We start from the raw sequence: 92340 nt of genomic DNA, 5'->3' as shown, positions 1-92340 counted from the left end.
ACGAAGCCAGTCACATGACGGGTCACGCCCACCGCTGCCAGCCATCAGCCCATCACCGAAGGACTGACCCGGCCAGCCTCACAGTCACCTGATCACGCTGGGTCAGCCGGCGATCGCGGCCACCGGCGCGGTGCGGGCGGCGCGGCGGGCCGGCAGGACCGACGCCAGGAGCCCGGCGACCGTGGCCACCACGACTATCGCGGCCACCTGCAGCCACGGCATGCTGAGCACCAGCTCGCCGTAGGACCCGAGCACCGAGGCGACGCCGATCAGCCCGTAGGCGCTGCCGAGCAGCACCCCGAGCACCGCCGCCACGCCGGCCACCAGCGTCGCCTCCCAGGCGAGCAGCCCGCGCAGCTGGCCCCGGGTCAGCCCGAGCGCCCGCAGCAGCCCGTTCTCCTGGCGCCGCTCGACCACCGACAGGGCGAGGGTGTTTCCCACCCCGATGAGGGCGATCACCACGGCCACGCCCAGCAGCCCGGTGACGACCAGCAGCAGCACGTCGAGCACCGAGTCGATCGCGGCGCGCTCGCTGGCCAGCCCGGTGACATAGGAGAACGGCATCGCCGCGCCCGCCACGTCGGTGATCTCGTCGATCACGTCGGCCTGGTCGGCGTCGTCGACCAGCCGCAGCCAGACGGTGTCGACGGCGGCGTCGGGGGCGAGCCGGGTCAGCTCGGCGGCGGGGAGCGTGGGTCGCTCCACGTCGCCGTAGAGGGCGGTGAGGGTCGCCGTCCGGTCGCCGGCGGTGAAGGTGACCGGGTCGCCGACCGGGATCTCCCAGCTCGACTTCGCCCACCACGGCAGCACGACCTCGCCCGCGGCGGGGATCGGCACGTCACCGGTCGAGCGCATCACCGGCGCGGCGGTGGCGGCGTCCATCCCCGCCACGCCGGTCTCCTCGCCGTCCGGACCGACCACCGTCGCGCCGGTCAGGGAGGAGGCGGCCACCACGCCGTCGACCGCGGCCAGCCGGCCCGGCAGTGACGCCGGCATCGTCTCGCCGCCGGAGACGATCACGTCGGTGGGGTACTGCGCGGCCAGGCCGGCCTGCGCCGTGGCCCGGGTCGAGGCCGCGCCGACCACCATGGCGGTGGTCAGGGTGACGCCGATGAGCAGCGCGGTCGCCGTGGCCGCCGTCCGCCGGGGGTTGCGGGTGGCGTTGCCGGCGGCGAGCCGGCCCGGCACGCCGCCCAGCCGGGCGGCGAGCCGGCCGACGGCGCCCACGACCGGGGGCACGGCCCGCTGGGCGAGCAGGACGACGCCGAGGAAGCTCAGCGCCCCGCCCGGCAGCGTGATGAGGACGTCGGACAGCACGATCCCGAGCCCCATCAGGAGCACTCCCGGGACGACGAGCAGCAGGCCCAGCACCAGGCGCAGGACGCCGCCCCGCGACCGCAGCGGCGCGGGATCGGCCGGCCGGAGTGCGGCGAGGGGCGCGACCTTCGTGGCGCCCCGGGCGGGGGCGAGCGCGGCGAGCAGGGTGGTGCCCGTGCCCACGACCAGGCCGGCGACGATCGCGACCAGGGGCACGGACAGGCCCGACAGCGGGACGGGGGAGTCGGCGGCCTCGGCGATCGCCGAGACGCCGGCGGCCAGACCGATGCCGGCCAGGACGCCGATGACCGACGCCGCGAGGCCGGTGAGCACCGCCTCCCCGAGCACGCTGCGGCGCACCTGGCGCGCGGTCGCGCCGACGCAGCGCAGCAGCGCCAGCTCGCGGGTCCGCTGCGCCAGCAGGACGGCGAAGGTGTTGGCGATGACCAGGCCCGCGACCAGCACCGCGACCGTGGCGAAGACCAGCAGCACGGCGGTGAGGGCCATCGTGTCGCCGGTCAGCTGGGCGGCGGCCGCCTCGGCCTGCTCGGTGCCGGTGCGCACCGCGACCGGCCGGTCGGCGAGGGCCGTGGCGACCTGCTGCACCACGTCCCCGGCCGGCACGCCGTCGGCCCCGGCCACCCGCAGCTCGGTCGGGTCCATCGCGCCCCAGTCCTTGAGCTGGTCGGTCGTGCCCCAGATCCGGCCGTAGGTGCCGGCCGTCGGATCCCCGCCCAGGTCGACCACGCCGGTGACCGTGGCGCTGGCGTCGCGCTCGGCGCCGTCCATCGCGAAGTACGTGAGGTCGATCATGTCGCCGACGGCGGCGCCGGTGCGCTCGCTCACGGCGATCTCGCCGGGCGCGTCGGGGAGGGTGCCGGCCGACATCGACTGCCAGCGCAGGGCGGGGGCGTCGGCGACCGACTCGGCGAGGAGGTACTGGGCGCCCGTGCGGCCGGGCAGCAGGGCCTGGACACCGGTCTCCCACGTGCCGTCGACCGCGGCGACGCCGTCCAGCGCGGCGACGCGGTCCAGCTCGTCGCCGAGGCCTGAGCCGTCGTCGGAGGTGACCACGGCCTCCGTGCCGACGTAGGGGGCGCCCACGGCTTCCAGCAGCGTGGCGCGGGAGGTCTCGTTGAGGACCAGGGTGGCGACGACGAAGCCGACGGCGATGACGATCGCCAGGGTGGAGGCCACCAGCCGGGCGGCGTGCGCCCGGACGGTGGCAAGGGTGACGCTGCGCATGTCAGGCACCCAGCCCGCGCAGCGCGTCGAGGACCGTCTCCGCGGTCGGGTCGGCCAGCTCGCCGGCCAGCCGACCGTCGGCCAGCAGCACCACGCGGTCGGCGTAGGCGGCGGCGGACGGGTCGTGGGTGACCATGACGACGGTCTGGCCGGTCTCCCGGACGCTGGAGCGCAGCAGCCCGAGCACCTCGGCGCCGGAGCGGGAGTCCAGGTTGCCGGTGGGCTCGTCGGCGAAGACGACGTCCGGGCGGGGCAGGAGGGCGCGGGCGATGGCGACCCGCTGCTGCTGGCCGCCGGAGAGCTCGTGCGGGCGGTGGCCCAGCCGCTCGCGCAGCCCGAGCCGCGCGACGACGTCGTCGAACCAGACCGGGTCGGGGCGCTGGCCGGCCAGCTGCATCGGCAGCACGATGTTGTCCCGGGCGGGCAGCACCGGGAGCAGGTTGAACGCCTGGAAGACGAAGCCGATCCGCGAGCGGCGCAGGCCGGTCAGCTCGTCGTCGTGCAGGCTGGTCAGCTCCGTGTCGCCCAGCCAGACCTGCCCGGCGCTGGCGGTGTCCAGCCCGGCCAGGCAGTGCATGAGCGTGGACTTCCCCGACCCCGAGGGCCCCATGATCGCGGTGAACTCGCCGCGGGCGAAGGCGACGTCCACGCCGGCGAGGGCGTGCACGGCGGTCTCCCCGCCGCCGTAGGTCTTGCGCAGGCCGGTGGCGCGCACCGCGGCGCCGGCGAGGGCGGCCGGCGGCTCACCTGGGACGGTCATGACGGGAACGGGCACTGCGCACCTCCGGGAACGGGCTTCTTCGACGGTGCCCACGCTGCCGCCCGGAGGCCTCCTCCCGCGTCGGAGCAGGGGCTGGTCCCGGCAACCGCCGCGGTCGTCCCTCGGGTGGACTGGCCGTCATGCTGCGGGTGGACTCGGCCTCGGCGCGGACCCCCCGGGGGCATAGGAAGCTTTACCGGCGGATGGGGCCCTCGATCCGCACGTATAGCTTCCTATGCCCAGGGGCGCGGGCCCGTCAGGCGTTGCGGAGCAGGTCCGCCGGGGCGACCAGGCCGGTGCGGTAGGCGAGGACGACGGCCTGCACCCGGTCGCGGGAGCCGGTCTTGGCCAGCACCCGGCCGACGTGGGTCTTCACCGTCGCCTCGCTCACGAAGAAGTGGGCGGCGATCTCGCTGTTGGTGGCGCCGTACGCCATCTGCTCCAGCACCTCGCGCTCCCGGGCGGTGAGCGCGGCCACGCCCGGGTCCTCGCCGGACGGCGCCGCCGCCGCCCCGCCGCGCAGCATCGGCGCGACGTGCTGCAGCAGCCGGCGGGTGGAGCTGGCCGCGATCACCGAGTCACCGGCGTGCACGGTGCGCACCGCGTCGAGCATGTCCTCCGGAGCGGCGTCCTTGAGCAGGAAGCCGCTGGCCCCCGCGCCGATGGCCGCGACGACGTACTCGTCGAGGTCGAAGGTGGTGAGGACGACGACCCGCGGGGGCTCGGGCAGCGCCGTCACCTGCCGGGTCGCCTCGATGCCGTCGATGCCCGGCATACGGATGTCCATGAGCACGACGTCGGCGGGGACGCGGCCCAGGAGCTCGACCGCCGCCGCGCCGTCCCCGGCCTCGCCGACGACGGTCAGGTCGGGCTGGGAGTCGATGACCATGCGGAAGCCGGCCCGGACCATCTGCTGGTCGTCCACGAGGACGACCCGGATCGCGCTCATCGCCGTGCACGGTAGGGCAGTGCCGCGTGCACGCCGAACCCCCCGCCGTGCCGGGGCCCGGCCTCCAGCCGCCCGCCGTGCAGCTCGGCGCGCTCCCGCATCCCGCGCAGCCCCTGTCCCTGGCCGTCGGAGCCGGCCACCGCGGCGGCCGCGCCCCGGCCGTCGTCGAGCACCGACAGCTCCAGCGCGTCGGGCCGCCACTGCAGGCGCACCCAGGCGCGGCCGGCCGGGCCGGCATGCTTGAGCACGTTGGTGAGCGACTCCTGCACGATCCGGTAGGCGGCCAGCTGCGGGCCGGCCGGCAGCGGCTGCGGGGTGCCCTCGACGATCAGGTCGACGTCGAGCCCGCTGGCCCGCACGTCCTCCACCAGGGTGGGGATGGCGGCGACGTCCGGCTGCGGGGCGTACTCCTCGCCACCGCCGTCCCGGAGGACGCCGAGCAGTGCGCGCATGTCGGTGAGCGCCTGCCGGCCCGTGGCCGAGATCGCCTCCAGCGCGTCGGTGGCGGCCTGCGGATCGGTCCGGCCGGCGTAGCGGCCGCCGTCGGCCTGGGCGATGACGACCGACAGCGAGTGCGCGACGACGTCGTGCATCTCCCGTGCGATGCGGGCGCGCTCGGCGGTGGCCGCCAGCCGCATCTCCTGGTCGCGTTCCAGCTCCAGCAGCCGGGCCCGCTCCTCCAGGCCGGCCACCCGGAGCGCCCGCGCGCGGCGCAGGTCGCCCAGGGCCCACGCGGCGACGACGGCGACACCGATGGAGGCCGCGGGGAAGGCCGCGTCGACGGGGCTGGGCGAGTAGTAGCGGAGGCTGGCGAGCACGGCGCCGACGAGCCCGATCGCGAGCCCGGCCCGGCCTGCCCAGCGCGGGGCGTAAGCGGCCAGCGAGTAGACCATCACCAGCGCGGCGTAGTTCGCCGCGAGGAACTGCGAGGAGAGTCTCAGCTCCAGCAGCCCGGCCGCGATCACGACCGCCGCCGCGGCTAGCGGCGCCCGGCGGCGCCACGCGAGCGGCGCCACCAGGAGCACGCCGACGACGAAGGCGGCCTCCTCCTCCTGCCAGTACGACCCGGCCGGCAGCACGACCGTCACCAGGCCGATCGCGACCGCCAGCGCCAGGTCGACGAGGAACGGTCGTTCCCGCAGCCACGCCGACAGCTGCTCGACGGGGGCGGACCGGTCCATGCTGCCGAGCCTAGGGAGCGCCGCCGGGGATCTCGTCGCCCCTCGGGATGATCCGCGCGTCCCCCCGGGGGTGGATCAGTCCTGCGGCGTCGGGTCCTCGTCCGGCTCCGGCACGTCCCCGCCCACACCGTTGGTGGGTTCGGCGGCGACCATCGCGTCGACCTCCACCTCCTGGCCGTTGGCGAAGGAGAACACGACCGGGATGGACTGCGAGGACCGCAGGTCGCGGTCGAGCCCGACCAGCACGACCGACGGCAGGTCCGGCGCGCCCACGTACAGGTTGTCGTTGCCCGGGACCTCGAGCGCGGAGACCGGCTGGTCGTCGCCACCCTCGTCGCGCAGCACGGCCTCGGTGAAGTCCTCACCGGTGATCGCGTCGAGCGCGACCGGGTCGGAGCCGGAGTTGGTCACCGCGAACCACAGCGGCACCTCCTCGCCGGCGCTGTAGACGCCGTCCTCCGGGTAGGGCAGCTCGACGTCGGCGAGGCTGACGTCCTCGGTGACGGCCTCGTCGGGGCCCGCGTTCCCGCCATCGACCTCCGTGCCGATCTCCTCGATCGGGTTGGCCGACTCCTCCTCGTCGGCGACGCCGCCGCAGGCGGCCAGGGGGAGGGCCGCGGCGAACAGCAGGGCGGCGAACGGACGGGTGTGCGGACGGCGGTGCATGCTGGTCCTTCCGAGGTGGCGTACGACCGTCTGCCCCTACCCCGCGGGGAGCCGGGGGCGGCACGGCCGGATGGACCGCAACGAATTTGTCGCATTGGGCGGAGGCGCGCGTGGCCGAGCACCCGAGCCCCCCGGACGACGACGGCGGCGACCCCGCCTGCTGGCTGCGCCGGGTCTGCCCGGCCTGCGGCGGCCTGGCGGAGGAGGACCCGCCGACCCGCTGCCCCCGGTGCGGGGAGCGGATCGAGGAGGCGTGAGCGGTCAGGCGGCGGCCCGGCCGGCCGGGCGCGCGCGCCGGGCGGCGGCCGCGAAGTCGCAGAGCGCCTGCCGCAGCGCCACGCCCGCCCGGTCGGCCGGCACGTGCACCTCGTCGCGGGGGTCCAGCGGCAGCCCGGGAACGGCCAGCAGCTCCTGGGAGCGGACGTCCTCGGCGAGGACGCGCCGCTGCAGCGCCAGCTGCTCGGCCATCCGGCCGGGGGTGGGCAGCGGCATCCCCGGGCCGTCGGAGACCAGCAGGCAGGTGTAGATGCGGGTGGAGTCCAGGTCCTCGGGCTGCAGCAGGTAGAGCAGCGTCGTCGCGGCGCCGGAGTCCAGGAACTCCTGCCGGAGCCGCAGCCGGAACGGTGCCCGGTAGACGTAGGTCGTCCGGCGGCGCTGCCGCAGCGGGCGGCCCCCGGTGGCCACCTCGGGGTCCACCGGGTTGTCGACCCACTGCTCCCGCACGGTCCGGAAGCCACCCGGTTCGGGGTGCACCTCGACCGGCACGACGTCGGCCCGGTCCGGCGTGCCGATCGTGGCGGCGTGCACGAACGGGCCGTGCGTCGCGTCGAGGAAGGTGTCGGCGAGCGGACCGGCCGGGCCTGGGGACCGGACGGGCGGCAGCCAGCCGGGGACGAACCGCCGGTCCGCGGTCTCGGGCACCTCCATCGGCCCGTCGACCGGCTCCGCCGGCGCCAGCCAGATCAGCCCCAGCCGCTCGCGGACGCCGGCGGCCGCGGGCGCGGCGGCCACGCCGTCGCCGGAGCGGCGCAGGGTCCACGTGCGGCCGAGCAGCCGGACCTGCAGCCACCCGCCCGGCCGGAGCTCGGGAGACAGCGCGACCGGGTGCCAGGCGTGCGCCAGCGACGGATCGAGGTTGTCGAACACCCGGCCGCGGGGCGGGCCCGGTGGCGGCGCCGGCTCCGGGTGCGGCTCCCCGGCCGGCCGTGGGACGCCGGAGGGAGTCGGCTCGGGGGCGAGCCAGACCCAGCCGTGCCGCTCCTCGACCGCCCAGGGGCCGGCCGGGTCCGCGCGCGGCGGTGGGCAGCCGTCGGCCCCCAGCGAGGGGATCTCGGTGCAGCGGCCCTCGCCGTCGAACCGCCATCCGTGCGCCGGGCACACCAGCCGCCCGTCCGCGACGTGCCCGGCGGCCAGCGGGACCAGCCGGTGCGGGCAGCGGGCCGGGAAGGCGGTCACCTCCGCGCCGGGCCGCAACCGGACCAGGACGTACGCCCGCCCGCCGGCGCCGACGGGCACCGGTGCCGTTCCGACCGCGGCGGCGCGGGCCACCGGGAACCACCCCGTCGACGTGCTGGATCCGGCCATGACCCATCGCAGCGCACCCAGGTCAAGCGCGCGTTACACCCATCGGGCGGTTCGGTCACGTCTCGGTCGGTTCCTCCCCTCGTGCCCGCCGGGAACCCCCTACGGTGGCCCCGACCACATCCCGACGCCGTGTCGGGTGCCGCGGGACCCGCTGCCCGGAGGGAGGCGCCGCCGATGCGCGAGGCACTGCGCTGGCTGCGCCCCGGTCACCTCGGCACGGAGGCGGAGCAGGCGACGTTCCGGACCCTCCACTCCGCCTCCCTCACCGCACCCGAGCTGCGCGAGGGCCTGACCAGCGGCTCCGCCGGACGCGCGATCCGCCACCTGCGGGACCTGCTCGGGGTTCCGGCCGTCGCGCTGACCGACACCGTGACGGCCCTGGCCTGGGACGGCCGGTTCGGCCACCACGAGCGGGACGCGGCGACCCTCGCGGCTGTCGTCCTGGAGTCCGGCGGCACCGTCGTCCGCGGCCGCGCGGACTTCCCCTGCTCGTACGGCGGCTGCGGGCTGCGGCAGGTCGTCGTCAGCCCGCTCGTGGTCGAGGACCGGGTGGTCGGCACCCTGCAGGCGTTCACCCCGTCGGCGTCGGCCGGGCTGGTCCGGGCCGTGACCGAGGTCGCCCGCTGGGTGTCGGGGAACCTGGAGCTGGCGGAGCTCGACGCCTCGCGGACGCGGCTGATGGAGGCCGAGGTCCGGGCGCTGCGGGCGCAGATCAGCCCGCACTTCATCTACAACTCGCTGACCGCGATCGCCTCGTTCGTGCGCACCGACCCCGTGCGGGCACGGGAGCTCCTGCTGGAGTTCGCCGACTTCACGAGGTACTCCTTCAGCCACCACGGCGAGTACACGACCCTCGCCGAGGAGCTGCGGTCGATCGAGCGGTACCTCGTGCTGGAGAAGGCGCGGTTCGGTGACCGGCTCCAGGTCACCCTGCGGGTGGCGCAGGAGGTGCTGCCGGTCGCCGTCCCGTTCCTCTGCCTGCAGCCGCTCGTGGAGAACGCGGTGCGGCACGGTCTGGAACGCAAGCCGGGCACCGGGACGGTGACCATCATCGCCGCCGACCAGGGCGGGGAGTGCCTGATCTCGGTCGAGGACGACGGGATCGGCGAGGATCCGGACAAGGTGCGGCGGGCGCTCGCCGGTGACGTCTCGGTCGACTCGGTGGGGCTGGGCAACGTCGATGCCCGGCTGCGCACCACCTTCGGCGACGACTACGGTCTGGTCGTCGAGACCGGCCCCGGCGCGGGGACGAAGGTCACCGTGCGGGTGCCCAAGTTCGCGCCCGGGGTGCGCCCGTGATCGGCGGCGTCCGGCACGGCTCCGGCGCGGTCCGTCGCGACGCCGACCACCGCCGGCGAGGAGGGCCCGTGACCGCAGACCGGCTGACCGTCCTGGTCGTGGACGACGAGCTCCCGGCCCTCGAGGAGCTGCGCTGGCTGCTGGAGCGGGACGGGCGGATCGGGAGCGTGCTGAGCTGCGACTCGGCCACCGAGGCGCTGCGGCTGCTCCAGGAGCGGGCGGTCGACGCCGTCTTCCTCGACATCCGGATGCCCGGGCTCAGCGGCGTCGACCTGGCCCGCGTGCTGTCCCGGTTCAAGGTGCCGCCGCCGGTCGTCTTCGTCACCGCGTACGACGACCACGCGGTGGACGCGTTCGAGCTCGGCGCCGTCGACTACGTCCTCAAGCCGGTCCGCGACGACCGGCTGTCCGAGGCGGTCCGCCGGGTGGTCGGTGCGCGTACCGGTGGACCGGTGCCCGTGGACGACGACATCGCCGTGGAGCTCGGTGGCGTGACCAGGTTCGTCCCGCGCTCCAGCGTCGGGTACGTCGAGGCGCAGGGGGACTACGCCCGGCTGCACACCGCGTCGGGCAGCCACCTGGTCCGGGTGCCGCTGACCACCCTGGAGGAGTCCTGGAAGGACGCGGGCTTCGTGCGCATCCACCGGTCCCTGCTGGTCGCGCTCCAGCACGTCGACGAGGTCCGGATGGACGCCGGGCGGTGCACGGTGGTCGTCGGCGGCACCGAGCTGGTCGTCAGCCGGCGGCACACCCGCGAGCTGCGCGACCTCCTGGTGCGGCGCGCCCGCCCGGGCACGCACGGTCGGGGCTGACCGGTGCCGGACACCCCGCCCCGCCGGGTGCGCGTCACCAGCCCGCGCACCGGCGCCGCACGCGTGCAGCAGGTCCCGGCGGCCCGTGAGATCGACGCCCAGACCGCCCTGGGCGAGGTGTACATGTCCTCGCTGCTGCGCTCCCAGCTCCGGCTGGCGCTGCTCGCCCTCGCCGCCCTCGTCGTGGTCGTCGGCGGCATCCCGCTGCTGTTCTGGCTCGCGCCCGGGTTGTCCGCGGTGGAGGTGCTCGCCGTGCCGCTGCCCTGGCTGCTCCTGGCGTTCGCCGTCTACCCGTTCCTGTTCGCGGTCGGCTGGCTCTACGTCCGGGCCGCCGAGCGCAACGAACGGGCCTTCACCGACGTGCTGGACCGGCCGTGACCCCCCGCGACCGGCCGTGAGCGTCGCGGGCTACAGCGTCGTCGCGGTCACGGCCGTCGTCGTGGCCACGCTGGCGGTGGGCGCCTACGGCTGGCGGTTCTCCCGCACCACCAGCGACTTCTTCGTGGCCTCCCGCACCGTGCGCCCCGGGCTGAACGCCTCGGCCATCGGCGGGGAGTACCTCTCCGCGGCGTCGTTCCTGGGCGTGGCCGGCCTGGTGCTGGCGTTCGGCACGGAGATGCTCTGGTACCCGGTCGGCTGGACGGCGGGCTACCTCGTGCTGCTGGTGCTCGTCGCCGCGCCGCTGCGCCGGTCCGGCGCGTACACGCTCCCCGACTTCGCCGAGAGCCGGCTCGAGTCGCGGGCGGTGCGCCGGCTGTCCGCGCTGCTGGTGGTGGCCATCGGCTGGCTGTACCTCATGCCGCAGTTCCAGGGGGCGGGCCTCGCGCTGGCCGCCACCACCGGCACCGGACCGTGGCTGGGCGGCGTGCTCGTCGCGACGGTGGTGCTGGTCAACGTGCTGTTCGGCGGCATGCGCAGCATCACGTTCGTCCAGGCGTTCCAGTACTGGCTGAAGCTGACCGCGCTGCTGTTCCCGCTGCTGTTCATGGTGGGCATCTGGCTCGGCGACGGCGGGGTGTCCGTGGCCTCGACCGGGACGACGCCCGGTGACTCCTGGGAGTCACCGCTGGCCGGGGCCGGCGGGCACCAGCTCTACACGACGTACTCGATCATCGTCGCCACGTTCCTCGGCACGATGGGCCTCCCGCACGTCGTGGTGCGCTTCTACACCAACCCGGACGGGGCCGCGGCACGGCGCACGACCCTGCTCGTGCTGGCGCTGCTCGGCCTGTTCTACCTCCTGCCCCCGGTGTACGGCGGGCTGGGCCGGCTCTACGCCCCGGACCTGATCGCCAGCGGCAACACCGAGTCCGTGGTGCTGGAGCTGCCGTCCCGGATGATCGCCGGCACGCTGGGCGACCTGCTGTCGGCGCTGACCACCGCCGGGGCGTTCGCGGCGTTCCTGTCGACGTCGTCCGGGCTGACCGTGGCGGTGGCCGGCGTCATCAGCCAGGACGGGCTGGGCCGCCGGCTCGGGGGGGTGCGCGCCTTCCAGACCGGGGCCGTGGTCGCCGTCCTCGTGCCGCTGGGCCTCGCCCTGCTGGCCGAGGGGGTGGGCGTGGCCCGGGCGGTCGGGCTGGCCTTCGCCTTCGCCGCCTCCACCTTCTGCCCGCTGCTGGTGCTGGGCATCTGGTGGCGCCGGCTCACCGACGCGGGCGCGATGGCCGGGATGCTCGTCGGCGGCGGGTGCGCCGGAGGCGCGGTGCTGGCCACCCTGCTCGGCGCGGCCCCGGCCGGGTGGCCGGGGGCGCTGCTCGCGCAGCCGGCGGCGTGGACCGTGCCGCTGGCCTTCCTCACCATGGTGTCGGTGTCGCTGGCCACGCCCTGGCGGGTGCCGCGGCAGGCGGCCCGCACCATGGTCCGGCTGCACACTCCCGAGGCGGTGCAGCTCGACCGGGGGATCCTGCCCCGCTGAGGCCGGCGTCCCGCCCGACCGCTCGTCCCGCCGGACCTGCCGCACGACGACTGCTGCTCACCGCTCGGCGCAGCGGCGCCGCGACCGGTGCGCACGCCGGACCACGAGCCCTACCGTGACAGGGCTCACATTCCCGCCTGCCCGCATGTCGACGCCCCGCTCGATCGAACCAGGAGCTCGCACCGTGACCGATCCACAGGAACGGCGTCTGCTGACGCCCGAGGAGTACCGCGCTGCGCAGGACTCGCCGGAGTTCGTGGAGCTGAAGAAGCGCTTCCGCAGCTTCGCCTTCCCGATGACCGTGGCGTTCATCGTCTGGTACCTGCTCTACGTCCTGCTTTCGACCTACGCGACCGACTTCATGTCGACCCAGGTCTTCGGCAACGTGAACGTCGGGCTGCTGTTCGGCCTCGGCCAGTTCGTCACCACCTTCGTGATCACGCACCTCTACGTCGCGCACGCCAACAAGCGCACCGACCCGATCGCCGACGAGATGCGCGAGCGGCTCGAGGCGCACGACTTCGCGCCCGGCACGACCACCACCGGCGACGTCCACCCCACCGACCAGGGAGCCACCCGTGCGTGACCTGCTCGCCGCCGACGCCACCATCGGCAACCCGGCGATCAACATCTCGATCTTCGGCGCGTTCGTCGTCATCACGCTGGCCATCACCTTCCGGGCCAGCCGCAACAACAAGAGCGCGGCCGACTACTACGCCGCCGGGCGCACCATCACCGGTCAGCAGAACGGCCTGGCCATCGCCGGTGACTACCTGTCGGCGGCCTCGTTCCTCGGCATCGCCGGCGCCATCGCCATCTACGGCTACGACGGCTTCCTCTACTCCATCGGCTTCCTGGTGGCGTGGCTGGTCGCGCTGCTGCTGGTCGCCGAGCTGATGCGCAACACCGCCCGGTTCACCATGGCCGACGTCCTGGCCTTCCGGATGCGGCAGGGCCCGGTGCGCACCGCGGCCGCCATCTCGACGCTGGCCGTCTCGCTGTTCTACCTGCTGGCGCAGATGGCCGGCGCCGGCGGCCTGGTCGCCCTGCTCCTGGGCGTCAGCGGCCCGGTGGCCGAGGCGCTCGTGGTCACGATCGTCGGCGCGCTGATGATCTTCTACGTCCTCGTCGGGGGCATGCGCGGCACGACCTGGGTGCAGATCATCAAGGCGTCGCTGCTCATCGCCGGCGCGCTGGTCATGACCATCTGGGTGCTCGGTGACTACGGCTTCAACCTGTCGGCGCTGCTCGGCGGTGCGGCCCAGAACGGCGGCGACGCCGTCCTGGCGCCTGGTGCCCAGTACGGCGTCAGCGACACCACCCGGCTGGACTTCATCAGCCTGGCGCTGGCCCTGGTGCTCGGCACCGCCGGCCTGCCGCACGTCCTGATGCGCTTCTACACCGTCCCGACGGCGAAGGCCGCCCGGACGTCGGTGGTCTGGGCCATCTGGCTGATCGGCATCTTCTACCTGTTCAGCCTGATCATCGGCTACGGCGCCGGTGCCATGGTCGGTGCCGAGACGATCGCCGCGGCACCGGGCGGGGTGAACGCGGCCGCGCCGCTGCTGGCCTTCGAGCTCGGCGGCACCGTGCTGCTCGGCATCATCGCCGGCGTCGCGTTCGCCACCATCCTCGCGGTGGTGGCCGGGCTGACGATCACCGCGTCGGCGTCCTTCGCGCACGACGTGTACGCCTCGGTGATCAAGAAGGGCGACGTCCCGCCGAACGGCGAGGTCAAGGTCGCCCGGATCACCGCGGTGGTCATCGGTGCGGTGGCCATCGGTCTGGGCATCCTGGCGCTGCGCGCGGGGCTGAACATCGCCTTCCTCGTCGCGCTGGCGTTCGCGGTGGCCGCCTCGGCGAACCTGCCGACGATCCTCTACACGCTGTTCTGGAAGAAGTTCACCACCCAGGGCGCGCTGTGGTCGATCTACGGCGGGCTGATCATCTGCATCGGGCTGATCATCTTCTCGCCGGTCGTCTCCGGCGCCGAGACGTCGATGCTGCCGAACGCCGATTTCGCCTGGTTCCCGCTGCGCAACCCGGGCCTGGTGTCGATCCCGGCGTCGTTCCTCCTCGGCTACCTGGGCACCGTGCTCACCAAGGAGAAGCCGAACGAGGCGAAGTGGGCCGAGCTCGAGGTCCGCGCCTTCACCGGTATCGGCGCGGAGAAGGCCGTCGACCACTGAGGCAGGACCTGGCTCCTCACCGGGGGCCAGGCGGTTCCAGGCAGTCGCGTGGCGCGCGTCCCCTTCGGGGGGCGCGCGCCTCGCGCGTTCGGGGGGCTCATCGGCATCCCGCACCCCATCGGGTGAGGCCCGGCGTGCCGGTCCTCAACTCCGGGCCCGGGCGGGACGACGGCGCAGGTACGTCTTCCCGAGGAGTTTTCCGTGCATCGAGCTGTTCCGGGGCGCCGGCCGGTCGTCGTGACCACCGCCGCCCTGCTGGCCCTCGCCCTCGCCGCGTGCGACGACGGGGCTGCCGAGTCCACCCTCGACGCCCGGGCCGCCTGGACCGAGGTGACCATGCCCGGGTCCTCCCAGGTCGCCGGCCCGCGCGAGACCTTCACCGCTGCCCTGGGCCGGTCGGGGAACCTGCCGGCGCTGGTCGCCGGCTCGGGTGGGGAACCCGGGGAGCCCGCCTCCGCGCGGGCCTGGACCGACTCCGACGACGGCGACTGGCGCTGGCAGGAACTGCTGGCCGACGGCCCCGAGAGCGAGGTCGGCTTCGCGGTGTCCGACGGGTCGACCACGTGGATCGGCGGCACCACCTGGCAGGCCGGTGAGCCGGTCAGCCCCTACGTCGTCAGCTCCGGCGACCGGCAGACCTGGGAGGTCGTCGAGCTCCCGGGCGACGCCGCCGACCGGGCTCTGCGGCCCGGGGCCGCGGCGCTGGTCGGCGGAGCGCCGGTCGTCGTCGGCATGGACTCCGCGGACGAGCCGGTCGCGCTCCTCCTCGGTGCGGACGCGGAGCTGGTGTCGCTGCCCGCCGCCCCCGGGGGCCGGGAGTTCCACGGGTTCCGGGGCGCCGCCACCCTGGGCGACACCGTGGTCGGGGTCGGGTCCGTCGCGGAGCCCGGCAGGTCCGCGGAGGCGGTCGTCTACCGCTCCACCGACGGTGGTGCCTCCTGGACCGTCACTCTCGGCCCGGCCGAGGGGCCGGCCGACCTGAGCGGTGTGGTGGCCACCTCGGGCGGCTTCGTCGTCACCGGCTACCTGTGGGGCGGCGACGGGGTGGCCACGCCGGCGGCGTGGTCGTCGGCCGACGGCGCGGCGTGGACCGCCGAGGCGCTGCCCACGCTCGACCAGGACCGCGACGGTCTCTCCGTCGCACCCGGTGACCACTCGTGGCTGGACGTCCCGGCCGTCTCGGGGGACCGGGTCGTCGCGCCCGTCGTGGTGACCTCGGTGCTCCACTTCGGGGTCCTCCAGCGCGACCCCGCGGGCACCTGGACGTTCCTCGGGGACTCCCCGGACTGGGAGTTCCCCGGCGCGGGCGCCGACGCCGCGCTCAACGAGGACGGCTCGCTCCTGCTCGCGCAGTCCGGCCGCAACCTCGGCCGGGTGGGGGAGCTCTCCGCGGACGGGCGCTGGCGGAACCTTCTCGCCGAGGTGGGCACGCTCGACTACGGCATGCAGTTCACCTCGTTCCTCGACCCGGCCGGCGCGCCGGCGCTCATCGGACGCCGTCCGGTGGTGGAGCGGCGCGGGGTGAGCGGCTGGGCGCAGACCGGCCAGCTGGCCAACTACGCGCTCGAGGGCGACGCCCTGGTCGAGCGGCCCTGGGACCCGGCCGAGACGGCCGGCCTGTCCGACATCGCGGCGGCCAGCGCGCCCGACGGCAGCTCCGTGCTGCTGGGCGCACAGGTGTCGCAGGGCGGCGAGGGGATGACCGTCGACCTCGTGGGCTGGTTCCGCCCCGGGGCCGGTGGCCCGCCGGTGGCCGTGGAGGGCCTTGCCTCGCCGGTGGTCGAGTCGCTCGAGGCGGTCACCTACGCCGACGGCACGTGGATCGCGGTCGGCAGCGTCCGGAGCTCGTTCGCCTCGACCGATCCGCACGCCGCGGCCGTCTGGACCTCGACCGACGGGACGACCTGGAGCCGGGCGGACGGCCTCGTCGCCGGGACGGCGCCGGGTGCCGAGAGCTGGGCGTTCGGGGCCTGTGCCCTCCCCGGCGGTGAGCTGCTCGCGGTCGGCGAGTACAGCGAAGGCGCCCAGACCCGGCCGGTGGCGTGGCGGTCGACCGGCGGGCAGTGGCAGCGCCTGGACGGATCGGCGTTCGCCGCGGAGTTCGGCTCGCTGAGCTCCTGCGCCACCGACGAGGGCGCCACGATCGTCCAGGGCACCAGTGAGGACCGCGCGACCGTGTGGCGGACCACGGACGGCGGGACGTTCGAGCCGACCACGATCGGAGGGCGCGGCGAGACCTTCGGGACCATCCGCGTGGTCGACGGCGGGTACGCGGCCGCCGGGACCGTCTCCGCACGCGGCCAGCAGGGCGCCGTGGTGTGGCTCTCGGCGGACGCCGAGAGCTGGCGGGCGGTTCCGGTGCCCTCGGCCCGCGTGCTCAGCGGGGCGGACGTGATGGCCGACGGCAACGGTGGCCTGGTGGTCGCGACGACCTCCGGGGCGTCGCCGGAGGTCTGGGTGCTGGCCAACCCGGGTGAGCTGTTCGCGGACGCCTGATCAGGCCCCGCCGAGGCGCGCGTCCCCGACCGGGGGCGCGCGCCTCGTGCGTTCGGGGGCCGGGCGCGGAGGCCGGACCTCGCGGTGTGGTCGCCGACCTCGTGCTGCAGCACGGGGTCCGCGACCACACGGTGCGGACGGTTAGCACGTCGGCTGCGGGCGCGCGCCGACGGGAGCGGGCCCGGCGCCGCAGGTCAGGCGGCGGCCGCGGCGGGGGCCGGCTCGGGGTCGAGGACGGCGTCCACGGTGGTCGCCGTGCCGGCGACGGCGAGCGCCACGGGGGTGGCGGCCGGCTCGCGGCGCCGGGCGTGGGCGAGCCAGCGGGCGGCGAGGCCGGTGAGGACCACGAGCCCGGCGAGCGTGTGCCCGGCGGAGTCGCTCACCGCGACGGCGATCGCCGCGAGGTAGACGAGCGAGAGCAGGACGGCGGGGAGGGGCAGGTGGGGCAGGCGCAGGCGCAGGGAGGGGTGCACGGCAGGACCTCCGGATCGGGGCGGCCCGCCGGGCCGGCGGCCGCACCCGGGGAGGGTGGGCCGCCGGGCCGGCGACGGCGCTGGAGAGCGGTGACGTCTCAGGTGAGCAGGTCCTTGGCCTTCTGCAGCATCGACTGACCCGGCATCTGCGGCGTCCCGAACAGCCGCGGGTCACCCGGGGGCAGCTGCGGGGCGTCGGCGGCGGCCTCGATCGGGCGGGCGGTCATCTCGCCGCGACCGTCCAGCGCCGGGCCGTGCGCCCAGCGCCCGGCAGCGGCCTCGGGACCGTCGGAGGCGACGATGAAGGCGTAGCCGAACTCGGCGGGCTCCTCCTCCAGCGGGAAGGCCTCGGGCACCGGGATGCCCTCGAGCCCGTCGGCCTTGAGCTCCTCGATCGCCGCGAGCCACTGCATCTGGTGCATGTGGTCACGGGCGATGAGGAACTTCAGGGTCTCCTTGACGCCCGGGTCGTCGGTCATGTTGTAGAGCCGGGACACCTGCAGCCGGCCCTGCATCTCGGCCGTGGCGTTGTAGTGGAAGTCGGCCATCAGGTTGCCGCTGGCGGTCACGTAGGCGCCGGTCCACGGGTTGCCCATGCTGTCCATGTAGCTGGCGCCGCCGCCGTTGGTGAGCGGGTGCTGCGGATTGTGCTGCCCGTACCCGGCGGCGGCCTCCTTGCTGCGGTCGGAGGCGTCGGGCTTGAGCGGGATGTGGTCCAGCAGCCGGTCGATCATCGTCACCAGGATCTCGACGTGCGCGAGCTCCTCGGTGCCGATCGACAGGAGCATGTCCTTGTACTTGCCGGGCAGCCGGCAGTTCCAGCCCTGGAGCAGGTACTGGGTGGCGACGGTCATCTCGCCCCACTGACCGCCGAGGACCTCCTGCAGCTTGCGGGCGAAGTCCGGGTCGGGACCGTCGGGCTTGGCCTCGTACTGCAGCGCCTGGGTGTGCGTGAACACAGCGTTCTCCTCGCGTCGTCGCCGTCATCGCGATCGCGGTGACACAGGAGATCTGCCCCGCTCGGGTGGCCCACCCGTGCCGTCCGGTGGCCCCCCGGTGCCATGTTCACGGTGGTCCTCTCGACGACACCGCGACCACGTGCCGCCCCCACGTCCGTGGAGCCGATCCGTCGCGCCTGCGCGGAGCCCTCCGGGCCCCACTCGGCGCGACCGAGCTCGGCCACGTGCCGTCCCGACCCCCGCTGAGCACTGTCGTCGCGCCTGCGCCGAGCCCTCCGGGCCGCACTCGGCACGACCGCTCTCCCCTACTACCGGTCGGGGAGGCAGACGGTGAGGACGAACTGGTCCCCCTCGTGCGCCCACACCAGCCGGCCGCCGAGCTCGCGCGTCTGCTGCTGCACCGACCAGAGCCCGAGCCCGGTCAGGTCCACCGGCGGCCGGCTGGTGGACAGGTGCTGGACGACCCGGTCGGCGGGCACCCCCGCCTGACCCAGTGCCAGCTGCACCCAGCCGTCGCGGCGGGTCACCTCCAGCCGCACGGGTGCGCCGCGGCCGTGGCGGTGCGCGTTCTCCAGCAGGTTGATCAGGATGCGCTGGACCCGCGCGTCCCCGACGGCGACGTCGGCGGCGTCCTCGGGCATGTCGACCGTGAGCTGGGCCCGGGGCAGGCCGGCCGAGCCGACGGCCGCCCGGACGACGTCCCCGAGCCGGCGGGTGCCGCGGGTGCGGCGCTCGGTGCCGCCGCTGGCGTCGGCGGTCCGCAGCATCGAGGACAGGTGCGCGGTCTGGGCCCGGGCGAGCTCGAGCAGCTCCCGCGTCTGCCCGGGGGCGCGGTCCAGCGAACCGAGCACCGCCTCGAGCGACGCGAGCGGCGTGCGCATGTCGTGGCACAGCGCCCGGACGACCGCCTCCTGCGGGCTGGCGGCCTCCGCGCCGGCCCGGGCCCGCCGCAGGGTCGGCAGGTGCGCGCGGAGCACACGGGCGAGATCGCCCAGCAGCCCGTGGCCTGCGGACGGGATGCGGGTGTCGGCGGCCAGGGTCACGGGCAACTCCTCGGTGTCCGGGCCGACGACGCCGCGGGCGCACCGACCGTGGGGAGCGATGTGGAGCAGAGCGACGATCCGGTCGCCGTGGAGCGGAGGCCGCCCGTCGACGTGGTGGTCGTCGACGACCACCCGCTGTTCACGCGTGGGCTGAGCCTGCTGCTGCCCGGGCTCAGCGAGGGGCGGGTGCGGGTGGTGGGCACGACCGAGGACGCGTCGGCGGCCGCCGCGCTGGTGCGCCGGCAGCACGCCGACGTGGCCATCGTCGACCTGCACATGCCACCCCCCGGGGGCACGAGGGCGATCGCGGCGATCCGCCGGGCCGATCCGCTGGTGCGGGTGGTGGCGCTCTCCGGCCTGGCCGAGGCGGACGCGGCGATCGAGGCGCTGCGGGCGGGCGCCTCCGGCTTCCTGCCCAAGACCGCCGACCCGGAGGCGCTGGTGCGTCCGTTGCTCGCGGTGCTCGACGGCTGGTCGGTGCTGCCGGAGGCGGTGCTGCGCCAGCTCCTGGACGACGCGGCGCCGACGGGGGAGCGGAGCATCGCCGACCAGCTGACCGCCGACGAGCGCCGGCTGTGGCGGCTGGTCGCCGACGGCGCGAGCACCGTGGACATCGCGACGACGCTGCACGTCTCGGAGCGGACGACGAAGCGGCTGGTGGCGCACCTGCTGAAGCGGCTGGACGTGGCGACGCGGGTGGAGGCGGCCGCGCTCGCCGGCCGCGTGGGGCTCGGCGCGGAGTCCGGCGGCCTCGGCGGGCAGGCCGGTGGGCTCGCGCGGTGAGGCCGGCGGGTGCGCATCGAGCGCCCAGCTACCCGGGGGCGTGATCGACAAGCACCGGTAAGGAAAGGTTCACTTTCCCCGCCCCGCGCGCTTCCCTCCGGGTCAGCTCTCCCGCGGAGCGACCAGGGCCCCGGCCCACGGCCCCGAGGCCGTGACGGCGAAACCCGCGGCGTCGGTGGCCGCCATGTCCACGGCGGCGTAGCCGCCGCTGCCGGCGCCGACGCAGGCGGTGACGGTGGCCAGCCCGGCCCGGCGCTGGAACAGCGTCTGCCGCACCTGCCAGCCGACCACCGCCCGCCGCTCGAGCACCGCCTGCTCGCGCATCAGCCAGCCCCGCCGCACGCTGAACGACCGCGGGCCGGTGGTGTGGCCCAGTGCGGTGTAGTACCCCCGGGCCAGGGGGATGCCGAGCAGGGTCAGGGCGATGCCGACCGCGAGCACGTCCCAGCGGCCGGTCGTCGCCATCAGCACGCCGCCCCCGGCGCTGACCAGCAGCCCGGCCGAGAGCGCGCGCAGCGCCCGCCGCCGGAAGGCCGCCGGGGGGTGGGGGCGCAGCGGCCCGGGGTCCCCCGCCAGGCGGTGGGTCAGCGCCCACGCCTCCTCGCGCGGGCCGAGCGGGAGCAGCTGCCCGCGCCGCTCGGCGTCCCCGAGCCCGGTCACCAGGGCCCCGGCGCGCGCCGCCCCGACCAGGCGCATGCCCAGCCCCTCGGTCACCGTGACGCCGCGGATCCGGTCGAGCTCCAGCTCGGTGTGCCGGCGGGTCAGGAGCCCGCGGACGGCGATCAGCGAGCCGCCGCGGCGCACCAGCCGGAAGCGCCAGTTCACGACGGCCGCGCCCACGATCGCCCCGGCGACGACGAGCAGGACCAGGCCGAGGGCCACGGCTCCGAGCACCCAGCCGGCCGGGAGGTCGAGGTCCCACACCTCGCCGAGCAGGTCGTCGGGCAGCTCCTCGGCCAGCCGGAACAGCGCTCCGATCGCGGCCAGCGGCAGCGCCAGGTAGCTGCCGACCAGCGGAGCGAAGAACAGCCACCGGTTCTCCCAGCGGGAGAGCTCCTCCTCGTCGTCCTCGGGGTCGGCGGCGTGGCGGCCGACCCGGATGGCCGGGGACTGGTGGGTGAGGACGGCGACCCGCAGCCGGTCGCCCTCGGCGCTGGTGACGCCGTCGACGACGAGTTCCTCCTCCTGCCCGGCGGCGCCGGCGGCGGCGTCGATCCGCACGCGGACCAGCCCGAAGAGCCGGTGCAGCGCGGGGGCCTCCACCTCGACGCCGCGGATGCGGTCGTTGGGCACCGTCCGGACCGACCGGGAGAGCAGCCCGCGGGTGACCACCACCGCGGCCGGGCCGTCGCTGTAGCCGAAGCGCCACCAGGAGACGGCGGCGACGGCGAGGGAGAACAGGGTGACGCCCAGGGCGAGGGCGATGATCGTGACCGGGCCGTCGAGCCCGGTGGCCGCGATGACCGGGATGAGCGCCGGGACGAACTGCCGGGCCTGCCGGAACGTGACGGTGTGGACCAGCACGATCCGCGGCGAGGTGCGGCGGGGCGTCGGGGGAGCGGTCACGTGGCCCGGTCGCGGACCTGCTCGGCGCGGGAGGCGAGGTCGTCGGCGACCCGCTGGGCGACGTCGTGCTCGAGGTGCCAGATGCGGACAGTGCCCTGGCTGGAGGCCGTGAGCACCGCGACGGTGGCCAGCCCGAACAGCTGCTGCAGCACGCCCCGGGTGACGTCGACGGTCTGGATGCGCGAGATGGGCACCAGCGTCCAGGTCTGGGTGAGCCAGCCGGTGCGGGTGTACGCGGCCTCGCCGGTGATCTCCCAGCGGTACACCCGGTGCTTGAACCACGGCCGGACGCCGATCGCCACGACGGCGTAGAGCAGGCCGGCGAGTGGCAGCGCCCAGCGCAGGACGGGAACCGGACCGCCGGCGTCGGCGGGGACGAAGAGCAGGAAGGCGCCGATGCCCAGCCACAGCAGCACGGCGCTGATCACGCTCTCGGTCACCCAGAGGCCGATCGCCGCCCGGGGGAGCGACCAGGCGGGCTCGCGCACGGGGAACGGGGCGGCGGTCATCAGGGCTCATCCTGCCAGCCGGTGCAGGGCCGGGCAGGCGCCGCTCGGCACGGCCGGTCAGCCGGGAGTAACCGTCGGTGCTAACGAATCAGCAACGGAACCGAGCGGTCCGGTTGCGCGCGGTGACCACGTGCTGCCAGGTTGTCCGCATCCATCCTTTCTCCTCCGTGAGGTGCGCCGTGGCTCGATTCGCAGGTTCGTCGGTTGGTACTTCCGCCCGCCCGCGGGGCCGGAGCGTGCTCGGTCGCTCCCTGCTCGTCGGGGCCATCGCCTCGGCCGTCGTCGCCGGCTCCGCGGCCGGCGCGACGGCGGCTCCGAAGAGCGCCCAGGGCGGCACGGCCGTCACCGCCGGCTCGTCCGCGACCGCTGTCGCCGACGCCGGCCCGGCCCGTGGGCGCGCCTGGTCCTGATCGGCTCCGGCCGGGGCGGCTGCCGCCCCGGCTCCACGGCGCCGGTGACGCGGCATCACGTGTGCCACGATGGCCCACGTGATGCCGCAGCAGGTCCCGACCGTGCCCGCCACCGAGCTGCCCGCGGACGCCGTGGTGCTCGACGTCCGGGAGGACGACGAGTGGGTGCACGGCCACATCGAGGGCGCCACCCACATCCCGATGGGCGACGTCCCGGCCCGGCTCGACGAGCTGCCCGAGGGTGACCCGTTGTACGTGACCTGCCGGGGTGGCGGCCGGTCGGCGCGGGTCGCCGCCTGGCTGAACGCCAACGGCTACGACGCGGTGAACGTCGGCGGCGGCATGGGTGAGTGGGGGGCCGCCGGTAAGCCGATGGTGAGCGAGACCGGCGAGGAGCCCTTCGTCCGCTGACGCTCACCGCCAGGAGGCCGCGGTCTCCTCGTCGTAGTAGCGGGTGAAGCCGCACAGCCAGGCGATCGGCTCCCGTGGCGGGCCCTCCCACCGGTCGGCGCCGCTGACCAGCAGGCGCGACCCGACGCCGTAGACCGGGCCCGGCGTGCTGCTGCCCGAGGCGGGGTCGTAGGGCGCCGGCAGGTCGACGGTCACCGTGTCGCCCGATCCGCCGGAGAACCACTCCTCCACGGCGAAGGTGACCCCGACCAGGTCCTCCGGCGGCCCGGGCAGGCCCGACCGCGTCGTGACGGCGGGCCCGATGTCCACGACCGCGCCGGCGAACGCGAAGTCCAGCCGGCCCACGGCTGCGGGGCCGTACTCGAGCGCGCAGGAGTTCGTCGCGGTGTCCGCGAGCGGTCCGGTGCGCCCGGCGGTCGGGTCCTCGGCGATCTGGGACAGCTCGCTGCCCGCCGAGCCCCCGCCGTCCGCCGGCGGCATGCCGGCGCCCGTGTCGGCGTCGGCCGACTCCGGGCCGCCCTCGCGCGGCTCCTCGGCGATCATGGTCGCCGCGTCGGAGGCGGCGTCCCCGCCGGGCAGCTCGACGACGGCGACCGTTCCGCCGACCACCGCCGCCACGCCCGCGGCCGCCACGAGCGAGATCCCGGCGGTCCGTCGCCGGCGGGCCCGGCGGCCGGCCTTCAGCACCTGTCCCACCGGGGCCGGGCCGACCGGCACGCGGTCGGCCACCTCCCCCAGCAACGTCGAGGTCTCCCGATCGGTCACGAGGCCCTCCCTTCCCGCAGCTCGGCGACGTCCAGATCGGTCTGCAACTGGGCCAGTGCGCGGGAGAGCCGGCTCTTGACCGTGCCGGGCGCGATCCGCAGCGCGTCGGCGATCTGCTGTTCGCCCAGGTGCGCGTAGTAGCGCAGCACGACGACCTCCCGGTGCGCCTGGCTGAGCCGGGCCAGCGCCCGGCGGACGGCGTCGGCGTCGTCCACCTGCCCGGTGAGGTCGTCGCTGGGCACCTCGGGCAGCTCGTCGGTGGGCCGCTCGCGCCGCCAGCGCCGGCGGTGGCTGTCGTGGTGGCAGTTGACCAGCACCCGGTAGACGTAGCCGTCCCGGTTGGTCGCGCCCCGCACCTTGCTCCAGGCGACGTAGCAGCGCACCAGCGCGGTCTGCACCAGGTCCTCGGCCTCGGCCGGGGCGCAGCCGAGCAGCACGGCGGAGCGGACGAGCACCGGCCAGCGCTCGTCCACGAACCGCGCGAACTCCTCGTCCCGGTCCACGCCCCACCTCCCCTCGACCCGTCCTCCTGCTGGTACGACGGGTCGACGGGAGCAGAAAGTTCCGCCGGTTCCTAGCTCTTCAGCTCGTACTCGGCGAACCGGCTGCGCAGGTCCTTCTTGGAGAACTTGCCGACGCTGGTCTTGGGCACCTCGTCGATGAACTCGACCGCCTCGGGCATCCACCACTTGGCCACCAGCGGCTTGAGGTGCTCGAGGATGTCCTGCTCCGTGGCGGTCTCGCCCTCCTTGAGGACGACGCAGGCCAGCGGGCGCTCGTCCCACTTCGGGTGCGGGATGCCGACGACCGCGGCCTCCTTCACCGCCGGGTGGCTCATGATCGCGTTCTCCAGGTCGACCGAGCTGATCCACTCGCCGCCGGACTTGATGAGGTCCTTGGTGCGGTCGGCGATCCGGATCGAGCCGAACGCGTCCATCGCGGCGACGTCGCCGGTCTTCATCCACCCGTCGGCGGTGGTGAGCTCCACGCCGGCGTCGGGGTTGTAGTAGTCCTGCGCGCACCACGGCCCGCGCACCTGCAGCTCGCCGGTGGCGGTGTCGTCCCAGGGCTGCGGCTCCAGGGTGTCGGAGTCGACGATGCGGGCTTCCACCCCCAGGAACGGGATGCCCGCGCGGGCCCGCTGGGTCGCCTTGGTCTCGTCGTCGGCGTCCTGGTACCGATTGGGCAGCACGCCGGAGGAGGCGACCGGGTGGGTCTCGGTCATGCCCCACGCCTGCAGGATCGGGATGCCGACCTGCTCGCGGTAGGCCTCGGACAGGGCCTTGGGGACGGCGGAGCCGCCGCAGCCGATGTCGCGCAGCTTGTGCGGCTTGCCGGCGAGGTGGGGGAGGACGCCCTGCCAGATGGTGGGCACGCCCGCGGTGAAGGTGACGCCCTCGTCGATGATCAGCTTCGCCAGCGCCTCGGGCTGCATGAGCGCGCCCGGCATGACCAGCGAGGAGCCGGCGGCGGGGGCGGCCTGCGCGATGCCCCACGCGTTGGCGTGGAACATCGGCACGACCGGCATCGCGACGTCGGAGATGCCCAGGCCGAAGGCGTTGGGCGCCATCACGCCCATGGTGTGCAGGAACGTCGAGCGGTGCGAGTAGACGACGCCCTTGGGGTTGCCGGTCGTGCCGCTCGTGTAGCACATGGAGGCGGCGCGCCACTCGTCCGTGACGCCGAAGTCGACCGGCTGCGCCTCGGCCAGCAGCGTCTCGTAGTCCAGGACGCGGGGGTCGTCGGGGATCTCGTTGTCGGTGCCGTCGTCCATGACCACGACCTGCTTGACCGTCGTCATGGTGTCGACGAGCGGCCAGAAGAGCGGCAGGACGCTGCGGTCGACGAAGACGACCTCGTCCTCCGCGTGGTTGGCGATGTAGGTCAGCTGCTCGGGGAACAGGCGCACGTTGAGGGTGTGCAGCACCCGGCCGGTGCACGGCGCGGCGAAGTAGAGCTCGAGGTGGCGCTGGCTGTTCCACCCGAAGGTGCCGACCCGCCCCTCGGCGCTGATGCCGAGGGTGTCGAGCACCCCGCCCAGCTTGCGGGTGCGCTGGGCCCACTCCGCGTACGTCGCCCGGGTCACGCCCCCGGGGTTGTTGGTGACGATCGTCCCGTCGCCGTAGTGCTGCTCGACGTGCCGGAAGATCGAGTCGATCGTGAGGGGGTAGTCCTGCATCAAGCCGCGCATGGCCGGATCCTGCCAGTGACCACGCTCACGTTCCACCGGTACCGGTGTGCGCTCCGGCCTCACCTCCGGCAGGCCGGCCTCGTGCTGCGTTGCGAGGACGGTGCCCCGGCGGGGCGGACGGTCAGCCGCGCCGGGCGAGCCGTTCCCGGACCGCGGGGCTGCCCAGCTCCCGCAGCGCGTCGGTGCCGACCCACCGGGCCCCGGCGCCCCCCGCCCGCAGCTGCTCGGCGGTCGCGAGCGCCAGCCGGTTCAGCCCGGCGCTGCGCTTGCCGATCGCGCGCAGCGCCCAGCTCGCGCCCTTGCGCACGAGCGGTCGGTCGTCGTCCGCGCCGGCGACCAGCGGCGCGAGCAGGACGGCGAACCGCTCGTCGTCGGTCCGCTTCTCCGCCACGGCCAGGCCCGCCATCAGTGTGAACCCGGCCCGCTTCACCAGGGGTTCGGGCCGCGTCGTCCACTCGACGGCCTTCGCCCACGCCGGTGGCGCGTACCGGAGGAGGTTCTGGCACACCTGGTCGCAGAGGTCCCAGGAGTCGAACCCGGCGGCCCACCGCTCGAACTGCGCGTCGTCGACCAGCGCGGGGTCGTCCAGGAGAGAGGCGAGGATGCGCGCCTCGTGCACGCCGCTGTCCCACAGCTGCGCGGCGAGGCCGCGGTCGCGGCCGGTCTCCTTCGCCACGGCACGCAGCTCCCCGACCGTCACACCCCAGGCGTGCTCGGTCGCGATGCCGTAGCGCGCCATGCCCGGCAGCCGGGCGGGCTCGGCGAGCGCGCGCAGCCGGGCCAGCACCTCGTCGGCGGTCACGTCACGGCGTGAGGACGACGGGCAGCGTGGCCAGCCCGCGGATGACGAACTCCGGCCGGCGCACCGGGTCGGCGCCCAGCTCGAGGGACGACGTCCGGTCGAGCAGCGCGCCGAAGGTGGCCTGCAGCTCCATGCGGGCCAGGGGGGCGCCGATGCAGAAGTGGATGCCGGCGCCGAAGGAGATGTGCGGGTTGTCGGTGCGGCCGACGTCCAGGGTCTCCGGTGCCTCGAACACGGCCGGGTCGTGGTTCGCCGAGCCGAGCAGCGCCGCGATCTTCTGGCCGCGCTCGACGGTGACCCCGCCGATCGCCACGTCGGCGGTGGCGGTGCGCTCGAAGAGCTGGAGCGGCGAGTCGAAGCGCATCAGCTCCTCGATCGCCGTGGGCAGCAGCGCCGGGTCCGCGCGCAGCCGCCGAAGCTGGTCGGGGTGGGTGAGCAGCGCCAGCAGCCCGTTGCCGCTGACGTTCACGGTCGCCTCGTGGCCGGCGTTGAGCAGCAGGATGCAGGTGGTCACCAGCTCGTCCTCGGTGAGCCGGTCACCGTCGGAGTCGCGGACGCCCACCAGGTGGGAGAGCAGGTCCTCACCCGGCGCCCGGCGGCGCTCGGCGGCCAGCGCGCGCAGGTAGCCGACGAACTCGGCGGCGGCCCGCTCGGCGTCCTGCTCGACCTGCGCCGTCCGGCCGTACTCGTACATCTTCACGATCGCGTTCGACCACGGCCGCAGCAGCGGCCGGTCGGCGTCCGGCACGCCCAGCAGCTCGGCGATGACCGCGACCGGGAGCTCCTCGGCCATCCCCGAGAGCACGTCGACGGGCTCGGTGCCGGCCGACCGCTCGACCAGGCCGTCGGCCAGCTCCCCGGCCAGCTCCTGCACCCACGGCCGCAGCCGCTCCACGTGGCCGCGGGCGAAGGCGCTGGTGATCAGCCGGCGCAGCCGGGTGTGGTCCGGCGGCTCCATCTCCAGGATGGCGTTGCGGTGGATCAGGTTGAAGTCGGCGAACCGGTCGGCCGGTTCCCGGTCGGCCCAGATCCGCCCCAGCCGCCGGTCGCGCAGCACGGCGTTGGCCTCGGCGTGGGTGAACGCCAGCCACAGCCCCAGCCCCTCGTGCCACTGCACCGGCGCCTGGGCCCGGGCCTGCGCGAACGCCAGGTACGGGTCGGCGACGACGGAGGGTGCGGAGAGGTCGAGGACTGCTGCGGTCACGCCGGGGAGCGTAGGCAACGGCGGGCGCGGAGGCGGGCCGCATACCCTTCCGCGCATGGCTTCCCGCAAGCGCTCCTCCGCCCCGGCCGCCGTCGCGCCGGAGGGCATCAACCCCAAGGCGCCGTGCCCCTGCGGCTCGGGCCGTCGTTACAAGCACTGCCACGGCTCCGGCTACGCCCCGCCGGTCACGCGGCCGTTCGAGGGCCTGCCGGGCGAGGCCGACTGGGTGGCCCTGCGGGAGCTGGTCCCCGCGGCGACGGCGAAGCTGCGGACGACGGAGGGGCGCGAGGTCACGCTGGCCAGCGTGCTGCCCGGCGGCGCCCCGGCGCTGGTGCGCGCCAACGGGGAGATCCTGGTCGGCGCCCAGCTGCCGACGTCGTCGGACGACGTCAGCCGCGACCTCGGCACCGCCGTCGCCGCTGCCCTGGAGGCCCCGGCCGGCGCGCCGGTCGAGCCCGGCCCGATCGGGGGCGCCGGCTCGGCCGGTCCGCGGCTGCAGGAGATCCTCGACCTGACGGCGCCGCTCGAGGTGACCGTGCACGACAGCTTCGACTTCTGGCTGGAGGGCACCGAGCCCGGTGCGGCCGCCCGTGCCGGGCTGCGGCAGGCCAACGAGGCGATCCTGCCCACGGTCCGCCTCGACGGGCTCGGCGCGGCCTACTGGGTGCGCCCGGGCAACGAGCGCGCGCACCTGCGCTGGGTCCGCCCGGAGGAGGAGGACCGGCTGCTCGACGCGCTCGCCCGGCTGTCGGCCGCCGAGCAGATCCTGCTGGGGGAGGGCACCCGCTACGCCGGGGCCTTCCGGGCCCACGGCCTCGTGGTGCCGGTGTGGGACCTCCCCGCCGACACCCCGGCCGAGGAGTGGATCGCTCCGGCGACGGAGTTCCAGACCCGGCTGGAGCAGGCCCTGACCGAGACCGCGCCGCTCACCGCCGACGAGCGTCGCTCCCGCGCCGGCCTGCTCTCCCGCCAGATCACCCTGCGCTGAGGCGCCTGCGTTCCCGGGCCCGGGTCGGGCCCGGGAACGCATGGGCCTCCGCGCGGCGGGTAGGCGATCCGGCCATGGAGGATCCGCGCCGAGCCCCGGGACCCGGCGGCGCGCCGCCACCCGGCGCCGACACCACGGCCGCCGGGGCGTTCGCGCCGCCGCCGGGTTCCCGCCGCACCGTGCTCGGGTTCGTCGCGGCGCTCGTGCTGCTCGTGTGCGGGGTGGCCGGTGTGCTGCTGTTCTTCACCGACGCCCCGGTCGGCTACGCGGTGCTCTGCCTGGCGGTGGCCGCCCTCGCCGCCGGCGCCCTGGTCGCGGGGGCGCGGCGCGGTCGGTGACCCGCCCCGGCGCTGCCGTGTGTCGACGCGACCGTGGTCCTCCCCGGAAGCTCGTGCTCTGGGTGCGCAGGGCACTCAGAGCACGAGCTTCCGGCAACACACCTCAGAGCGAGCGGCCGGTGACCGGGCGGGACGGCGGTCAGCCGCGCCGGCGGACGGCGGCCACCAGGCCGCTGCCCAGCAGGAGCATGCCCGCCCCCGCGCCGCCGACCGGCCACCCTCGAAGCCGGTGCAGGCGGGCGTCCCGCCGCCGGTCGGGGCAGGCCCGGTGAGCGATCGATCTCCCACCGCACTTGGCCGGCGGATGGCGGCAGCGTTACGCGACCGTAACGTACCGACCCCTTGACGGCCCCAGTTGTGAACGCTCACATTTGGTCACCCGCAGCTGCGGGTCTGGGCGCCGAGGCTCGGCGGCAGAAGCTTCGACGAGGAGGCCAATGTGAGCAAGCGGCTCGGTCTGACCACACTGGGCGCCACTCTGGCGCTCACCCTGGCGGCCTGTGGCGGCGAGGGCGCCGGCAGCACCACCGACACCGCGAACGCGGATCCGGAGGACCTGTCGATCGGCGTCTCGATGCCGACGCAGACCTCCGAGCGCTGGATCGCCGACGGCGAGAACGTCGAGGAGCAGCTGCAGGAGGCGGGTTACGACGTCGAGCTGCGGTACGCCAACGACGACATCCCGACCCAGGCCCAGCAGATCGACACGATGATCACCCAGGGCGTCGACGCCCTGATCGTCGCCGCCATCGACGGCACGGCGCTGAGCAGCCAGCTCGACAACGCCGCCGCGAAGGGCATCCCGGTCATCTCCTACGACCGGCTGATCCGCGACACCGACAACGTCGACTTCTACGTCAGCTTCGACAACTTCAAGGTCGGGGTCGCCCAGGGCGAATCGCTGCTCAAGGGCCTCGGCGTCCTCGACGAGAACGGTGAGCGCACCGACGCCGCGGGGCCGTTCAACATCGAGCTGTTCGCCGGTTCGCTGGACGACAACAACGCGCACTTCTTCTGGGACGGCGCCATGCCGGTCCTGCAGCCGCTGATCGACGACGGCACGCTGGTCGTCCCGTCCGGGCAGACCGGCATCGAGCAGGCAGCCATCCTGCGCTGGTCGCAGGAGGGCGCGCAGCGGCGCATGGAGGACCTGCTGACCTCCACCTACAGCGGTGGGACGGTGCTCAACGGCGTCCTCTCGCCCTACGACGGGCTGTCCCGCGGCATCATCACCGCCCTGGAGAACTCCGGTTACGGCCCGACGATCACCGCGTCGGGCAAGCCGATGCCCATCGTGACCGGTCAGGACGCCGAGATCGCCTCGGTCAAGCTGATCGACGACGAGGTGCAGTACTCGACGATCTTCAAGGACACCCGCCTGCTGGCCGAGCAGGCCGTCGCGGCGGCCCAGGCCTACCTGGAGGGCGAGGAGCCCGAGCCCAACGACACCGAGAGCTACAACAACGGGATGAAGGTCGTCCCGTCGTACCTGCTCCCGGTGGAGACGGTGACCAAGGACAACATCACCCAGGTCCTGGTCGACTCCGGCTACTACACCGCCGAGGAGGTCGCGGCCGGCCAGACCGCCGGCTGACCGACCTGCTCGACACCACCCCCGCACGACCGGTCGGGCTCGGCGCCGCGTTTCCGCCGCCGAGCCCGACCGGGCACCAGGCACCAGGCCGTGACCGACCAGCACCGTGACCGACCAGCACCGTGACCGACCAGCACCGTGGCGAGCCAGCACGGAGGACGACGGAGTCCCATGGGCAACATCCTGGAGATGCGTTCCATCACCAAGACCTTCCCCGGCGTCAAGGCGCTGGAGGACGTCAACCTCGCGGTCCGCACCGGTGAGATCCACGCGATCTGCGGGGAGAACGGGGCGGGCAAGTCCACCCTGATGAAGGTGCTGTCGGGCGTGTACCCGGCCGGCAGCTACGACGGCGAGATCGTCTACGACGGTGATCCGGTGTCCTTCGGCGGCATCCGGGACAGCGAGCAGGTGGGGATCGTGATCATCCACCAGGAGCTGGCGCTGGTCCCGTACCTCTCCATCGCCGAGAACATCTTCCTCGGCAACGAGCGGCGCGGCCGCGCCGGCCTCATCGACTGGAACCGCGCGCACTCCGAGGCGGAGACGCTGCTGCGGTCGGTGGGCCTGCGCGAGAACCCCGAGACGCCGGTCGGCCAGCTCGGCGTCGGCAAGCAGCAGCTGGTCGAGATCGCCAAGGCGCTGTCGAAGAACGTGCGGCTGCTCATCCTCGACGAGCCCACGGCCGCGCTCAACGACACCGACTCCGAGCACCTGCTCGGGCTGCTCCGCGACCTGAGGGAACGAGGCATCACCTGCATCATGATCTCGCACAAGCTGGGCGAGATCATCACCATCGCCGACCGGGTCACCGTCATCCGCGACGGTCGGACCGTCGAGACCCTGGACATGGCCGCCGGCGAGGTCACCCAGGACCGGATCATCCGCGGCATGGTCGGCCGCGACCTCGACAGCTACTACCCCGAGCGCGCCTCGCATCCCGGCGAGGAGGTGCTGCGGGTCGAGGACTGGACGGTCTGGCACCCCTCCCAGGACCGCAAGGTCGTCGACGGCGCCGCTTTCGACGTCCGCGCCGGCGAGGTGGTCGGCATCGCCGGGCTGATGGGAGCCGGGCGCACCGAGCTGGCGATGAGCATCTTCGGCCGGTCGTGGGGGCGCAACATCTCCGGTCGCCTCTTCGTGCACGGCAAGGAGGTCCGGGCGCGCTCCGTCCCCGAGGCGATCGACCACGGCATCGCGTACGCCACCGAGGACCGCAAGCACTACGGCCTGAACCTCATCGAGGACATCCGGCGCAACGTCTCCGCCGCGGCGCTCGGCAAGCTCTCCCGCCGGGGCTGGGTGAACGGGAACGAGGAGACCAAGGTCGCCGAGGCCAGCCGGCGCAGCATGAACATCAAGGCGCCGACGGTCTCGTCCGTCGTGGGCAAGCTCTCGGGCGGCAACCAGCAGAAGGTCGTGCTGTCCAAGTGGCTGTACACCGACCCCGAGGTCCTCATCCTCGACGAGCCGACGCGGGGCATCGACGTCGGCGCCAAGTACGAGATCTACACGATCATCAACCGGCTGGTGGCCGACGGGAAGGCCGTCGTCGTCATCTCCTCGGAGCTGCCCGAGCTGCTGGGCATCTGCGACCGCATCTACACCCTCTCCGCCGGCCGGATCACCGGTCAGCTGCCCGTGCGCGAGGCGACCCAGGAGAACCTCATGGAGCTCATGACCCAGGACAAGGAGGTCGCGGCGTGACCAAGACCGTGCCGCAGACCGAGGAGATCACCCCGGCCCCGGGCGCCGCGCAGCAGGACAAGGAGCGCGCGAAGGGTGGTGGCCTGCTGGGACTGGTCACCGCGAACCTGCGCACCAGCGGCATCTACATCGCCTTCGTGGCGATCGTCGCCCTCTTCGCGGTCCTCACCGGCGGCGACTCGCTGAGCCCCGACAACCTGACCAACATGGTGCTCCAGTACTCCTACATCCTGGTACTGGCCATCGGCATGGTGATCGTGATCATCGCCGGGCACATCGACCTCTCCGTCGGGTCCGTGGTCGCCCTCACCGGCGCGGTGTCGGCGGTGCTGGTCATCCAGCAGGGCATGCCGTACTGGGTCGGCATCGTGGCCGCGCTCGCGGTCGGCATCGCCGTGGGGGCGTGGCACGGCCTCTGGGTCGCCTACGTCGGCATCCCGGCGTTCATCGTCACCCTCGCCGGCATGCTGCTGTTCCGCGGCCTGACCCTGCAGGTCCTCGACAACGTCTCGCTCTCGCCGTTCCCGCGCGAGTACGGCCGGATCGCCACCGGCTTCCTCAACGGCCTGCTCGGCGGCTACGGCTACGACGCCTTCACCCTGCTGATCGGCGCGGTCGCGGTGGCCGGGTACGCCGTCAGCGGCTGGCGGGCCCGCACGGCGCGGATCCGCTACGACCAGCCGGTCGAGAGCCTCGACCTGTTCCTCCTCAAGGTGGTGGCCGTCGGCGTCGTCGTCATGGCGTTCGCCTGGCAGCTGGCGCACTCGCGCGGCCTGCCGATCGTGCTGATCGTGCTCGCCGTCCTGGTGCTCGTGTACGGGCTGGTGACCACCCGGACGGTCTTCGGCCGCCAGGTGTACGCGATCGGCGGCAACCTGCCGGCGGCCATGCTGTCGGGCGTCAAGGTCAAGAAGGTCAACTTCTGGATCTTCGTCAACATGGGCTTCCTGGCCGCGATCGCCGGGATCATCTACTCCTCCCGCATGAACGGCGCCCAGCCCGCCGCGGGTGAGATGTTCGAGCTCGACGCCATCGCCGCCGCCTTCATCGGCGGTGCGGCCGTGACCGGCGGCGTGGGCACCGTGGTCGGCGCCATGGTGGGCGGCCTGATCATGGCCGTGATGACCAACGGCATGCAGCTCATGGGCATCGAGCAGCAGGTCCAGATGGTGGTCAAGGGCCTGGTCCTCCTGCTGGCCGTAGCGTTCGACGTCTACAACAAGCGTCGCGCCGGCGCCTCCCGCTGACCGGCGGAGGCATCGCCCCGGTCCTTCCGGGCAGCAGCAGGGAGGTCTCGTGGTAGCGGAGGTGGCGGGGGGCCGTGCCCCCGGGCTGGCGGACGTCGCCACCCGTGCCGGCGTCTCGTACCAGACCGTGTCGCGGGTGATCAACGGGCACCCGAGCGTCGCCCCGCTCACGCGGGAACGGGTGCAGCGGGCGATCGCCGAGCTCGGGTACCGCCCCAACCGGGCCGCCCGGGCGCTGGTCACCGGGTCCAGCCGCACCCTCGGGCTGGTCACGGTGAACATCGCCCAGTACGGGCCGGCCCAGACGATGATCGGCCTGGAGAAGGCGGCCCGGGCGGCCGGGTACGCGCTGTCGGTCACGATCCTCGACGAGGCCACCGCCGAGGCGATGCGGACGGCGGTCGACGACCTGGTCGCCCACGGGGTGGACGCGGTCGTCGCGCTGTCCACCTACGACGACGCGGCCGACGCGCTCAGCCGGCTGGCGCCGCCGGTCCCCCTCGTGGCGGTCCAGGTGGGCGGTGCCGACGACCGGCCGGCCGTGGCCATCGACCAGGAGGCCGGGGCCCGGATGGCGGTCCGGCACCTGCTCGACCTGGGGCACCGGACGGTGCACCACCTGCCGGGTCCGGCCGACTCCCAGGAGGCCCGGGGCCGGACGGACGGCTGGCTCGCCGAGCTGGGTGACGCCGGTGCGCCGGTGCCGGACGCGCTGCCGCGGGGCGACTGGACGCCGGCCTCCGGGTACGCCGCCGGGGAGGCCCTGGTGGCCCGGCGTCGGGCGGGTGAGGAGATCACCGCGGTGTTCTCCGCCAACGACCAGATGAGCCTGGGGCTGCTGGCGGCGCTGCACGAGGCAGGGCTGTCCGTGCCCGGGGACGTGAGCCTGATCGGCTTCGACGACCTGCCCGAGGCGCCCTACTTCGTGCCGCCGCTCACCACCATCCGGCAGGACTTCGCCGAGCTCGGACGCCGCGGCGTGGACCTCCTGCTGGGCCGGCTGCGCGGCGAGGACCCGCACCCCGAGCCGGTGCCTCCCACCCTGGTCGTCCGGGCGAGCGCCGGGCCGCCGGTGGGCATGGCAGGCTGATGTGAGCGCTCACAACCGCGACGGAGGGAACCAGATGGGCCAGCACGCGGACGCCGGCGGCCGCACGGCCCTGGGGATCGAGCTGGGGTCGACCCGGATCAAGGCGGTGCTGATCGGCCCGGACCACGCGCCGCTCGCCGTCGGCAGCTCCGACTGGGAGAACCAGCTGGTGGACGGCGTGTGGACCTACTCGCTGGACGCCGTCTGGTCGGGCGTGCAGCAGAGCGTCGCCGCGCTGGCCGAGGACCTGCGGGAACGCCACGGCGTCGGGCTCGAGTCGGTGGGCGCCCTCGGTGTGTCGGCGATGATGCACGGCTACCTCGCGTTCGACGCCGGCGGTGCACTGCTCGCGCCGTTCCGCACCTGGCGCAACACGAACACCGGCCGGGCGGCCGAGCGGCTCAGCGCCGAGTTCGGCGTCAACATCCCGCACCGCTGGAGCGTCGCGCACCTCTACCACGCGATCCTGGACGGCGAGGAGCACGTCGCCCGCCTCGACCACCTGACGACCCTGGCCGGCTACGTGCACTGGCAGCTCACCGGGGAGCGGGTCCTCGGCATCGGCGACGCGAGCGGCATGGTGCCGATCGACGGCGCGACCGGCGGGTACGACGCCGCGATGCTGGCCCGCTTCGACGAGCTGGCCGCCGAGGCCGGCGTCGAGCTGACGCTGGCGGAGGTGCTGCCGGAGATCGCCGTCGCCGGTCGGCAGGCCGGGGCGCTCACCCAGGCGGGCGCGCGGCTGCTCGACCCGTCCGGGCGGCTGCGGCCGGGCGTCCCGCTCTGCCCTCCGGAGGGCGACGCGGGCACCGGCATGGTCGCCACCAACTCGGTCGCCCCGCGCACCGGCAACGTCTCCGCCGGCACCAGCATCTTCGCCATGGTGGTGCTCGAACGGGAGCTCGGCCGCCCGCACCGCGAGCTCGACCTGGTCACCACGCCGGCCGGCGACCCGGTGGCGATGGTGCACTGCAACAACGGGGCGAGCGAGCTGGACGCCTGGGCCGGGCTGTTCACCGAGTTCGCCCGTGCGATGGGCGCCGAGGCCGACCCCTCCGCGGTCTTCGGGGCGCTGTTCCGCGCCGCCCTGACCGGAGCGCGCGACGGCGGCGGCATGCTGGCCTACAACTACCTCTCGGGGGAGCCGATCACCGGCTTCCACGAGGGCCGGCCGCTCTTCCTGCGGTCGCCGGACAGCCGGCTCGACCTGGGTTCGTTCATGCGGACGCACCTGTACGCGTCCCTGGCCACGCTCCGGATCGGCATGGACGTCCTGCAGAAGGCCGAGGGGGTGCGGCTGGACCGCATGTTCGCCCACGGCGGCCTGTTCAAGACCGCGGGCGTCGGCCAGCGCTTCCTGGCCGCGGCGATCGACACCCCGGTGTCCGTCGGCGACGTCGCCGGCGAGGGGGGCGCCTGGGGGATCGCCGTCCTGGCCGCCTTCGCCGCCGCCCGCGCGCCGGAGCGGAGCCTGTCCGACTACCTGGACACGGAGGTCTTCGCCGGCGCCGGCCTGGAGACCGTCGACCCGGATCCGGCCGACGTCGCGGGCTTCGACGCCTTCATGCAGCGGTACGTCGACGGGCTCCCCGTCGAGCGGGCCGCCGTCGAGCACGTGGGCCCGGCCCAGCGAGGAGGAATCGGATGACCGCCACCCTGACCGAGCGGGGGACCCACCGGGAGCTGCGCGAGCACGTCGCCGCGCTGCACGGCGAGCTGACCCGCTACGCACTGGTCACCTGGACGGCGGGCAACGTCTCGGCCCGCGTCCCGGGGGAGGACCGGTTCGTCATCAAGGGCAGCGGCGTCTCCTACGACGAGCTGACCTGGGAGGGCATCACCGTCTGCGATCTCGACGGGAACGTCGTCGACGGGGTCAAGGCGCCGTCGTCGGACACCGCCGCGCACGCCTACGTCTACCGGCACCGGGCCGACGTGGGGGGCCAGGTGCACACCCACAGCCCGTATGCCGCGGCCTGGGCGGCGCGCGGCGAGGAGATCCCCTGCGTGCTGACGGCGATGGCCGACGAGTTCGGCGGCCCGATCCCGGTCGGCCCCTTCGCGCTGATCGGCGACGACTCGATCGGCCAGGGCGTCGTCGCGACGCTGGCGGGCTCCCGCTCGCCGGCGGTGCTCATGCAGAACCACGGCGTCTTCACGATCGGCCGCGATGCCAGGGCCGCGGTGAAGGCGGCGGTCATGACCGAGGACGTCGCCCGCACCGTGCACCTCTCCCGCCAGCTCGGCGAGCCCATCCCGATCGCCCAGGCGGACATCGACTCGCTCTACGAGCGCTACCAGAACGTGTACGGACAACGCTGATGGAGGACTTCCCTGTGACTGCCCCGTTCGAAGCCCGCGAGGTCTGGTTCCTCACCGGAAGCCAGGGGCTGTACGGCGAGGAGACGCTCCAGCAGGTCGCCGAGCAGTCGCGGCGGGTCTCCGCCGCCCTCGACGGGGCCGGCGAGGTGCCGGTCCGCGTGGTCTGGAAGCCGGTGCTCACCGACGCCTCGGCCATCCGCCGGATCATGGGGGAGGCCAACGAGGACGCCGCCTGCCTCGGCGTCATCACCTGGATGCACACCTTCTCGCCGGCCAAGATGTGGATCGCCGGGATCGACGCGCTGCGCAAACCGCTGCTGCACCTGCACACGCAGGCCGACGCCGCCCTGCCGTGGGCGACGATCGACATGGACTTCATGAACCTCAACCAGGCCGCCCACGGCGACCGCGAGCACGGGTTCCTGCTCACCCGCCTGCGGCAGCCGCGCACGACGGTCGCCGGCCACGTGGACGACCCCGCCGTGCGGACGCGGGTCGGCTCCTGGGTCCGGGCGGCCACCGGCGTCGCGGCCGCCCGCGAGCTGAAGCTCGCCCGGTTCGGCGACAACATGCGCGACGTCGCCGTGACCGAGGGCGACAAGGTCGAGGCGCAGATCCGGTTCGGGATGTCGGTCAACACCTGGGGCGTCAACGACCTGGTAGCGGTGGTCGACCAGGTCGCCGAGGCCGACGTCGACGCGCTGGTGCAGGAGTACGGCGACCTGTACGAGCTGTCCGCCGACGTCCGGCCCGGTGGCGCCCAGCACGACTCGGTCCGCTACCAGGCGCGGATCGAGCTGGCGCTCCGCCGGTTCCTCACCGACGGCGGGTTCGGCGCCTTCACCACCAACTTCGAGGACCTGGGCGGCCTCCGCCAGCTCCCGGGCCTCGCGGTGCAGCGGCTGATGGCCGACGGCTACGGCTTCGGCGGCGAGGGCGACTGGAAGACCGCGGCGCTGCTGCGGGTGCTGAAGTCGGCGGCGGCCGGCCTGCCGGGCGGCACGTCGTTCATGGAGGACTACACCTACGACCTGGTGTCCGAGCGGCCGAAGATCCTCGGTGCGCACATGCTCGAGGTCTGCCCGACCATCGCCGGGGAGCGGCCGCGGCTGGAGGTGCACCCGCTGTCGATCGGCGGCCGGGAGGACCCCGCCCGGCTGGTGTTCGACGCCGCGCCCGGCGAGGGCGTCGTCGTCGGCTGGGCGGACCTGGGGGACCGGTTCCGCTGGGTGGCCAACGAGATCGACGTCGTCCCGCCGTCGGAGCCGCTGCCGAACCTGCCGGTGGCGCGGGCGGTGTGGGAGCCGCGGCCGGACTTCGCCACCTCCACCGAGGGCTGGCTGACCGCGGGCGGCCCGCACCACACGGTGCTGACCACCCAGCTGGGGGCCGACGAGCTCACCGACCTGGCCGAGGTGTTCGCGACCGAGCTGGTGCTCATCGACGCCCACACGACGCGGCGCTCGCTGGCCAAGGAGCTGCGGTGGAGCGCGGCCTACCACCGCCTCGACCAGCGTCTGTAGCACTCCGCCGGAAGCTCGTGCTCCGAGTGCGCAGGGCACTCGGAGCACGAGCTTGCGGCAACACTCCTCAGAGCGAGCGGATCAGGTGCCGGAAGAAGCCCGCGCCACGGTGCAGGGCGGCGACCGAGATGCGCTCGTCGGCCGCGTGCAGGGTGGCCAGCTCCTCCCGGCTCAGGTCGAAGGGCATGAACCGGTAGACGCTGTCGCAGATCTGGCTGAAGTGCCGGGCGTCGCTGGCCTGCACCATCACGTACGGCGCCACGGTGGCGTCGGGGTAGGCGGCCCGCGCGGCCGCGCTGATCCGGGCGAACGCCTCGTTGTCGGTGCGCGACACCGGTGAGGGGTCGTTGCCCGACACCACCCGCAGCTCCACCGACGGGTCGCCGATCACCCGGCGCAGCCGGTCCACCGTCGACTGCACCGTCTCGCCCAGGGCGATCCGGATGTTCAGGTGCGCCATCGCGCGGGTGGCCAGCACGTTCCCGGCCCGGCTGCCCTCGAGCCGGGTCACCGCGACCGTCGTCCGCACCATGGCGCCGGCCTCCCGGCCGGCCCGCGCGAGCACCTGCGCCAGCACCGGCCGGAGCTGGGCGGCGTGCGCGAACAGGGCCCGGTAGCCGAGCGGGGCGCGCCGGCCGATGGCGTCGACCATGCCGAGGACGACGTCGTGCAGCCGGGCGGGGAACGGGTCGTCCTCGACGGCGAGGATCGCCTTCGCCAGCCGCGCGGGGGCGCCGCCGCGGACGGGCGCGGAGGCGTGCCCGCCCGGGTCGGTGGTCACCAGCTCGACGTCCAGCAGACCCTTCTCCGCCAGGCCGACGACGGCGACCTGCCCCGGCACGCCGGGGAACATCCCGCTCACCACGGCGCCGCCCTCGTCGATGACGGCCCAGGGGGTGATCCCCCGGTCGGTGAACGCCTGCACGGCCAGCCGCGCGCCGACGCCGGCCACCTCCTCGTCGTCGCCGAAGGAGAGGTAGACGTCGCGCCGGGGGGTGAAGCCGTCGGCCACCAGCGCCTCGACCGCCTCCAGGATCGCGACCATCGAGCCCTTGTCGTCGATCGCGCCGCGGCCGTGCACGTGGCCGTCCGCGATGACGCCGGAGAACGGGTCGCGGCTCCACTCCTGGCCCTCCACCGGCACGACGTCCTGGTGCGCCATCAGCACCAGCGGTGGCTCGTCGGTGGTGCCGCGCCAGCGGTAGAGCAGCGCGCCGTCGCCGAGCTGCTCGCGGTCCAGCGCCGCGTGGGTGCGGGGATACAGCTCCGCGAGGCACGCGCGGTAGCGCTCGAAGACCGCCGGATCGACCTGGCTCCGGTCGCGGGAGGAGACGGTCGGGATGCGGATCAGCTCGGCCAGCCGGCCGGCCGCGGCGTCGGCGTCCAGGCCGGTGAGGTCCACCGGCTCGACCGGGCGGTCGTCCGGGCGGAACCTGGCCACCCGGCGGGCGGCCGTGGTGGCCGCCGCGGCGGCGGCGAGGGCGATCGTGCGCCTCATGCGCGGAACTCCTCGGCGGGGTCGACGGCGGACGGGTCGGCGAAGGCGAGCTTGGGGACGACGAGCAGCGCCAGGGCCGCCAGCAGCGCCGTCGTCCCGCAGACCACCCAGACGGTGATGTAGCCCGACAGCGAGCCGGCGGTGCCCACCGTCCCGTCGGTGAGCAGCGGGGCGCCCGAGGCCAGCGCGATCGCGAAGGCCGCGGAGGCGAACGATCCGCCGAGCACCTTGGTGGTGTTGGTCAGGCCGGTGGCCACCGCCGTGCGGCCGACCGGCGCGGCGGCGGCCGCGGCGGCCGGCAGCGCCGCGACGAGCGCGCCGGACCCGAGGCCGGCGACCGCGATGCAGGCCAGCATCTGGGCGAGCGTGTCGTGGAAGGGCACCAGGAGCAGGTAGCCGGTGCCGGTGAGGGTCGCCGCCCCGATCAGCGTGCGCCGCGGCGTGGTCAGCCGGCTGACGCGGGAGAACTGGCTGGCGCCGACCAGCATGGAGACGACGTAGGCGCCGATGACGATGGAGACCTGGCTGGTGGTCAGGCCCAGCCCGTAGCCGTAGACGTCGGGATCGGTGCGCGCGAACGTCGACAGCGGGCCCTGGGCGCCGAGCACGCTGACGCCGAACAGGCCGGCGGTCAGCTGGACCGGCCACATGGCCTTGCTGGCCAGCACCCGGAAGTCGACCAGCGGGTCGTCCTGGCGCAGCTCGTACCGGACGAAGGGGACCAGCAGCAGCAGGCCCGCGGCGGTGACCGCCCAGGGCCACAGCGCCTCCTCGTTGAGCCGGACGAAGCTCAGGCCCCCGGTGATGACGAGCAGCACCAGGCTGAGCAGCGCCGCGCCGGTGGCGTCGATGCTGCCGCCGGTGCGGTCCTCGCTCTCCGGCACGCGCAGCGCGACGACGACGCAGACCCCGACCACGAGCAGCAGCGGGGCGATCAGCACGAACCAGAAGGCATCGCCCAGGCTCTGCCCGATCTGCCCGCCGGCGAGCGCGCCGACGATCGCGCCGGCCTGCAGCGCCGCGACGATGAGCCCGGTGGCCCGCCGGGTCTGGCCCGCCGCGCCGGGGGTGCGGCGGGAGCGGTCCCAGATCAGCGCGACCTGCAGCGGCAGCCAGACCACGTACATGCCCTGCAGCGCCCAGGCGATCAGGAACAGGGGGAAGCTGTTCGCGAAGGCCAGCACCACGGTGGAGACCGCCACGACCACGGCGGACCCGAGCAGCACCCGCCGGTGCCCGTAGAGGTCGCCCAGCTTGGCCAGCACCGGCACCGCGATGGCCGACAGCATGAGCTGGGCCGCCTCGAGCCAGTTGATGTCGGCGTCGTTGACGTCGAGGTAGCGGGCGATGTCGGTGAGCAGCGGGACGTAGTAGCCCTGGAGCACGCCGCTGGTGAACTCGACGAAGATCAGGTAGCCGACGAGGCCGCCGCCGATCCGTGCGATCCGGCCGGTGCGCCCGGTCGTCTCGGTGCCTGCCACCGCGCCGTCCTCTCCCCGTGCGCCGGGTCCGGCGCGGAAGCCCGCAGCGTAGTGACCGTGATCACCGCCGTGGCCCTCCCGGGCGAAAAGTCCCCCGGCCGTCACACCCCCGGGTCAGAGCGGAGCGCGGGCGACCGGGCAGGACATGCAGCGGGGGCCGCCCCGGCCGCTGCCCAGCTCGGAGCCGGCGATCCGGACCACCTCGATGCCGGCTGCCTCCAGCGCGGCGTTGGTGACCGTGTTCCGCTCGTAGGCGACCGCCAGCCGCGGGGCCAGCGCGAGGGTGTTGTTGCCGTCGTCCCACTGCTCGCGCTCGGCGGTGACCGGGTCGAGCCCGGTGTCGATGACGCGCAGCTTGTCGATCCCCATCGCGGCCGCGGCCGCGACCACGAACGGCTGCGGCCCGGTGACGGCGAGGTCGGTGGTGTCGGCGTCCTCGGGGGAGGAACCCTCGGGTGCGCGGACCGTCCAGGCGGTCAGCGAGTCGGCCACCGCCGGGTACATGACCATGGCGTCGACGTCGACCATCGTGGCGATGGTGTCCAGGTGCATCGTCGCCCGCTCCTGCGCGATGGGGACGACCAGCACGGTGTGCGCCAGCCCGCGGCCGAACACCCGGCGGGCCAGCCGCTCGGCACCGCCAGGGGTGGTCCGCTCGCCCACGCCGACCGCGACCACGCCCTCGGCCAGCAGCAGCACGTCGCCGCCCTCGAGGTGCTCCAGGTCGGCCCCGTAGAGCTGCTCGGCGCCGGCGAAACGCGGGTGGTGGGCGTAGACGGCCGCGGTGATCGTGCTCTCCCGGTGCCGGGCGGGCATGGCCAGTGAGGTTACCGCCACCTGGTCGGCGATCCACACCGACGAGTCGCGGGTGAACAGCAGGTTCGGCAGCGGCGGGACGACGAAGTCGGCGCGGTCCATGAGCTGGTACGCCAGCCCGGAGCCGCGGAGCTCGTCGTGGGCGAGCCCCGCGATCAGCGCCGATGCCAGGTCGGGCGCGGCGAGGCCGGACAGGTGGCGGGTGGCGTCGCGCTGCAGGGTGGCGCCCAGCCGGGGGTCGTCGACGGCGGCGGCGATCAGCTCGGTGCGGGCGGCCGGCTGCTCGAGGATCTCGGCCAGGAGCGTCGCCAGGTGCAGCACCTCGACCCCGCGGTCGGCGAGCGCCTGGGCGAACGCGTCGTGCTCCTCCTGCGCGCGGGCCACCCAGGGGACGCCGTCGAACAGCAGCTGGTCGTTGTTCCGCGGCGTGAGCCGCCGCAGCTCGGGGCCGGGGCGGTGCAGCAGCACGGTGCGCAGGGGGCCGACCTCACTGGTGGCGCCCGGGGCGGCGGCGGGATCGGTCACGCGGGCCAGGCTGGCACACCCGACCACGGGGCCGCCCGACGGAACCCCTCGTTAGGGTGCCGGGAGCGGTGCCGACGAGGGGGCCGCGACCGCGAACCGGAGGTATCCGTGGACCTGTTCGACCTGACCGGCAAGGTGGCCGTGGTCACCGGCGGCACCCGCGGCATCGGCCTGATGATGGCCCGGGGGCTGCTGCAGGCGGGGGCGAAGGTCTACCTCAGCTCGCGCAAGGCCGAGGCCGGGGACGCCGCCGTCGCGGAGCTCGCCGAGTTCGGCACCGCCGTCTCCATCCCGGCCGACCTCTCCACCGAGGCCGAGTGCGTCCGGCTCGCCGAGGAGGTGGGCCGGCACGAGGAGCGGGTGCACGTTCTGGTGAACAACGCCGGCGCCACCTGGGGCGAGCCGCTGGAGACCTTCCCCGAGTCGGCGTGGGACAAGCTGCTCGACCTGAACCTGAAGTCGCCGTTCTTCCTCACCCGCGCGTTCCTGCCCAAGCTGCAGGCCGCGGCGACCGAGGGCGACCCGGCGCGCATCGTGAACGTCGGCAGCATCGACGGCCTGCACGTCAACCCGATGCCCACCTACTCCTACGCCGCCAGCAAGGCCGGGCTGCACCAGCTCACGCGGGTGCTGGCCAAGGAGCTGGGGCCCAGGGGCATCACCGTCAACGCCGTCGCCCCCGGCCCGTTCGAGTCGAAGATGATGGCCGCGACCCTGGACGCCTTCGGCGCCGAGATCGCCGCGAAGTCGCCGCTGGGCCGGATCGGCCGCCCCGACGACATGGCCGGCGTCGTCGTCTACCTCTCCTCGCGGGCCGGCGCCTACGTCACCGGCGCGGTCATCCCCGTCGACGGCGGCATCGCCACCACCGCCTGAGCGCGGCGCCAGGCCGTTTCGGGCGGCACGGACCTCACCTCCGGATCGCCGTCCGCACGTTGCAACGCGAGGACGGCGACCGCGGGGTGAGGTCGGCGGCGAGATGCGCCGGCGGCTACTCAGTCGGGGAGCAGGACGCCGGGGTTGCAGATGCCGTTCGGGTCCAGCTGCTGCTTCACCGCCCGCAGCACGTCGACGCCGAGCGGCCCGATCTCCTGCTCCAGCCAGGGCCGGTGGTCGGCGCCGACGGCGTGGTGGTGGGTCAGCGTGCCGCCCGCGGCGAGCAGGGCGTCGGTCGCGGCGCGCTTCGCGGTGAGCCACTGCTGGATGGGCAGGGCGTCGTCCCGGTCGGCGATCACGGTGAGGTAGAGCGAGCCGCCGGTGGCGTAGCCGTGCGAGAGGTGGCTGAGCACCAGGGGCGGGCGCCCGTTCCGGGTCAGCGACTCGCGCAGCGCCCGGCGGGTGGCGTCGTAGACGGTGGGCAGCGCGGTCCAGGTGGCCGCCGTCTCCAGCGTCTCCACCAGCAGGCCGCCGTCCATCAGCCGGTCGCGCAGGTACGGGGCGCCGAACCGGTGCCTGCGCCAGGAGTCGCCGACCCGGCGGCCCAGCCGGACCGCCCCGCCGTCCCGCAGCACGGACGCCGCGGCCCGCCTGCGGGCGCGCACCAGGTCGGGCAGGCCCTCCCAGCCGAGCACCAGCATGCAGCCCTCCCCACGCCCCCGGGCGCGCAGCGAGCCGCGCAGCGCCTTGGCGCCGGCGCCGGCGGCCATGAGCAGGTTGGCGCGGGTCTCGTCTGCGTCGGAGAGCCGGACGACGTTGGGCAGCAGGTCGTGGCGGGCCAGCCGCTGCAGGGCGGCCAGGCCGGTGGCCCAGGTGCGGAACGACCAGCCCTCGTAGGAGCTCGCCGCGGGCTTGGGCCGCACCCGGAGCCGGACCTCGGTGATGATCCCGAGCGTCCCCTCCGAGCCGAGCGCCAGCCCGAGCAGGTCGGGGCCGGCGGCCGACGCCGGCGGGTGGCCGAGCTCGAGCACCCCGGACGGCGTCGCCAGCGTCAGGCCGGCGACCAGCTCGTCGAACCGGCCCACCCCGGTGGATGACTGCCCCGCCGACCGGGTGGCCGCGTAGCCGCCCACGGTCGCGAACTCCCAGCTCTGCGGCAGGTGGCCGAATGTCAGGCCCTCCCGGCCCAGCGCCTCCTCCAGCGCCGGGCCGCGCATCCCCGGGCCCACGCTGACCAGGGACGACGGGACGTCGAGGGCCTGCACCGACGCCATGCGGGAGAGGTCGACGGCGACGGTCGGCCGGTCGTCGGGGTCCACCCCGGCGAGCCCGCCGACGACGCTGGTGCCGCCGCCGAAGGGCACGACGACGACGCCCTCGGTGCTGCACCGGGCCAGCAGCGCGGCGGTCTCCTCCGTGCTGCCGGGCCGGACGACGGCGTCGGGGGCGTCGGAGGCGTCACCGGACCGCCGGCGGAGCAGGTCCAGGTAGCTCTTCCCGCCCGCGTGGCGCAGCCGGGACTCCCGGTCGGTGAGCACGTGCTCCTCGCCCAGCAGCTCGGCGAGCGCCGCCCGCGCGGATCCGGGCAGTCGGGACGGCCCGAGCCGGATCTCCGCCACTGGGACGGGGGGCGTGGGCCGCGGGGTCCAGCCCAGCTCGCGGGCGAGGTAGCGGCGCGCGGCCTTGGGCAGGGCGCCGTCCGGACCGGCTGCGGGGTCGGTTCCGGCGGGGGGTGGACCCCAGCCCTGGATCGTCAGTTCCGGCTGCTCGGGCACGGCTACAGTCTGCCGGTGCCGCAGCGAGGGACAGCCAGGTGACCGGCTCCCTGTCTCCCGGGCGCCGGGCCCGCGACCTGGAGACGCTGCCCGGCTCGGCGGTCGACGTGGTCGTCGTCGGCGGCGGGGTGACCGGCGCCGGCGTGGCCCTCGACGCGGCCGCCCGCGGGCTGTCGGTGGTGCTGCTGGAGCGCACGGACCTCGCCGCGGGCACCAGCCGGTGGTCGTCGAAGCTGGTGCACGGCGGGCTGCGCTACCTGGCGCACGGGGAGCTCGGCCTGGCGCGGGAGAGCGCCCGCGAGCGCGCCGTCCTCATGGGCGCCACCGCGCCGCACCTGGTGCGCCCGCTGCCCTTCCTGGTGCCCGACGCGGCCGGCCGGGACGTCACCGCCCTGGCCGGGCTGGGCGGCCGGCTCGGCGACGCGGTGCGGCGGTCGGTGCCCGGCGGCCGGGGGGCGCTGCCGGCCACCCGGCGGGTGCCGGCCTCCGACGTCGGCCGGCTGGTCCCGGCGGTGCGGGCCGGAGGCGGCGGCGTCGTCTTCTGGGACGGGCAGCTGACCGACGACGCCCGGCTCGTCGTCGCCCTCGCCCGGACGGCGGCCGCCTTCGGCGCGCGGGTGCTGACCGGCGCGACGGTCACCGCCGTCGACGGCGCCGAGGTGCACGCCGAGGTCGACGGCGCCCGGATCGCGCTGCGGGCCGGCGTGGTCGTCAACGCGGCCGGGGTGTGGGCGCAGCGGCTGGCGCCCCGGCTCCGGCTGGTGCCCTCGCGCGGCTCGCACCTGGTGCTGCCCTCGGCGCGGCTCGGCTCGCCGTCCGCCGCGCTCACCGTGCCGCTGCCGGGATCGCGGTCGCGCTACGTCTTCGCGCTGCCCCAGCCCGACGGGCGCACGTACCTCGGCCTCACCGACGAGCCGGTGGAGGGCCCGGTGCCCGACGACGACGCGCAGCCCTCCGCCGCCGAGGTGGCGCAGCTGCTCGACACGGTGAACCAGGTGCTCACCACACCGCTGAGCCGCGCCGACCTGGTCGGTGCCTACGCCGGCTACCGGCCGCTGGTGCTGCCGCAGGCGGGCCCGGGCGGCTCCACCGCCGACCTCTCCCGGAAGCACCTGCTCGCCTGGGACGGACCGGTCCTCTCCGTCGTCGGCGGGAAGCTGACCACCTACCGGGCCATGGCGGAGCAGGCCGTCGACGCGGCGGTGGCCCGGCTCGGCCGGGGAGCGGCGCGCTCGGTCACGGCCCGGCTGCCGCTGGTGGGCGCGGCGCCGCGGCGGGCGCTGGAGCGGGTCGCCGCGCCGGAGCGGCTGGTCGCCCGCTACGGCACAGAGGCGCCCGCCGTCGAGGCGCTCGGGCCGGCCCTGGTGGTGGCCGACCGGCCCGAGACGGTGGGGGAGCTGCGGTTCGCCGTCCGGCACGAGGGGGCGCGGACCGTCGCCGACCTGCTCGACCGGCGCACCCGCATCGGGCTGGTGCCCGCCGACCGCGAGCGCGCCGTCCCCGTCGCCGAGCAGGTGCTCGCCGAGGAACGCTGACCCGGGTTCCCCGTGCTCCCGGGGCGTTGCTCGTGCTCTGCGGGTTCTGCAGGACCCGCACAGCGCGAACGCGACCCCCAGTCCGAGGCCATCCCATCAGCTGAGAGCAGTGTTCCGAAGAATGGGACGACGGAGTAGGACTGTCGCCGTGGACACCTACACGCACGGCCACGCCGAGCCGGTCCTGCAGTCGCACCGCTGGCGGACGGCGGAGAACTCGGCGGCCTACCTGCTCCCGTCGCTGCTCCCGGGGCTGGACCTGCTCGACGTCGGCTGCGGGCCGGGCACCATCACCGTCGATCTCGCCGCCCGGGTCGCCCCCGGCCGGGTGCTCGGGCTCGACGTCTCCGCCGATCCGCTCGACGAGGCCCGGGCGGCCGCCGAGCGGGCCGGGGTGGCGGTGACGTTCGCGGTCGGGGACGGCTACGCCCTCGACCTGCCCGATGACTCGTTCGACGTCGTGCACGCCCACCAGGTGCTGCAGCACCTGACCGACCCGGTCGCCGCGCTGCGCGAGATGGCCCGCGTGTGCCGGCCCGGCGGGGTGGTCGCCGTGCGCGACGTCGACTACGCCGCCACCACGTGGTTCCCCGCCGACGCGGGCCTGGACCGCTGGCTGGAGCTGTACGGGCAGGTCGCGCGGCGGAACGGTGCCGAGCCCGACGCCGGCCGCCGGCTGCTGAGCTGGGCGCACGCCGCGGGGCTGCGCGGCACGACGGCGACCGCGAGCACGTACTGCTTCGCCTCGCCGGCCGACCGGCAGTGGTGGGGCCGGTCGTGGGCCGGCCGGGCGACGGCGTCGGCGTTCGCCGAGCAGGCGGTCGGCTCCGGGCTGGCCACCGCGGCGGAGCTGGACGGCCTCGCCGCGGCGTGGCTGCGGTGGGCCGAGGCCGACGACGGCTGGCTGGGCATGCTGCACGGCGAGCTGCTCATCCGGGTGTGAGCGCGCTGGCCTGCTGCCGGTGGTGGGCCTCGAGCGCCGCGAGGCTCCGCCGGACGCCGACGGCCACCGCGCCGAGGGCGAAGAACCCCTCGTCGGCGGAGACCGTGGTGCTGCGCAGCAGGATCACCAGCCGGTCCAGCGCGGTGGCCGCCCGCCGCATCTCCTCCTCGCGGCGGGCCGCCGACCCCTCGTCCGCGGAGCTCACGATCCCGGCGAGGCTGTCGAGCGCCTCGGCGAGGAGCCAGCCCGTGCCCGCGCCGGCGGAGTCGACGCCCCGGCGTCCGGGGTGGAACTCGGCCAGCAGCGTCGAGAGGTCGTCGACCAGGACGGCGACGCGGTCGATGGCCCGGGACTCCGCCCGGATCTCCCCCGCCCGGCCCTGCCAGCGACGGGCGCGCGGATTGGCCCGGCGGGCCCGCTCGACCTGCGTCTCGGCGGCCCGCATGCGGTCCAGCTGCCGGTTGAGCAGCCGGTTGCGCTCCGGCCAGGCGTCCGGGTCGGGCACCAGCCCCTCGCGGAGGTCGTCGGCGACGTCGCGCAGGTGGGCGGCGAGCAGGGCGCGGGTGCGGGCGATGTGCTCGACGGCCTGGGTGAGCTGCAGCGGCGGGAAGAGGACGAGCGTGACCAGCACGCCGATGGCGGCGCCGACGAGGGTCAGCCCGGCGTACCGCAGGACATAGGGCCCCGGCGCCCCGGCGCCGACGGTGATCATGAGGACCGCGGCGAAGCTGACCCAGCTCGCCTGGTCCCGCAGCAGCCTGCGCCACTGCTCGACGGCGATGGCCAGGGCCACGATGAGGGCGATGGTGAGCGCGTTCGGCACCTGCCGCGTCAGCTCGTACACCGCGTAGGCCAGGGCGAAGCCCATGAGCATCGCGAGGACGCTCCGCCAGGCCGCGCTCGCCGAGTCGGCGACGGTGGGGTGGACGGCGATGACCGCCCCCAGCGGGGCGTAGTACGCGTACTCCGACAGCAGCGGCGGCAGCATGATCGCCACCTGCCACGCGAGGCCGGCCGCGACGGCGGCGCGGATGCCGCGCTGCACGGGAGGACGGTGCAGGAGCACCCAGATCTGGCTCATCCGGTGCCAGGATGACGCGTGGCCCCGCTTCCGGCCCCGCGAGGTCGGCCGGCGTGGCGCGGGTGGGGCCCCTCGACGGCCCGCGGACGGGGCCCCGCGGGTGGCCTCCGCGCAGATCGTCACGCAACCGTGACCGCGCTTTGACGGGCCCGGACGGCTGTGCCAACGTCGATCCCCGCACGTCGTGGGCCCGGTTCGAGGTCGCCGCGGGCCGGCCGCCGGAGACCGGTGGCGGTGCCGCAGGGCCGGGCGACGACCAGACAGGGCCCGGCGTGGGCCCGGAGAGGTGCGGCCCCATGTGGGACTTCGTGGTCGACCGCCGCGGCCAGATCGCCTACCAGGCGTTCCAGCACGTCAGCCTGGTCGTGCAGTGCGTCGTGCTGGGCACGCTGATCGCGCTGGTCCTGGCGGCGCTGGTCTACCGGAGCGCCCTGGCGACCTCGGTGGCCAACGCGGTCTCGGCCGTGGGGCTGACCATCCCGGCCTTCGCCCTGCTGGGCTTCCTGCTGGCCCCGTTCGGCTTCGGCATCACGCCGGCGGTGATCGCGGTGACCTTCTACGCGGCGCTGCCGGTGCTGCGCAACGCCGTCGTGGGCCTGGCCGGCGTCGACCGGGCGCTGATCGAGTCCGCGCGCGGCATGGGGATGAGCCGCATGGCGACCCTGCTCCGGGTGGAGCTGCCGCTGGCCTGGCCGGTGATCCTGGCCGGCGTCCGCGTCTCCACCCAGATGGTCATGGGCATCGCGGCCATCGCGGCCTACGTGCTCGGCCCCGGCCTCGGCGGCTTCATCTTCACCGGGCTGGCCCGCCTCGGTGGCGCCAACTCGGTCAACTCCGCACTCACCGGGACGATCGCGATCGTCCTGCTCGCCCTCGTCCTCGACCTGCTGCTGCTCCTGCTGGGGCGCCTGACCACCCCGAGGGGTATCCGTGTCTGACACCCTGCCCGCGCCGTCGACCCCCGCCGCCCCCGAGCGCAAGGTCAGCGGGGTACCCATCCGGCTGGAGGGCGTCACCAAGCGCTACTCCGGCCAGGACCGGCCCGCCGTCGACTCGGTCTCGCTGGACATCGCCGCCGGCGAGACGGTCATGTTCGTCGGCCCCTCCGGCTGCGGGAAGACCACCCTGCTGAAGATGATCAACCGGCTCATCGAGCCCAGCGACGGCCGGATCCACCTCGGCGACGAGGACGTCACCAGCCAGGACCCCGACCAGCTGCGCCGCCGGATCGGCTACGTCATCCAGGCCGGTGGGCTGTTCCCGCACATGACCGTCGGCACCAACGTGGGCATGGTCCCGCGGATGCTCGGCTGGGAGAAGCAGCGGGTCACCGAGCGGATCGACGAGCTGCTCGACCTGGTGGGCCTCGACCCGGACGTCTACCGCGACCGCTACCCCAAGGAGCTCTCCGGCGGGCAGCAGCAGCGGGTCGGCGTCGCCCGGGCACTGGCCGCCGACCCGCCGGTGCTGCTCATGGACGAGCCGTTCGGCGCGGTCGACCCGATCACCCGCCAGCGGCTGCAGGACGAGCTCATCCGGATCCAGCTGGAGCTGGGCAAGACGATCGTCTTCGTCACCCACGACTTCGACGAGGCGGTGAAGCTCGGCGACAAGATCGTGATCTTCGACGTCGGCGCCCGCATCGTGCAGTACGACACCCCCGAGGCGATCCTCGCCGAGCCGGCCGAGGAGTACGTCGCCGACTTCGTCGGCGCCGGGGCCACCCTCAAGCAGCTCACCCTCACCCGGGTCAACAGCCTGGAGCTGCGGCAGGTGACGACGGCGTCGGTGGGCGACGACGCGGCCGAGGCCGTGGCCCGCGCCCGCGCGGCCGGGGACGACTTCGTCGTCGTCCTGGACAAGCGCGGCCGGCCGATCAGCTGGCCGACGCTGGCCGAGGTGAGCCGGATGAGCACGGTGCCGCCCACGGTCGACGAGCGGCTGCCCGTGGTCGGGCTGGGCGCCACCCTCAACGACGCGCTGGACACCATGCTCGCCGCCAGCCAGGGAGGCGTGGTCGTGCTCGGCCGCCGGGACGGCATGGCCGGCGTCGTCTCCATCGAGGCGATCATGGAGGCCATCCAGCGGACCCGCCAGGAGACCGCCGGATGACCGCCCTCACGCCCGGGCCGCGGACCGAGCAGAGCGCGGCCGAGGACGCCCGCGACGAGTCCGGCCCCCGCCGCGACGCGACCGGCGGACGCGGTGGCTGGCGGGCGCTTCTCGTCCAGCCCGCGCTCGTCGCGCTGGGCGTGCTCGCCTTCGTGCTGTGGCGGTCCACCGTCACCCTCAGCGACACCGAGGCCCGTCAGCTGGGTGCGGCCACGCTCTGGGACAGCACCCTGCGCCACCTCGCGCTGACCGTCGTCGCGGCCGCCATCGTCCTGGCCGTCGCGATCCCGCTGGGCATCGCGCTCACCCGCCCCGCCCTGCGCCGGCTCACCCCGGCGGTGATCGGGATCGCGAACGTCGGTCAGGCCGCACCCGCGATCGGGCTGTTCGTGCTCCTGGCCATCTGGCTCGACTTCGGGTTCTGGACGACGGTCCTCGCGCTGGTGCTGTACTCGGCGCTCCCGGTCCTGCGGAACACGATGGTGGGGCTGCAGGGCGTCGACGCCCGCCTGGTCGAGGCCGGCCGGGGCATGGGCATGAGCGGGTTCGCCGTCCTGCGCCGGGTCGAGCTGCCGCTCGCCGTGCCGGTGATCCTGGCCGGTGCCCGGACGGCCCTGGTCCTGCTGGTCGGCACCGCCACGCTGGCGACCTTCATCGGCGGGGGTGGCCTCGGCGTGCTGATCAACACCGGCATCACGCTGTCGCTGAACTCCCTGCTGATCAGCGGCGCCGCTCTCGTCGCGCTGCTGGCGCTGGCCATCGACTGGCTCGGCCGGGTCGTCGAGCACGTCGCCCGACCGAAGGGTTTGTGATGGGTTCCCCCCGCAGGTCCGCCGCCGTCCTGGCGGCCGCCACCCTGCTGATGACCGGCTGCGGTCTGCAGAGCGCGAGCACGTTCACCCCGGACGCCGCGGCGGGCGAGATCGAGCCGATCGGGTCGGTCGAGGGCGCGCCGATCACGGTCGGGGCCAAGAACTTCACCGAGCAGCTGATCCTCGGCAAGATCGCCGTGATCGCCCTGCAGGTGGCCGGCTTCGACGTCACCGACCGCAGCGGCATCCCCGGTGCGGCGCCCGCGCGGGCGGCGATGCTCGAGGGCGAGACCGACATGCAGTGGGAGTACACCGGCACCGGCTGGATCAACTACCTGGGCATGGGGGAGGGCATCCCCGACGAGGACGCGCAGTGGGCGGCGGTGCGGGACGCCGACGCCGAGAACGGCATCACCTGGCTCCCGCCCGCCGAGGCCAACAACACCTACGCCTTCGCGGTGCGCAGCGAGGCCGTCGACGAGCTCGGCGGGGTGGCCACCCTCTCCGACATCGCCGCGCTGCCGGTCGAGGAGCGCACCTTCTGCCTGGAGTCGGAGTTCGCCACCCGGGTCGACGGCTTCGAGCCGATGCTCGAGGCCTACGGCATCCCGCTGGGCGACCCGCAGGGCGTGCCCCGGGACAACATCAGCATCCTGGACACCGGCGCGGTCTACACGGCCACCGACGAGGGCGAGAGCTGCAACTTCGGCGAGGTGTTCACCACCGACGGCCGGATCGCCTCGCTCGACCTCACCGTCCTGGAGGACGACCTCGGCTACTTCCCGGCCTACAACATCTCCCCGATCGTGCTCACCGAGACCCTCGAGGAGTACCCGGAGATCGCCGACGTCTTCGCCGAGATCACGCCGCGGCTCACCGACGAGGTGATGATCGAGCTCAACGGGCGGGTCGACGTCGGCGGCGAGGACCCGGCCGAGGTCGCGCTGGACTGGCTGGTGTCCGAGGGCCTGGTCACCCGCGGCTGAGCCGGCGGCGTCGCTCCGGGGGTGTTCCTCCCGCTCCGGGGGTCCGGCCGGACCCCGAGAGCACGGGAACGACCCCCGGAGCGGGCCGGAGCGTCAGCCCTGCCGGGCGGCGTTCGCCTGGATCGCGGCGCTCACGTACTGCGCGAGCCCCGGGGCGATCCGCTCGTAGTACGCGGTGAACCGCTCGTCCTCGACGTACATCCGCCCGAGACCGCCGTGCATCTCGGGGCCGCAGTCGTAGAAGTTCCGGCTGAGCTGCTGCCGGTGCTCCTCGGCGAGGTCCATCGCCGGCTCCGAGTCGGCCGGGACGCCGTCGCGCAGCGCGGTCGCGAACCGGGCCTCGACGTCGTCGGTCTCGGCCTTGACCCGCAGCCAGTCGTCCTTGGTCATGGCGCGGGTCCGCTGCTGGGACTGCGCCCAGGCGTCGGTGCCGCCCCACTTCTCCTCGGCCTCGGCGGCGTACTCCTCCGGCAGCCAGTCGCCGAACACCTCGAACCGCTCCTCCGGGGTCAACGAGATCCCCATGGCACGTGCCTCCATCTCCTTCTCGACGGCCGCGACCATCGCCGACGTCCGCTCCAGCCGGTCCCGCAGCAGCTGGTGCTGCCGGCGCAGGTGCGCGGCGGGATCGGCGGCGGGGTCGTCCAGCAGGGTCGCGACCTCCTCGAGGGGGAACCCGAGCTCGCGGTACAGCAGCACCTGGTGCAGCCGGTCCAGATCGGCCGGCGCGTACTGCCGGTAGCCGGCCGACGTGCGGCCGGACGGCCGCAGCAGACCGATCCGGTCGTAGTGGTGCAGCGTGCGCACCGTGACGCCGGCCAGCGCCGCCACCTGTCCCACGTTCACCGGGCCCTCCCTTCTTCTGACGAGGAGAAGGGAACAGCCTGACGTCGCGTCAGGGTCAAGCGCGCTACCGGGTCTTCTTCCCCGCGCGCAGCGACTCCACGGCCTTCTCGACGCGCGCGGCGCGGGTCTCGGGCTTCTTGGCGTCGGTCACCCAGCGCACCCACTCCTTGCGGTGGCTGGGGGCGAGGCCGGCGAAGAACGCCCGGGCGGCGTCGTCCATGGCGGCGGACAGGTCGTCGGGGAGCGTCACCTCGCGGGGGGCGGTGTCCGGCTCGACGACGACGGTCACCTCGTCGCCGGCCGCGACCCCCGCGGCCGCCCGGTGCTCGGCGGCCAGCGGGATCCAGGACGCCCCGCCCATGGGGGCGACGGTGCTCCGGTAGGTGTGGCCGCCGACGGTGACGACGACCGGTGGCCGCTTGCCCGCACCGAGCGCGGCGACGACGTCGTCGGGCACCTGCAGGCCGGTCGCCGTCTTCCCGGCGAGGGTGACCGTGGTCCGGAACTCCATGCCGCGGAACCTAGGGGGTCGCGGGCGCCCGGTCCACGGTCGGCACCTCCCCGGCGACGCCGGCCCGCTGGGTGATCTGGGCGACGGCGAGCCGGGACCGCCAGGACCGCATGGCCGAGCGGTGCGGCTCCGCGACGGCGAACGCCCGGACGGCGGCCTCGTCGTCCCACCAGGAGACGGTGGTGAACCGGCCGGCCAGCGGCTGCGCGCGCAGGACCAGCGAGCGGGCGCCGGGGCTGCGCGTGGTCTGCGAGCGGATGGCCATGGAGGTGCGGAAGAAGGCGGGCACGTCGCGCAGCCGGCGCAGGTGCAGGGACGTGGTGACGACGACGCCTGGCCCGTCGCCCACGCGGTCGGCGGTCCAGGGCAGGTCGGGGATCAGCGGCACGGCAGCCTCCAGAGACGGTGCTTTACAGGTGTTAACCAGCGTAGCGGCTCTCCTAAACGCCTGTAAAGTGCGGTCGTGCCCGCCCGAGACCTCCGTGCCGACCTGGTCGCCGCCGCCGCCCGGCTGCTCGAGCGGACGAGCTCCGTCGACGGCATCAGCCTGCGGGCCGTCGCCCGGGAGGCGGGGGTGACCGCCCCGGCGGTGTACGGCCACTTCGCCGATCTGGAGGAGCTCCTCGACGCCGTCCTGGACGAGGGATTCACCGTGCTGGCGGCGGCCGTCACCGACGCCGTCGACCGGGAGACCGACCCCGCCGCCCGGCTGGTGGCCGGGTGCCTGGCCTACGTGCGCGCGGGCCTCGCCGCCCCCGGCCGGTACCGGGCGATGTTCGGCCGCCGGCGGGTCGCGAGCGGCGCCTCGGCGTTCGCGCTGCTGGTCGACGGGGTCGCCGCCTGCGTGCACGCCGGCCGGTCGGCCAGCCAGGACCCGCAGGCGGAGGCGAACCTGCTGTGGACCGCGCTGCACGGCGTGGTGACGCTGCGGTCGGCCGCGCCCGAGGTGCGGTGGCCGGAGCTGGAGCCGCAGCTGCGCGCCCTCGTCACCCGCCTGGCGCTGCTGAAGCCGGGCGCGGGGTGGGGAGATCCGGACGGCGGGGCGCCGCCCCGGATGTGAGTATCGGGTGCATGGCCGACGACGTCTCGCCCGAGGACCCGTTCCCGCGCACGCGGATTCCCGTCAAGGACGCCGAGATGGCGTACGTGGACGTCGGCACGGGGGAGTCGATCGTCTTCCTGCACGGCAACCCGACGTCGTCCTACCTGTGGCGCAACGTGATCCCGCACGTCCAGCACCTCGGCCGCTGCATCGCTCCCGACCTCATCGGCATGGGCGAGTCGGCCAAGCTGCCCGACCCCGGCGCGGGCACCTACGACTTCGCCACGCACGCGGGCTACCTGGAGGAGTTCCTCGACGGGGTCTTCGCCGGAGACCGGATCACGCTCGTCCTGCACGACTGGGGCTCGGGGCTCGGCTTCGACTGGGCGGCCCGCCACCCGGACCGGGTGCGTGGCATCGCCTTCACCGAGGCGATCGTCACGCCGGTCACCTGGGACGACTGGCCGGCCGGCGCGCGGAACATCTTCCAGCTCATGCGCGGGCCCGACGGCGAGGCCGCGGTGCTGGACAAGAACGTGTTCGTCGAGAAGATCCTGCCGGCGTCGGTGGCCCGTGGGCTCACCCCCGAGGCGCACGACCGCTACCGCGCCCCCTTCGCCGAGCGGGCGGACCGCTGGCCGACGCTGGAGTGGCCGCGCCAGCTGCCGATCGAGGGGCAGCCGGCGGCCGTCGTCGAGCGGGTCGAGCGGTACGGGGCCTGGCTGGCCGAGAGCGACGTCCCCAAGCTCTTCATCGACGCCGACCCCGGGTCGATCCTCGTCGGCCGGCAGCGGGAGCTGGTGCGCAGCTGGCCGGCGCTCACCGAGGTCACCGTCCCGGGCAGCCACTTCGTGCCGGAGGACTCGCCGCACGAGATCGGCCGCGCGATCGCCGACTGGATCCCGACGCTGCGCTAGGTCAGCGCGCGGACGGTCTCCACGGCGGCCACGACGGCGAAGACGAGGAACAGGCCGGCGGCGACCCGCCGGATGATGGCGATCGGCAGCCGGTCGGCGAGCTTCTTGCCCAGGAGGACCGCCAGCCCGGAGACCACCAGCAGGGCCGCCCAGGCGCCGACGAAGACCGACAGCGGCTCCTCGTAGCGGGCGGCCAGCCCGGCGGTCGCCAGCTGGGACAGGTCGCCCCACTCCGCGGCGAAGAGCACGCCGAAGGAGATGGCGGCCGCGCGCAGGAACGACGTCTGCTCGCGGCTGTCGGCGGCCTCCCCGCCGTCCTCCGCACCGCTGCGCGCGCTGCGCCAGAGGATGACCGCGCCGACGAGGAACAGCAGCGCCACCACCCCGGTCACCAGCGCCTCGGGCAGCAGCGACAGCAGCGACCCGGCGGTGACCGCGATCGCCACCTGGAGGCCGAACGCCGTCCCGACGCCGACGAAGACCGGCAGCGGTGGGAACCGGGTGGCGAGGACGAGGCTGGCGAACAGCGTCTTGTCGGGCAGCTCGACCGGCAGCACGAGGACGAACGCGGCCAGGACGACCGACCAGATCACGAACCACTCCTCGCTCGGCACTGCCGGGCGCGGCTCGGGCAGTCGACCTCTCGGCCGTCCACCGTAGCGGCCGCCGGTCGGCCGGGTCAGGGAGCGGGGACGGTGGGATCGGTCACCGGGCGGGGCGTGGGGACGCGGGCGCCCCGGCGGGCCGCCTTCACCCGGTACATGGCGGCGTCGGAGGCCGCGAGCGCCGAGTCGGGGGTCTCACCGGGTCCGCAGAGCGCCAGCCCGATGCTGATGCCGACGGCGTGCTCGTCGCCGTTCCCCCGGCGCAGGGGCTCGTCGAAGGCGGCGGTGATCCGGTCGGCGATGACCTGGGCGGCCTGCTCGGAGCCGGCCTCCGGGCACAGCACGACGAACTCGTCGCCGCCGATGCGCGCCACCGTGTCGCCGGGGCGGACCGCGGCGGCCAGCCGGCCGGCGGCCGCCACGAGCACCTCGTCACCGGCGGCGTGCCCGGCGGTGTCGTTGACCGGCTTGAACCCGTCGAGGTCGCAGTACAGCACCGCCATCGGCCGGTGAGCCCGCTCGGCGGCGGCCAGGCTCTGGTCCAGCCGGTCCAGGAGCAGGTTCCGGTTGGGCAGGCCGGTGAGGGGGTCGTGCAGCGCCGCATCGCGGAGCGCGGCCTCCAGCGCACGCTGCTCGGTGACGTCGGTCAGCGTCACGACGATGCCCAGCAGGGCGCCGTCGTCGTCGCGCACCTGGGCGCCCGAGCCGCATACGCGGCGCAGGCTCCGGCCGGGGAGGGCGATGCCCATCTCGGCGTCGTCCACGCGTCCCTCCGTGTAGACCCGCCGGAAGGGGACGTCCTCGTACTCGACGGGGGCGCCGTGGACGTCGGTGAGCCCGAAGGCGCGCGGGATGTCCTCCAGGGCCACCGTGGGGTCGGCGTCCAGGCCGTGCCATTCGCGGGCGGTGGCGTTGAAGAGGGTCACTCGTCCCTCGGCGTCCCCGCCGATGACCCCGACCGGCAGCACCTCGAGCAGCGCGCGGGTGAACGCGGTCGAGCGGGCGAGCTCGGCGTGCGCCCGGGCGGTCTCGGTGTGCGCGAGCTGGGTCGCGGCGGCGAGGTCGGCCAGCTCCCGGGCCTGCTGCGCCGCGCGCACCAAGGCGGCGACGGCGGTGGCGACGTCGGTGAGCCGGCTGCGCTCCGCGTCGGTGAAGGAGTGCGGCGCGTCGTCGAAGACGCAGACGGCGGCCAGCAGGACGCCGTCCAGCACCACCGGTGCGCAGCCGAAGGCCCGCATCCGGCCGCGTCGGCCGTCCAGCCAGGGGCTCCGGGCGAACTGCGTCTCGGTGGCCAGGTCGTCGCAGGTCTGCGCGCCCGGCCCGCGCGCGAGCACCGTCGCCACGACCGAGCCGTCGCGCGGCCAGGAGGCCCCGCGGAAGCCGTGCACCGCCATGACCCGCATGACGGCGGTGTCCATGGTGATCACCGATGCGCAGCGCATGCCCGTCAGGGCGGCGGCGGCCCGCACCAGGCCGTCGAGGGCGGGGTCGGCGTCCATGACCGGCAGCTCGGGGTCGGCTCCCGGGCCGGCCGCACGGCCGCGCGCGGGTGCGGACCCGGCCGTGCTGGTCATGGCGTGCGTCCCTCCGGGGCAGGCCGGTGGCTCCGGCCTGTTCAGTTCCGCAACGGCGCGGCGCGGGACGTGGTTGAGGCCCGGCGGAGCAGTTCCCCCGCACGGGTGGCACCCGCTCCGTGCCGGTCCGCGGCCGCGAGAACGGAGGGCCGGGGCCGGAAGGGAAGGGTACGGTCCCGGCATGCGCCGACATTGATCCGACACCGCCGAGCTGCCGCCTCCGGCCCGGGCCCTCGCCCGGCTCGCCGTGGGGTGGGCCGCGCTCTCCGAGCTGGTTCCGCTCTACCCCCTGTACGCCCTGCTGTTCCTCGACACCGGGGTCTCCGCGGGGCAGCTGTCGCTGCTGTTCGCCGTCTGGTCGGTGACCGGGCTGCTGGCCGAGGTGCCCGCCGGGCTGCTCGCCGACCGGTGGTCCCGCCGGGGCGTGCTCGCCGCGGGTGGGGCGCTGCAGGCCGCCGCGTTCGTCCTCTGGACCGCCACGCCGTCCTTCGGCACCTTCGTGGCGGGGTTCGTGGTCTGGGGCGTGGCCGGGGCGTGCACGTCGGGCACGGCCGAGGCGCTGGTGCACGACGGGCTGGCCGACGTCGGCGCCGCGGAGTCCTTCGCGCGGGTCAACGGCGCGATGACGGCGGCCGAGCTGCTGGTGCAGGTGCCCACCGCGCTGGCCGCCGCCGGCCTCTACGCCGTGGGCGGGTACCCGCTGGTCGGCTGGGTCAGCGCGGGGGTGTGCCTGGGCGCCGGCGCCCTGGCCCTGCGGTTCCCCGAGCCGCCGCGCGGCTTCGACGAGGAGGACGACGGCGGCTCGCTCCGTGCCGGCCTGGCGCCGGTGCTGCGCCGCCCGCCGCTGCTCGGAGCGCTCGCCGCGGTCGCGCTGATCGGCGGGCTGGACGGGATGGAGGAGTACTTCCCGGTGCTCGCCGCCGAGCGGGGGGTGCCGGAGGTGGCGGTCCCCGGCGCGGTGCTGATCGTGTCGCTGGCCGGCGCCGCGGGAGCCGCACTGGGCGGGCGGGCCGGCCGGCCACGAGCTCGTGCGCTCGCCGGGCTGCTGGCGGCGTCGGGCGCCGGGCTCCTGCTGCTGCCGGGCGCGCCCCCGGTTCCCGCGCTGCTGCTGCTCTCGGCGGCGTACGGGCTGTACCTGGCCGTGCTGGTGGCCGCGGAGGCGGAGCTGCAGCGGCGGATCAGCGGGCCCTACCGCGCCACCGTCACGTCGGTGGCGGGCGTGGGGATCGAGCTGTCGGCGCTCCTGGTGTTCGCGGCCTTCGCGACGGGCGGCGTGGGCGCGGTGGGGCTGCTCGTGCTCGCCGTCGTGCCGGTAGCCGCGCTCGGGCTGCGGCGTCCGCGCTGAGGGCGGCTCAGCTCCAGAGCGGGGCGGTGCCGCCCGGCGTCGCGGGGCCGATCGGGTGGGCGGCGGCCGCGGCGGCACCGGCCGCGCGCAGCACCTCCTTCACCGGCAGGGCGCGGTCGCGGGCGAGGGCGGCGACGTCCTCGAACTCGACGCTCACGTTCACCAGCCGACCCTCGCTGACGGCGAGCTTCACCCCGACCTCCCCGCCGAGCACGTCGACGGTCGCGGTGCTGCGCTCCAGCGCCACCTTGCCGACCTCCACCACCCGCAGGCCGATCGTCGACGTCGTCGCGAAGACGGTGGCCTGCACCGCGGGTACGGCCTCGGGCCGGCACAGGACCGACAGGGTGTGCGCCGGCCGGCCCTTCTTCATGAGGATCGGCGTCAGCCACGCGTCGGCTGCCCCGGCGGCGAGCAGCGCGTCGAGGACGCCCGGCCACAGCCGTGGATCGAGGTCGTCGACGTTCGTCTCCAGCACCACCGGGCGGGCCGGCGCCGGGTCGGCGGGCTCGCCGAGCACCAGGCGGACCACGTTGGGCAGCTCCGCGGGGTCGCGGCTCCCGGCGCCGGTGCCCACCCGCTCCGGGCGCAGCGCGGGCAGCGTCGTCCACTCGTCGACGCGGGCGGCCAGCAGCGCGGCGCCGGTCGGGGTGCACATCTCGGCCGGCACCGGCCCGGCGTGCACCGGGACCCCGGCCAGGAGCTCCAGCACCGCCGGCCCCGGGATCGGCACGACCCCGTGCGCCCCGCGGGCCGAGCCGCTGCCCAGCGCCACCGGGGAGGCGGACAGCCGGTCCAGCTCCAGGTACTCCAGGCAGGCGACCACCCCGACGACGTCGGCCAGCGCATCGAGCGCCCCCACCTCGTGGAAGTGCACCTGCTCGGGATCGGTGCGGTGCACCCGGCCCTCGGCGACGGCCAGCCGCTCGAACACCGCCAGCGCTCCGTCACGCACCGGCGGCGGCAGCGCGGAGCCGGTCAGCAGGGCGCGGACGTCGGCCCACGTGCGGGCGGCGTCCGTGGGCGGAGCGTGCACGTGGACGCGGGTGGCGCCCAGCCCGTGCCGGGTGACCTGCTCGCTCTCCAGCCGCACCGATTCCACCGGCAGCGCGGCGACCGCCTCGCCCGGCACGTCGAGCGGCACCCCTGCGTCGACCATCGCGCCGAGCAGCATGTCCCCCGACGCGCCGGCCGCCAGATCCAGCCACCCGATGGTCACGCCCCGATCATGCCGTCCTCCAGCGTGATCAGGTCACCTGATCGTCAGTGGTCCTGGCTCAGCGTCGACGGTGAGCCAGGACCCCTCATGGTGAGCCAGGACGGCGGTGGGTCAGCGGCTCAGCGCAGGTGGGGGACGGCACCTGGCCGCGGTGGACCCGTCGCGGGGGCCGGAGGCCTCCCGACGGGGACATGGGCAACGGCTCAGCGCAGGTGGGGGACGGCACCTGGCCGCGGTGGACCCGTCGCGGGGGCCGGAGGCCTCCCGACGGGGACATGGGCAACGGCTCAGCGCAGGTGGGGGACGGCACCTGGCCGCGGTGGACCCGTCGCGGGGGCCGGAGGCCTCCCGACGGGGACATGGGCAACGGCTCAGCGCAGGTGGGGGACGGCACCTGGCCGCGGTGTGATCCGGAGGATCACCGTGTAGCAGCAGCGCGCCGGGCCACGCGGGCGGCGAACACCCCGGCGGAGTAGCCGTTGTCCACGGTGCTCACCACGACACCCGGAGCGGCGGAGCTCAGCATCGTCAGCAGCGCCGCGAGCCCGCCGAACGCCACCGGCTGACCGGCGGAGGTGGGCACGGCGACGACCGGGACGTCGGTGCGCGCGGCGACGACCGCGGCGAGCGAGGCCTCGGCGCCGGCGACCACGACGAGGCAGTCGGCGTCCTCGAGCGGCGTGCGGTCCCCGTCCGGCGTGCCGACGGCCCCGGTGAGGTCGTCGATCCGCCGCGCCTCGGTGCCGGCGACGCGGGCGACGAACGCCACCTCGGCGGCGACCGGGGTGTCCGGCCCGCCGGGGCAGAGCACGGTCGCCCGGCCCACGGGCGAGGGGAGCGGGCCGATCGCGGCGGCCATCGCCGCGGCGTCCATGGTGGTCGCCGGGCCGTGCTCGGCGGCCAGCGCCACCAGCGTCTCGGGGGCGGCGCGCAGCACCAGCGCCGGGCGGTCGGGGAACTCGGCGCGGGCCCGGGCGACCAGGGCCAGCACCTGCTCGGTGCTGCGCCCGGTGGCCCACACGACCTCGGGCTGCGCCGCGGTCTGCACCGGGCCGGCCGGCAGCGGGCCGAGCACCGGCTCGCCGGGCCGGTCGGTCGCCAGGGCGACGTAGGGGTCGGTGAGCAGCGAGGCGAAGCCCGCGGCCTCGCCGCGCACGGCGGCGGCCGCGCGGTCGGCGTCCGCGACCGGGACGGCGGCAACGACCGGGACGGCGGGGACGGCGACCGCGGGCACCCGGGCCGGAGCCGCCGGTGCACCGCCGGGCCGGGTGTCCTCCGCCCGGGTCTGGGTCAGCGCGGAGAGCCGGACCACGCGGTCGCGGCCGCTGCGCTTGGCGTCGTAGAGCACGCCGTCGGCGGCGGCGAAGAGGGTCTTGCGGTCGTCGCCGCGGGTGGCCGAGGCGATGCCGGCGCTGATGGTGACCGGGAGATCCAGCCCGAGCTCCACCCACGGGTACCGGGCGACCGAGGCGCGGATCCGTTCCAGGGCCCGCTCCGCCTGCTCGGCGGTGGTCTCGGGCAGCAGGATGACGAACTCGTCGCCGGCCCAGCGGCAGACCTCGTCGGTGTCGCGGACGCCGGCGACCAGCAGCTCGCCGATCGCGCGGAGCACCGCGTCACCGCCGGGGTGGCCGATGGAGTCGTTGATCGACTTGAACCGGTCGACGTCGACCACGGCGAGGGCCGGCACGTCGCCGGCGGCCAGCAGGCCGTCGAGCCGGGCCTCCGCGTAGCGGCGGTTGGGCAGGTGGGTGAGCGGGTCCTCGTAGGCCTGCCGGCGCAGCTGGCCGGCGGCCCGCTCGGTCTCCAGCAGGCTCTTGCGGCGGCCGAACAGCTCCACCCAGCGGGTGCGCCGCTCGTCCACGCGGTCCAGCTCGTCGGCCAGGTAGGCCTGCAGGTAGGGCAGCGCGCGGCCGGCGTCGTCCAGATCGGCGTGCAGGGTGCACAGCTCGCGCAACGCGGCCCGGCGGAGCCGGGGCAGGCCGTGCTCGGTGGCCAGCGTCAGCGCCGCCACCAGGTGTTCGTCGCCGGCCCGGCCGTCGCCCTGCCGGCGCAGCGCCCGGCCCAGGGCCAGCTGCGCCGAGGCCAGCCGGTCGCGGTCGGCGGCGGCCGCGGAGAGCCGGACGGCGCCCCGCAGCTGCCCGACGGCGGCGGCCTGCTCGTCCAGGCCCACCAGCGCCCAGCCGTGCACCACCTGGGCGGGCACCACGCCGGGAGCGCCCGGGGGCAGCTGGGCGAGCGCCTGCTCGGCCAGCTCCCGGGCCTCGGCGAAGTACGGCCGGGCGGACTCGGCGGCGCCGTCCTCCAGCAGGCCCTCGCCCAGCTCGGCGCAGAGCTCGCCGAGCTGGGTGGCGGACGCGGCGACGAGCACGTCGGGATCGGGGTCGTCGGGGCCCAGGACGGCGGGGTCGGCCCCGGCGGCCTGCGCCGTCTCGTGCGCCCGGCGCTGGTAGTCCAGCGCCAGCGGCATGAGCTCCAGGTCGGCCAGGACGCCGGCCAGCGTGCCGAGGGTGTCGACCAGCAGCGCGCTGGGCACCAGCGCCGGGTCGAGCAGGCTCGCCGCCTCGACCGCCTCGTCCATGGCGGCGTCGATGCGGCGGGACAGCAGTTCGATGCGGGCGTGCCGGGCGAGGCCGGCGGCCCGCTGGAGGTCGTCGTCGGCGGCGTCGAAGGCGGCCTTCGCGGAGCGGACCAGCGCGATGGCGAGCGCCGCGCGGGAGGCGGACTCCGCGCGCGGGTCGGCGTCCTCGGCGGTGCCGTCGATCAGCTCGGCGACCCCCGCGTGCAGGTCCAGCGCCGGCCCGGCGGGGGAGCCGCTGGGCACCGGGTCGCCGACGAGGGTGAACCCGGCGACGCGCAGCCGGCGCACCAGCAGCTCGGCGCGCAGCGTGTCCGCCCAGGCCCGGCCCAGCGACGTCGGGGCAGCCTCGGGCGCGCCGCCGGCCGGTGCGGCCGCGACGTAGGGGGAGGCGTCCCGCTCGGCCCCGGCGAGCAGCTGCTCGGCGTCGTCGAGCTGCCAGTTGCTGAGGGCGGCGGTCACCCGGTGGTGCAGGGCTCCCGGGGGCACGAGCGCACTGTGCATGTCGTTACTCAACGTGTCGAGCACGTCACCGGAAACGCGCCGTCCCGCGTCCGTCCCGTCCCTCCCGTCCCACGCGTGCGGTTCGCTCACGCGCTCGCCCCGCGCTCGGCGGGCGTGGGATCCGTCGGCCCGTGCGACCGCACCCGGTTGCGGCCAAGCCGCTTGGCGGAGAACAGGTGGAGGTCCGCGGTGTCGAACAGCGCCCGCCAGCCGACCACGGGGCTCGGCTGCCCCTCGGGGGCGGCGGGGGCGGTCGCCACGCCGATGCTGACCGTGACCGGCTCCGACAGCTCCAGGTCGGCCCAGTCGGCGCCCGCGACGGCCGAGCGCAGCCGCTCCATCACCACCACGGCCTGCGCCTCGGTCGCCGTCGGCAGCACCACGAGGAACTCGTCCCCGGCCCAGCGGAAGACCTCGTCGTCGGTGCGGCTGTGCTCGCGCAGCAGGTCCGCGACCCGGCGCAGCACGGCGTCCCCGTGGGTGTGCGAGGTGTCGTCGTTGACCGCCTTGAACCGGTCGACGTCGACGACCGCCAACGACAGCGGCTCCTCGCCCAGCCGCAGCGCGCCGAGCCGCCGCTCGGCGCTGCGCCGGTTGCCGAGGCCGGTGAGCGGGTCCTCGAGCGCGTGCCGGCGCAGCACCGCCGCCTGGCGCTCGGCCTCGCGCAGCCGGCTGCGGCGGACGAACATCTCCGCCCACATCTCCCGGCCGCGCGCGTGCGCGCGGCCGGTCTCGGCGCGGTAGGCCTCCAGCCAGTGCAGCGCCTCAGCCGGGCGGCCGAGGTCGGCGTTGTCCTGGCCGAGCTCCAGCAGGCACTGCCGGTAGCGGCGGCGGTCACCGCTCGCGGCGAACTCCCCCGAGGCCTCGACCAGCAGCCCGATCGCCTCCTCGCCGAGGACGACGTCGCCGTCGCGGCGGGCGAGCGCGGCCAGCAGCCGGGCCAGCACCAGGTCGGTGTAGCCGCGCAGCCAGAGGCCGCCCTCGCGCTGCACGGTGCGCCGCGCCCGCCGCACCGGGCCCACCGCGGCGTCCAGGTCGCCGCGGCACATCAGCGCCCAGCCCTGCGCGACGTCGAGCAGGTCGGCCTCGGCCGGCCCGGGCTCCCAGGGCAGCTCGCGCGCCTCGCTGGCGCAGGCGATCGCCTCGGTGGCCAGCCGCGCCGCGCGCTCGGTCTCCCCACGGCGCCGCAGGGTCTGGGCCAGCTCGACGTGCTGGCGGGCGGCGAGCAGCAGCAACCGCCACCGGTCGCCGACGTCCGGCAGCGCCCGGGCCACCTGGTGCCCGCGCACGGCGTGCGCGACGGCCAGCTCCTCGAGGTCCAGCCCCGACAGCGTCATCGACAGCCAGCGGTGGGCCTGCAGCAGCGCGCGGGAGGGCTGCGCCGCCTGCCCGTCGGTCAGCAGGCTGGCGTCGACGGCCAGCAGCATGGCCGAGTCGAGGTGGTCCGAGGCGGCCTCGATGTGCGCCAGGTAGGCCATGAGGAGGGCCGTCTCGGCCGAGACGGGGCAGTGCTCGAGGAACTCGCGGGCGAGGGCGACCTCGCCCGTGGCCGCCTCGACGTCGCCCTCCACGAGCGACCGCCGGGCGTGCAGCGCGGGCCGCCACGCGGCCCAGCCGGGCTCCGGCGCGGCGGCCAGCGGGGCGTCGATCTCGTCGAGCAGCGCGACGAAGGGCGCGGGGTCCTCCCGCTCGCTGGCGTCCAGCACCCGCCAGAAGGCGGCCTGGAGCGTGCCGGGGGAGACGCGGGCCGGGCCGGGGGTCACGCATCCCTCCTCCGGGGACGGGCGGCCACGGGGGCCGGTGATGGCGGTGCCGAACCTGCCCGGGCCGGGCGACCGCTTCTCCCGCCCCCACTACCCTCGTCGGATGCCCGGGATGCCAGCCACTCCGTCTCCGACGCGGTTCGCCTACCTCGGTCCCGAGGGTACCTTCACCGAGGCGGCCCTGAGCAGGGCGATTACCGCTCCGGAGGGACGCCGGGACCCCCACCCGAGTGTCGCCTCGGCCCTGGCCGCCGTCCGGTCGGGGGACGCCGACGCCGCGGTCGTGCCGCTGGAGAACTCCGTCGAGGGCTCGGTGCCGGCCACCATGGACGGGCTGGTCGACGGCGCGCCCCTGGTGATCACCCGCGAGGTGTTCCTCGAGGTGGCGTTCGTGCTCGCCGTCCGCCCGGGGACGACGCTCGCCGACATCACCTCGGTGGCCAGCCACCCGCACGCGCTCGCCCAGACCGCCATGCGGCTGGCCGCGCTGCTCCCAGGCGTCGATCCGCTCCCGGCGACGTCCACCGCGGCGGCGGCGGCCGCGGTGGCGGCCGGGGAGGTCGACGCGGCGGTCTGCGCCGGGATCGCCGCCACCCGGTACGGCCTGCAGTCCCTCGCCGACGACGTCGCCGACCACGCCGGTGCAGTGACCCGGTTCGTGCTGGTCTCCCGCCCCGCCCCGCTGCCGGCGCGCACCGGCAACGACAAGACCTCGCTGGTCGCCGTCGTCGCCGACCGCACCGGCGCGCTGCTGGAGCTGCTGGAGGAGTTCGCCGTCCGCGACATCAGCCTGACCCGCATCGAGTCCCGCCCGACCCGCCAGCGGCTCGGCGTCTACTCCTTCTCGCTGGACTGCGAGGGGCACGTCGCCGACCCGCGGGTGGGCGCGGCCCTGGCCGCGCTGCACCGGATCTGCGACGACGTGCGCTTCCTCGGCTCCTACCCGCGCGCCGACGGCCGGCAGAACCGGCCGGTGCGGCCGGACTCGTCCGACGAGGCCTTCGCCGAGGCCGAGGGCTGGCTGGCCCGGGTGCGCGCCGGCGACGCCTGAGCCCTCCGGTCGGCGGCTCAGGCCAGGCCGTTGACGTGCACGCCGGCGGCGCGCAGCTCCTCGATGCCGGTCAGCCGGGTGGAGTCGGTCTCGTCCAGCCCGAGGTTGACCAGGGTGCGGACCTGCAGGAGCGGCGTGAGGTCGGTCAGGGGGTTGGCGCCCAGCTGGAGCTCCTGCAGCAGCGGAGCCGCGGCCAGCCCGCCGACGTCGGTGATCGCGTTGCCGAAGACGTCCAGGATCAGCAGCGTCGGGATGGTGCCGAGCGGGGACGGGTCGGCGATCCGGTTGCGCCCGAGCCGCAGGGTGTCGAGCGTGGGCAGGCCGGCCAGCGGGGAGACGTCGGTGATCGCGTTGCCGGTGAGATCCAGCTCGCGGAGCGCGTCGTGGCCCGCGAGCGGTGAGATGTCGGTGACCTGCGCGGCGGCCACGCCCAGCGCACCCAGCGTGGTGATCCCCCCGAGCGGCGCGAGGTCGCTGACCGGGTTCTGGGAGAGGCCGAGGTCGAACAGCTCCAACCCGGCCAGCGGCGACAGATCGCTGACCTGGTTGCCGGTGAGGGTCAGCGTGCCCAGGCGGGAGAGCCCGGCCAGCGGCGCGAGGTCGGTGATCGCGTTCCGGGATGCGTCGAGACCGGTGAGGGAGGTCAGCCGCTGGATGCCCTCCAGCGACCGGATCGGCCCGGCGGCGGAGCCCTGCCCGTCGCAGTCCAGTACGGAGATCCCGGCGAGGTCGGCGGCCGATGCGCTGGCGGTGGCGTCGGGCAGGCCGGCGGCGGTGGCCACGCAGGCGGCGAGGGCGGGGTCGGCGATCACCTCGGCCACCGGCTGCGCGGGCTCGGCCGGTGCGGACGAGCACGCGACCAGCCCCGCCAGCAGGGCGAGGACCGCTGCGCGGCGGGCCGGTGCGGTCAGGGTCTCGACGATGGTGGCACCTCCTGGCCCGGACGCTAGGACCTGGCGCGCCCGGCCACTCCCCGACGCGCCCGGCGCTACGCCGGACGGGCCCGCAGCTCCTCGACGATCCGCCGGGTGACCGGGACGTCGACCCCGTGCCGGTCGGCCGCCCGCAGCACGGCGCCGCCGATCGCCTCCACCTCGGTCGGGTTGCCCGCCTCGGCGTCCCGCTGCATCGACGAGCGCATGCCGTCGGGCAGCGACCAGGCGAACTCCCGGGTGGCCGCGGCGTCGGCGGCGGCGCCCTCGGCCCGGGCGACGGCGGCGACCTCCTCGATCACCGCGGCGAGGTCCTCGCCCCGCTCGTCGCGCACCGGCCCCAGCGGGGCACCCGCCTGCGTGGTGAGCAGCGCCATCGGGGCCAGGAAGGCCAGCTTGTCCCAGAGCAGGCCCACCTCGTCCGGGCGGACGGCGACGTCCGCCCCGGCCGCGGCCAGCGCGTCGGCCAGCGGCTCGGCGCCCGGCGCGAGCTCGACGGCGCACAGCGCGCCCTCGTGCCGGACCGCGCCGGGGGCCGGGCGGGAGGCGGCGACCCGGATCGTCCCCGCGACGACCCGCGCGGCCGGGTAGCGCTCGCGCAGCGCCGCCATGTGCTCCACCCCGTTGAGCAGCGGCACGACGACGGCGGCCCCGAGGACGTCGGCCGGCACGCGGTCGAGCGCCGCGTCGAGCGAGGTGGCCTTCGTCGTCACGAGCAGCACGTCGACCGGCTCGTCGAGCGCGTCCGCGCCGCGCACCGGCGTCGTGAACTCGCCGAACCGGTCGCTGGTGACCGACAGGCCCGCCCGGTCGAGGTGCGCCGCGGTGTCCGGCCGGGCCAGGCAGGTGACGGCCTGCCCCGACCGGGCCAGCAGCGCGGCCAGCAGCCCGCCGACGCCACCGGGGCCGAGAACCGCGATCCGGAGCTGCTCCGCAGAGGTCACCCGGTCAGCCTGCCCCATGCCGCCCTGCCCCATGCCGCCCTGCCCCATGCCGCCCTGCTCCCGTGGCGGGACCTGCGTCCGCCGGTTCAGACGCGCGCCGGCTCGGGGTGCTCGGGCGCGGGCTCCGTCGCCCCCGACGCCAGCCGGCCGGGCCACCAGACCCGGTCGCCGATCAGGTGCACGGCGGCCGGCACGAGCAGGGTACGGACGACGAAGGTGTCGAGCAGGACGCCGAAGCCGACCAGGAAACCGAGCTGGACGAGGATGACCAGCGGCAGCACGGTGAGCGCGCCGAACGTGGCCGCCAGCACCAGCCCGGCGCTGGTGATCACGCCGCCGGTGACCGCGAGGGCCCGCAGCACGCCGTCGCGCGCCCCGTGCCGGGCGGACTCCTCCCGGGCCCGGGTCATGAGGAAGATGTTGTAGTCGATGCCCAGGGCGACGAGGAACACGAACCCGATCAGCAGCACCTGCGGATCGCTCCCCGGGAACCCGAAGACGTGCTCGAACACCAGCGCGCCGACGCCCACGGTCGCCGCCGTGCTGAGCGCGACGGTCAGCACGAGCAGCAGCGGGGCCACGATCGCGCGCAGCAGCAGGGCCAGCACCACCGCGATCACCAGCAGCACCAGCGGCACGATCACCGCGAGGTCGCGGGCGGCGGTCTCCTGGGTGTCCAGGTCGCCGGCCGTGGAGCCACCGACCAGCGCATCGGGATCCACGTCGCCGACCGCCGTCCGCAGGTCGGCGACCGTGTCCTGGGCCGCCTCGCTGTCGGGGGCGTCGGCCAGCGTGGCGTCGAGCCGGACCAGTCCGTCCGCCTCGACCGGCTGGGCGTCGCCGGCGCCGGGCGGCCCGCCCTGCTCGCCGGTGAAGGGCGCCACCCCGGCGACACCGTCGACTCGCGCGGCGGCGTCGGCGACGTCCGCCCAGCCGTCGGCCGGGGTGATGATCACCGCGGGGCTGGAGGAGCCGGCCTCGTAGTGCCGGGCGAGCGACTCCTGCCCGGCGCCGGACTCCGAGCCGCCGCGCACGGCCTCGGACAGCGGGATGCCGCCGGCGTCGAAGGTGGGCAGGAACAGCGCGAGGACGACCAGCGCACCGGCGCTCCCGAGGAGGTACCGGCCGGGACGGCGGCCGACCGAGGCCGACACCCGCTCCCAGCCCGTTCCGGAGGTGTGCTCCTCGCCGTACCTCGGGCGGAACGGCCAGAACGCCGCGCGGCCGAAGAGCACCAGCACCGCCGGCAGGAAGGTCAGCGCGGCCAGCATGGCGAAGGCGATGCACACCGCGGAGATCGGGCCGAGGCCGCGGTTGGAGCCCAGGTCGGAGAAGAGCAGGCACAGGACGCCCAGGATCACCGTGCCACCCGAGGCGAGGATCGGCTCCCACGACTGCCGCAGCGCCACCCGCATGGCGGCGTACTTCGACTCCTCGCGCCGCAGCTCCTCGCGGTACCGGGCGACCAGCAGCAGCCCGTAGTCGGTGGCCGCGCCGACGACGAGGATCGAGGCGATGCCCTGGCTCTGGCCGTTCACCGCGATCCAGCCGCGCTCGGCCAGGAAGTACGCCACCGCGAGCGACACCACCAGCGCCAGACCGGCGGTGCCGATCACCAGCAGCGGCAGCAGCGGGCTGCGGTAGACGACCAGCAGGATCAGCAGGACGACGCCGAACGCGGCGACCAGCAGCAGCCCGTCGATGCCGGAGAAGCCTGCGGCGAAGTCGGCGAAGATCGCGCCCGGGCCGGTCACGTACGCCGTCGTGCCGTCGATGCCGGGGATGGTGCGGAGCTCGCTGATGACCTCCGGGAGCGCCTCGCCCAGGTCGGGGTCGAACGGCAGCACCGCCTGCACGGCCTCGCCGTCGTCGGCGGGGATCGGCGGGGACGGCTCGCCCGCGAGCGCGCCGGCCTCCTCGGCGAGCGCGGCCGCCTCGTCGACCCGATCCTGGGCCTCGGCCAGCGCGGCGGGGGCGAGGGCGCCGTCGTCGCTCTCCCAGAGCAGGATGACCGGCAGGGTGCGCTCGGTGCGGAACTGCTGCTGCAGCTCGGTGACCCGTGTGGACTCCGCGCTGTCGGGCAGGAAGGCGGCGGAGTCGTTCTCCGAGACCTGCCCCAGCTTGCCGCTGAACGAGCCCAGCGGTCCGGCGGTGGCGAGCCAGGCCACGGCGACGAGGGCCGGGACGAGCCAGCGGAGGATGCGGGTGCGGCTGGGCATGGTGTCCTTCGGTGGTCGAAAGTCTCGATCATCGAGATAATAGATCGGTCTCCGGCCGAGCGCGAACGGGAAGGGGGAGCAGGTGTCCGAGGACGACGTGCGCGCGCGGCAGGAGCTGGCACTCCTCCTTCGCCGGCTGACCGTCGAACTGGATGCGGTCGGGCAGCGATTCGCCCAGCGGCACGGGTTGAACCGCACCGACGTCCGGGCGCTCGTCGCGATCATGGACGCCGCGCGCCGCGGCGAGGCGCTCACCGCCGGACGGCTGGGCGAGGCGGTGGAGCTGCGGTCGGCCTCGGTGACGGCGCTGGTCGACCGGCTCGAGCGGGTGGGCCACCTCCGCCGCGCCCGGGACGCCGAGGACCGCCGGCGGGTCGTTCTGGAGATGTCGGAGTCGGCGATGGCCGCCGGCGCAGAGCACTTCGGCGGCCTCGCCCGCGACCTCACCGCCGCGATGGAGGGCTACCCGCCCGAGGAGCTCGCCGTCGTCCGCCGGTTCCTCCTGGAGATGACCGGCGTGATCGAGCGGCACGCCCGCACCGACCCTGCCGCGGACGACGGTGGGCGCTGATGCGCAGGTCCGCGCCGCGGAACCGCGCATCGGCGCACGGCGTCGGTCAGGTGGTCGGACCGACCGCGACCCGGCGGGCGAGCAGCGGGATCCCGACCAGCGCGCCCAGGGCCGCGCCGACCAGCCCGTACCAGGCCCAGAGCGCGGCCGGCACCGGCAGGGCGAGCAGCAGCGCCGTCCCCAGCAGGACGACGTTCAGCACCACGAGCGCGGCATAGGCCGTCCGGTTGCCGAGGAACGCGAGCACCCCGAGCACCGCGAGGATCAGGAGCCAGTGGGCCGGGATGGCCCCCGGGTCGCCCGGCTGGGCGGCCAGCGCCACCGACGCGACCACGAACACCGCCCAGACGCCGACGGCGAGGGCGTGGGGGCGGTCGGTCCTGATCACGCGGGCATGATCGCGGACGGTGCGCTCCGGCGGCAAGGCTCCTCACCGGGGGGTTGCGCTGGAGTGCACTCCAGCTCCTAGCGTCCGCCACATGCGATCTGTGACCGGGTACGCGGCCTTCGAGCCGGACGGGCGGCTGCGGCCGCTGGAGTTCACCCGCCGGGAGCTGCGTCCCGACGACGTCGCCGTGCGGGTCACCCACGTGGGCGTCTGCCACAGCGACCTGCACGCGGTAGAAGGGCTCGGGACGGGGGCGCCGCCGCTGGTGCCCGGCCACGAGTTCGTCGGCGAGGTCGCCGAGGTCGGCTCCGACGTCACCCGCTTCCGGGCGGGCGACGCGGTCGCCGTCGGCAACATCGTCGACTCCTGCGGCGTGTGCGCGAACTGCCTCGCGTTCCGCGAGCCCTACTGCCTGGAGTTCCCCGCGTTGACCTACGGCGGGCGCGACCTGCGCGACGGCAGCCCCACCCAAGGCGCCTATTCGACGGAGTACGTGGCCCGCGACGCCTTCGTCTACGCCCTCCCCGCGGGGCTCGAGCCGGCCGCCGTCGCCCCGCTGATGTGCGCCGGCGTGTCCACCTGGGGGCCGCTGCGGCGCGGCGGGGTCGGCCCCGGGCAGCAGGTCGGCATCGTGGGCCTCGGGGGTCTGGGTCACCTCGCGGTGCGGTTCGCCGTCGCGCTGGGCGCCCGGGTCACGGTGTTCACCACCTCGCCGGCCAAGGAGGCCGACGCCCGGGCCCTCGGTGCGCACGACGTCGTCGTGTCCACCGATGCGGACGCGATGGGCGCGCTCTCCGGCCGGCTGGACTTCGTGCTGGACACCGCCTCGGCCGAGCACGACCTCGCGCCCTACCTGGGGGCGCTCCGGCTGGACGGGACGCTGTGCGTGCTCGGCCTGCCCGAGCGGTACGTGGTGCCGCCGATGAGCCTGCTGGGCCGCTCGCTCGTCGTCTCGGGTTCCGCCGGTACCGCGGAGACCCAAGAGCTGCTCGACTTCTGCGGCGAGCACGGGATCACCGCCGACGTCGAGGTGCTGCCGCTGGACCAGGTGAACACCGCGCTGGAGCGGCTCGCGCGCAACGACGTCCGGTACCGCTTCGTGCTGGCGGTGGCCTCGTGAGCCGGGTGGACTGGCGCGGGCAGACCGCGCTGGTCACCGGCGCCAGCGCCGGGATCGGCGCCGAGTTCGCCCGGGAGCTGGCGGCGCGCGGGTCGGACCTCGTGCTGGTGGCCCGGCGCGCCGACCGGCTGGCGGGCCTGGCCGCGGAGCTGACCGCCGCGCACGGGATCGTGGCGACCGTGCTCCCGCTGGACCTCGCCGGGCCGGCGGCCGGCCGGGCGCTCGCCGCGGAGGTCGACCGGCGGGGCCTCGCGGTCACCGCCGTGGTCAACTGCGCCGGCTTCGGCACCTCCGGGCCGTTCCACCGGGAGGACCCCGACCGGCTGGCCGAGATGATCGCCGTCGACGTGACCGCGCTGGTCGACATCAGCCGCGCGTTCGTCGACCGGCTCCGCGCGTCCGGCGGCGTCCTGGTGAACGTGGCCAGCATGTCCGCCTACGTGCCGAGCCCCGACATGGCGGTCTACGCCGCGGCCAAGGCGTTCGTGCTGAGCTTCACCGAGGCGCTGTGGCAGGAGTCGCTGGGCACCGGCCTGCGGGTGCTCGCGCTCCCGCCCGGGGCCACCGACACGGAGTTCTTCGACGTCGTGGGCAACGACGCGGCCGACGGCGGCCGGGGCCGGCAGGCGCCGGGGGAGGTGGTGGCCGCCGCGCTGCGAGCACTCGACCGGCGGACCCCGCCGCCGAGCGTGGCGGTCGGCCGGGCCAACCGGGTGGCGGCCACCGCGGTCCGGCTGCTCTCCCGGCGGCGCGCGGTGCTCGCCATGGCGTCGATCACCGGACGGGCCGCGGCCGAGCCGGGGCCGGGTGACCGTGCGCAGTCCTAGCCTCGACCGCGTGGACACGGCAGCGGCACCGGCCCTGGGCATCCGGCAGGTCTCCGAGGAGACCGGGCTGAGCATCGACACGCTGCGCTGGTACGAGCGCGAGGGGCTCCTCCCGCTGGTGGAGCGGAGCACCGACGGCCGGCGGCGGTACCCGCCGGGCGCCCTGCGGTTCATCCGGCTGGTGCAGGCGCTGCGGCGCACCGGGATGCCGGTGGCCGACGTGCGGCAGTTCATCGAGCTCGGGGGCGGTGAGCTGGCCCACCACCCGGAGCGGATGGCCCTGCTGGAGCAGCAGTGCGCCCAGATCGAGCAGCGGCTGGTCGAGCTGCAGGACGACCTGGCGGTGGTGCGGGCCAAGATCGAGACGTACCGCGGCCTGATCGCCCGCGGGCTGGACTGCGAGGACGACCTCCCCGACGACGTCCTCGACCGGGTCCGGGCCGACGAGCTGCTGACCGGCACGCTGCCGGTGCTGACCTCGCCTCAGAGGTAGAGGCCGGTCGACTCCTCGATGCGCTCGGCGGCGACGGCGTGCACGTCGCGCTCGCGCAGGATGATCAGGTCCTCGCCGTGCACCTCGACCTCGTGCTGGTCCTCGGGGGAGAAGAGCACCTGGTCGCCGACCTTCACCTGGCGCACGCTCGGGCCGACGCCCTTCGCCTCGCCCCACACCAGCCGCTTGGCCACCTGGGCCGTGGCCGGGATGAGGATGCCCCCGGTCGACCGGCGCTCGCCGTCCTCCTTGCGGAGCGCGACCAGGATGCGGTCGTGCAGCATCTTGATCGGCAACTTGCCGGCGCTGTTCTCGGACACGTCTCGCAACGCTACGGGGTGACGTCCTGGAACGGCCCTTCGGCAGGGGCCCGCGCCGAGCGTGCGAGGCGTGGGGGCCGGAGGGTCCTTCGTCAGCCCCAGCCGAGCTCGTGGAGGCGGTCCTCCTCGATGCCGAAGTGGTGCGCGATCTCGTGGACGACGGTGATCGTGACCTCCTCGACGACCTCCTCCTCGGTCTCGCAGATGTCGCAGATCGCCTCGCGGTAGATCATGATCCGGTCGGGCAGGGCCCCGCCGTAGTCCCAGCCGCGCTCGGTCAGCGCGAACCCCTCGTAGAGCCCGAGCAGCTCGGGGTCCTCGGGGTTCCGGTCCTCCACGAGGACGACGACGTTGTCCAGCAGCGCCATCAGCTCGGGCGGGACCTGGTCGAGCGCGTCGGCCACCAGCGCCTCGAAGACCGGCTGGGGGAGCGCCTTCACCAGGACGTCGGCAGCGGCCGGCCCTCCTCGTAGCCGGCCGAGCTCTGCACCCCCAGCACCGCCCGCTCGTGCAGCTCGTCGACGGTGCGCGCGCCCGCGTAGGTGGCCGAGGACCGCACGCCGGCCACGATCTGGTCGATCAGGTCCTCGACGCCCGGGCGCTGCGGGTCCAGGTACATCCGGGACGAGGAGATGCCCTCCTCGAACAGCCCGGCCCGCGCCCGCTCGAAACCGCTCTGGGTCGCCGTCCGGGCCTTGACCGCGCGGGCCGACGCCATGCCGAAGGACTCCTTGTACAGCCGGCCGCCGTCGTCGTGGATGTCCCCGGCGCTCTCGTAGGTGCCGGCGAACCAGGAGCCGACCATCACGTTCGCCGCGCCGGCGGCCAGCGCCAGGGCGATGTCGCGCGGGTGCCGCACGCCGCCGTCGGCCCACACGTGCCTGCCCAGCGAGCGGGCCTCGGCGGCGCACTCCTCGACGGCGGAGAACTGCGGCCGGCCGACACCGGTCATCATCCGCGTGGTGCACATGGCGCCCGGGCCCACGCCGACCTTGACGACGTCGGCACCGGCCTCGACCAGGTCGCGGGTGCCCTGCGCCGTCACCACGTTGCCGGCGACGACCGGCACGGCGCCGGCCACCGAGCGCACCGCCCGCACCGCCTCGACCGCCTTGTCCTGGTGGCCGTGCGCGGTGTCGACCACCAGCACGTCGACGCCCGCCGCCAGCAGGGCGCGCGCCTTGCCCGCGACGTCGCCGTTGATGCCGACCGCGGCCGAGGTGAGCAGGTGCCCGTCGCCGTTGACCGCCGGGGTGTAGATCGCCGAGCGCAGCGCGCCCTTCCTGGTGATGACGCCGACCAGCCGGTCGCCCTCCACCACGGGTGCCGCGCTGATCCGCTCACCGGAGAGCACGTCGAAGATCTTCGGCAGGTCGGTGCCGGCGGGGATGGTCAGGGGCTCGCGGGTCATGACCTCCGAGAGCTGGGTGAACCGGTCGACGCCCTGGCACTGCCCGTCGGTGACCACGCCGACGGGCGCGCCGTCCTCCACCACCACGACGATGCCGTGCGCCCGCTTGGTCAGCAGCGAGAGCGCCTCGCCGACCGTGGAGGTGGGGGAGAGGGTGATCGGGGTGTCGTAGACCGGGTGCCGGTGCTTCACCCACGACACCACCTCGGCGACGACGTCGACCGGGATGTCCTGCGGCAGCACGGCCAGGCCGCCCCGCCGGGCCACGGTCTCGGCCATCCGCCGGCCGGAGATGGCCGTCATGTTGGCGACGACGACCGGGATCGTCGTCCCGACCCGGTCCGGCGTGGTCAGGTCGACCTCGAGTCGCGACCCGACCGTCGAGTGCGCCGGCACCATGAAGACGTCGGAGTAGGTCAGGTCGTGGTCGGGCCGCTGCAGGAAGCGCATGTGCCCATTGTCGTCCTCCGGACGACACCGCGACCAGGAGCCGTTCCCCTGCGGCGACGAGCGCGTCGGGCCCACGCCGTCGGGAGCCCTCCGGGCCCCGCGACGGCACGTGCCCCTCGCGGAGCGGCTCCCGTGTCCCGGCCGTCGCGGGGGCGGCCCTCGTTACTCTCGTCCACGTGATCGACCTCCGGCTCGTGCGCGAGAACCCCGACCTCGTCCGTGCCAGCCAGCGTGCGCGGGGGGCCGACGACTCCCTGGTCGACGCCCTCCTCGCCGCGGACGTCGCCCGGCGGGAGGCGGTCAAGCGGGCCGACGACCTGCGGGGCGAGCAGAAGAACGCCTCCCAGGCGGTGAAGAAGGCATCCCCCGAGGAGCGCCCGGCCGTGCTCGAGCGCGCCAAGGCGCTGGCCGCGCAGGTGAAGGAGGCCGAGGAGGCACAGCGCGCCGCCGACGCCGCCCTCCGCGACGTGCACGTGCGCATCCCCAACGTGGTGGCCGACGAGGTGCCCCCCGGCGGTGAGGACGACGCGGTCACCATCCGCACCGTCGGCGAGGTGCCCACGTACGACTTCGAGGTGCGCGACCACATCGAGATCGGCGAGCGGCTCGGCGCGATCGACATGGAGCGCGGCGCCAAGGTGTCGGGCTCCCGGTTCTACTTCCTGACCGGCCCCGGCGCGCTGCTGGAGTTCGCGCTCGCCCAGCTGGCCATCTCCCGCGCCGTCGCAGCCGGCTTCACCCCGGTGATCGCGCCGGCCCTGGTGAAGCCCAGCGCGATGGAGGGCACCGGCTTCCTCGGCGAGCACGACGAGGAGGTGTACCGGATCGAGCGCGACGACCTGTACCTCGTCGGCACCTCGGAGGTCGCGCTGGCCGGCATGCACGGCGGCGAGGTGCTCGACCTGTCGAAGGGCCCGAAGCGCTACGCCGGGTGGTCCTCCTGCTTCCGCCGGGAGGCCGGCTCGTACGGCAAGGACACCCGCGGCATCATCCGGGTGCACTGGTTCGACAAGGTCGAGATGTTCAGCTTCGCCCGGCCGGAGGACACCGCCGCCGAGCATTTGCGGCTGCTGGCTTGGGAGGAGGAGTTCCTCTCCGCCCTCGAGCTGCCCTACCGCGTCGTCGACATCGCCGCCGGCGACCTGGGCACCAGCGCGACCCGCAAGTACGACATCGAGGCGTGGTTCCCCACCCAGGGCACCTACCGGGAGCTGACCTCGACGTCGGACTGCACGACCTTCCAGGCCCGCCGGCTGAACATCCGCTACCGGGACGACGACGGGAAGACGCAGACCGCCGCCACGCTCAACGGGACGCTGTGCGCGATCGCCCGGACCATCGCCTGCCTGCTGGAGGTGCACCAGCGCGCCGACGGCTCCGTGCACGTGCCGGTCGTGCTGCGCCCGTGGCTCGGCGGCGTCGAGGCGCTGACACCGGGGATGACGCTCGCGGCCCCGGTGCCCCCCGCATGACGCGGGAGCGGCCGAAGGCGCTGCAGGCCTACGGCGTCCTGCCCGGCGCCGACCAGGTCGTGGAGCTCGGGGAGCTGGGGCCGTGGCGGCCGAAGCTGGTGGCCACCGACCTCGACGGCACCCTGCTCGACCACGCCGGCGAGGTCAGCCCCCGCACCCGCGCGGCGCTGACTGCCTGCTGGGACGCCGGCATCCCGGTGATCGGGGTGACCGGCCGGGGCCCGCGGCTGCTCGACAGCGTGCGGGCGGCCCTCGACGGGCGGGGGATCGCCGTCCTGGCGCAGGGTGGCTTCGTCGTCGACCTGGAGCGGGACGAGGTGCTGCGCGCGGTCGCGCTGCCCCGGGCGCAGGCGGCCGCCGTCGTCGAGCGGATCGAGGCGGTGGCCGGCGAGCTGGTGCTCGCCGTGGAGGATGCGGCGGAGCAGGCCGAGGTGCACGCCCGGCTGCGCGTGCAGCACGGCTTCGACTGGCCCTACCCGGAGGGCGCGCAGCTGCTCTCCCGCGAGGAGGTGCTGCCGGCCGGGCCGGTGCTGAAGGTCTTCCTGCGCGCGCCGGGGATCGGGCAGGACGACCTGCTCGCGCTCGCCCGCTCGGTCGTCGACCCGGCCGACGCGGAGCTGACCCACGCCGGGCTGGGCTTCATCGAGGTGCTCCCGCCGGGCATCACCAAGGCCACCGGCCTCGCGGTGGCGCTCGAGCGGTACGGGGTCGGCTTCGGCGACGTCCTCGTGTTCGGCGACATGCCCAACGACCTGCCGATGCTCGGCGCGGTGGCCGGGGCCGGCGGCCGGGCGGTCGCCGTGGCCAACGCCCATCCGTCGGTGCGCGCGGTCGCCGGGCAGCTGACCAGCGGGCACCGCGCCGACGGCGTCGCCCGCTACCTGGAGGCGGTGCTCGGTGTCTGAGCGGGGCGCAGTGTCTGACCGGGGCGCGGTGTCTGACCGGGTGCGCGATGTCTGACTGGAAGCCCCGGCTCATCGCCAGCGACATGGACGGCACGCTGCTGCGGCACGACGAGTCGGTGAGCCCGGCGACCGTCGCCGAGCTGGAGCGGTGGCGGGCGTCCGGCGTGCCGCTGGTGCTGGCCACCGGCCGGCCGCCGCGCTGGATGCACGGCATCCGCGAGGTGCTGCGCCACGGCACCGCCGTCTGCTGCAACGGTGCGGTGCTGCTGGACCTCGAGCCGATGGAGATCCTCGACGAGGCGCCCCTGCTGCCGGACGCGCTGGCGGCGATCACCGCGGAGCTCCGGGTGCACGAGCCCACGATGTGGTTCGCCGTCGAGTACGGCTGGGAGTTCCGCCACGAGCCGGTGTACCGCCCGCGCTGGGACGTCGACGCCCCGGGCGTGGCGGCGGCGACCCTGCCGGAGATGACGGCCACCCCGGCCGCCAAGCTGCTGGCGCGGCACGAGTCCATGACGCGGGACGCGTTCGTGCAGCTCGTCCACGATGTCGTGGGGGAACGCGGCACGGTGACCAACTCCTCCACCGACGCGCTGGCGGAGATCTCCGCGCCCGGTGTCACGAAGGCCACCGGGCTGGCGGAGGTCGCCGCCCGGCACGGCGTCGCGCCGGAGGACGTGGTCGTGTTCGGCGACATGCCCAACGACATCGCCGCCTTCGAGTGGGTGCGCGACGGGGGCGGCCGGGCCGTCGCGATGGCGCATGCCCATCCGGATCTGCTCGCCGTCGCCACCGACGTGACCGGCACCAACGACGCCGACGGGGTGGCCGCCTTCCTGGCTGCGCTGTAGACCCCCGCCGGGCACTGGAGGAATTCCAGTGATGGATCGGGTCGAGCGTGGCGGCGGGCTGCCGAGAACGGGAGCAGACGACCGCCGGTGGAGCGGTTCAGCTCACCAGGAGACTCCGCGTGGACGCCCTCGCACCCCCTCACCCCGACCCCGACGCGACGGACGGAGGTGTGCGAGCGGTGTTCGGCCGGGTCGGCCTGCAGGCCCGGCTGCTGCTGGCGATCCTGCTGGTCGCGATGACCACGGTGGCGGTCGGCATCATCGGCGCCTCGCGCGTGACCGTGCTCAGCGACCAGGCCGACCAGATCTACCACGACGGCACCGTGCCGCTCGACGAGATCCGCCTCCTGCAGGCGGCCTGGTGGGAGTACCAGGCCAACTCGGCGCGCACCTCGATCCCCGGCCTGCGGCCCGAGGCCGTCGCCCAGTACCAGTCCCGCGCCACCGAGGTGCAAGCCCGCGTCGAGGAGCTCACCGCGCTCGTCGACGGGGAGCCGCTGGGTGCGGAATCGCGGGCGGCCTTCGACCGCTTCGAGCCGGCGATGAACGCCTACTTCACCAAGCTCGGCGAGATCATCACCGTGCTGCAGAGCGGTGACCCGGCGCAGATGGCGCAGCTCGAGAACGCCGGCGACGAGCTGGACGCGGCCGAGATCGAGGCGATCAGCGCCCTCACCGAGGCCGCCGACGCCCAGTCGGCGTTCGCCGACAGCATCGCCGAGGACGCCGCCGCCGCGGCCGAGGACGCCCGCACCCTGACCTTCGTGGTCATCGCGATCGGCCTGGTCGTGTCGGTGGGGCTGGCCGTGCTGGTGGCCCGCAGCATCATCCGCCCGGTCCAGCGGATCAGCGAGGTCCTCGACCAGGTGGCCGACGGCGACCTGAGCGTGCGCGTCGGGCCGACCGGTGGCGCCGAGCTGGCCCGCGTGTCGGCCTCGGTCGACCGCACCCTCGACGCGATCGGCAACGTGCTGGTGCTGGTGAACGACTCCTCGACCCGCCTGGCGGCGGCGTCGCAGCAGCTGAACTCCGCGGCCGAGGGCATCGCCACCAACGCCCGCACGGCGGCGGGTCAGGCCGATGACGTGGTGGCCTCGGCCGGTGCGGTGGCCTCCAGCGTGGACACGGTGGCCACCGGTTCGTCGCAGATGGAGTCGGCGATCCGGGAGATCAGCCAGAACGCCTCGGAGGCGTCGCGGGTCGCCGGGCAGGCGGTGTCGGTGGCGGAGAACACCACGAAGACGGTCGGGAAGCTGGGTGACTCCTCGCAGGAGATCGCCACGGTGATCAAGCTGATCAACGGGATCGCGGAGCAGACGAACCTGCTGGCGCTGAACGCCACGATCGAGGCGGCGCGGGCGGGGGAGGCCGGCAAGGGCTTCGCCGTGGTGGCCAGCGAGGTCAAGGAGCTGGCGCAGGAGACGGCGCGGGCGACCGAGGACATCTCCAAGCGGGTGGAGGCGATCCAGGCCGACACCGCCGGTGCGGTGGATGCGATCAGCCAGATCAGTTCGGTGATCGGGGAGATCAACGACTTCCAGGCCACGATCGCCGCGGCGGTGGAGGAGCAGACCGCGACCACCAACGAGATGAACCGCAACGTGGCCGAGGCGGCCAGCGGCACCCAGGGCATCGCCGCGGCGATCTCCGGGCTGGCCGCGGGCACCCAGGAGACCAACCAGCGGGTCGCCGACGCGCAGTCCGCGGCCGGGGAGCTGGCCCGGATGAGCGGGGAGCTGCAGCAGGCGGTCGCCCGCTTCACCGTCTGACGCAGCCAGCGGGGCAGGGTCCGGGCGGGTGGTCTCCACGGAGGCCACCCGCCCGGCGCGCGTCCTGGACCGGTTCGGCGACCCACCGGCTCAACTTCCGGCGCGAGCTGCCGAAAGGCGTTGGGAGCGACCGTCGCTCACTGACCCACGGAAGCGAGCGATCGATGGAGTACGCGCACCAGCCAGAGCCCCAGGGGAGCGACGCCGCTGACCAGCGTGCCCGGCGGGGGCTGTCCGCAGTCGGCCTGCGCGGCCGGATGCTCGGTGCCATCCTCCTGGTCGCCGTGACCACCGTCGGCGTGGGCGGCTTCGGCATCCAGCGGATGTCGGTGCTCAGCGACCAGGCGCAGGCGGTCTACGACGACGGCGCCGTCCCGCTGGACGCCCTGCGCTCGCTCCAGTCGGACTGGTGGGAGTTCTCCACGAACACCGCCCGTGGCGCCATCCCGAGCCTGCCGCCGGCGAGCATCGCGAACGCCAAGGAAGAGGCGGCCGCCGTCATGCAGCGCATGACCGAGCGGATGCAGGCCGCCGGGGAGCTCCCCCTCGGTGCCGAGACCGCCGCCGCGTTCGGGGAGTACAGCGCCGCCGTCGAGGCGTACCTCGGCCTGCTCGGCCAGCTCCAGACCGCCGGCCTGGCGGGCGACCCGGCCGGCGTGATGCAGATCCTCGGCGCGATGAACGAGCAGGAAGCGGTCATCTCGGAGTCGATCGCCGCCGCCACCGCGGCGGCCGCCGAGGACGCGCAGGCCACCGCCGCCGAGGCGGAGGAGACCTACGACCAGGGCCGCACCCTGACGCTGATCATCATGGTCGCCGGCCTCGTGATCTCGGTGCTGCTCGCCTTCCTGGTCGCCCGCGGCGTGACCCGTCCGGTGCAGCGCATCCGCGAGGTGCTCGGCCAGGTGGCCGCCGGTGACCTGACCGTGCGGGCCGGCCGCACCGGTGGTGCCGAGCTGGAGGAGATGGCGCAGTCGCTGGACGAGACGCTGGACGCGATCGGCGGCGTGCTGCGGCTGGTCGGCGACTCGGCGAACCGGCTCGCCGACGCATCGCAGAAGCTCGACTCCGCGGCCGAGGGCATCGCCACCAACGCCCGCACGGCGGCGGGTCAGGCCGATGACGTGGTGGCCTCGGCCGGTGCGGTGGCCTCCAGCGTGGACACGGTGGCCACCGGTTCGTCGCAGATGGAGTCGGCGATCCGGGAGATCAGCCAGAACGCCTCGGAGGCGTCGCGGGTCGCCGGGCAGGCGGTGTCGGTGGCGGAGAACACCACGAAGACGGTCGGGAAGCTGGGTGACTCCTCGCAGGAGATCGCCACGGTGATCAAGCTGATCAACGGGATCGCGGAGCAGACGAACCTGCTGGCGCTGAACGCCACGATCGAGGCGGCGCGGGCGGGGGAGGCCGGCAAGGGCTTCGCCGTGGTGGCCAGCGAGGTCAAGGAGCTGGCGCAGGAGACGGCGCGGGCGACCGAGGACATCTCCAAGCGGGTGGAGGCGATCCAGGCCGACACCGCCGGTGCGGTGGATGCGATCAGCCAGATCAGTTCGGTGATCGGGGAGATCAACGACTTCCAGGCCACGATCGCCGCGGCGGTGGAGGAGCAGACCGCGACCACCAACGAGATGAACCGCAACGTGGCCGAGGCGGCCAGCGGCACCCAGGGCATCGCCGCGGCGATCTCCGGGCTGGCCGCGGGCACCCAGGAGACCAACCAGCGGGTCGCCGACGCGCAGTCCGCGGCCGGGGAGCTGGCCCGGATGAGCGGGGAGCTGCAGCAGGCGGTGGCCCGCTTCACCGTCTGAGCCCGGCAGGACCGACGACGGCGCCGTCCCCCACCTCGGGGGGCGGCGCCGTCGCCGTGTCGCTCAGGTGAGGACGTTGTAGGCGATGACCATGTTCACGACGGCGATGACGATCGCCAGGGCACCGGTCACCAGGCCGGTGGTGGCCTGCCCGCTCCGCGTGCCGCCCCGGCGGGCGACGGCGCCCAGCGCGACGGCCACGACGCCGAGCGCCAGGCCGACGATGGCGAAGAGCACGGCGAAGACGATGCCGACGATGCCCGTGACGAGCGAGGCGACGGCCAGGCCGTTCTGGCTGCTCCGGGTTCCCTGCACGGGGGACGTTCCAGCGGTCACTGTTCCTCCAGCGGTCAGCACCGGAGCACTCCGGTGTCGGGGCCACTGGTGGGTTCGGTCACGGTCGGTGAACCGTCGCCGCGCAGATGATCACCAGATCAGGTGATCATCCGTGCACCCGTCAGAGGTACTGGCCGCCGCCGGGCCGGAAGTCCGCCTGCTGACCGGGCGCCTGGCCGCCGGGGAGCGCCTTGCGGCGGATCTCCTCCAGCTGTGCCCGCGCCGCCATCTGCTGGGCGAACAGCGCCGTCTGGATGCCGTGGAAGACGCCCTCCAGCCACCCCACCAGCTGGGCCTGCGCGATCCGGAGCTCCGCGTCCGACGGCGTCTCCCCCTCGGTGAACGGCAGGGTGATCCGCTCGAGCTCCTCCCGCAGCTCGGGGGCGAGCCCCTGCTCGAGCTCCCGGATCGACGAGGCGTGGATGTCCCGCAGCCGGTTGCGGCTGGCGTCGTCCAGGGGCGCTGCGCGCACCTCTTCCAGGAGCTGCTTGATCATCGTCCCGATCCGCATGACCTTCGCCGGCTGCTCGACCAGCTCGCCGACCTGCATGCCGCCGTCGCCGTCGTCGTCCCCGCCGGCGGTCTGGGGCATGGGCACGGTGCCGACGGGGCGTCCGTCGGGCCCCACCACGACCACCTGCTGGGGACGTTCGCTGCCGTTCTCCGGTGCCGTCATGCTCCCCATCCTGCCTGCTGCCGGGGACAGCCGACCGACGGGCGGGGGGGTGGCGGCGGGCGGTCCGGCACGGCGCAGGGGCCGGGAGCACCAGGAACTAGGGTGCCTCGCATGTCATCGGCGGCCGGGCGACTCGACGTCGCCCGGGTGCGGGGCCTGTTCCCGGCGCTGTCCGACGGCTACGTGCACGCCGACGGCCCGGCCGGGTCGCTCGTGCCGGAGAACGTGGCGCACGCGGTCGGCTCCGTGATGCGGATGCCGATCGCCCCCCGGGGCGGGGTCTTCCCGGCGTCCGGGCGGGCCGAGGCGCTGGTCACCGGCGCCCGCGCGGCCGTCGCCGACCTGGTCGGCGGCCGGCCCGGCGGCGTCGTCCTCGGGCCCAACATGACCTCGCTAACCTACGCCGTGGCGCGGGCGCTGGCCCGCACCTGGCGGCCCGGTGACGAGATCGTGCTCAGCCGCCTCGACCACGACGCCAACGTGCGGCCGTGGGTGCAGGCGGCGGCCGCGACCGGTGTCCAGGTGCGGTGGGCCGAGGTGGACATCGAGACCGGCGAGCTGCCTGCCTGGCAGTACGCCGAGCTGCTGACCCGCCGCACCCGGCTGGTGGCGGTGACCGCGGCCAGCAGCGCGCTCGGCACGCGGCCGGACGTCGCCGGCATCGCCGCCCAGGCGCACGCGGTGGGTGCCCTGGTCTACGTCGACGCCGTGCACGCCGCGCCGCACGTCTTCCTCGACCAGGCCTCCCTGGGTGCGGACTTCGTCGCCGTCTCGGCGCACAAGTGGTGCGGCCCGCACGTCGGCGCGGTGGTGGCCGACCCCGACGTCCTGGAGTACCTGCGGCCCGACAAGCTGCTGCCCGCCCCGAACCGGGTGCCCGACCGGTTCGAGACCGGCTCCCCGCCCTACGAGCTGTACGCGGGCGTCAGCGCCGCCGTCGACCACCTGGCCGGGCTCTGCGCCGAGGCGGCCGGCTCCCGGCGGGACCGGCTGCGGGCGTCGATGGCCGCGGTCGCCCGCCACGAGGGCGGCCTGTTCGACTGGCTGGACCAGGCGCTGCGGGCCATGCGGCACGTGCAGGTGCTCGGGGAGCCGGAGCGCTGCACGCCCACGCTCTCGTTCACCGTCGCCGGGATGCGCCCCCGCCAGGTGGCCGCCGAGCTCGCCCGCGACGGGATCTGCGCCTGGGACGGCGACTTCTACGCCCGCGAGCTGTTCGACGCCCTCGGCGTCAACGACGACGGCGGCGCGGTGCGGCTGGGCCTGATGCACTACAACACCGCCGACGAGGTCGGCCGGATCGTCGACGCCGTCGCCGGCCTGCGCCCCCGCTGACCGCTACTGGCCCGGGACGAGCAGCACCTTGCCGACGTGCTCGCTGGCCTCGACGACCCGGTGCGCCTCGGCGGCCCGCGACATCGGCAGCCGGCGGTCCACGATCGGCCGGATCGTGCCGCGCTCGACGTCGGGCCACACGTCGTGCCGGACGGCGGCGACGATGGCCTCCTTCCCGCCCGGGCCGGTGGCCGGGCGGGAGCGCAGCGCGGTCGCGTGCACCGAGCCGCGCTTGCGCAGCAGCGCGTTGATGTCGAGCTCGGCCTTGCTGCCGCCCTGCATGCCGATGATGACCAGCCGGCCGCCGTCGGCGAGGGCCTCGACGTTGCGGGCCAGGTACTTCGCGCCCATGTTGTCCAGGACGACGTCGACCCCGCGGCCCCCGGTCTCCGCGCGCACCCGCTCGACGAAGTCCTCGTCGCGGTAGTTGACGGCCACGTCGGCCCCCAGCTCCCGGCACACGTCCAGCTTGGCCGGCGTGCCCGCGGTGGTGAACACCCGCGCCCCCGCGCGGGCGGCCAGCTGGATCGCCATCGTGCCGATGCCGCTGGAGCCACCGTGCACCAGGAAGTTCTCCCCCCTGGCCAGCCGGGCGAGCATGAACACGTTGGACCACACCGTGCAGGCCACCTCCGGCAGCGCCGCGGCGGTGGCCAGCTCGACCCCGGCGGGCCGGGGCAGCAGCTGGACGGCGGGGACGGCGACCCGCTCGGCGTACCCGCCACCGGCGAGCAGCGCGCACACCTCGTCGCCGACCGACCAGCCGGTGACCCCCTCGCCGACCTCGCTGATCACCCCGCTGCATTCCAGGCCCAGCACCGCGCTGGCGCCCTTCGGCGGCGGGTAGAAGCCCTGCCGCTGCAGCAGGTCGGCCCGGTTCACCGCGGTCGCGGCGACGTCGACCACCACCTCGCCGGGGCCGCACACCGGGTCGGGCACCTCGCCCCAGCCGAGCACCTCGGGGCCACCGGGTTCGCTGATCGTCACCGCGCGCATGCCCCGACCCTAGAAGGATCCCGTCCTCCTCACCCTCGCAGGCTCGGGCCGAGCCTCGGGACGACGCCGCCTCCGCGGATATGCGCACGACCGCGGTCGTACCGGCCGGATACCCGCGTCCGTGCGCATCTCCGCGCTCCGGCGGCGCCCTCGTCGCTCAGGCGGGGACCGGCACGGCGGCCGCGCCCGACACCGCGACGGTGGCGCCCCGGTCCGCCGGTCCGGCCGCGAGCTCGGCCAGCACCGCGCCCACCGCCCGGCGGGACACCTTCATCCCCTGCACCTCCCCGGTGATCGAGCGGGCGGCCGGCTCCTCGGCGTCGGTCAGGTAGACCGGCTGCACGATCGTCCAGTCCAGCCCGCTGGCGCGCACGACGCGTTCCTGCCGTTCGGTGTCCTGGATCTGCTGCCGGATCATCAGCGCGAAGACCACTCGGCTGGACAGCGGGAGCAGCTCCCGGGTCGGCCCGACGCCGAAGGAGCTCTGCACGACCAGCCGGCGCACCCCGTGCGCGCGCATCGCGGCCACGACCACCGCCGTTCCGCGCGACCGGACGTCCATCGGGGTGCCCGAGCTGCCCAGCAGCCGCACCTTCAGCGTGTTCTCGCTGATGCCCAGGGTCACCACGACGGCGTCCTGACCCTGCACCGCGCGCTCGACGTCCGCCGGCACCGTCGCGTCGCCGTCGACCGGCCGGACGCCGGCCCGCTCTCCGAACGCCGCCGACGCCCGCCGGGCGAACGCCGTCACCTCGTGCCCCGCTCCGACGAGGGCGTCGACCGCCGCCCGTCCCGATCCACCTGTCGCCCCGACGACCAGTACCCGCATGACCTGCTCCCTCCGACTGCGCCGACCCCGTCGACCGGCGTGCGCCCACCGTGCTCCGGACGGCCGGTCGCGCAGAATGACCGGGCATCCGGGTTCCATGACCGTTCGTCCGGCGACCCTGGACGCCCGGTCGGCGGCGCGCCAGGCTGGGGCCGTGACCGTCGATCCCACCGCTCCGTGGTCGCCCGCGGACCCGCTGGGCGAGGTGCTCGGCGACCTCCGCATGCGGGGCACCTTCTACTGCCGGACGGAGGGCAGCGCCCCCTTCGGCGTGGAGATGCCGGCCCTGGAGGGCTGCATGAGCTTCCACGTCGTCATCGAGGGCAGCTGCCTGCTCGAGCTGGACGGCCGGTCGTACCCGCTGGGTCCCGGCGATCTCGCCCTCGTGCCGCACGGCCGCGGGCACCTGCTGCGCAGCGGGCCGGGCGCGCCGATCTCGGGCCGGGCCGACCTGCTGCCGCAGGACTACCTGGCCGACCACTACTCGGTGCTGCGCGTCGAGGGCGGCGGCGAGCGGATCCGGCAGGTCTGCGGCGTCGTGGAGCCCGAGCGGCCCGGGGCCACCCACCTCCTGGACCTGCTGCCGCCGGTGCTCCTGGTGGCGGCGGGCGACAGCCGCGGCTGGCTCACCGTCCTCCTGGGCATGATCGCCGACGAGGTGCGGCAGGACCGGCCGGGTGCCGAATCCGTGGTCACCCGGCTGGCCGACGTCGTGGTGATCCAGGCGGTGCGCGGCTGGCTGGACACGGCGGCCACGGGGCCGGGCTGGCTGCGGGCGCTGCGCGACGAGCAGGTGGGGCGGGCGGTCGCGAGCGTGCACCGCGATCCGGGCGCCCCCTGGACGCTGGACCGGCTGGCCCGCGAGGCCAGGATGTCCCGGTCGGCGTTCGCGGTCCGCTTCACCGAGCTGGCCGGGGAGCCGGCGCTGCGGTACGTGACCCGGTGGCGGATGCACCTGGCCACGGTCGAGCTGGGGCGTGGCGCGCGGGTCGGTGAGCTGGCCGGGCGGCTGGGGTACGAGTCGGAGGCCGCCTTCTCGCGGGCCTACAAACGGGTCACCGGCGTCGCGCCGGTGACCGCCCGCCGGCCGGCCGCACCGGCCCCCGGACGCGCGACGGCGCCGCGCCCCCGGGGGGACGCGGCGCCGTCGTCGTCGGTCAGGCCCGGGCCTTGAGGTCCTTGCGCAGGATCTTGCCGGCCGCCGACTTCGGCACCTGCTCGATGAACTCGACGAACCGGATCTTCTTGTGCGGGGCCACCTTCTCGGCCATGTAGGCCATGACGGCGTCCTCGGTGATCTCCGAGCCCGGCGCGCGGACGACGAACGCCTTCGGCAGCTCCTCGCCGCTCTCCTTCTCGGGCACGCCGATGACGGCGGCGTCGGCGATCTCCGGGTGGTTGATCAGCACGGCCTCGAGCTCGGCCGGGGCCACCTGGTAGCCCTTGTACTTGATCAGCTCCTTCACCCGGTCGACGACCGTGTAGCAGCCGTTCGCGTCGACGATCGCGACGTCGCCGGTGTGCAGCCAGCCGTCGCTGTCGAGGGTGCCGGCGGTGGCGTCGGGGTTGTTGAGGTAGCCCTTCATCACCTGCGGGCCGCGCACCCACAGCTCGCCGCGCTCGCCCTCGGCGGCGTCCTCACCCGTGCCCGGGTCGATCAGCCGGCACTCGGTGTTGGGGATGGCGAAGCCGACCGAGCCCTTGGGCACCTCGGTGACGCCAGGGGGCAGGGCGGAGGGGTCGGGGCTGGTGTGCGAGACCGGCGAGAGCTCGGTCATGCCGTACCCCTGCGCGACGGTGACGCCGTCGTCGGCGCCCTTGCGGAGCCGGTTCTGGGCGGCCAGCGCGAGCTGCTCGTCCAGCGGGGCCGCGCCCGAGGTGATCGACGTCAGGGACGACAGGTCGTACTGGTCGACCGCCGGGTGCTTGGCCAGCGCGAGGAGGATCGGGGGCGCGACGAACGCGCGGGTGATCTTCTGGTCCTGGATGGTGCGCAGGAAGTCCTCGAGGTCGAAGCGGGGGAGGGTCACCACCGCGCCGCCCAGCGCCAGGCCCTGGTTCATCAGCACCGTGAGGCCGTAGATGTGGAAGAACGGCAGGACGGCGATGATCCGCTCGTCCGCACCCGTCTTGAGCAGCGGCAGGCACTGCGCCACGTTCGCCACCAGGTTGCGGTGGGTGAGCATGACGCCCTTGGGCAGGCCGGTGGTGCCGCTGGAGTAGGGCAGCGTGACCAGGTCGTTGGCCGGGTCGATGTCCACCTGCACCGACGGCGCGTCGGCGCCCAGCAGGTCGAAGAGGTTGGCGTGCCCCTCCGCGCCGTCCAGCACGACGATCTCGTCGACGGGGGACTTCTCCGCGGCCGCGGTCGCGCGGTCGAGGAACAGCCCGATGGTGATCAGGATCTTCGCGCCGGAGTCCTTCAGCTGGAAGGCGATCTCGTCGGGCGTGTAGAGCGAGTTGATCGGGCTCATCACGCAGCCGGCGGCGGCGATGCCGTGGAAGACGACCGGGAACCACGGGGTGTTCGGGCAGAAGACGGCGACGACGTCACCCTTGCGCAGGCCGCGGGCGTGCAGGTTGGCGGCCACCCGGTCGACGTACTGGGCCAGCTGGCCGTGGGTGATCACGTCGCCCTTGAGGCCGTCGATCAGCGCCGGCGCGTCGGGCTTCTCCCGGCCGGCTGCCAGGACGAACTCGGGGACGGAGACGTTCGGGATCTCGACGTCGGGATACGGGCTGGACAGCGCCACGGGTGTTCCTCCTCGCACAGTGGTGTGGCGCCAGTCTCACACTGGTGGTGTGCCCGCTCACAAGGGGGTTACCGGCGGGTTCGCCCGGTCAGCGGGGCCAGAGCACCGACTGGGTGCAACGGAACAGCGCGATCGTCCTCCCGCTCTCGGCGTTGGTCACCACGGCGTCCCAGACCTGGGTGGTGCGCCCGGCGTGCACGTTGGTGGCCACGCAGGCGATCCGGCCCTCGCGCGCGGTGCTCAGGTGGTTGCTCTTGAGCTCGATGGTGGTGAAGCCGCTCGCGCCCTCGGGCAGCAGCGCCCGCGTGGGCAGCCCGCAGCTGGTGTCGGCGAGGGTGACCACGGTGCCGGCGTGCAGGTAGCCGTTGGGCGCCAGTAGCTCGGGCCGGACGTCGAGGTGGCTGGTCAGGCGCCCACGCTCGTGCGAGTCGATCACGATGCCCAGCAGCCCGGGGAAGGTGCCCGGCAGGAGGGCGTTGAGCTCGTCGGCGGTCAGGAACCCGGTGGCGGACATGGACGGGAACCTAGCGAGCGGCTCGGCGGGCCGGGCGGGGGGACATCCGGCGCCGGTGTGCCACGCGGGCCATCAGCAGCTGCGCGGCGGCCCGACGCGGTCCTGGCTCACGGTATGGGGTCCTGGCTCACCGTCGACCGTGAGCCAGGACCCGGAATGATCAGGTCACCTGATCATTCCGGGGGTTCAGGCGAGGCCGCGGACGGTGCGCACCGGCGGTCGGGTGCCCTGGATCGACGCGACCATGTCCAGCGTCTGCCGGGTGAGCGCGACGTCGTGGGCGCGGAACACCCGGGCGCCCAGCCAGGCGCTCACCGCGGTCGCGGCCAGCGTGCCGGTGAGCCGCTCGTCGAGCGGGACGTCGAGGGTCTCGCCGACGAAGTCCTTGTTCGACAGCGCCACGAGCACCGGCCAGCCGGTGCCGACCAGCTCGCCCAGCCGCCGGGTGGCCTCCAGCGAGTGCCGGGTGTTCTTGCCGAAGTCGTGCCCGGGGTCGACCAGCACCCGCTCGCGGTCCACCCCCGCGGCGACGGCCGCCTCCGCCAGCGCCGTCGTCCGGGCCACCACGTCGGCGACGACGTCGGCGTAGGCGACCCGGTGCGGGCGGGTCCGCGGGGGCAGCCCGCCGGCGTGCGTGCAGACGAGCCCGGCGCCGGCCTCGGCGGCCACGGCCGCCAGCTCCGGGTCCACCCCGCCCCAGGCGTCGTTCACGACGTCGGCGCCGGCGGCCAGCGCCTCCCGGGCCACCTCGGCCCGCCAGGTGTCGATCGAGATCGGCAGCGCCGGGTGCGCGGCGCGGATGGCGGCCACCAGGTCGACCGTGCGCCGCACCTCCTCGGCGGGGGAGACGTCGTCCCCGGGCGCAGCCTTCACCCCGCCGACGTCGACCATGTCCGCACCCTCGTCGACCACCCGGCCCACCCGCTCGACGGCGGCGGCCAGCTCGAAGGTGGCGCCACGGTCGTAGAACGAGTCCGGCGTGCGGTTCACGATCGCCATCACCACGAACCGGCCGTCCGGGACGTCGAGGGCCCCCAGTCGCAGCAACCCGCTCCCCGTCCGATCGTGGTGTGTGGTGGAGTCAGCCAAGCAGACCCGTGCACGAGGAGGCAGAGCAGATGGCGCAGACGACGGCCGACGGCGTCGAGGGGGTCCAGGGGCTGGTGGGCCGGCACCTGGGCTACAGCGACTGGGTGACGATCACCCAGGAGCAGGTGAACCAGTTCGCCGAGGCCACCGGTGACCACCAGTGGATCCACGTCGACCCGGAGCGGGCGAAGAAGGAGAGCCCGTTCGGCGGGCCCATCGCGCACGGCTACCTGACCCTGTCGCTGCTGCCGTCGCTGATGCCCGAGATCGTGGAGATCACCGGCTTCCGGATGGGCGTCAACTACGGCACGGAGAAGGTGCGCTTCCCCTCCCCGGTGCCGGTCGGCGCGAAGGTGCGGGCGGGGGCGACCCTCGAGGCGGCCACGCCGTTCGAGGGCGGCGTGCAGATGAACCTCGCGGTCACGGTGGAGACCGAGGGCGGCAGCAAGCCGGCGATGGTCGCGACCGTCGTCTACCGCCGCTACCTCTGACCGCCGACCCGGAATGATCAGGTGACTGTGAGGCTGGCCGGGTCAGTCCTTCGGTGATGGGCTGATGGCTGGCAGCGGTGGGCGTGACCCGTCATGTGACTGGCTTCG

General features: G+C 74.9%; 86 protein-coding genes. 43 read left to right on the top strand and 43 right to left on the bottom strand.

Annotated features, from left to right (window positions below; all coding sequences use genetic code 11):
* Positions 1 to 102: 102 nt before the first annotated feature.
* From BD833_RS19295 to BD833_RS19275, 5 genes are all read right to left on the bottom strand, one after another.
* Positions 103 to 2562, bottom strand: coding sequence for an ABC transporter permease (locus tag BD833_RS19295; RefSeq protein ID WP_166534778.1), 2460 nt, complete (start codon positions 2560 to 2562; stop codon positions 103 to 105).
* A gap of 1 nt (position 2563) precedes the next feature.
* Positions 2564 to 3322 carry an ABC transporter ATP-binding protein gene (locus BD833_RS19290; RefSeq protein WP_166534777.1) on the bottom strand — a complete coding sequence of 253 codons (759 nt, stop codon included), beginning with the start codon at positions 3320 to 3322 and terminating at the stop codon, positions 2564 to 2566.
* Positions 3323 to 3578: 256 nt separating this feature from the next.
* On the bottom strand, positions 3579 to 4271 hold the full coding sequence (locus tag BD833_RS19285; RefSeq protein WP_166534776.1) for a response regulator: 693 nt from the start codon (positions 4269 to 4271) through the stop codon (positions 3579 to 3581).
* Positions 4268 to 5452: a sensor histidine kinase gene (locus BD833_RS19280; RefSeq protein ID WP_166534775.1), complete on the bottom strand. Its 1185-nt coding sequence runs from the start codon at positions 5450 to 5452 to the stop codon at positions 4268 to 4270. The genes BD833_RS19285 and BD833_RS19280 overlap by 4 nt, the downstream gene beginning before the upstream one ends.
* A 75-nt stretch (positions 5453 to 5527) precedes the next feature.
* The gene (locus BD833_RS19275; RefSeq protein ID WP_166534774.1) at positions 5528 to 6118 is read right to left on the bottom strand and encodes a copper chaperone PCu(A)C; all 591 of its coding nucleotides are present in this window, start codon (positions 6116 to 6118) and stop codon (positions 5528 to 5530) included.
* A 110-nt stretch (positions 6119 to 6228) separates the two neighbouring features.
* Between BD833_RS19275 and BD833_RS19270 the strand changes: the two genes are divergently transcribed.
* Positions 6229 to 6375 carry a hypothetical protein gene (locus BD833_RS19270; protein ID WP_166534703.1) on the top strand — a complete coding sequence of 49 codons (147 nt, stop codon included), beginning with the start codon at positions 6229 to 6231 and terminating at the stop codon, positions 6373 to 6375.
* A 4-nt stretch (positions 6376 to 6379) separates the two neighbouring features.
* Here BD833_RS19270 and BD833_RS19265 read toward each other — a convergent pair whose 3' ends face one another.
* The gene (locus BD833_RS19265; protein ID WP_166534773.1) at positions 6380 to 7702 is read right to left on the bottom strand and encodes a Rieske 2Fe-2S domain-containing protein; all 1323 of its coding nucleotides are present in this window, start codon (positions 7700 to 7702) and stop codon (positions 6380 to 6382) included.
* A 174-nt stretch (positions 7703 to 7876) separates the two neighbouring features.
* Here BD833_RS19265 and BD833_RS19260 point away from each other — a divergent pair, with 174 nt between their 5' ends.
* The 7 genes from BD833_RS19260 to BD833_RS19230 all read left to right on the top strand — a co-directional run bounded on the left by BD833_RS19260 (position 7877) and on the right by BD833_RS19230 (position 16413).
* Positions 7877 to 9001, top strand: coding sequence for a sensor histidine kinase (locus BD833_RS19260; protein WP_166534772.1), 1125 nt, complete (start codon positions 7877 to 7879; stop codon positions 8999 to 9001).
* A gap of 68 nt (positions 9002 to 9069) precedes the next feature.
* A complete protein-coding gene (locus BD833_RS19255; RefSeq protein WP_166534771.1) occupies positions 9070 to 9813 on the top strand; it encodes a LytR/AlgR family response regulator transcription factor in 744 nt (247 codons plus the stop codon).
* Positions 9814 to 9816: 3 nt separating this feature from the next.
* Positions 9817 to 10191: a hypothetical protein gene (locus tag BD833_RS19250; protein ID WP_166534770.1), complete on the top strand. Its 375-nt coding sequence runs from the start codon at positions 9817 to 9819 to the stop codon at positions 10189 to 10191.
* Positions 10192 to 10207: 16 nt separating this feature from the next.
* The gene (locus BD833_RS19245) at positions 10208 to 11728 is read left to right on the top strand and encodes a sodium/solute symporter (protein ID WP_166534769.1); all 1521 of its coding nucleotides are present in this window, start codon (positions 10208 to 10210) and stop codon (positions 11726 to 11728) included.
* A gap of 184 nt (positions 11729 to 11912) precedes the next feature.
* Positions 11913 to 12314: a DUF485 domain-containing protein gene (locus tag BD833_RS19240; RefSeq protein ID WP_166534768.1), complete on the top strand. Its 402-nt coding sequence runs from the start codon at positions 11913 to 11915 to the stop codon at positions 12312 to 12314.
* The gene (locus BD833_RS19235; protein WP_166534767.1) at positions 12307 to 13917 is read left to right on the top strand and encodes a solute symporter family protein; all 1611 of its coding nucleotides are present in this window, start codon (positions 12307 to 12309) and stop codon (positions 13915 to 13917) included. The genes BD833_RS19240 and BD833_RS19235 overlap by 8 nt, the downstream gene beginning before the upstream one ends.
* A gap of 201 nt (positions 13918 to 14118) precedes the next feature.
* The gene (locus tag BD833_RS19230; protein ID WP_166534766.1) at positions 14119 to 16413 is read left to right on the top strand and encodes a hypothetical protein; all 2295 of its coding nucleotides are present in this window, start codon (positions 14119 to 14121) and stop codon (positions 16411 to 16413) included.
* Positions 16414 to 16607: 194 nt separating this feature from the next.
* Here BD833_RS19230 and BD833_RS19225 read toward each other — a convergent pair whose 3' ends face one another.
* From BD833_RS19225 to BD833_RS19215, 3 genes are all read right to left on the bottom strand, one after another.
* Complete coding sequence (locus BD833_RS19225) at positions 16608 to 16886, bottom strand: hypothetical protein (RefSeq protein ID WP_166534765.1); 279 nt, start codon at positions 16884 to 16886, stop codon at positions 16608 to 16610.
* Between the two features lie 98 nt (positions 16887 to 16984).
* Positions 16985 to 17845, bottom strand: coding sequence for a manganese catalase (locus BD833_RS19220; protein ID WP_166534764.1), 861 nt, complete (start codon positions 17843 to 17845; stop codon positions 16985 to 16987).
* A gap of 308 nt (positions 17846 to 18153) precedes the next feature.
* Complete coding sequence (locus BD833_RS19215; RefSeq protein WP_166534763.1) at positions 18154 to 18888, bottom strand: sensor histidine kinase; 735 nt, start codon at positions 18886 to 18888, stop codon at positions 18154 to 18156.
* A gap of 60 nt (positions 18889 to 18948) precedes the next feature.
* Between BD833_RS19215 and BD833_RS19210 the strand changes: the two genes are divergently transcribed.
* A complete protein-coding gene (locus BD833_RS19210; protein ID WP_243737809.1) occupies positions 18949 to 19671 on the top strand; it encodes a response regulator in 723 nt (240 codons plus the stop codon).
* A gap of 102 nt (positions 19672 to 19773) precedes the next feature.
* Here the strand turns inward: BD833_RS19210 and BD833_RS19205 are convergent, their stop codons facing one another.
* Both BD833_RS19205 and BD833_RS19200 read right to left on the bottom strand, forming a co-directional pair.
* On the bottom strand, positions 19774 to 21237 hold the full coding sequence (locus BD833_RS19205) for a PH domain-containing protein (RefSeq protein ID WP_166534762.1): 1464 nt from the start codon (positions 21235 to 21237) through the stop codon (positions 19774 to 19776).
* Entirely contained in the window at positions 21234 to 21746 is a 513-nt protein-coding gene (locus tag BD833_RS19200) for a PH domain-containing protein (protein ID WP_166534761.1), read from the bottom strand. The genes BD833_RS19205 and BD833_RS19200 overlap by 4 nt, the downstream gene beginning before the upstream one ends.
* 236 nt (positions 21747 to 21982) lie before the next feature.
* Between BD833_RS19200 and BD833_RS19195 the strand changes: the two genes are divergently transcribed.
* Entirely contained in the window at positions 21983 to 22156 is a 174-nt protein-coding gene (locus BD833_RS19195; RefSeq protein ID WP_166534760.1) for a hypothetical protein, read from the top strand.
* Positions 22157 to 22237: 81 nt separating this feature from the next.
* The gene (locus BD833_RS19190; protein WP_243737813.1) at positions 22238 to 22567 is read left to right on the top strand and encodes a rhodanese-like domain-containing protein; all 330 of its coding nucleotides are present in this window, start codon (positions 22238 to 22240) and stop codon (positions 22565 to 22567) included.
* Positions 22568 to 22570: 3 nt separating this feature from the next.
* Here the strand turns inward: BD833_RS19190 and BD833_RS19185 are convergent, their stop codons facing one another.
* From BD833_RS19185 to BD833_RS19165, 5 genes are all read right to left on the bottom strand, one after another.
* On the bottom strand, positions 22571 to 23332 hold the full coding sequence (locus tag BD833_RS19185) for a hypothetical protein (protein ID WP_166534758.1): 762 nt from the start codon (positions 23330 to 23332) through the stop codon (positions 22571 to 22573).
* A complete protein-coding gene (locus tag BD833_RS19180; RefSeq protein ID WP_166534757.1) occupies positions 23329 to 23835 on the bottom strand; it encodes a SigE family RNA polymerase sigma factor in 507 nt (168 codons plus the stop codon). The genes BD833_RS19185 and BD833_RS19180 overlap by 4 nt, the downstream gene beginning before the upstream one ends.
* A gap of 71 nt (positions 23836 to 23906) precedes the next feature.
* Entirely contained in the window at positions 23907 to 25523 is a 1617-nt protein-coding gene (locus tag BD833_RS19175) for a long-chain fatty acid--CoA ligase (RefSeq protein ID WP_166534756.1), read from the bottom strand.
* Positions 25524 to 25644: 121 nt separating this feature from the next.
* Complete coding sequence (locus BD833_RS19170; RefSeq protein WP_208092770.1) at positions 25645 to 26325, bottom strand: DNA alkylation repair protein; 681 nt, start codon at positions 26323 to 26325, stop codon at positions 25645 to 25647.
* Position 26326: 1 nt separating this feature from the next.
* Entirely contained in the window at positions 26327 to 27529 is a 1203-nt protein-coding gene (locus tag BD833_RS19165; RefSeq protein ID WP_243737808.1) for a cytochrome P450, read from the bottom strand.
* Between the two features lie 55 nt (positions 27530 to 27584).
* On the opposite strand from BD833_RS19165, the gene BD833_RS19160 reads away from it, so the two are divergent.
* The 9 genes from BD833_RS19160 (at position 27585) to araA (ending at position 38338) form a co-directional block, all read left to right on the top strand.
* Positions 27585 to 28517: a DUF5926 family protein gene (locus BD833_RS19160; protein ID WP_166534754.1), complete on the top strand. Its 933-nt coding sequence runs from the start codon at positions 27585 to 27587 to the stop codon at positions 28515 to 28517.
* A gap of 74 nt (positions 28518 to 28591) precedes the next feature.
* The gene (locus BD833_RS19155) at positions 28592 to 28855 is read left to right on the top strand and encodes a hypothetical protein (protein WP_166534753.1); all 264 of its coding nucleotides are present in this window, start codon (positions 28592 to 28594) and stop codon (positions 28853 to 28855) included.
* 439 nt (positions 28856 to 29294) lie between these two features.
* On the top strand, positions 29295 to 30449 hold the full coding sequence (gene chvE, locus BD833_RS19150) for a multiple monosaccharide ABC transporter substrate-binding protein (RefSeq protein WP_166534752.1): 1155 nt from the start codon (positions 29295 to 29297) through the stop codon (positions 30447 to 30449).
* 189 nt (positions 30450 to 30638) lie between these two features.
* Entirely contained in the window at positions 30639 to 32156 is a 1518-nt protein-coding gene (gene mmsA / locus BD833_RS19145) for a multiple monosaccharide ABC transporter ATP-binding protein (protein ID WP_279536036.1), read from the top strand.
* Positions 32153 to 33403 (top strand): multiple monosaccharide ABC transporter permease, encoded by a 1251-nt coding sequence (gene mmsB / locus BD833_RS19140; protein WP_166534750.1) that lies wholly within the window; start codon positions 32153 to 32155, stop codon positions 33401 to 33403. Before mmsA ends, mmsB begins: the two co-directional genes overlap by 4 nt.
* A 61-nt stretch (positions 33404 to 33464) precedes the next feature.
* Positions 33465 to 34493, top strand: a complete 1029-nt coding sequence (locus BD833_RS19135) for a LacI family DNA-binding transcriptional regulator (RefSeq protein WP_243737807.1) — start codon at positions 33465 to 33467, stop codon at positions 34491 to 34493.
* A gap of 34 nt (positions 34494 to 34527) precedes the next feature.
* Positions 34528 to 36141 (top strand): xylulokinase, encoded by a 1614-nt coding sequence (locus BD833_RS19130; RefSeq protein WP_166534749.1) that lies wholly within the window; start codon positions 34528 to 34530, stop codon positions 36139 to 36141.
* Positions 36138 to 36815 carry an L-ribulose-5-phosphate 4-epimerase gene (locus BD833_RS19125; protein ID WP_166534748.1) on the top strand — a complete coding sequence of 226 codons (678 nt, stop codon included), beginning with the start codon at positions 36138 to 36140 and terminating at the stop codon, positions 36813 to 36815. Before BD833_RS19130 ends, BD833_RS19125 begins: the two co-directional genes overlap by 4 nt.
* 14 nt (positions 36816 to 36829) lie before the next feature.
* Entirely contained in the window at positions 36830 to 38338 is a 1509-nt protein-coding gene (araA, locus tag BD833_RS19120; protein WP_243737806.1) for an L-arabinose isomerase, read from the top strand.
* 67 nt (positions 38339 to 38405) lie between these two features.
* On the opposite strand, the gene BD833_RS19115 is transcribed toward araA, so the two are convergent.
* From BD833_RS19115 to BD833_RS19105, 3 genes are all read right to left on the bottom strand, one after another.
* A complete protein-coding gene (locus tag BD833_RS19115) occupies positions 38406 to 39836 on the bottom strand; it encodes a M20/M25/M40 family metallo-hydrolase (RefSeq protein ID WP_166534746.1) in 1431 nt (476 codons plus the stop codon).
* The gene (locus tag BD833_RS19110; protein WP_166534745.1) at positions 39833 to 41317 is read right to left on the bottom strand and encodes an MFS transporter; all 1485 of its coding nucleotides are present in this window, start codon (positions 41315 to 41317) and stop codon (positions 39833 to 39835) included. Before BD833_RS19110 ends, BD833_RS19115 begins: the two co-directional genes overlap by 4 nt.
* A 114-nt stretch (positions 41318 to 41431) precedes the next feature.
* Positions 41432 to 42658 carry an arginine deiminase gene (locus tag BD833_RS19105; protein WP_166534744.1) on the bottom strand — a complete coding sequence of 409 codons (1227 nt, stop codon included), beginning with the start codon at positions 42656 to 42658 and terminating at the stop codon, positions 41432 to 41434.
* A gap of 108 nt (positions 42659 to 42766) precedes the next feature.
* Here BD833_RS19105 and BD833_RS19100 point away from each other — a divergent pair, with 108 nt between their 5' ends.
* Positions 42767 to 43534 (top strand): SDR family oxidoreductase, encoded by a 768-nt coding sequence (locus tag BD833_RS19100; protein WP_166534743.1) that lies wholly within the window; start codon positions 42767 to 42769, stop codon positions 43532 to 43534.
* 119 nt (positions 43535 to 43653) lie between these two features.
* Here the strand turns inward: BD833_RS19100 and BD833_RS19095 are convergent, their stop codons facing one another.
* A complete protein-coding gene (locus tag BD833_RS19095) occupies positions 43654 to 45309 on the bottom strand; it encodes an FAD-binding oxidoreductase (protein ID WP_166534742.1) in 1656 nt (551 codons plus the stop codon).
* A 38-nt stretch (positions 45310 to 45347) separates the two neighbouring features.
* Here BD833_RS19095 and BD833_RS19090 point away from each other — a divergent pair, with 38 nt between their 5' ends.
* Both BD833_RS19090 and BD833_RS19085 read left to right on the top strand, forming a co-directional pair.
* Positions 45348 to 46844, top strand: coding sequence for a glycerol-3-phosphate dehydrogenase/oxidase (locus BD833_RS19090; protein ID WP_166534741.1), 1497 nt, complete (start codon positions 45348 to 45350; stop codon positions 46842 to 46844).
* 148 nt (positions 46845 to 46992) lie between these two features.
* Positions 46993 to 47787, top strand: coding sequence for a methyltransferase domain-containing protein (locus BD833_RS19085; RefSeq protein ID WP_243737805.1), 795 nt, complete (start codon positions 46993 to 46995; stop codon positions 47785 to 47787).
* Here the strand turns inward: BD833_RS19085 and BD833_RS19080 are convergent.
* Positions 47774 to 48868, bottom strand: coding sequence for an FUSC family protein (locus tag BD833_RS19080; protein ID WP_166534739.1), 1095 nt, complete (start codon positions 48866 to 48868; stop codon positions 47774 to 47776). The genes BD833_RS19085 and BD833_RS19080 overlap by 14 nt on opposite strands.
* A gap of 296 nt (positions 48869 to 49164) precedes the next feature.
* Here BD833_RS19080 and BD833_RS19075 point away from each other — a divergent pair, with 296 nt between their 5' ends.
* Genes BD833_RS19075 through BD833_RS19060 form a run of 4 tightly spaced genes read left to right on the top strand, consistent with a single transcriptional unit; the run spans position 49165 to position 52778 of the window.
* Positions 49165 to 49806, top strand: a complete 642-nt coding sequence (locus tag BD833_RS19075; RefSeq protein WP_166534738.1) for an ABC transporter permease — start codon at positions 49165 to 49167, stop codon at positions 49804 to 49806.
* Complete coding sequence (locus BD833_RS19070; protein WP_166534737.1) at positions 49799 to 50980, top strand: ABC transporter ATP-binding protein; 1182 nt, start codon at positions 49799 to 49801, stop codon at positions 50978 to 50980. The genes BD833_RS19075 and BD833_RS19070 overlap by 8 nt, the downstream gene beginning before the upstream one ends.
* Positions 50977 to 51792: an ABC transporter permease gene (locus BD833_RS19065; protein ID WP_166534736.1), complete on the top strand. Its 816-nt coding sequence runs from the start codon at positions 50977 to 50979 to the stop codon at positions 51790 to 51792. The genes BD833_RS19070 and BD833_RS19065 overlap by 4 nt, the downstream gene beginning before the upstream one ends.
* Positions 51792 to 52778, top strand: coding sequence for a glycine betaine ABC transporter substrate-binding protein (locus BD833_RS19060; RefSeq protein ID WP_166534735.1), 987 nt, complete (start codon positions 51792 to 51794; stop codon positions 52776 to 52778). The genes BD833_RS19065 and BD833_RS19060 overlap by 1 nt, the downstream gene beginning before the upstream one ends.
* A gap of 93 nt (positions 52779 to 52871) precedes the next feature.
* Here the strand turns inward: BD833_RS19060 and BD833_RS19055 are convergent, their stop codons facing one another.
* The 3 genes from BD833_RS19055 to BD833_RS19045 form a co-directional block, all read right to left on the bottom strand.
* Positions 52872 to 53624, bottom strand: coding sequence for a MerR family transcriptional regulator (locus BD833_RS19055; RefSeq protein WP_166534734.1), 753 nt, complete (start codon positions 53622 to 53624; stop codon positions 52872 to 52874).
* 64 nt (positions 53625 to 53688) lie between these two features.
* Entirely contained in the window at positions 53689 to 54135 is a 447-nt protein-coding gene (locus BD833_RS19050) for a YdeI/OmpD-associated family protein (RefSeq protein ID WP_166534733.1), read from the bottom strand.
* 10 nt (positions 54136 to 54145) lie between these two features.
* On the bottom strand, positions 54146 to 54523 hold the full coding sequence (locus BD833_RS19045; RefSeq protein WP_208092768.1) for a hypothetical protein: 378 nt from the start codon (positions 54521 to 54523) through the stop codon (positions 54146 to 54148).
* A gap of 75 nt (positions 54524 to 54598) precedes the next feature.
* On the opposite strand from BD833_RS19045, the gene BD833_RS19040 reads away from it, so the two are divergent.
* Together BD833_RS19040 and BD833_RS19035 are read left to right on the top strand one after the other, a co-directional pair.
* Entirely contained in the window at positions 54599 to 55195 is a 597-nt protein-coding gene (locus tag BD833_RS19040) for a TetR/AcrR family transcriptional regulator (RefSeq protein WP_166534732.1), read from the top strand.
* Positions 55196 to 55206: 11 nt separating this feature from the next.
* A complete protein-coding gene (locus tag BD833_RS19035) occupies positions 55207 to 56094 on the top strand; it encodes a haloalkane dehalogenase (RefSeq protein ID WP_166534731.1) in 888 nt (295 codons plus the stop codon).
* Here BD833_RS19035 and BD833_RS19030 read toward each other — a convergent pair.
* Together BD833_RS19030 and BD833_RS19025 are read right to left on the bottom strand one after the other, a co-directional pair.
* On the bottom strand, positions 56091 to 56687 hold the full coding sequence (locus tag BD833_RS19030; protein WP_166534730.1) for a TMEM165/GDT1 family protein: 597 nt from the start codon (positions 56685 to 56687) through the stop codon (positions 56091 to 56093). The two genes, BD833_RS19035 and BD833_RS19030, sit on opposite strands and share 4 nt — an antisense overlap.
* Positions 56688 to 56773: 86 nt before the next feature.
* Positions 56774 to 58273, bottom strand: a complete 1500-nt coding sequence (locus BD833_RS19025; RefSeq protein WP_166534729.1) for a diguanylate cyclase domain-containing protein — start codon at positions 58271 to 58273, stop codon at positions 56774 to 56776.
* Positions 58274 to 58520: 247 nt separating this feature from the next.
* On the opposite strand from BD833_RS19025, the gene BD833_RS19020 reads away from it, so the two are divergent.
* Positions 58521 to 59618 (top strand): MFS transporter, encoded by a 1098-nt coding sequence (locus BD833_RS19020; protein ID WP_166534728.1) that lies wholly within the window; start codon positions 58521 to 58523, stop codon positions 59616 to 59618.
* A gap of 7 nt (positions 59619 to 59625) precedes the next feature.
* Here the strand turns inward: BD833_RS19020 and larC are convergent, their stop codons facing one another.
* From larC to BD833_RS19005, 3 genes are all read right to left on the bottom strand, one after another.
* The gene (larC, locus tag BD833_RS19015) at positions 59626 to 60837 is read right to left on the bottom strand and encodes a nickel pincer cofactor biosynthesis protein LarC (RefSeq protein WP_166534727.1); all 1212 of its coding nucleotides are present in this window, start codon (positions 60835 to 60837) and stop codon (positions 59626 to 59628) included.
* A 418-nt stretch (positions 60838 to 61255) separates the two neighbouring features.
* The gene (locus tag BD833_RS19010; protein WP_243737804.1) at positions 61256 to 63919 is read right to left on the bottom strand and encodes a diguanylate cyclase domain-containing protein; all 2664 of its coding nucleotides are present in this window, start codon (positions 63917 to 63919) and stop codon (positions 61256 to 61258) included.
* 86 nt (positions 63920 to 64005) lie between these two features.
* Positions 64006 to 65682: a GGDEF domain-containing protein gene (locus tag BD833_RS19005; protein WP_166534725.1), complete on the bottom strand. Its 1677-nt coding sequence runs from the start codon at positions 65680 to 65682 to the stop codon at positions 64006 to 64008.
* A 103-nt stretch (positions 65683 to 65785) separates the two neighbouring features.
* On the opposite strand from BD833_RS19005, the gene pheA reads away from it, so the two are divergent.
* The gene (gene pheA / locus BD833_RS19000) at positions 65786 to 66733 is read left to right on the top strand and encodes a prephenate dehydratase (RefSeq protein ID WP_243737803.1); all 948 of its coding nucleotides are present in this window, start codon (positions 65786 to 65788) and stop codon (positions 66731 to 66733) included.
* A gap of 17 nt (positions 66734 to 66750) precedes the next feature.
* Here the strand turns inward: pheA and BD833_RS18995 are convergent, their stop codons facing one another.
* The 3 genes from BD833_RS18995 to BD833_RS18985 form a co-directional block, all read right to left on the bottom strand.
* Entirely contained in the window at positions 66751 to 67545 is a 795-nt protein-coding gene (locus BD833_RS18995) for a leucine-rich repeat domain-containing protein (protein ID WP_166534724.1), read from the bottom strand.
* 176 nt (positions 67546 to 67721) lie between these two features.
* Positions 67722 to 68609, bottom strand: coding sequence for a ketopantoate reductase family protein (locus tag BD833_RS18990; protein WP_208092767.1), 888 nt, complete (start codon positions 68607 to 68609; stop codon positions 67722 to 67724).
* A gap of 86 nt (positions 68610 to 68695) precedes the next feature.
* The gene (locus tag BD833_RS18985) at positions 68696 to 70828 is read right to left on the bottom strand and encodes an MMPL family transporter (RefSeq protein ID WP_166534723.1); all 2133 of its coding nucleotides are present in this window, start codon (positions 70826 to 70828) and stop codon (positions 68696 to 68698) included.
* Positions 70829 to 70910: 82 nt separating this feature from the next.
* On the opposite strand from BD833_RS18985, the gene BD833_RS18980 reads away from it, so the two are divergent.
* Positions 70911 to 71399 (top strand): MarR family winged helix-turn-helix transcriptional regulator, encoded by a 489-nt coding sequence (locus tag BD833_RS18980; RefSeq protein ID WP_243737802.1) that lies wholly within the window; start codon positions 70911 to 70913, stop codon positions 71397 to 71399.
* Positions 71400 to 71445: 46 nt separating this feature from the next.
* Here BD833_RS18980 and BD833_RS18975 read toward each other — a convergent pair whose 3' ends face one another.
* On the bottom strand, positions 71446 to 71787 hold the full coding sequence (locus tag BD833_RS18975; RefSeq protein ID WP_166534722.1) for a hypothetical protein: 342 nt from the start codon (positions 71785 to 71787) through the stop codon (positions 71446 to 71448).
* Between the two features lie 91 nt (positions 71788 to 71878).
* On the opposite strand from BD833_RS18975, the gene BD833_RS18970 reads away from it, so the two are divergent.
* The 3 genes from BD833_RS18970 to BD833_RS18960 are packed head-to-tail and all read left to right on the top strand — an operon-like array spanning position 71879 to position 74227.
* Positions 71879 to 72907, top strand: a complete 1029-nt coding sequence (locus BD833_RS18970) for an NAD(P)-dependent alcohol dehydrogenase (protein WP_166534721.1) — start codon at positions 71879 to 71881, stop codon at positions 72905 to 72907.
* Complete coding sequence (locus tag BD833_RS18965; protein ID WP_166534720.1) at positions 72904 to 73734, top strand: SDR family NAD(P)-dependent oxidoreductase; 831 nt, start codon at positions 72904 to 72906, stop codon at positions 73732 to 73734. The genes BD833_RS18970 and BD833_RS18965 overlap by 4 nt, the downstream gene beginning before the upstream one ends.
* Before the next feature lie 10 nt (positions 73735 to 73744).
* A complete protein-coding gene (locus tag BD833_RS18960) occupies positions 73745 to 74227 on the top strand; it encodes a MerR family transcriptional regulator (RefSeq protein WP_166534719.1) in 483 nt (160 codons plus the stop codon).
* Here the strand turns inward: BD833_RS18960 and BD833_RS18955 are convergent.
* The 3 genes from BD833_RS18955 to BD833_RS18945 form a co-directional block, all read right to left on the bottom strand.
* The gene (locus tag BD833_RS18955) at positions 74218 to 74547 is read right to left on the bottom strand and encodes a GroES family chaperonin (RefSeq protein ID WP_243737801.1); all 330 of its coding nucleotides are present in this window, start codon (positions 74545 to 74547) and stop codon (positions 74218 to 74220) included. The two genes, BD833_RS18960 and BD833_RS18955, sit on opposite strands and share 10 nt — an antisense overlap.
* A gap of 92 nt (positions 74548 to 74639) precedes the next feature.
* On the bottom strand, positions 74640 to 74987 hold the full coding sequence (locus BD833_RS18950) for a metallopeptidase family protein (protein ID WP_166534718.1): 348 nt from the start codon (positions 74985 to 74987) through the stop codon (positions 74640 to 74642).
* Positions 74984 to 76408 (bottom strand): GuaB1 family IMP dehydrogenase-related protein, encoded by a 1425-nt coding sequence (locus BD833_RS18945; protein ID WP_166534717.1) that lies wholly within the window; start codon positions 76406 to 76408, stop codon positions 74984 to 74986. The genes BD833_RS18950 and BD833_RS18945 overlap by 4 nt, the downstream gene beginning before the upstream one ends.
* A 176-nt stretch (positions 76409 to 76584) precedes the next feature.
* Here BD833_RS18945 and serS point away from each other — a divergent pair, with 176 nt between their 5' ends.
* The 5 genes from serS to BD833_RS18920 all read left to right on the top strand — a co-directional run bounded on the left by serS (position 76585) and on the right by BD833_RS18920 (position 83213).
* A complete protein-coding gene (serS, locus tag BD833_RS18940) occupies positions 76585 to 77880 on the top strand; it encodes a serine--tRNA ligase (protein ID WP_166534716.1) in 1296 nt (431 codons plus the stop codon).
* On the top strand, positions 77877 to 78785 hold the full coding sequence (locus BD833_RS18935; protein WP_166534715.1) for an HAD family hydrolase: 909 nt from the start codon (positions 77877 to 77879) through the stop codon (positions 78783 to 78785). The genes serS and BD833_RS18935 overlap by 4 nt, the downstream gene beginning before the upstream one ends.
* Before the next feature lie 47 nt (positions 78786 to 78832).
* On the top strand, positions 78833 to 79636 hold the full coding sequence (locus BD833_RS18930; protein WP_166534714.1) for an HAD family hydrolase: 804 nt from the start codon (positions 78833 to 78835) through the stop codon (positions 79634 to 79636).
* A 179-nt stretch (positions 79637 to 79815) separates the two neighbouring features.
* Entirely contained in the window at positions 79816 to 81405 is a 1590-nt protein-coding gene (locus BD833_RS18925) for a methyl-accepting chemotaxis protein (protein ID WP_243737800.1), read from the top strand.
* Positions 81406 to 81569: 164 nt separating this feature from the next.
* Complete coding sequence (locus BD833_RS18920; protein ID WP_166534713.1) at positions 81570 to 83213, top strand: methyl-accepting chemotaxis protein; 1644 nt, start codon at positions 81570 to 81572, stop codon at positions 83211 to 83213.
* Positions 83214 to 83276: 63 nt separating this feature from the next.
* Here the strand turns inward: BD833_RS18920 and BD833_RS18915 are convergent, their stop codons facing one another.
* Both BD833_RS18915 and BD833_RS18910 read right to left on the bottom strand, forming a co-directional pair.
* A complete protein-coding gene (locus BD833_RS18915) occupies positions 83277 to 83549 on the bottom strand; it encodes a DUF4190 domain-containing protein (protein ID WP_166534712.1) in 273 nt (90 codons plus the stop codon).
* Positions 83550 to 83670: 121 nt separating this feature from the next.
* Positions 83671 to 84225, bottom strand: a complete 555-nt coding sequence (locus BD833_RS18910; protein ID WP_166534711.1) for a bacterial proteasome activator family protein — start codon at positions 84223 to 84225, stop codon at positions 83671 to 83673.
* A 111-nt stretch (positions 84226 to 84336) separates the two neighbouring features.
* Between BD833_RS18910 and BD833_RS18905 the strand changes: the two genes are divergently transcribed.
* Positions 84337 to 85560, top strand: a complete 1224-nt coding sequence (locus BD833_RS18905) for a cysteine desulfurase-like protein (protein WP_166534710.1) — start codon at positions 84337 to 84339, stop codon at positions 85558 to 85560.
* A gap of 3 nt (positions 85561 to 85563) precedes the next feature.
* Here the strand turns inward: BD833_RS18905 and BD833_RS18900 are convergent, their stop codons facing one another.
* Both BD833_RS18900 and BD833_RS18895 read right to left on the bottom strand, forming a co-directional pair.
* Complete coding sequence (locus BD833_RS18900; RefSeq protein WP_166534709.1) at positions 85564 to 86556, bottom strand: NAD(P)H-quinone oxidoreductase; 993 nt, start codon at positions 86554 to 86556, stop codon at positions 85564 to 85566.
* Positions 86557 to 86713: 157 nt separating this feature from the next.
* Positions 86714 to 87385, bottom strand: a complete 672-nt coding sequence (locus tag BD833_RS18895) for an NAD(P)-dependent oxidoreductase (protein WP_166534708.1) — start codon at positions 87383 to 87385, stop codon at positions 86714 to 86716.
* 154 nt (positions 87386 to 87539) lie between these two features.
* Between BD833_RS18895 and BD833_RS18890 the strand changes: the two genes are divergently transcribed.
* A complete protein-coding gene (locus BD833_RS18890; RefSeq protein ID WP_243737799.1) occupies positions 87540 to 88559 on the top strand; it encodes an AraC family transcriptional regulator in 1020 nt (339 codons plus the stop codon).
* Here the strand turns inward: BD833_RS18890 and BD833_RS18885 are convergent.
* From BD833_RS18885 to folP, 3 genes are all read right to left on the bottom strand, one after another.
* Entirely contained in the window at positions 88543 to 90138 is a 1596-nt protein-coding gene (locus tag BD833_RS18885) for an AMP-binding protein (RefSeq protein WP_166534706.1), read from the bottom strand. The two genes, BD833_RS18890 and BD833_RS18885, sit on opposite strands and share 17 nt — an antisense overlap.
* A gap of 88 nt (positions 90139 to 90226) precedes the next feature.
* A complete protein-coding gene (locus BD833_RS18880) occupies positions 90227 to 90652 on the bottom strand; it encodes a PaaI family thioesterase (protein ID WP_166534705.1) in 426 nt (141 codons plus the stop codon).
* A gap of 186 nt (positions 90653 to 90838) precedes the next feature.
* Positions 90839 to 91699, bottom strand: coding sequence for a dihydropteroate synthase (gene folP / locus BD833_RS18875; RefSeq protein WP_166534704.1), 861 nt, complete (start codon positions 91697 to 91699; stop codon positions 90839 to 90841).
* Between the two features lie 50 nt (positions 91700 to 91749).
* Here folP and BD833_RS18870 point away from each other — a divergent pair, with 50 nt between their 5' ends.
* Positions 91750 to 92232 (top strand): MaoC family dehydratase, encoded by a 483-nt coding sequence (locus BD833_RS18870; RefSeq protein ID WP_279536034.1) that lies wholly within the window; start codon positions 91750 to 91752, stop codon positions 92230 to 92232.
* The last annotated feature ends 108 nt before the right edge of the window (positions 92233 to 92340 follow it).

The sequence above is a fragment of the Blastococcus xanthinilyticus genome (genome assembly GCF_008124835.1).
Classification (GTDB): domain Bacteria; phylum Actinomycetota; class Actinomycetes; order Mycobacteriales; family Geodermatophilaceae; genus Blastococcus; species Blastococcus xanthinilyticus.
Note: the sequence above shows the minus strand (reverse complement) of the source record. Positions and strands in the feature narration are given on the sequence as shown.

What these genes read in the sequence shown, in the direction of transcription:
- BD833_RS19115 (WP_166534746.1), bottom strand. Translation starts at nt 39,836, where the DNA reads ATGAGGCGCACGATCGCCCTCGCCGCCGCCGCGGCGGCCACCACGGCC.
- BD833_RS18930 (WP_166534714.1), top strand. Translation starts at nt 78,833, where the DNA reads ATGTCTGACTGGAAGCCCCGGCTCATCGCCAGCGACATGGACGGCACG.
- BD833_RS19200 (WP_166534761.1), bottom strand. Translation starts at nt 21,746, where the DNA reads ATGACCGCCGCCCCGTTCCCCGTGCGCGAGCCCGCCTGGTCGCTCCCC.
- BD833_RS19280 (WP_166534775.1), bottom strand. Translation starts at nt 5,452, where the DNA reads ATGGACCGGTCCGCCCCCGTCGAGCAGCTGTCGGCGTGGCTGCGGGAA.
- BD833_RS18895 (WP_166534708.1), bottom strand. Translation starts at nt 87,385, where the DNA reads ATGCGGGTACTGGTCGTCGGGGCGACAGGTGGATCGGGACGGGCGGCG.
- BD833_RS18920 (WP_166534713.1), top strand. Translation starts at nt 81,570, where the DNA reads ATGGAGTACGCGCACCAGCCAGAGCCCCAGGGGAGCGACGCCGCTGAC.
- pheA (WP_243737803.1), top strand. Translation starts at nt 65,786, where the DNA reads ATGCCCGGGATGCCAGCCACTCCGTCTCCGACGCGGTTCGCCTACCTC.
- BD833_RS19065 (WP_166534736.1), top strand. Translation starts at nt 50,977, where the DNA reads ATGACCGCCCTCACGCCCGGGCCGCGGACCGAGCAGAGCGCGGCCGAG.
- BD833_RS19130 (WP_166534749.1), top strand. Translation starts at nt 34,528, where the DNA reads ATGGGCCAGCACGCGGACGCCGGCGGCCGCACGGCCCTGGGGATCGAG.
- BD833_RS18910 (WP_166534711.1), bottom strand. Translation starts at nt 84,225, where the DNA reads ATGACGGCACCGGAGAACGGCAGCGAACGTCCCCAGCAGGTGGTCGTG.
- BD833_RS19075 (WP_166534738.1), top strand. Translation starts at nt 49,165, where the DNA reads ATGTGGGACTTCGTGGTCGACCGCCGCGGCCAGATCGCCTACCAGGCG.
- mmsA (WP_279536036.1), top strand. Translation starts at nt 30,639, where the DNA reads ATGCGTTCCATCACCAAGACCTTCCCCGGCGTCAAGGCGCTGGAGGAC.
- BD833_RS19155 (WP_166534753.1), top strand. Translation starts at nt 28,592, where the DNA reads ATGGAGGATCCGCGCCGAGCCCCGGGACCCGGCGGCGCGCCGCCACCC.
- BD833_RS19080 (WP_166534739.1), bottom strand. Translation starts at nt 48,868, where the DNA reads ATGAGCCAGATCTGGGTGCTCCTGCACCGTCCTCCCGTGCAGCGCGGC.
- BD833_RS19290 (WP_166534777.1), bottom strand. Translation starts at nt 3,322, where the DNA reads ATGACCGTCCCAGGTGAGCCGCCGGCCGCCCTCGCCGGCGCCGCGGTG.
- BD833_RS19295 (WP_166534778.1), bottom strand. Translation starts at nt 2,562, where the DNA reads ATGCGCAGCGTCACCCTTGCCACCGTCCGGGCGCACGCCGCCCGGCTG.
- BD833_RS18985 (WP_166534723.1), bottom strand. Translation starts at nt 70,828, where the DNA reads ATGCCCAGCCGCACCCGCATCCTCCGCTGGCTCGTCCCGGCCCTCGTC.
- BD833_RS19050 (WP_166534733.1), bottom strand. Translation starts at nt 54,135, where the DNA reads ATGGAGTTCCGGACCACGGTCACCCTCGCCGGGAAGACGGCGACCGGC.
- BD833_RS18905 (WP_166534710.1), top strand. Translation starts at nt 84,337, where the DNA reads ATGTCATCGGCGGCCGGGCGACTCGACGTCGCCCGGGTGCGGGGCCTG.
- BD833_RS19190 (WP_243737813.1), top strand. Translation starts at nt 22,238, where the DNA reads ATGCCGCAGCAGGTCCCGACCGTGCCCGCCACCGAGCTGCCCGCGGAC.
- BD833_RS19060 (WP_166534735.1), top strand. Translation starts at nt 51,792, where the DNA reads ATGGGTTCCCCCCGCAGGTCCGCCGCCGTCCTGGCGGCCGCCACCCTG.
- BD833_RS19275 (WP_166534774.1), bottom strand. Translation starts at nt 6,118, where the DNA reads ATGCACCGCCGTCCGCACACCCGTCCGTTCGCCGCCCTGCTGTTCGCC.
- BD833_RS18970 (WP_166534721.1), top strand. Translation starts at nt 71,879, where the DNA reads ATGCGATCTGTGACCGGGTACGCGGCCTTCGAGCCGGACGGGCGGCTG.
- BD833_RS19265 (WP_166534773.1), bottom strand. Translation starts at nt 7,702, where the DNA reads ATGGCCGGATCCAGCACGTCGACGGGGTGGTTCCCGGTGGCCCGCGCC.
- BD833_RS19035 (WP_166534731.1), top strand. Translation starts at nt 55,207, where the DNA reads ATGGCCGACGACGTCTCGCCCGAGGACCCGTTCCCGCGCACGCGGATT.
- BD833_RS19025 (WP_166534729.1), bottom strand. Translation starts at nt 58,273, where the DNA reads ATGACCAGCACGGCCGGGTCCGCACCCGCGCGCGGCCGTGCGGCCGGC.
- BD833_RS19260 (WP_166534772.1), top strand. Translation starts at nt 7,877, where the DNA reads ATGCGCGAGGCACTGCGCTGGCTGCGCCCCGGTCACCTCGGCACGGAG.
- BD833_RS19160 (WP_166534754.1), top strand. Translation starts at nt 27,585, where the DNA reads ATGGCTTCCCGCAAGCGCTCCTCCGCCCCGGCCGCCGTCGCGCCGGAG.
- BD833_RS19125 (WP_166534748.1), top strand. Translation starts at nt 36,138, where the DNA reads ATGACCGCCACCCTGACCGAGCGGGGGACCCACCGGGAGCTGCGCGAG.
- BD833_RS18900 (WP_166534709.1), bottom strand. Translation starts at nt 86,556, where the DNA reads ATGCGCGCGGTGACGATCAGCGAACCCGGTGGCCCCGAGGTGCTCGGC.
- BD833_RS19010 (WP_243737804.1), bottom strand. Translation starts at nt 63,919, where the DNA reads ATGCACAGTGCGCTCGTGCCCCCGGGAGCCCTGCACCACCGGGTGACC.
- BD833_RS19285 (WP_166534776.1), bottom strand. Translation starts at nt 4,271, where the DNA reads ATGAGCGCGATCCGGGTCGTCCTCGTGGACGACCAGCAGATGGTCCGG.
- BD833_RS18945 (WP_166534717.1), bottom strand. Translation starts at nt 76,408, where the DNA reads ATGCGCTTCCTGCAGCGGCCCGACCACGACCTGACCTACTCCGACGTC.
- BD833_RS19175 (WP_166534756.1), bottom strand. Translation starts at nt 25,523, where the DNA reads ATGCGCGGCTTGATGCAGGACTACCCCCTCACGATCGACTCGATCTTC.
- BD833_RS18880 (WP_166534705.1), bottom strand. Translation starts at nt 90,652, where the DNA reads ATGTCCGCCACCGGGTTCCTGACCGCCGACGAGCTCAACGCCCTCCTG.
- BD833_RS18935 (WP_166534715.1), top strand. Translation starts at nt 77,877, where the DNA reads ATGACGCGGGAGCGGCCGAAGGCGCTGCAGGCCTACGGCGTCCTGCCC.